104 protein-coding genes and 1 tRNA gene (1 of these 105 cut by a window edge) are annotated in these 115,343 nt (G+C 34.2%); 45 read left to right on the forward strand and 60 right to left on the reverse strand.

Annotated elements, in window-relative coordinates:
- A protein-coding gene (locus FQU21_RS05725) for a universal stress protein (protein ID WP_246124776.1) crosses the window boundary here: on the reverse strand, positions 1-738 show its 5' portion. 132 nt of this gene lie to the left of the window's left edge; the window shows 738 of its 870 coding nt (coding positions 1-738); the start codon lies at positions 736-738; its stop codon lies beyond the left edge, outside the window.
- Between the two features lie 79 nt (positions 739-817).
- Between FQU21_RS05725 and FQU21_RS05730 the strand changes: the two genes are divergently transcribed.
- Complete coding sequence (locus FQU21_RS05730) at positions 818-2,653, forward strand: cation:proton antiporter (protein WP_147677038.1); 1,836 nt, start codon at positions 818-820, stop codon at positions 2,651-2,653.
- Positions 2,654-2,915: 262 nt separating this feature from the next.
- Here the strand turns inward: FQU21_RS05730 and FQU21_RS05735 are convergent, their stop codons facing one another.
- The 5 genes from FQU21_RS05735 to glgA all read right to left on the reverse strand — a co-directional run bounded on the left by FQU21_RS05735 (position 2,916) and on the right by glgA (position 12,111).
- Positions 2,916-5,315 carry a glycoside hydrolase family 31 protein gene (locus tag FQU21_RS05735; protein ID WP_147677039.1) on the reverse strand — a complete coding sequence of 800 codons (2,400 nt, stop codon included), beginning with the start codon at positions 5,313-5,315 and terminating at the stop codon, positions 2,916-2,918.
- 276 nt (positions 5,316-5,591) lie between these two features.
- The gene (gene glgB, locus FQU21_RS05740) at positions 5,592-7,499 is read right to left on the reverse strand and encodes a 1,4-alpha-glucan branching protein GlgB (RefSeq protein ID WP_147677040.1); all 1,908 of its coding nucleotides are present in this window, start codon (positions 7,497-7,499) and stop codon (positions 5,592-5,594) included.
- A 70-nt stretch (positions 7,500-7,569) separates the two neighbouring features.
- Positions 7,570-9,507, reverse strand: coding sequence for an alpha-1,4-glucan--maltose-1-phosphate maltosyltransferase (locus tag FQU21_RS05745; RefSeq protein WP_147677041.1), 1,938 nt, complete (start codon positions 9,505-9,507; stop codon positions 7,570-7,572).
- A gap of 111 nt (positions 9,508-9,618) precedes the next feature.
- Positions 9,619-10,884, reverse strand: a complete 1,266-nt coding sequence (locus FQU21_RS05750; protein ID WP_147677042.1) for a glucose-1-phosphate adenylyltransferase — start codon at positions 10,882-10,884, stop codon at positions 9,619-9,621.
- 24 nt (positions 10,885-10,908) lie between these two features.
- Complete coding sequence (gene glgA, locus FQU21_RS05755; RefSeq protein ID WP_147677043.1) at positions 10,909-12,111, reverse strand: glycogen synthase; 1,203 nt, start codon at positions 12,109-12,111, stop codon at positions 10,909-10,911.
- Between the two features lie 632 nt (positions 12,112-12,743).
- On the opposite strand from glgA, the gene FQU21_RS05760 reads away from it, so the two are divergent.
- From FQU21_RS05760 to FQU21_RS05770, 3 genes are read left to right on the forward strand one after another with little or no spacing between them, the layout of a single operon-like run.
- Positions 12,744-15,098 carry a TonB-dependent receptor gene (locus FQU21_RS05760; RefSeq protein WP_147677044.1) on the forward strand — a complete coding sequence of 785 codons (2,355 nt, stop codon included), beginning with the start codon at positions 12,744-12,746 and terminating at the stop codon, positions 15,096-15,098.
- 15 nt (positions 15,099-15,113) lie between these two features.
- Positions 15,114-16,124, forward strand: a complete 1,011-nt coding sequence (locus tag FQU21_RS05765) for a sensor histidine kinase (RefSeq protein ID WP_147677045.1) — start codon at positions 15,114-15,116, stop codon at positions 16,122-16,124.
- Between the two features lie 8 nt (positions 16,125-16,132).
- Entirely contained in the window at positions 16,133-16,897 is a 765-nt protein-coding gene (locus FQU21_RS05770; protein WP_147677046.1) for a LytR/AlgR family response regulator transcription factor, read from the forward strand.
- 61 nt (positions 16,898-16,958) lie between these two features.
- On the opposite strand, the gene lepA is transcribed toward FQU21_RS05770, so the two are convergent.
- The 7 genes from lepA to FQU21_RS05805 form a co-directional block, all read right to left on the reverse strand.
- Positions 16,959-18,755 (reverse strand): translation elongation factor 4, encoded by a 1,797-nt coding sequence (gene lepA / locus FQU21_RS05775; protein WP_147677047.1) that lies wholly within the window; start codon positions 18,753-18,755, stop codon positions 16,959-16,961.
- Between the two features lie 118 nt (positions 18,756-18,873).
- Positions 18,874-20,142 carry an MFS transporter gene (locus FQU21_RS05780; RefSeq protein WP_147677048.1) on the reverse strand — a complete coding sequence of 423 codons (1,269 nt, stop codon included), beginning with the start codon at positions 20,140-20,142 and terminating at the stop codon, positions 18,874-18,876.
- A gap of 99 nt (positions 20,143-20,241) precedes the next feature.
- A complete protein-coding gene (recJ, locus tag FQU21_RS05785; protein WP_147677049.1) occupies positions 20,242-21,936 on the reverse strand; it encodes a single-stranded-DNA-specific exonuclease RecJ in 1,695 nt (564 codons plus the stop codon).
- A 3-nt stretch (positions 21,937-21,939) separates the two neighbouring features.
- On the reverse strand, positions 21,940-22,362 hold the full coding sequence (locus FQU21_RS05790; RefSeq protein ID WP_147677050.1) for an OsmC family protein: 423 nt from the start codon (positions 22,360-22,362) through the stop codon (positions 21,940-21,942).
- 54 nt (positions 22,363-22,416) lie between these two features.
- Positions 22,417-22,761: a HopJ type III effector protein gene (locus tag FQU21_RS05795; RefSeq protein ID WP_147677051.1), complete on the reverse strand. Its 345-nt coding sequence runs from the start codon at positions 22,759-22,761 to the stop codon at positions 22,417-22,419.
- Positions 22,762-22,927: 166 nt separating this feature from the next.
- A complete protein-coding gene (gene rsmI, locus FQU21_RS05800) occupies positions 22,928-23,602 on the reverse strand; it encodes a 16S rRNA (cytidine(1402)-2'-O)-methyltransferase (RefSeq protein WP_147677052.1) in 675 nt (224 codons plus the stop codon).
- Positions 23,602-24,345 carry a hypothetical protein gene (locus tag FQU21_RS05805; protein ID WP_147677053.1) on the reverse strand — a complete coding sequence of 248 codons (744 nt, stop codon included), beginning with the start codon at positions 24,343-24,345 and terminating at the stop codon, positions 23,602-23,604. The genes rsmI and FQU21_RS05805 overlap by 1 nt, the downstream gene beginning before the upstream one ends.
- A gap of 97 nt (positions 24,346-24,442) precedes the next feature.
- On the opposite strand from FQU21_RS05805, the gene FQU21_RS05810 reads away from it, so the two are divergent.
- The 4 genes from FQU21_RS05810 to FQU21_RS05825 all read left to right on the forward strand — a co-directional run bounded on the left by FQU21_RS05810 (position 24,443) and on the right by FQU21_RS05825 (position 27,804).
- Positions 24,443-25,087: a thymidine kinase gene (locus FQU21_RS05810; protein WP_147677054.1), complete on the forward strand. Its 645-nt coding sequence runs from the start codon at positions 24,443-24,445 to the stop codon at positions 25,085-25,087.
- A complete protein-coding gene (gene alr / locus FQU21_RS05815; protein ID WP_147677055.1) occupies positions 25,080-26,189 on the forward strand; it encodes an alanine racemase in 1,110 nt (369 codons plus the stop codon). Before FQU21_RS05810 ends, alr begins: the two co-directional genes overlap by 8 nt.
- 88 nt (positions 26,190-26,277) lie before the next feature.
- Positions 26,278-26,679 (forward strand): large-conductance mechanosensitive channel protein MscL, encoded by a 402-nt coding sequence (gene mscL, locus FQU21_RS05820; RefSeq protein WP_147677056.1) that lies wholly within the window; start codon positions 26,278-26,280, stop codon positions 26,677-26,679.
- A 135-nt stretch (positions 26,680-26,814) separates the two neighbouring features.
- Positions 26,815-27,804: an aspartate-semialdehyde dehydrogenase gene (locus FQU21_RS05825; protein WP_147677057.1), complete on the forward strand. Its 990-nt coding sequence runs from the start codon at positions 26,815-26,817 to the stop codon at positions 27,802-27,804.
- A gap of 72 nt (positions 27,805-27,876) precedes the next feature.
- On the opposite strand, the gene FQU21_RS05830 is transcribed toward FQU21_RS05825, so the two are convergent.
- Positions 27,877-28,833 (reverse strand): M28 family metallopeptidase, encoded by a 957-nt coding sequence (locus tag FQU21_RS05830; RefSeq protein ID WP_147677058.1) that lies wholly within the window; start codon positions 28,831-28,833, stop codon positions 27,877-27,879.
- A 126-nt stretch (positions 28,834-28,959) separates the two neighbouring features.
- Between FQU21_RS05830 and FQU21_RS05835 the strand changes: the two genes are divergently transcribed.
- The 3 genes from FQU21_RS05835 to FQU21_RS05845 are packed head-to-tail and all read left to right on the forward strand — an operon-like array spanning position 28,960 to position 32,676.
- Positions 28,960-31,113: a prolyl oligopeptidase family serine peptidase gene (locus tag FQU21_RS05835; RefSeq protein WP_147677059.1), complete on the forward strand. Its 2,154-nt coding sequence runs from the start codon at positions 28,960-28,962 to the stop codon at positions 31,111-31,113.
- Between the two features lie 3 nt (positions 31,114-31,116).
- Positions 31,117-32,025 carry an ABC transporter ATP-binding protein gene (locus tag FQU21_RS05840; RefSeq protein WP_147677060.1) on the forward strand — a complete coding sequence of 303 codons (909 nt, stop codon included), beginning with the start codon at positions 31,117-31,119 and terminating at the stop codon, positions 32,023-32,025.
- Positions 32,026-32,055: 30 nt separating this feature from the next.
- A complete protein-coding gene (locus FQU21_RS05845; protein WP_147677061.1) occupies positions 32,056-32,676 on the forward strand; it encodes an HAD family hydrolase in 621 nt (206 codons plus the stop codon).
- On the opposite strand, the gene FQU21_RS05850 is transcribed toward FQU21_RS05845, so the two are convergent.
- Positions 32,671-33,132, reverse strand: a complete 462-nt coding sequence (locus FQU21_RS05850) for a GreA/GreB family elongation factor (RefSeq protein ID WP_147677062.1) — start codon at positions 33,130-33,132, stop codon at positions 32,671-32,673. The genes FQU21_RS05845 and FQU21_RS05850 overlap by 6 nt on opposite strands.
- A 195-nt stretch (positions 33,133-33,327) precedes the next feature.
- Positions 33,328-33,684 (reverse strand): hypothetical protein, encoded by a 357-nt coding sequence (locus FQU21_RS05855; RefSeq protein ID WP_147677063.1) that lies wholly within the window; start codon positions 33,682-33,684, stop codon positions 33,328-33,330.
- Positions 33,685-33,823: 139 nt separating this feature from the next.
- On the opposite strand from FQU21_RS05855, the gene FQU21_RS05860 reads away from it, so the two are divergent.
- The 6 genes from FQU21_RS05860 (at position 33,824) to FQU21_RS05885 (ending at position 40,584) form a co-directional block, all read left to right on the forward strand.
- Positions 33,824-34,339 (forward strand): CvpA family protein, encoded by a 516-nt coding sequence (locus tag FQU21_RS05860; protein WP_147677064.1) that lies wholly within the window; start codon positions 33,824-33,826, stop codon positions 34,337-34,339.
- Positions 34,340-34,608: 269 nt separating this feature from the next.
- Positions 34,609-36,012, forward strand: a complete 1,404-nt coding sequence (locus FQU21_RS05865; RefSeq protein ID WP_147677065.1) for a PSP1 domain-containing protein — start codon at positions 34,609-34,611, stop codon at positions 36,010-36,012.
- Complete coding sequence (locus FQU21_RS05870) at positions 35,999-36,493, forward strand: gliding motility lipoprotein GldH (protein WP_147677066.1); 495 nt, start codon at positions 35,999-36,001, stop codon at positions 36,491-36,493. Before FQU21_RS05865 ends, FQU21_RS05870 begins: the two co-directional genes overlap by 14 nt.
- Positions 36,494-36,541: 48 nt before the next feature.
- Positions 36,542-38,887 carry a penicillin-binding protein 1A gene (locus FQU21_RS05875; protein WP_147677067.1) on the forward strand — a complete coding sequence of 782 codons (2,346 nt, stop codon included), beginning with the start codon at positions 36,542-36,544 and terminating at the stop codon, positions 38,885-38,887.
- A 224-nt stretch (positions 38,888-39,111) separates the two neighbouring features.
- A complete protein-coding gene (locus tag FQU21_RS05880) occupies positions 39,112-39,813 on the forward strand; it encodes a CoA transferase subunit A (RefSeq protein WP_147677068.1) in 702 nt (233 codons plus the stop codon).
- Between the two features lie 117 nt (positions 39,814-39,930).
- Entirely contained in the window at positions 39,931-40,584 is a 654-nt protein-coding gene (locus tag FQU21_RS05885) for a CoA transferase subunit B (RefSeq protein WP_147677069.1), read from the forward strand.
- Positions 40,585-40,920: 336 nt separating this feature from the next.
- On the opposite strand, the gene FQU21_RS05890 is transcribed toward FQU21_RS05885, so the two are convergent.
- The 3 genes from FQU21_RS05890 to FQU21_RS05900 are packed head-to-tail and all read right to left on the reverse strand — an operon-like array spanning position 40,921 to position 44,459.
- Positions 40,921-42,597: an ABC transporter ATP-binding protein gene (locus FQU21_RS05890; protein ID WP_147677070.1), complete on the reverse strand. Its 1,677-nt coding sequence runs from the start codon at positions 42,595-42,597 to the stop codon at positions 40,921-40,923.
- The gene (locus tag FQU21_RS05895) at positions 42,598-43,311 is read right to left on the reverse strand and encodes a 3'-5' exonuclease (RefSeq protein WP_147677071.1); all 714 of its coding nucleotides are present in this window, start codon (positions 43,309-43,311) and stop codon (positions 42,598-42,600) included.
- Positions 43,308-44,459: a serine hydrolase domain-containing protein gene (locus tag FQU21_RS05900; RefSeq protein WP_147677072.1), complete on the reverse strand. Its 1,152-nt coding sequence runs from the start codon at positions 44,457-44,459 to the stop codon at positions 43,308-43,310. Before FQU21_RS05900 ends, FQU21_RS05895 begins: the two co-directional genes overlap by 4 nt.
- A gap of 157 nt (positions 44,460-44,616) precedes the next feature.
- On the opposite strand from FQU21_RS05900, the gene FQU21_RS05905 reads away from it, so the two are divergent.
- Positions 44,617-45,813 (forward strand): C1 family peptidase, encoded by a 1,197-nt coding sequence (locus tag FQU21_RS05905; protein ID WP_147677073.1) that lies wholly within the window; start codon positions 44,617-44,619, stop codon positions 45,811-45,813.
- 75 nt (positions 45,814-45,888) lie between these two features.
- Here FQU21_RS05905 and FQU21_RS05910 read toward each other — a convergent pair whose 3' ends face one another.
- The 12 genes from FQU21_RS05910 to hemA form a co-directional block, all read right to left on the reverse strand.
- Positions 45,889-46,362, reverse strand: coding sequence for a methylated-DNA--[protein]-cysteine S-methyltransferase (locus FQU21_RS05910; protein ID WP_147677074.1), 474 nt, complete (start codon positions 46,360-46,362; stop codon positions 45,889-45,891).
- A complete protein-coding gene (locus FQU21_RS05915) occupies positions 46,362-47,450 on the reverse strand; it encodes a CNNM domain-containing protein (protein WP_147677075.1) in 1,089 nt (362 codons plus the stop codon). The genes FQU21_RS05910 and FQU21_RS05915 overlap by 1 nt, the downstream gene beginning before the upstream one ends.
- Positions 47,451-47,813: 363 nt before the next feature.
- Positions 47,814-48,806: a porphobilinogen synthase gene (gene hemB / locus FQU21_RS05920; RefSeq protein WP_147677076.1), complete on the reverse strand. Its 993-nt coding sequence runs from the start codon at positions 48,804-48,806 to the stop codon at positions 47,814-47,816.
- 169 nt (positions 48,807-48,975) lie between these two features.
- Positions 48,976-49,362, reverse strand: coding sequence for a YchJ family protein (locus tag FQU21_RS05925; RefSeq protein ID WP_147677077.1), 387 nt, complete (start codon positions 49,360-49,362; stop codon positions 48,976-48,978).
- Positions 49,363-49,442: 80 nt separating this feature from the next.
- Complete coding sequence (gene hemF / locus FQU21_RS17685) at positions 49,443-50,345, reverse strand: oxygen-dependent coproporphyrinogen oxidase (protein WP_246124785.1); 903 nt, start codon at positions 50,343-50,345, stop codon at positions 49,443-49,445.
- Between the two features lie 632 nt (positions 50,346-50,977).
- The gene (locus FQU21_RS05935; protein ID WP_147677079.1) at positions 50,978-51,520 is read right to left on the reverse strand and encodes a GNAT family N-acetyltransferase; all 543 of its coding nucleotides are present in this window, start codon (positions 51,518-51,520) and stop codon (positions 50,978-50,980) included.
- On the reverse strand, positions 51,510-52,268 hold the full coding sequence (locus FQU21_RS05940; RefSeq protein WP_147677080.1) for an EI24 domain-containing protein: 759 nt from the start codon (positions 52,266-52,268) through the stop codon (positions 51,510-51,512). The genes FQU21_RS05935 and FQU21_RS05940 overlap by 11 nt, the downstream gene beginning before the upstream one ends.
- A 152-nt stretch (positions 52,269-52,420) precedes the next feature.
- The gene (gene hemE, locus FQU21_RS05945; protein ID WP_147677081.1) at positions 52,421-53,446 is read right to left on the reverse strand and encodes a uroporphyrinogen decarboxylase; all 1,026 of its coding nucleotides are present in this window, start codon (positions 53,444-53,446) and stop codon (positions 52,421-52,423) included.
- Between the two features lies 1 nt (position 53,447).
- Positions 53,448-54,164: a potassium channel family protein gene (locus FQU21_RS05950; RefSeq protein ID WP_147677082.1), complete on the reverse strand. Its 717-nt coding sequence runs from the start codon at positions 54,162-54,164 to the stop codon at positions 53,448-53,450.
- A gap of 24 nt (positions 54,165-54,188) precedes the next feature.
- Entirely contained in the window at positions 54,189-55,940 is a 1,752-nt protein-coding gene (locus FQU21_RS05955; protein WP_147677083.1) for a TrkH family potassium uptake protein, read from the reverse strand.
- Between the two features lie 56 nt (positions 55,941-55,996).
- Positions 55,997-57,571 (reverse strand): hydroxymethylbilane synthase, encoded by a 1,575-nt coding sequence (gene hemC / locus FQU21_RS05960; protein WP_147677084.1) that lies wholly within the window; start codon positions 57,569-57,571, stop codon positions 55,997-55,999.
- The gene (gene hemA / locus FQU21_RS05965) at positions 57,564-58,826 is read right to left on the reverse strand and encodes a glutamyl-tRNA reductase (protein ID WP_147677085.1); all 1,263 of its coding nucleotides are present in this window, start codon (positions 58,824-58,826) and stop codon (positions 57,564-57,566) included. Before hemA ends, hemC begins: the two co-directional genes overlap by 8 nt.
- A 189-nt stretch (positions 58,827-59,015) precedes the next feature.
- Here hemA and FQU21_RS05970 point away from each other — a divergent pair, with 189 nt between their 5' ends.
- The 9 genes from FQU21_RS05970 to FQU21_RS06005 all read left to right on the forward strand — a co-directional run bounded on the left by FQU21_RS05970 (position 59,016) and on the right by FQU21_RS06005 (position 66,942).
- Entirely contained in the window at positions 59,016-59,915 is a 900-nt protein-coding gene (locus FQU21_RS05970) for a helix-turn-helix transcriptional regulator (protein WP_147677086.1), read from the forward strand.
- 11 nt (positions 59,916-59,926) lie between these two features.
- Positions 59,927-60,085, forward strand: coding sequence for a hypothetical protein (locus tag FQU21_RS17405; RefSeq protein ID WP_187269334.1), 159 nt, complete (start codon positions 59,927-59,929; stop codon positions 60,083-60,085).
- Positions 60,086-60,093: 8 nt separating this feature from the next.
- On the forward strand, positions 60,094-60,798 hold the full coding sequence (locus FQU21_RS05975; RefSeq protein ID WP_147677087.1) for a ThuA domain-containing protein: 705 nt from the start codon (positions 60,094-60,096) through the stop codon (positions 60,796-60,798).
- A 5-nt stretch (positions 60,799-60,803) separates the two neighbouring features.
- On the forward strand, positions 60,804-61,832 hold the full coding sequence (hemH, locus tag FQU21_RS05980; RefSeq protein ID WP_147677088.1) for a ferrochelatase: 1,029 nt from the start codon (positions 60,804-60,806) through the stop codon (positions 61,830-61,832).
- Between the two features lie 2 nt (positions 61,833-61,834).
- Positions 61,835-63,187: an MATE family efflux transporter gene (locus FQU21_RS05985; protein ID WP_147677089.1), complete on the forward strand. Its 1,353-nt coding sequence runs from the start codon at positions 61,835-61,837 to the stop codon at positions 63,185-63,187.
- Between the two features lie 12 nt (positions 63,188-63,199).
- Positions 63,200-63,748 carry a CopD family protein gene (locus tag FQU21_RS05990; RefSeq protein ID WP_147677090.1) on the forward strand — a complete coding sequence of 183 codons (549 nt, stop codon included), beginning with the start codon at positions 63,200-63,202 and terminating at the stop codon, positions 63,746-63,748.
- Positions 63,749-64,194: 446 nt separating this feature from the next.
- Positions 64,195-64,764 (forward strand): hypothetical protein, encoded by a 570-nt coding sequence (locus tag FQU21_RS05995; RefSeq protein WP_147677091.1) that lies wholly within the window; start codon positions 64,195-64,197, stop codon positions 64,762-64,764.
- 3 nt (positions 64,765-64,767) lie between these two features.
- On the forward strand, positions 64,768-66,198 hold the full coding sequence (locus FQU21_RS06000) for a flotillin family protein (protein WP_147677092.1): 1,431 nt from the start codon (positions 64,768-64,770) through the stop codon (positions 66,196-66,198).
- Positions 66,199-66,516: 318 nt separating this feature from the next.
- Complete coding sequence (locus tag FQU21_RS06005; RefSeq protein ID WP_147677093.1) at positions 66,517-66,942, forward strand: putative signal transducing protein; 426 nt, start codon at positions 66,517-66,519, stop codon at positions 66,940-66,942.
- 68 nt (positions 66,943-67,010) lie between these two features.
- On the opposite strand, the gene FQU21_RS06010 is transcribed toward FQU21_RS06005, so the two are convergent.
- Positions 67,011-68,510, reverse strand: a complete 1,500-nt coding sequence (locus tag FQU21_RS06010; protein ID WP_147677094.1) for an aminotransferase-like domain-containing protein — start codon at positions 68,508-68,510, stop codon at positions 67,011-67,013.
- A 71-nt stretch (positions 68,511-68,581) separates the two neighbouring features.
- Here FQU21_RS06010 and FQU21_RS06015 point away from each other — a divergent pair, with 71 nt between their 5' ends.
- Positions 68,582-70,402 carry a TonB-dependent receptor plug domain-containing protein gene (locus FQU21_RS06015; RefSeq protein ID WP_147677095.1) on the forward strand — a complete coding sequence of 607 codons (1,821 nt, stop codon included), beginning with the start codon at positions 68,582-68,584 and terminating at the stop codon, positions 70,400-70,402.
- 38 nt (positions 70,403-70,440) lie between these two features.
- Positions 70,441-71,523, forward strand: a complete 1,083-nt coding sequence (gene bioB / locus FQU21_RS06020; RefSeq protein ID WP_147677096.1) for a biotin synthase BioB — start codon at positions 70,441-70,443, stop codon at positions 71,521-71,523.
- A gap of 255 nt (positions 71,524-71,778) precedes the next feature.
- Here bioB and FQU21_RS06025 read toward each other — a convergent pair whose 3' ends face one another.
- A complete protein-coding gene (locus tag FQU21_RS06025; protein WP_147677097.1) occupies positions 71,779-72,780 on the reverse strand; it encodes an NAD(P)H-dependent glycerol-3-phosphate dehydrogenase in 1,002 nt (333 codons plus the stop codon).
- 174 nt (positions 72,781-72,954) lie between these two features.
- Here FQU21_RS06025 and FQU21_RS06030 point away from each other — a divergent pair, with 174 nt between their 5' ends.
- On the forward strand, positions 72,955-73,899 hold the full coding sequence (locus FQU21_RS06030; RefSeq protein ID WP_147677098.1) for a nicotinic acid mononucleotide adenyltransferase: 945 nt from the start codon (positions 72,955-72,957) through the stop codon (positions 73,897-73,899).
- Positions 73,900-74,036: 137 nt separating this feature from the next.
- Here FQU21_RS06030 and nadD read toward each other — a convergent pair whose 3' ends face one another.
- Genes nadD through FQU21_RS06045 form a run of 3 tightly spaced genes read right to left on the reverse strand, consistent with a single transcriptional unit; the run spans position 74,037 to position 76,092 of the window.
- Positions 74,037-74,618, reverse strand: a complete 582-nt coding sequence (nadD, locus tag FQU21_RS06035) for a nicotinate (nicotinamide) nucleotide adenylyltransferase (protein ID WP_147677099.1) — start codon at positions 74,616-74,618, stop codon at positions 74,037-74,039.
- A gap of 12 nt (positions 74,619-74,630) precedes the next feature.
- On the reverse strand, positions 74,631-75,218 hold the full coding sequence (gene gmk / locus FQU21_RS06040; protein WP_147677100.1) for a guanylate kinase: 588 nt from the start codon (positions 75,216-75,218) through the stop codon (positions 74,631-74,633).
- 16 nt (positions 75,219-75,234) lie between these two features.
- The gene (locus tag FQU21_RS06045; RefSeq protein WP_147677101.1) at positions 75,235-76,092 is read right to left on the reverse strand and encodes a YicC/YloC family endoribonuclease; all 858 of its coding nucleotides are present in this window, start codon (positions 76,090-76,092) and stop codon (positions 75,235-75,237) included.
- A 159-nt stretch (positions 76,093-76,251) separates the two neighbouring features.
- Between FQU21_RS06045 and FQU21_RS06050 the strand changes: the two genes are divergently transcribed.
- The gene (locus FQU21_RS06050; RefSeq protein WP_147677102.1) at positions 76,252-77,364 is read left to right on the forward strand and encodes a formylglycine-generating enzyme family protein; all 1,113 of its coding nucleotides are present in this window, start codon (positions 76,252-76,254) and stop codon (positions 77,362-77,364) included.
- 83 nt (positions 77,365-77,447) lie between these two features.
- Here the strand turns inward: FQU21_RS06050 and FQU21_RS06055 are convergent, their stop codons facing one another.
- From FQU21_RS06055 to pdxA, 7 genes are all read right to left on the reverse strand, one after another.
- The gene (locus FQU21_RS06055; protein WP_147677103.1) at positions 77,448-77,915 is read right to left on the reverse strand and encodes an Lrp/AsnC ligand binding domain-containing protein; all 468 of its coding nucleotides are present in this window, start codon (positions 77,913-77,915) and stop codon (positions 77,448-77,450) included.
- A 166-nt stretch (positions 77,916-78,081) separates the two neighbouring features.
- On the reverse strand, positions 78,082-79,434 hold the full coding sequence (gene accC, locus FQU21_RS06060; protein ID WP_147677104.1) for an acetyl-CoA carboxylase biotin carboxylase subunit: 1,353 nt from the start codon (positions 79,432-79,434) through the stop codon (positions 78,082-78,084).
- A gap of 93 nt (positions 79,435-79,527) precedes the next feature.
- Entirely contained in the window at positions 79,528-80,013 is a 486-nt protein-coding gene (gene accB / locus FQU21_RS06065) for an acetyl-CoA carboxylase biotin carboxyl carrier protein (protein WP_147677105.1), read from the reverse strand.
- A gap of 26 nt (positions 80,014-80,039) precedes the next feature.
- Positions 80,040-81,038 (reverse strand): beta-ketoacyl-ACP synthase III, encoded by a 999-nt coding sequence (locus FQU21_RS06070; RefSeq protein WP_147677106.1) that lies wholly within the window; start codon positions 81,036-81,038, stop codon positions 80,040-80,042.
- 179 nt (positions 81,039-81,217) lie between these two features.
- Positions 81,218-81,418 (reverse strand): 50S ribosomal protein L32, encoded by a 201-nt coding sequence (rpmF, locus tag FQU21_RS06075; RefSeq protein WP_042496062.1) that lies wholly within the window; start codon positions 81,416-81,418, stop codon positions 81,218-81,220.
- Positions 81,419-81,427: 9 nt separating this feature from the next.
- Positions 81,428-81,970, reverse strand: a complete 543-nt coding sequence (locus tag FQU21_RS06080) for a YceD family protein (RefSeq protein ID WP_147677107.1) — start codon at positions 81,968-81,970, stop codon at positions 81,428-81,430.
- A 118-nt stretch (positions 81,971-82,088) separates the two neighbouring features.
- Complete coding sequence (gene pdxA / locus FQU21_RS06085; protein ID WP_147677108.1) at positions 82,089-83,159, reverse strand: 4-hydroxythreonine-4-phosphate dehydrogenase PdxA; 1,071 nt, start codon at positions 83,157-83,159, stop codon at positions 82,089-82,091.
- 76 nt (positions 83,160-83,235) lie between these two features.
- On the opposite strand from pdxA, the gene FQU21_RS06090 reads away from it, so the two are divergent.
- Positions 83,236-83,829 (forward strand): riboflavin synthase, encoded by a 594-nt coding sequence (locus FQU21_RS06090; protein ID WP_147677109.1) that lies wholly within the window; start codon positions 83,236-83,238, stop codon positions 83,827-83,829.
- On the opposite strand, the gene FQU21_RS06095 is transcribed toward FQU21_RS06090, so the two are convergent.
- From FQU21_RS06095 to mce, 3 genes are all read right to left on the reverse strand, one after another.
- The gene (locus tag FQU21_RS06095; RefSeq protein WP_147677110.1) at positions 83,826-84,023 is read right to left on the reverse strand and encodes a hypothetical protein; all 198 of its coding nucleotides are present in this window, start codon (positions 84,021-84,023) and stop codon (positions 83,826-83,828) included. The genes FQU21_RS06090 and FQU21_RS06095 overlap by 4 nt on opposite strands.
- A 264-nt stretch (positions 84,024-84,287) precedes the next feature.
- Positions 84,288-84,361, reverse strand: a tRNA-Ile gene (locus FQU21_RS06100).
- 50 nt (positions 84,362-84,411) lie between these two features.
- Positions 84,412-84,813 carry a methylmalonyl-CoA epimerase gene (gene mce / locus FQU21_RS06105; RefSeq protein ID WP_147677111.1) on the reverse strand — a complete coding sequence of 134 codons (402 nt, stop codon included), beginning with the start codon at positions 84,811-84,813 and terminating at the stop codon, positions 84,412-84,414.
- A 288-nt stretch (positions 84,814-85,101) separates the two neighbouring features.
- On the opposite strand from mce, the gene rbfA reads away from it, so the two are divergent.
- The 3 genes from rbfA (at position 85,102) to FQU21_RS06120 (ending at position 87,765) form a co-directional block, all read left to right on the forward strand.
- Positions 85,102-85,503, forward strand: coding sequence for a 30S ribosome-binding factor RbfA (gene rbfA / locus FQU21_RS06110; RefSeq protein WP_147677112.1), 402 nt, complete (start codon positions 85,102-85,104; stop codon positions 85,501-85,503).
- Position 85,504: 1 nt separating this feature from the next.
- On the forward strand, positions 85,505-86,710 hold the full coding sequence (locus FQU21_RS06115; RefSeq protein WP_147677113.1) for an ABC transporter permease: 1,206 nt from the start codon (positions 85,505-85,507) through the stop codon (positions 86,708-86,710).
- Positions 86,711-87,030: 320 nt separating this feature from the next.
- Positions 87,031-87,765: an SDR family oxidoreductase gene (locus tag FQU21_RS06120; RefSeq protein WP_147677114.1), complete on the forward strand. Its 735-nt coding sequence runs from the start codon at positions 87,031-87,033 to the stop codon at positions 87,763-87,765.
- A 497-nt stretch (positions 87,766-88,262) separates the two neighbouring features.
- Here FQU21_RS06120 and dusB read toward each other — a convergent pair whose 3' ends face one another.
- A complete protein-coding gene (gene dusB / locus FQU21_RS06125; RefSeq protein ID WP_147677115.1) occupies positions 88,263-89,258 on the reverse strand; it encodes a tRNA dihydrouridine synthase DusB in 996 nt (331 codons plus the stop codon).
- Positions 89,259-89,396: 138 nt separating this feature from the next.
- On the reverse strand, positions 89,397-90,158 hold the full coding sequence (locus FQU21_RS06130; RefSeq protein WP_147677323.1) for a UDP-2,3-diacylglucosamine diphosphatase: 762 nt from the start codon (positions 90,156-90,158) through the stop codon (positions 89,397-89,399).
- 239 nt (positions 90,159-90,397) lie between these two features.
- On the opposite strand from FQU21_RS06130, the gene FQU21_RS06135 reads away from it, so the two are divergent.
- The 6 genes from FQU21_RS06135 (at position 90,398) to FQU21_RS06160 (ending at position 98,950) form a co-directional block, all read left to right on the forward strand.
- Positions 90,398-91,180 carry a DUF3108 domain-containing protein gene (locus FQU21_RS06135; RefSeq protein WP_147677116.1) on the forward strand — a complete coding sequence of 261 codons (783 nt, stop codon included), beginning with the start codon at positions 90,398-90,400 and terminating at the stop codon, positions 91,178-91,180.
- 7 nt (positions 91,181-91,187) lie between these two features.
- A complete protein-coding gene (locus FQU21_RS06140) occupies positions 91,188-92,105 on the forward strand; it encodes a tryptophan 2,3-dioxygenase family protein (RefSeq protein WP_147677117.1) in 918 nt (305 codons plus the stop codon).
- Entirely contained in the window at positions 92,063-93,397 is a 1,335-nt protein-coding gene (locus FQU21_RS06145; protein ID WP_147677118.1) for a M23 family metallopeptidase, read from the forward strand. The genes FQU21_RS06140 and FQU21_RS06145 overlap by 43 nt, the downstream gene beginning before the upstream one ends.
- Positions 93,398-93,400: 3 nt before the next feature.
- Positions 93,401-95,020 carry a glucose-6-phosphate isomerase gene (gene pgi / locus FQU21_RS06150; RefSeq protein ID WP_147677119.1) on the forward strand — a complete coding sequence of 540 codons (1,620 nt, stop codon included), beginning with the start codon at positions 93,401-93,403 and terminating at the stop codon, positions 95,018-95,020.
- A gap of 172 nt (positions 95,021-95,192) precedes the next feature.
- Positions 95,193-98,414 (forward strand): TonB-dependent receptor, encoded by a 3,222-nt coding sequence (locus FQU21_RS06155; RefSeq protein WP_147677120.1) that lies wholly within the window; start codon positions 95,193-95,195, stop codon positions 98,412-98,414.
- 98 nt (positions 98,415-98,512) lie between these two features.
- Positions 98,513-98,950 carry a hypothetical protein gene (locus FQU21_RS06160; RefSeq protein WP_147677121.1) on the forward strand — a complete coding sequence of 146 codons (438 nt, stop codon included), beginning with the start codon at positions 98,513-98,515 and terminating at the stop codon, positions 98,948-98,950.
- Positions 98,951-99,008: 58 nt separating this feature from the next.
- On the opposite strand, the gene FQU21_RS06165 is transcribed toward FQU21_RS06160, so the two are convergent.
- Positions 99,009-100,061 carry an endonuclease/exonuclease/phosphatase family protein gene (locus FQU21_RS06165; protein WP_147677122.1) on the reverse strand — a complete coding sequence of 351 codons (1,053 nt, stop codon included), beginning with the start codon at positions 100,059-100,061 and terminating at the stop codon, positions 99,009-99,011.
- Positions 100,062-100,186: 125 nt separating this feature from the next.
- On the opposite strand from FQU21_RS06165, the gene FQU21_RS06170 reads away from it, so the two are divergent.
- The 3 genes from FQU21_RS06170 to FQU21_RS06180 all read left to right on the forward strand — a co-directional run bounded on the left by FQU21_RS06170 (position 100,187) and on the right by FQU21_RS06180 (position 104,988).
- On the forward strand, positions 100,187-102,988 hold the full coding sequence (locus tag FQU21_RS06170; RefSeq protein WP_147677123.1) for a TonB-dependent receptor: 2,802 nt from the start codon (positions 100,187-100,189) through the stop codon (positions 102,986-102,988).
- Between the two features lie 109 nt (positions 102,989-103,097).
- A complete protein-coding gene (locus tag FQU21_RS06175) occupies positions 103,098-104,534 on the forward strand; it encodes a DUF5689 domain-containing protein (RefSeq protein ID WP_147677124.1) in 1,437 nt (478 codons plus the stop codon).
- A 76-nt stretch (positions 104,535-104,610) separates the two neighbouring features.
- Entirely contained in the window at positions 104,611-104,988 is a 378-nt protein-coding gene (locus FQU21_RS06180) for a hypothetical protein (RefSeq protein WP_147677125.1), read from the forward strand.
- A 5-nt stretch (positions 104,989-104,993) separates the two neighbouring features.
- Here the strand turns inward: FQU21_RS06180 and FQU21_RS06185 are convergent, their stop codons facing one another.
- From FQU21_RS06185 to FQU21_RS06195, 3 genes are all read right to left on the reverse strand, one after another.
- Positions 104,994-106,133, reverse strand: a complete 1,140-nt coding sequence (locus FQU21_RS06185) for a hypothetical protein (protein ID WP_147677126.1) — start codon at positions 106,131-106,133, stop codon at positions 104,994-104,996.
- Between the two features lie 12 nt (positions 106,134-106,145).
- The gene (locus FQU21_RS06190) at positions 106,146-106,400 is read right to left on the reverse strand and encodes a hypothetical protein (protein ID WP_147677127.1); all 255 of its coding nucleotides are present in this window, start codon (positions 106,398-106,400) and stop codon (positions 106,146-106,148) included.
- An 81-nt stretch (positions 106,401-106,481) separates the two neighbouring features.
- Complete coding sequence (locus tag FQU21_RS06195; protein WP_147677128.1) at positions 106,482-107,450, reverse strand: endonuclease/exonuclease/phosphatase family protein; 969 nt, start codon at positions 107,448-107,450, stop codon at positions 106,482-106,484.
- 62 nt (positions 107,451-107,512) lie between these two features.
- Here FQU21_RS06195 and hflX point away from each other — a divergent pair, with 62 nt between their 5' ends.
- Positions 107,513-108,730, forward strand: coding sequence for a GTPase HflX (hflX, locus tag FQU21_RS06200; RefSeq protein WP_147677129.1), 1,218 nt, complete (start codon positions 107,513-107,515; stop codon positions 108,728-108,730).
- Positions 108,731-108,910: 180 nt separating this feature from the next.
- Here hflX and FQU21_RS06205 read toward each other — a convergent pair whose 3' ends face one another.
- From FQU21_RS06205 to sufD, 8 genes are all read right to left on the reverse strand, one after another.
- A complete protein-coding gene (locus FQU21_RS06205; RefSeq protein WP_147677130.1) occupies positions 108,911-109,459 on the reverse strand; it encodes a hypothetical protein in 549 nt (182 codons plus the stop codon).
- Between the two features lie 150 nt (positions 109,460-109,609).
- On the reverse strand, positions 109,610-110,548 hold the full coding sequence (locus FQU21_RS06210; protein ID WP_147677131.1) for a DUF3078 domain-containing protein: 939 nt from the start codon (positions 110,546-110,548) through the stop codon (positions 109,610-109,612).
- Between the two features lie 130 nt (positions 110,549-110,678).
- The gene (locus FQU21_RS06215) at positions 110,679-111,185 is read right to left on the reverse strand and encodes a DUF2480 family protein (protein WP_147677132.1); all 507 of its coding nucleotides are present in this window, start codon (positions 111,183-111,185) and stop codon (positions 110,679-110,681) included.
- A 27-nt stretch (positions 111,186-111,212) separates the two neighbouring features.
- On the reverse strand, positions 111,213-111,539 hold the full coding sequence (locus FQU21_RS06220) for a DUF59 domain-containing protein (RefSeq protein ID WP_147677133.1): 327 nt from the start codon (positions 111,537-111,539) through the stop codon (positions 111,213-111,215).
- 82 nt (positions 111,540-111,621) lie between these two features.
- Positions 111,622-112,044 carry a SufE family protein gene (locus FQU21_RS06225; RefSeq protein ID WP_147677134.1) on the reverse strand — a complete coding sequence of 141 codons (423 nt, stop codon included), beginning with the start codon at positions 112,042-112,044 and terminating at the stop codon, positions 111,622-111,624.
- A gap of 104 nt (positions 112,045-112,148) precedes the next feature.
- Positions 112,149-112,550, reverse strand: a complete 402-nt coding sequence (locus tag FQU21_RS06230; protein WP_147677135.1) for an META domain-containing protein — start codon at positions 112,548-112,550, stop codon at positions 112,149-112,151.
- A gap of 46 nt (positions 112,551-112,596) precedes the next feature.
- Complete coding sequence (locus FQU21_RS06235) at positions 112,597-113,811, reverse strand: aminotransferase class V-fold PLP-dependent enzyme (protein ID WP_147677136.1); 1,215 nt, start codon at positions 113,809-113,811, stop codon at positions 112,597-112,599.
- A 167-nt stretch (positions 113,812-113,978) separates the two neighbouring features.
- A complete protein-coding gene (gene sufD, locus FQU21_RS06240) occupies positions 113,979-115,292 on the reverse strand; it encodes a Fe-S cluster assembly protein SufD (protein WP_147677137.1) in 1,314 nt (437 codons plus the stop codon).
- Positions 115,293-115,343: the final 51 nt, after the last annotated feature.

Below are 115,343 nucleotides of genomic sequence, written 5' to 3' on the forward strand. Positions count from 1 at the left end.
ATAATGGCCAATAGAATATCCTTTTTTACCAAAAATTGGTTGTAATTTTATAGTGACATTGGTGGTGTATTCTTTTGGAATATGACTTATTATTTCATTAATTCTAGAGTTTTCTCGTAGTTTAATACGTTCTTTTATAATGAATGCATGCCGTAAGGTTTTGTCATCATTTACTTTTACAGCAATTTCATTTTTGTTAATTTCTTCAACAATAGTTATTTTTTGTGCTTCCAGTTTTTTTGCTACATAAAAAGCTGCTGTAATGGTGTTTTCGGTTTTTGGATCTTTTAACCCATTAACTACAATATGTTGGCAAGGTACACGCTCTATGGAAGGCTTAACTAATAGTAAAATAGAACATTTGGCTTGACGCGAAATTTTTCGAGCAATAGAGCCTAGATAATATTTTACAAAACGTTCCCGTTGTAAAGCTCCAAGAATTAATAAATCTATACTTTTTTCTTCGGAAACCGATAAAATAACATCAACCGGTTTACCTGTTTTAAAAACCACTTCAAAATTTAAGTGGTCTTTTTCAAAAGTTTTTAGAATTTCAGAAAATGTGTTTAGCTTGTCGTTAGAGGCTTCACCAACGTGAATTAAAAATAATTTAGCATTGAAATAAACAGACAGCCTAGCTGCTTCAAAAAGATTTGCTTTTAAGTTTGGCGAAAATGCCACACCAATTCCAATACTTTTAAAAGGCTTTAAACTCACGTGTTTCACTGTTTTTTGCATAAAGTTGAAAGATAACATTTTTTAAAAACTACAAGTCATCTGTTTTACTTAAATTAGTCTTTTTTATATATTTTTAAATATGACAGAACTAGCAGGAATAATAATTTTAGGCATTTTAGCACAATGGGTAGCATGGAAATTTAAAATTCCAGCTATTTTACCGCTTATTTTAATAGGTTTATTGGTTGGACCTATTGCTGCCGAATTTTTAAGCGAAGATGGAAGTAAATGGATAGAACCTATTTGGAATGGTACCAAAGGGTTGTTTCCTGGAGAAAGCTTATTTTTCTTTGTTTCGCTGGCTATTAGTGTTATTTTATTTGAAGGCGGGCTAACTTTAAAACTTAGTGAAATAAAAAATATAGGTCCAGTAATTACTAAATTAATTACTCTGGGTTCTGTGGTTACTTTTTTTGGAGCGGCATTGGCGGCACATTATATTTTTCATTTAAGCTGGCAAATTTCCTATTTATTTTCAGCATTAATTATTGTAACGGGACCTACCGTAATTACACCTATTTTAAGAAATATCCCAATGAAGAAAGATGTATCGGCGGTTTTAAAGTGGGAAGGTATTTTAATAGACCCTATTGGTGCCTTAGTTGCTGTATTGGTTTTCGAGTTTATAAGTGTTGATGCCGGTGGTGAGTTTACCAAAACAGCGCTCATTGAGTTTGGTAAAATTGTGCTTTTTGGTTTTACTTTTGGTTTTACTTTTGCTCATGCTATGAATGTTATAATTAACAAAAATTTCGTACCACATTATTTATTAAATGTGTTTGCTTTGGCTGCTGTACTTGGCGTTTTTGTATTATCCGATGCATTCGCTCATGAGTCTGGTTTACTTGCTGTTGTGGTTATGGGTATGGTGTTAGGAAATTCTAATTCGCCTTACTTAAAGGAGTTGCTTTATTTTAAAGAGTCGTTAAGTATCCTGCTTATTTCTATTTTATTCATTCTTTTAGCGGCTAATATCAACGTCTCCGATTTAATGTTAATTTACGATTGGAGAACTGCGGGACTTTTCGCTATTATAGTTTTTGTTATTCGTCCCATTGGTGTTTTTATAAGTACGCAGGGCTCTAGTTTAAAATTTAACGAACGCCTTTTTATTAGTTGGGTTGGTCCTCGTGGAATTGTAGCAGCTGGTATTGCTTCGTTATTTGGATTAAAACTAGCAAAAGAAGGTATTCCGGGAGCAGAATATATTACACCTTTAGTGTTTATGATTGTGTTAGGAACCGTTCTATTAAACGCTACTACAGCACGTTTGTTCGCTAGAATGGTAGGTGTTTTCTTGAAAAAATCTGAAGGTATTTTAATTATTGGTGCTTCTAAGGTTTCTAGATTATTAGCGCATTATTTAGTAACCAATGGTAGAAATGTGGTCCTTATAGATAGTAATGAGCGTAGCATTAAAAAGGCGAAGGATTTAGGTTTAACCGCTATGACTGCTAATATTTATTCGGATAATTTAATGGATGATATTGAACTGAATAATATTGGGTATTTAATGGCTTTAACCATAAATTCTGATATTAATAAGTATGCTATTGATAAATTTAGAAAGCAATTTGGTGAAAACGGTGCGTTTAGATTAATTTCTAATGAGGAAATGAATGATGAAACTAAATGCCCTAAAGAAGGTCTATTTAGTAAAAAAGATCATTTTACGACATTAAGTGAAGTTGCTAAAAACCATGCATCGATACAGGAAATTGATTTGGAAAATAGAGAACATTATGAAGATTTAATTGAAATTACTAATAAGGATAAAGATATTATTCCTTTGTTTATAAAGGATAACAATGGTGAGTTGCATATTATTTCTTCAAATAATTTGAATGTAGATACTATTGAAAAAGGATTTCAATTGGTGTATTTAGGAAAACCTATTGATGTGGAGGATGTTTAATTATACAGGGTTTTTTCTAATTACTTTTCGGTGTTCTTTTTTTGGTGATTAAAGCAAATACGCCTATAGTGTTATATTGAAATGCTTTTAGCGGATTGTTGCAAAAGCGATAGTAGTGGTTAGCTTTTGGCGAGGCGCGCATCGAGCCAAAACTAGTAACGGATAGCGCGGTGGCTTGCCATTTGCCAAAAATATGACAATAAAAAACCCTTAAAAGTAAAGACTTAAAAGGGTTTTGTTTTGTTAAAAAAAGGGGTGTTTTTTATTCTCCTTTAAGTTGAAGGTTTGTAAATTCTTTTGATACTATTAGGGTGTTATCTTTAAATTTAACATCGGTTAAATCTACATATTCGTTATCTACTTTTATAGATTTTACCTTGAATGGTAAACCTAGTATGTTTATTTTATACGTGTTATATGGAGTTGTGTAATCGCCGGTATTATGAATTCTAATAATTAATTTATCATCGGTTCCTGCGAGATTAAATTTTCTAAGGCTATAACGGCCTTTTGTATAATCGTAACCATCTCCAGCATCTTCATAGAGAATAGAATCTTCTTTACCGTTTAGGTAGTAAACATCTAAATTTACTTGATCTATTGTTTTCTCGCCAACATATTGTTGTATGGGGTATTTTGGAATAATGGCACCTGCTTTTACAAAAATAGGCATGCTGTCTAAATCGGCATCAACCCAAGTTTCTTTACCTCCAATTATAATGTCGTTTGTCCAATAATTATACCATTGTCCTTTAGGAATATACATACGACGACCTTTGGCGTTTGGTTCGTTTATTGGGCAAATTAAAAGTTGGTTTCCACAAATAAATTCGTCTGTTCTGTAGTGGGTTTGTGTATCTTCTTGATCGTAAAGCACTAAAGATTTTAGCATGGGCACATTGGCTTCGGAATATTGATGAAATGCTGTATATAAATATGGTAGTAATTGGTACCTAATTTCAATAAATTTTCTAACAATATCTGTTATTTCTTCATCGAAAGCCCATGGTTCTTGATCGCCATGATCTCCAGAGGAGTGTGTTCTACAGAAAGGGTGGAAAGCACCTAATTGAATCCAACGTGCATATAATTCGCCGTTTGGTTGCTCTGCGAAACCTCCAATATCCGATCCTGCAAATGAGAATCCTGAGAGTGCTAAACGTTGTGCTTGTATGTTTGCTATTTGTAAATGCTCCCATGAGGCTACATTATCGCCCATCCAAGTTGAGGTGTAACGTTGCGTACCAGAATATGCCGAACGTGTAATTACAAATGGACGTTTTGGGTAGTTAAACTTCTTTAATCCATGGTAGGTAGCTCGTGCCATTTGCATACCGTAAATATTGTGTGCTTTGTTGTGGCTACATGGGTTACCATCATAATCATGACGTACATCGGACGGGAATGTTTTTCCTGGCACATCCATTACAGCGGGCTCATTCATATCATTCCACACCCCTTTTACTCCTATATCTTCAATAAGTTCTTTAAATAATCCAGCCCACCATTCGCGAACTTCTGGACGTGTAAAGTCTGGGAAATAACATTCTCCTGGCCATACTTTACCTTTCATGTAAGGGCCATCGGCACGTTTACAGAAATAATCTTTATCTAAACCTTCTTTAAATACACTGTATTCAACGTCTATTTTAATACCCGGATCGATAATAACAACGGTTTTAAACCCATCGTCTGCCAATTCTTTTACCATACGTTTTGGGTTAGGGAAATAATCTTCGCTCCAAGTAAAACAACGGAACCCCTCCATATAATCGATGTCTAAATAAATAGCATCGCAGGGTATTTTAAGTTCTCTAAATTTAGATGTAATTTCTTTTACGTTAGATTCTGGGTAGTAACTCCATTTACATTGGTGATAGCCTAATGCCCATAAAGGTGGTAATTCTGGCGTTCCTGTTAAATCGGTATAACTTACTACTACGTCTTGCATTTTAGGGCCGTAAATGAAGTAATAATTCATTTCGCCTCCTTGTGCCCAAAAACTGGTTACGTTGCGTCTTTCTTGGCAGAAATCGAAAAATGTTCTAAAGGTATTATCGAAGAAAATCCCGTAAGATTTTCCGTTATGTAATGCGGTATAAAACGGAATGGCTTTGTAAATAGGGTCTGTATCTTTCCCAAAGGCATAAGAATCTGTTGCCCAGTTTTCAAAACGACGTCCTTTTAAGTTTAAGTGCTGAGGTTTATCGCCTAAACCATAATAACTTTCTCCGTTTTGAGCAGATTTACTCATTTTAACGATATCGCCACCCAATTCGTAGCTTTCTTCCCAATGGAAGCCAAGTTCATCTTCACAAATAATAGTTTGGTCTTTAGCATCGAAAATAGACTTTCTTAAATCTGATTTATGAATATGACAAATTAATTTGGCTGTGGTAACGATGTATTTTTCTTCGTCGTCTGTAATTTCTAAAAAATTATAACCACGACTGGCATTATGGTCAATGGCATAAGAAAAATCGTTATCAAATTTTCCAACCGTAGTATATCTAAAACGTAATACGCTATCTCTTAAAACTGTAAGTTCTAGAATAACATTGTTTGATGTTGAGAAATGTAGAACATCGACATCTTTGGTTTGTTTTACTATATTAGAAGGAAATAAGTCTCCTTTATATTCTAACTGCGTATTTAATATCATGCGGAAGGTATTAAAAATTAATTAGCGAAATTTACTGAATTTTGTAAAGTCAATTGGCAATTTTTTATCAAAAATTGAAGTAAAATAATGTGTAAAACTCAAATATTTAAGGATTTAATAATAAATTACTTAAACAATAGGTGATATGTGTTTTTTTTCTCATAATTAAATTGAAATGGTAAAATAAAAAACACCAATGAACAAATTTTCGGTTTGAAATTCTATGTTAATTGATGTATGCTTTATTATAAATACAATGAAAACAAATTAATTGTTTTATTTAAATTGAAATATAGAAACTGATAATGGCGACAATGTTACTTTGGCCGAAAAATCCTTTCCGTTCCACGGTTCATTTTTAATGGTAATTTGTTTTTTGTTTAAAACACCACTACCACCAAATTCTTTGGCGTCACTATTAAAAATTTCTTTTAGTTTCCCTTTTACAGGAATGCCTATTTGATAGTTTTCACGTACGCTAGGTGTTAAATTACATACCACTACCACATCATTTTCTGACTCATAACCTTTTCGGATGTATGACATTACGCAATTTTCATGATCGTCGTAGCTAATCCATTCAAAACCTTCGCCAGAAAATGGTTTTTGGTATAAAGCGGGTGTGGTTTTGTATATTTTATTTAATTCTTTAAAGTAGTTTTGGAAGTTTTTATGAGCGTCAAACTCTAATAAATTCCAATCTAAACTGCCTTGAAAATCCCACTCGTTATACTGTGCTATTTCGCCACCCATAAAATTAAGTTTAGTACCCGGGTGGGTAAACATGTAACCGTAAAGTAAGCGGAGGTTTGCAAAACGCTGCCATTCGTCTCCTGGCATACGTCCTAAAATAGAATTTTTACCATAAACCACTTCGTCATGCGAAAGCGGAAGCATAAAATTTTCAGAAAACGCATAAGCTAAACTGAAGGTAATATCATTTTGGTGGTATTTTCTATATATCGGGTCTTTAGTAAAATACTCTAGTGTATCGTGCATCCAGCCCATCATCCATTTCATTCCAAAACCTAAACCACCTAAAAATACTGGTTTTGATACGCCTGGGAATGCTGTAGATTCTTCGGCAATGGTTTGTACATCGGGGAACGATGCGTAAATTTCTTGGTTTAATTCTTTTAAGAAATCTATGGCAGCGAGGTTTTCTCGACCACCGTAAATGTTTGGTTCCCATTCGCCATCTTCACGAGAATAATCTAAAAATAACATGGAGGCTACGGCATCTACACGTAAGCCATCGGCATGGTACTGATCCATCCAAAAAGCAGCATTACTAATTAAAAAGGATTTAACTTCGTTACGCTCGTAGTTAAAAATTAAACTTTTCCAGTCTTGATGATAGCCTTTTCTTGGGTCGGGATGTTCGTATAAATTCGAGCCATCGAAAAAGCCTAAACCGTGCGCATCTTCTGGGAAATGTGAAGGAACCCAGTCTAGAATTATTCCAATATCATTTTGGTGAAGCTTATCGACTAAGTATTTAAATTCTTCAGGATAGCCAAATCTTGACGAAGGGGCAAAGTAGCCTGTAAGTTGGTAACCCCAAGACGGATCGTAAGGGTATTCCATAATAGGCATGAGTTCTACGTGTGTAAAATTCATGTCTTTTACATAATTTACTAAATCGTCTGCCAATTCAAAATACGATAAAAAACGATCTTCTTCAATTTGTCTTTTCCACGATCCTAAATGAACTTCGTAAACGGAATATGGGGCATCTAAAGCGTTTTTATCTTTACGCTTTTTCATCCAATTGGTATCTTTCCATTTATATGAATCGTCCCAAACAATAGAAGCTGTACTTGGCGGATGCTCGCAACGGCGTGCGTACGGATCGGCTTTTTCAGTTTTTATATCGTTGTTATTACTCTGTATTTTATATTTATAAAGCGCTCCTTTACCAACTAATGGGATAAAACCTTCCCAAATACCACTGGAATCCCAGCGCACGTTTAATTGGTGTTCACCTTCCATCCAATAATTAAAATCGCCTATTACGGAAACTTGTTTTGCTGTGGGTGCCCAAACAGCAAAATAAGTACCTTCAATACCATCTAGAGTAACTAAATGCGACCCCATTTTTTCGTAAAGCCTGTAGTGTTTTCCACCTTTAAAAAGGTTGATATCAAATTCTGTAAATAAACTATAGGGTTTTACTTGTGCCATAAAATTATGTTGTTTGTTCCTTTTTTAAGGAAGTTATGTCGTTTTTATTAAGGGTTGAAACCCTTAAGTTTTACTTGTTAATTTTAAACAGATGGAAGGGTAATGTGGGGTGTAACTCCACAAAATTCCATTCGTTGTTCCAATTATATCTACTGTCGGTCATTAAATCATGCATCTCTACATTATGCCCATGGTGTATACCTAAATCGTGCAAAGGTAGTTGTACTGTACCTTGTTGAGAATTGTGAGCATCTAAACTTATAATCACAAAAACTTCGTTTGTTCTATCATTATTCCATTTATAGAAAGCCAATAAGTTATCATTTTCTATATAACAAAATTTAATATTATTGGTTTGCTGTAAGGCTTCATTAGTATTTCTAATGAAATTTATTTTTGATATTACCGTGGTTAATTTATTTTGAATGTTCCAATTGTAATGGGTGATTTGGAATTTTTCAGAATTTAAGTATTCTTCTTTACCCAACAATGGCTCGGATAGCATATATTCGAAAACAGGGCCATAAATACCAATACTAGAACTTAATGTTCCTGCTGTGGCATAGCGGATAATATGTTGAGCTTCGTTGGCACCTTGTAAGTGATACGGGTTAATATCTGGCGTGTTTGGCCAGAAATTAGGTTGCATATATTCTTTAAGTTCACTTTGTGTTAACTCTTCAACATACTCGATAATTTCATGTTTATTTTCACGCCATGTAAAGTAAGTATAAGATTGTGTGTAACCTTGTTTTGCTAACTGTTGCATTACTTTTGGTGCTGTAAAAGCTTCGGCTAAAAAGATAACATCGGGATGTTTAGATTTGACTTCGGAAATAATCCAATTCCAAAAATAGAATGGTTTTGTGTGCGGATTATCAACTCTAAAAATTTGGATACCACAATCTATCCAATAGAGCAGAATATCTAAACATTCGTTCCAAAGCGCTTTGTATTCTTCACTTTCCCAATAAATAGGTAGAATATCTTGGTATTTTTTAGGTGGGTTTTCGGCATATTGCACGGTACCATCTGGTCGCCATTTAAACCATTTTGGATGGTCTTTTACCCAAGGATGATCGGGTGCAGCTTGTAAGGCATAATCCATAGCAATTTCCAAATTTTGGTCTTTTGCCGATTGAATTAAGGCTTTAAAATCGTCTATATTTCCTAATTGAGGATGAATATCTTTATGGCCGCCATATTGCGATCCAACGCCCCAAGTAGAACCCACATCGCCATGTTTGGCTTCTGTAGTGTTGTTTTTTCCTTTTCTATTAACTTCTCCAATAGGATGAATGGGTGGTAAATACACCACATCGAACCCCATATTTTTTATTCTTGGTAGTAAACGGGCACAATCGTTAAAGGTACCGTGTACGCCTTCGTGTTGGGATGCTGAACGTGGGAAAAATTCATACCAAGTACTAAATCTTGCTTTTTTTCTATCTACATAAACTTGGAAGGTTTTAGAGGTATTGGCCAGTATTTTTATTGGGTTGGCAAAAAAGATGTGGTATAATCGTTCTTTTGCAGCTTCGGTTATAGCTTCCCCGTAACGATTTTCATCTCTAAAAATATGGTATAAATATTCTAAATAATTTTTATCGTCACCATCTATTATTTCAAGAAGCGGTTTAATATATTCGGCCCCTTCAAGAAGTTCTGAAACCACGTGTTGACCATCATTAATTTTTCTTATTAAACCGTATCTCCAATTTAAGGCGTAGTCTACCCAAGCTTCCACTTTATAGTCGTAAAATCCTTGTTTTTCAACAGAAAATGAACCGTTCCACTCATCATTACAAGAAAGAACCATTCGCGATTCTTGCCAAGTATTGTCATTTTCGTGCTTGTAACGTACCGAGGCGCCTAAAACATCGTGACCATCGGCCATAAGGTATGCTTCAATATTTACAATTTCATTTACAACACGTTTTATATAAAATTCGCCATGATTTACTGTTGGCGAAACATAATCAATTACAACTCTTTTTTGATTTTGCATTATTTGATTCGTTATGTTTGATAATCAATAGGTAAAATTGCTGATGATGTTAAACGAATTAGCACAATTAGCAATCTTATTTTTAAAAGATAATTTAGGGTTTTATTTTTATTAAATAACGTATCCTGAAGGAATTACTGCACCATTTTTAACAACCACAATACCGTCTTTAATAAAATACATATCGGTTTCTTTATCTTTTAGGTGAGGCCCTCCATTGATTCTAACATCATCACCTATACGGCAATTTTTATCTAAAATACAGTTTTTTATAAAACAGCGTTCGCCTATTCCTGCAAGGACTTTTATATGATTGTTTTCTATTTCTTCTAGAGTTTCGTAGAAGTCGCAGCCCATCATATAAGTGTTTATAACGGTAGATTCTTTACCAATTCTGGAACGAATACCAATAACCGATTTTTCAATCTTGGCAGCACCAATGATACAGCCTTCAGAAACCACAGCTTTGTCTAAAACAGTCCCTGCTATTTTTGTAGTTGGCAGCATTCTGGCATGGGTATAAATACGTTTTTTTTTATCGTATAAATCGAACTGAGGGATATCATCTGTTAAGCCAAGGTTGGCTTCGAAAAACGAATCTATATTTCCAATATCAGTCCAATAGCCTTCATATTGGTAACTTAATGTTTTATGATTGTGTATAGATTGTGGAATAATTTCTTTCCCAAAATCAATTGTATCTGGGTTTTCCATAAGTTTAATAAGTAAATCTTTATTAAACACGTATATACCCATAGAGGCAAGGTAATTTCTACCTTGGCCCTTCATTTCGTTACTCACTTCCGATGTCCAATCTGGAAGTAAATCGGCGTCAGGCTTTTCTATAAAAGAGGTAATTATGTTTTCATCATTTGCTTTTAGAATTCCAAAAGATGTGGCGTCTTTGGCATTGACAGGTATGGTTGCAATTGAAATTTCTGCATTGGCAGCTTCATGAGCTTCAATCATTTTATCGTAATCCATTTGGTATAGTTGATCACCAGATAGAATTAAAGCATATTCAAAATCGTGACTTAAAAAATGATGCATACTTTGTCTAACAGCATCTGCAGTCCCTTGAAACCAAGTTTTACTTTCTGGAGTTTGCTCTGCAGCTAAAACATCAACAAAAGCGCTACTAAAAAAACTAAAGTGGTAAGTGTTTTTTATGTGCTTATTTAGGGATGCTGAGTTGAATTGGGTTAAAACAAAAATACGTTTAATATCAGCATTAATACAGTTAGATATTGGAATATCTACTAGTCTGTATTTTCCTGCAATTGGAACTGCTGGTTTAGATCTTCTATCGGTTAGCGGGTAAAGTCTGGATCCTTGACCACCTCCTAGAACAATGGCTAAAACTTTGTTATTTATCATATTTATTAGTTTTTTATGCTTAGTTTATAGTATTGATTTGTATAGTGTTTCTACTTGTTTAGCAATGGCTACCCAATCAAAATATTCTTCAACACGTTTTCGGCCATTTTTAGCCATGGTTTGTTGTAAATTTTTATCGTTTATTACATGGTTAACGCCTTGAGCAAGATCTCTCGAAAACTTATCGGGGTCAACAGGCTCAAAAGGGGCTTCTTTTTGTTGTTGTAATGGAATGAGTAACCCCGTTTCTCCATGTACAACAACTTCTTTTATACCGCCAACAGCACTTGCTACAACGGCTGTATTACAGGCCATAGCTTCGATGTTAATAATTCCGAATGGTTCGTAAATAGAAGGACAACAAAATACATCGGCATGCGAGTATAATTGAATAATTTCTTCTTTAGTTACCATTTTATCAATCCAAACAACATTTTTTCTAGTTTTTTGAACTTCGTTAACAGCTTGTTTCATTTCTTCACCAATTTCTGGAGTATCCGGTGCTCCTGCACAAAGTACTATTTGTGTTTCTGGATCTATATATTTTATGGCATTTACTAAGTGAATAATCCCTTTTTGGCGTGTAATTCTTCCAACAAAAAGTACATATGGTTTGTTTTTGTCAACACCATATTCGTCTAAGGTTTGTGTTTCTGGTGTTTCAATATATTGCTCTAGATTGATACCATTGTAAATAACATGTATTTTACTTTCGTCTACATTAAAGTGTTTAAGTACGTCTTCTTTTGTTTCTTCAGAAACGGCAATAAGTGCATCGGCCATTTCAATAGCTGTTTTTTCTATCCAAGAAGAGGCGTCGTAACCACGGCCTAATTGCTCTCGTTTCCAAGGGCGTAAAGGTTCTAGGGAGTGTGTGGTAATTACAAGTGGCGTGCCATAACATAGCTTGGCTACTATTCCTGCAAAATGCGCATACCAAGTGTGGCAATGTACTACATCGGCATCTATGGGATCGGTATTCATTTGTATGCCTGTACTTAAGGTTTTAAATACAGATTTTAGCTTATCGTCTGCGTTATCAAAAATAGGATTATCAAAAGGGTAACCTTTTACACTTAAATTTTCGGATTTTGAATCTTGATCTCCAAAACATCGAACATCCATTTTCATTAATTTGGATAGTTCATCAGCGAGGTATTCAACATGTACCCCGGCTCCTCCATACACATATGGTGGAAATTCTCGTGTGTAAAAAAGTGCTTTCATTTACTAGTTTTATTTTAAGGTCTACAGAATATGAATATCAAAATTATTTGGCGTAGTTTTTTTTGAATACCAAAATAATTCTTAATCATAGGAAAATATAAAGAACGTATTTGTTTTTTATAAAAATAAAAACAATTTGTATAAAGGTTTCATTTTATGATAGACAAATAAAAAAAATAGTAACCTCGTTTTATATACTGTATTTTGTTTCAAAAGAAACAATAATGATGTCTAAATTTTGAAAAATTGGCAGTAATTATTTTTTTTTAAAAATTAACTAATTTCTATAGCCAACTACCAAGGTGCTAATAGCTGTACAAGTTTAATTGTTAATTAAATTTCCTATGTTATAAACATACAAAATAATTGTTAACAAATTTCTTGTTATTTTATTTTTTAAGAAAAAAAGGTGTTATAGAGATTAATTAAAATTATTGTTAATAATTTTACGATAATTGTAATAAAGCTTGATTGATTATTACTGTTATCAGCTAAGTAGTTAGAATTATTCTAAAAATCAATTCAACTAAAAAATATACCAGTTTAGCCTTTTTTTATCCCATTTCAAGTCGTTTCGTTTTGTTTATATCTTGTTTTTATTCAGTTTTACAGTATCTAAAAAACGAATGGCTATGCATACAATCATCAAAACAATCCTTATTTTTTTTATTAGTGTTATTTCCGCTTTTTCACAAAACGATATTTCTGGGCAAGTGTTTGATAATACTAATAAACCTTTAGAATTTGCTAATGTAATTTTATACCATGCAACATCAAAACAAGTAGTTACGGGTGTTATTTCTTCAAAAAATGGAAGTTATAAATTTGAAGGAGCCGAAACGGGAACTTATTATATAGAGGTTTCTGTGTTAGGCTTTAAAACTAAAACATCTAAAGTTTTTGAGTTTGATAACAAAGCAGAAATTATTGATTTTATTTTAGAGGAAGACACTTTAGATGAGGTTGTAATTACACACAAACGCCCAGTTATTAAGCAAACAGCAGAAAAAATGATTATAGATTTAGAGCAATCTGAAATGATAAATTCGAATTTGCAAGATGTTATGCGGGGTGTTCCGGGAATTATTGTTACTAATAACGGTATTAGTTATGCCGGACAAAGTAATATTAGAATTTTAATAAACGGGAAAACTACCGACTATATGGATATGGATACTTTACTGCGTGAAATGCCTGCCGATAATATTGCAAAAGTAGAACTTGTAGAACAACCTGGTGCCGAGTTCGATGCTACGGGTTCTGGACCTATAATTAATATTATTTTAAAGAAAAACGTAAAGCTTGGCACGCATGGAAATGTTGCGACTTGGGTTGGGGAAGATGAAGGTTTTGAGCATGGCACAAGCGCCTCAATTGCGAGTTATAAAAACAAAATTAATTGGCAATTAAGCACGGGTTATTCCAGCCCAACGTGGCGAGAAGATCTATTTATTAATAGAGCCGTTGGCGATGCTATTTACGACCAAAGGACCATTGAACCATACAACCCTAAAACCTTTAGAGTAAGTGGTAGTATAGATTATTACATAAACGATAAACACGCTGTTGGTTTTGGGGTTAGAAATAGCGATACAAATTCCGATAGAATTGCAAATAGCACCAATATTATAACATCGCCGACAAGTACAGATTACTTATTATCCGAAAATAATTTTAATCGCGACCAAAAGGTGTTCAATATAAACCCGTATTACGAGTTTAAAACCGATGCACATAAGCTTACAGCCGATTTTAATTATGTGGATTATAAAAACGATAATGAAAACACTTTAGTATCTCTGCCAGGCAGTACCATAGCATACACAAACCAAAGGTATTTACAAGACGGGAATTACCAAATTAAAACCTATAAGAGTGATTATGTTCGTATGTTTTCCGAAGATTTTAAACTTAGTTTTGGTGCCAAATACTCGCAAGTTAATACCGATAGTGATTTAAAATCTTTTAGTGAAAATGAAGAAGGTGCATTTGAGTTTGATGAAGTCGCAAGTAATACTTTTTTGGTAGATGAAAATATTTTCGCCTTGTATTCTAAAGTTAACTTAACTCACGGAAAATGGTCTTTTTCTGGTGGTTTACGTTTTGAAGATAGCAGCACAAAAGGTACATCGAGCAGTGATAATGAAACTAGAGAACGCAAAATTTCTAAATTATTTCCGAGTGCGGCATTAAGCAGAAAAATAAATAACAATTTAACAGCTATTTTAGCCTATAGTTACCGTATTAGTAGGCCAAGTTATAATACCTTAAACTCGTTTGTTACGTATTACGACCCGTTATCATCCGATGTTGGAAACGAGAATTTAAAACCATCTTTTACAAACAAATACCAGTTTAATTTAACCTTCGATGGGCAGCCATTTTTTACCATAGCCTACAGCGAAACAAAAGATGATATGTTTCAGTTTGTTTCTCAAGATAATGATACCGCGCAAATAGAGCGCACAACAATTAATTTAAGCGATAGTAATAACTGGAATTTTAGATTATTTGGACCTTTAAGTTTTATACCTGGCGTAGACGGTTATACGGGTGTTATTGTAAGTCGAAATAAGTTTAAGTCTAACCTTAATAATTTAAATTTAGAAAAGTGGAATTTAATTTGGTTCACCCAAGCAAGCTACGAACTACCATGGAAAATTAATGCAGAAATTAGCGGAAACTATGGAACCGGTGCTTTAGAAGGCGGTATTGATGCCGACTGGTTTGCCGATTTAAACTTTTCTTTAGGTAAAAAGTTTTTAGACAATAAATTAAAAGTAAACCTCAGCATTAATAAAATACTAAATCGTGGTTTTGTTGGTGTTATAGATTATAATAATCTCTATGCAAATATTGAGAGTAATCAATCTAGACAAAATGTTCAGTTAAGATTATCGTATAGTTTTGGTTCTAAATTTGGTAAAAAAAGTAGCCGCAAAAATGCATCGCAAGAGGAAGAGAATAGAATTAATGATAATAATTAATATGTTTGTAATACCATGAATACCAAACTTAATAAAACCGATTTTTTAATTTTAGGCGTTTACTTTGCTGTATCGTTTATTATACAAGGAAAAGACTACTTAGATAGAGACGCCTTGTTAAGAGAGTATTTAATAGACTTTCCTGTAGAAATTATAAGCGTTACAAGTGTTATATTTTTATTTACGTTTTGGCTTATTCCAAAAGTTGTGGTTCAAAAAAAATATGCATTGTTTATTATTTATGGGTTATTGGTTTTAATAGTAATTACAGGTGTAGATTATACCATTGGTTTTTGGTCTGGTGATAATGATTGGGCTAAATACCCAACAGGATTCAACTTTGTTTTACACATGATAAGTTTAGGTACACAACAAGCAGCTTTTCCGTTTGCGTTATTTTTAACTAAAAAGTTTTATGAAGGTCAGAACGCATATTTAAAGATTGAAAAACAACAAAAAGAGAACGAACTAAAGCTGTTACGTTCGCAAATAGATCCGCATTTTTTGTTTAATAATCTCAACACCCTAGATGCTTTAATAGACAGCGATACGGGTAAAGCTAAGGAATATATTAACAGACTGTCTCTTATTTATAGATACTTAATAAAAACCAAAGATGCCGAGGTTATGGAGTTGGTTGAAGAGATTAAACTAGCCGAAAACTATATGTTTTTAATTAAAACCCGCTTTGCCGACGATTATGATTTTGCAATAGAAAAACACACCAATATTGACGATAAGTTTATTCCAACAGGCGCCATCCAGACGTTATTAGAAAATGTAGTAAAACATAATAAACCGGAGCACGGAAAAGCTATAAAAACCATAATTTCTATAAATGAAAATATGCTTTCTATAAGTAATACAAAATCTAGTATAAAGCCAAAAAATGAATCGTTTGGTACAGGTTTAGAAAATTTAAAAACGCGATATAAATTCTTGTCTGATAAAACTGTAAGCATTGAAAATACAGAAGACGTGTTTAAAATTGAAATTCCGATTATTAATTTAGTTGGAGAAAATTAGAAAAGACTATGAAAATTTTAATTTTAGAAGATGAAATTCCAGCGTACCAAAAGTTAGTATCTTTTATTAATGATTATTTTGAAGAGAATATACCCCACGATTGGGCACGTTCGATAAGCGACGGAAAAAAGTTATTGAGTGATAAGGTTTACGATTTTATTCTATCGGATATACAGTTGCTAGATGGTATATCTTTCGATTTGTTTAATGAAGTTTCCATAAATACACCCATAATTTTTTGCTCGGCTCACGACGATTATTTATTTCAAGCTTTTAACACCAATGGAATTGCTTATATACTAAAACCATACACACAAAGCGATTTTAAAAAGGCTATAGAGAAATACCAAGCACTTTTTAAACAAGGGCATTACACGGCTTTAAATAAGGATACTATAACCGAGTTAAAATCTGCTTTAAAAGAAGAGCATATCAATTATAAAAAACGATTTGTAATAAAAAAAGCCAAAGGAATTCAGTTATTAAATGTTTCGGAAATTACAAAAATTGAAGCTTCTGGAGATTTCTGTATAGCAACCGATTTAAAAGGAAAAAGACACACTATCTCTCAAACCTTAGGTGCTACAAATGGACAATTACAGCCTAGTAAATTTTTCAAAATTAATAGAAGTGAAATTATCTGTATCGATGCTATCGAAAATATAGAAAGTCATTTTAAAAACAGATTACTTATTACTATAACAGGCTTAAAAGAAAAAGTAATGACGAGTTCGTCAACAACTTCCGATTTTAGAAAATGGTTGGAGCAGTAAAAAAGAAAGCATGATTAAGTTATTAATCATGCTTTCTATATTTTTTCAGAATTATTTATTCTTAATCATTCAATTTTAATACAGCCATAAATGCTTGCTGAGGTATTTCTACATTACCTACTTGACGCATACGTTTTTTACCTTTTTTCTGTTTTTCTAGTAATTTTCTTTTACGAGAAATATCACCACCATAACATTTTGCGGTTACATCTTTTCTAAGGGCTTTAATGGTTTCTCTCGAAATAATTTTAGCACCAATAGCAGCTTGAATTGGAATATCGAATTGTTGACGCGGTATTAACTCTCTTAACTTCTCACACATTTTGCGTCCAATAGTTTGTGCATTATCGGCGTGAATTAAAGCAGAAAGCGCATCTACGGGTTGTGCATTTAATAAAATGTCTAAACGCACTAATTTTGAAACCTTCATACCAATTGGGTGATAATCGAAAGAAGCATAGCCTTTAGAAACCGTTTTTAAACGATCGTAAAAATCGAATACAATTTCTGCTAAAGGCATTTCAAAAGTTAATTCAACACGTTCTGGTGTTAAGTATGTTTGATTTACAACTAGGCCACGTTTTTCTATACAAAGAGACATCACATTACCTACAAAATCAGATTTCGTGATAATAGTAGCTTTAATAAAAGGTTCTTCTACACGGTTAACGGTGGTTGGTTCTGGTAAATCCGATGGGTTGTTTACAATAAATGGCTCATCTGGATTTTTGTTTGTAAAGGCGTGATAAGATACATTGGGAACCGTTGTAATAACCGTCATATCAAACTCACGTTCCAAACGTTCTTGGATAATTTCCATGTGTAACATGCCTAAAAATCCACAACGGAAACCAAAACCTAAAGCCGCAGAACTTTCTGGAGCAAATACCAAAGAGGCATCGTTAAGCTGTAGTTTTTCCATCGAGTTTCTTAGCTCTTCGTAATCTTCTGTATCAACTGGGTAGATACCAGCAAATACCATGGGTTTAACGTCCTCGAAACCTTCAACTATATTGGTTGTTGGGTTGGCAAAATCGGTAATAGTATCACCAACTTTTACTTCTTTAGCGGTTTTAATACCGGTGATTAAGTAACCAACATCACCGGTTTTTACACTTTGTTTGGCAACTTGATTTAGTTTTAAAGTTCCAACTTCGTCTGCAAAATATTCTTTATCTGTAGCGACGAATTTAATTTTTTGTCCTTTTTTAATTTCGCCGTTAAAGACTCTAAAATAGGTTTCAATACCTCTAAAAGTGTTGTAAACCGAGTCGAAAATTAAGGCTTGTAAAGGCGCGTCTGGATCTCCTTTTGGAGCAGGAACACGCTCTATAATGGCTTTTAAAATATTCTCGACACCAAAACCTGTTTTTCCACTAGCGTGAATTACTTCTTCGGGATCGCAACCTAAAAGATCAACGATATCATCGGTTACTTCTTCTGGGTTTGCACTTGGTAAATCGACTTTATTTAATACTGGAATAATTTCTAAATCATTCTCTAAAGCTAAATATAAGTTCGAAATGGTTTGTGCTTGTATACTTTGTGCGGCATCTACAATTAGAAGCGCACCTTCGCAGGCTGCAATAGATCGAGAAACCTCGTATGAGAAATCGACGTGGCCGGGTGTATCAATTAAGTTTAGTACATATTTTTCGCCATCGAGTTCATAATCCATTTGGATGGCGTGCGATTTTATAGTAATACCACGTTCGCGCTCCAAATCCATACTATCCAATAGTTGGGCTTGTTGTTCTCTGGCTGTAACCGAGCCTGTAAAATCTAACAAACGGTCGGCAAGTGTGCTTTTTCCGTGGTCAATATGTGCAATAATGCAAAAATTTCTAATGTTCTTCATAGTCAAGAGTCTTCAAAAAGTGAAGATTTTGCCAAAGATAGCTGTTTTCGTTGAGTTTTTCGAATAGACTTTTTAGGTTTCTTATAATGGGTGGGTTTCAATGTAATATGAAGAAAAGTTAATTGTCGTTTTCATGAGCTTTTAAATCTTCAGTTAAATCTAGTTTTCTAAAAGAAGGCGATGCTAATCCGGTAGCAACTACAGTAATTAAAGTCATAGTACCTCCAAAAACTACTGCGGTTACGGCACCGAAAAATTTCGCGGTAATGCCACTTTCAAAAGCCCCTAATTCATTTGAAGAGCCTACAAACATGGAGTTTACTGAGGATACACGTCCACGCATATGGTCGGGCGTTTTTAGTTGAAAAATAGTTTGGCGGATCACCATAGAAACACCATCCGTCATCCCACTGAAAAATAAAGCCATTACCGAAACCCAGAATATATTTGATAAACCAAACACGATAATACAAACACCAAATCCGAAAATAGCGACTAGCAATTTCATTCCTGCATTTTTACTTATCGGAATATATGCTGTAATGAGCATAGTTAAAAAGGCTCCAATGGCGGGTGCAGCACGTAAAATGCCAAAACCTTCGCTGCCTACTTTTAAAATATCTTGTGCAAAAACAGGAAGTAGAGCTATGGCACCACCAAAAAGTACGGCAACCATATCTAATGTCATCGCGCCTAAAATGGCTTTGGTTTTAAATACAAAACGCACGCCTTCTTTTAAACTTTGAATTACAGGCTCCCCAATTTTAGGATTTAAAATGGGTTTAGGTTTTATTAGAAGTAGTATGAAAAGTGACGAAAGTATAAATCCAAATATGATACAAAGCGACCAATGTACACCAATCCAACCAATGGTAAACCCTCCTAAGGCAGGTCCTAAAACAGCTGCCATTTGCCAAATAGAACTATTCCAAGTGGCAGCGTTGGGATATATTTTTTTAGGAACAATTAAGGCTACAAGTGAAAAAATGGTTGGTCCAAAAAAGGAGCGTAAAAATCCGCCAAAAAATACCAAAGCATAAATAGAATACAATATGGTTTTAGAACTCCAATGGCCAACAACGGTATCCCAAGTGAGTAAAAATAAGCCCAAACTAATTAATGAAAAGGCTGCAATACAGGTTGCTAATAGATTTCGTTTTTCTTTTTGATCGACAATATGACCTGCAAAAAGCGCCATAGTAAACGCAGGGATAATTTCCATTAAACCAATAATACCAAGGGATAATGGATCTTTGGTGATGCTGTAAACTTGCCACTCGATAACAATAAACTGCATAGTCCATCCAAAAACAAGTAGAAAGCGGACTAGTAAAAAGATGTTAAACTCTTTAATACGCAATGCGGCGTAAGGATCGTTTTTTGCCATGATTAACTTCCTTTGAAGTAAGGGTTTTTACTGATGCCTCAAAATTAAAACAACTTTGTTTCTTAGTTAAATTAAAAACTAAAAAATAATGAGGTTTTTTTATGCTTGAATATCCCGTATTTTCATTTGTAAACTTACATTACCCTGCCATTCATTTTCGTCGATAGAATAAACGGCTTTAAATGGTTTGCCTTCGGAAATAATATCGAATTTATCGGCCATGCTAAATCCAATACCAACGATTTGTTTTGTTGTACCTTGTTGCGTTGCCGTAAGCCTTAAATGGGTTTGATCTGCTCCTACAGGTTTTCCGTAACCGGTATCTATTAAGTTTTCGGTTAAAAAAACAGGAGTCATATTACTTGGTCCAAAAGGTGCAAATTGTTTTAAAATACGATTGAATTTTTCTGAAATATCGTTTAAATCAATTTTAGCATCAATTTTTATTTCAGGAATTAAAAGTTTTCTATCAATGGTTTTTGAAACTTCATCTTCAAAAGCTTGTTTAAAAGCCTCGTAATTTTCTGGTTTTAAGGTTAATCCTGCGGCATATTTATGTCCGCCAAATTGTTCAATATGTTCGCTGCACGCTTCCAAGGCATTGTAAACATCAAAACCTTTTACCGATCGCGCCGAAGCAGCCAGAAACTCGCCACTTTTAGTAAAAACTAAGGTAGGGCGGTAGTAGGTTTCTGTTAATCGAGAAGCGACAATGCCAATTACACCTTTGTGCCAGTTTTCATGATAGACTACAGTCGTTATTCTATCTTGTTCGTTGTTTTCTTCAATTTGTTTAAGGGCTTCTTCTGTAATTATTTTATCGGTATCTCTGCGATCTTGATTGTATTCGTTAATTTCTGCAGCAAATTGCGTTGCTTTTTCAATATTAAATTCACTGAGTAATGCTACAGCATAATTGCCGTGTTTCATACGTCCAGCAGCATTAATACGTGGTGCGACGGTAAAAACAACATCGGTAATAGTGAGTTCTGTTTTTTTAACCTGATCTAAAATGGCTTTAATACCTGGTCGCGGCGTACTGTTAATAACTTGCAAACCAAAATAAGCCAGCACTCTATTTTCGCCATTAATTGGGACGATATCGGCACCAATAGCTGTGGCCACCAAATCTAGATATTCGGTTAAATCTTTGGCTGTTTTGCCTTCTTTAGAAGCTAATGCTTCAATAAGTTTAAAACCAACACCGCAACCACAAAGCTCTTTAAAAGGGTAATTGCAATCGGCGCGTTTGGGGTCTAAAACGGCCACACAATCGGGGATGTTTTGTCCGGGTCTGTGGTGGTCGCAAATAATAAAATCGACACCTAATGTTTTAGCGTATGCCACTTTTTCAATGGCTTTTACACCACAATCTAAAGCGATAATCAGTGAGAAATCATTATCGGAAGCAAAGTCTATACCTTTATAGGATACCCCATAACCTTCGTCGTATCGGTCTGGGATATAGGTGTGAACGTTATCCTGTTTTGTTTTTAAATACGATGCCATAAGTGCTACCGATGTGGTGCCATCCACATCATAATCGCCGTAGACTAATATGTTTTCGTTATTGGCAATGGCTTGTTCTATACGCGCTACGGCTTTGTCCATATCTTTCATTAAGAATGGATTGTGCAGTTCGTTTAGCGTAGGCCTAAAAAAGGCTTTGGCTTCATCAAAAGTTTCAATACCACGTTGTAATAAAAGTTCTGCAATAATGGTATCAACCTGAAGTGCTTCTTGTAGAGCTTTTATTTTTTCAATAGGAGGTTTTGACTTTAGAGTCCAGCGCATGTTTTATTTTTTATGAAAATGAGTTTCAATAGTTAACTCGGCAAATTGACGAAACATCTCCATAACGCCACAGTATTTTTCAACAGATAAATCCACAGCTTTTTGAAGTTTTTTCTCGTTTAAATCGTCACCATAAAAATGAAAATGCATGGCTACTTTATCGTAATATTTTGGATGTTCTTCAGTTAAATTGGCTTCAATTTCAATTTTAAAATCGGCAACATTCAATTTCATTTTTTTTATTAAAGAGGCCACATCTAAACCAGAACAGCCAGCTAAACCAGATAGCATAAGTGCTTTTGGTCTATAACCTTCACTTTTTCCGCCGTTTTCTTCGCCTGCGTCTATAAATAAATTATGTCCAGATGGGTTGGTGCTTTCAAATTTCATTTCACCTAACCAAGTGGTGGTCACTAAATTTTTCATTTTATTTAATTTGTTTCTTCAAAAATAAGGTAAATAATGTAAAAGTGTTTTGGTCTATTTTTCAATTAACGGTTCTCCTTCAAAACTTAAACCTTCAAAACCTGTTTTCATAAAATTTCTAATGTTTTGGTGTCCCGTACCGTTTGGGTCTTTTAAAACATCGTCAAAATAAAACTGACCAAAGCAAGCTAAGGTTTCTTCTTTGGTTAGGTTTTCTAGTTTTGCGAAAGCAAATAATTTGCAAGAGCCTGAGTTTTCGCCAGCGGCATTTTCTAAGGTTCCGTTTTTAAATGCGGTTGGTGTAAAATTGTATTTTGCTTCTATGGCGCTTATGGTGTTAGCAAATACAATGTTTTTTGGGGTGTTTTTTAATTTTTCTATAAATAAATCTAATGTCATTTTTCTATTGATTTCATGTTTGATTAAAACTATAGGTTTTAGTGGTTCTAAAACTTTTAGCTACGAATTCACAAATTAAGTAGCATGGCTGAGTACTGTTTTTAAAATTTCACCAAGCAGACTTTTAGCCTGCCAACAAAACCTATAAGCTTAAGGTTTGTAGCGGTTATTTCTTTTTTCCGCCAACTATAATTACTATCTCTCCTTTTGGTGGTTTATTGGTGTAATGTTCTAAAACTTCTTTTGCTGTTCCACGAATGGTTTCCTCGTATAATTTAGTGAGTTCTCGCGATACTGAAACTTCACGATCTTCACCAAAATACTCACAAAAATGGCCTAAAGTTTTAATTAACTTATGCGGACTTTCGTAAAAAATCATGGTTCGGGTTTCTTCAGCTAAAAGTAAAAGTCGGGTTTGGCGGCCTTTTTTAACAGGTAAAAAACCTTCGAATACAAATTTATCATTGGGTAGTCCAGAGTTTACTAAAGCGGGCACAAAAGCGGTGGCGCCCGGTAGACAATCTACTTCAATGCCGTTTTCAATACAGGCTCTTGATAATAAAAATCCGGGATCGGAAATGGCCGGTGTTCCCGCATCGCTTATTAAGGCTACGGTAGTACCACTTTTTAATTTCTGAATAATATTTTCAACCGTTTTATGCTCGTTATGCATGTGATGACTTTGCATGTGGGTCGAAATTTCAAAATGTTTTAGAAGCTTCCCTGAAGTTCGGGTATCTTCAGCTAATATTAAATCGACATCTTTTAAAACTTCAATGGCTCTAAACGTGATGTCTTTTAAATTTCCAATGGGAGTTGGTACAATATATAGTTTACTCATTATTCAAATTTGGCTTCAATAATTTCCATAAAGCGGGTTTCAAACTCTTCTTTGTTTGTCCAATTATTGTAGTCTGGTTTTACCATGGTTTCAATAAAATGTTTGGCGTTATTAAAAGATTCTTTGGTGTTTATCTGTGATATAACACGATCGTAATCTTCATTTTGACCATTGAATAAGTGTTTAATAAAGGCTAGTTTGTCGTTTAATCCAATTTTTATTCCACCCGATTTTAGTTTATCATTCAATGATTTTTTATCATTAATCAGCTCCGTTTTTTCTTTTTTAACAGGGTCAAAAATAGGCATATCTTCAAAACCCAAAGTTAAATCTTCCAAATTTTGTTTTACCACTGGAGGTTCGGGTTCAATAGTATCAAATAAATCATCTACTTGCTGTGTTTCATGTGGCATTTGGGCTACTAAATCTTTAATGGTTTCCATTAAAGGTTCTGTTATTTCTTCGTTTGGGTTGTCTTCTATATTAGTATAAATGCCGTTTTCATGTTCAATATGGTCACTAAATTTATTATTGAAAGCTGTATCTAGCATGCTAAAAAACGAGGAATCGTTACCGATACTCGGGATCGCATCGTCAAAATTTTCCTGAGCAAATTTTAAAACCGATAGTTTTTCAAATAATTCTTTAGCTTCGGTATGCATTTTATTGATGTCTTCTTTACCTTTCAGTTTCAGAATTCTATGCGCTATGCTTACAAGTTCAGATTCTAATTTCTTCTTCATTGTTTATAAATTTAAAATTTAAAGGTATTAAGGCGCTAGATTTTTAATAAATTTGCTTCACCTTTATACAAACCAATTTTAGTGTTAAAATTACGAAATGTTTCTTGAAAATACGGTAAATCATAAAGAACAATTTGGATGGATTGAAGTGATCTGCGGCTCGATGTTTTCGGGAAAAACCGAAGAGCTCATCCGTAGACTTAAACGTGCCCAATTTGCAAGGCAACGTGTTGAGATTTTTAAACCTGCCGTAGATACGCGTTACGACGAGGAATTAGTGGTTTCTCACGACTCCAATGAAATTCGTTCTACACCAGTGCCTGCAGCGGCAAATATTCCTATTTTGGCCGATGGCTGTGATGTTGTTGGCATTGATGAGGCGCAGTTTTTCGATGATGAAATTGTGCGTATTTGTAATGATTTGGCCAATAAAGGTGTACGTGTTATTGTTGCTGGATTGGATATGGATTTTAAAGGAAACCCATTTGGCCCGATGCCAAACCTTATGGCAACAGCCGATTATGTAACCAAAGTACATGCGGTTTGTACGCGAACAGGCAATTTGGCGCAATACAGTTATAGAAAGGCAAAAAGTGATAGTTTGGTGCTTTTAGGGGAAGTTGAAGAGTACGAACCATTAAGCAGAGCGGCTTATTATAAAGCTATGGAGCGCGATAAGGTGCGGAATATTCAGGTAAATGAGGATGTTGAACAGAAAAAAAAGGACTCCGATAATGCTTAAGGCTCAAGAAACAGTCCTAGAAATCGATTTAAAAAAACTGAAACATAATTATAAGTATTTAAAATCGAGAGTTAATAAGGACACCAAGTTTTTAGCTGTTGTAAAAGCGTTCGCTTATGGAAATGAAGCTTCGGAAATAGCACTTTGTTTAGAAAATCTTGGTGCCGATTATTTTGCGGTCGCTTATATTGATGAAGGGGTTGCGTTGCGAAAAGCAGGTGTTACAACGCCTATTTTAGTGTTACATCCACAAGCTGTAAATTTTAATGTTTTAATTGAAAACAACTTAGAGCCTAGCATTTATAATACAAAAATATTAAAAGAATTTTTAGAGATTACTTCTTCGGAAAATAAACAAAATTATCCTATTCATATCAAGTTTAATACGGGTTTAAATAGATTAGGATTTTGGCAAGGTGATGTTGAAACTATTAAAAATATTATAGGTGAAACCAAAAGTGTTTCAATAAAATCTATTTTTTCTCATTTGGCAGCGAGTGAGGATTTGAATGAAAAAACATTCTCCTTAAACCAAATTGGAACGTTTAAAGCTATCGCTCATAATTTTGAAGAAATTTTTGGTTTCAAACCCATGCGTCACATGTGTAATACTTCGGGGATTTTAAATTATCCAGAAGCTCATTTTGATATGGTACGCAGTGGTATTGGCTTATATGGTTTTGGAAATTCCGAAGAAGAAAATAAGCACTTTAAACCTATTGCGGCCTTAAAAACCTGTATTTCTCAAATTCATCATCTTGAAAAAGGAGAAAGTGTTGGGTATAACCGTGCTTTTAAAAGTGAATCGGCATTAATTTCCGCTACTTTGCCTATTGGTCATGCCGATGGTCTTGGTAGGATTTACGGAAAAGGAAAAGGATTTGTTACTATAAACGGTAAAAAGGCAGCTATACTAGGAAATGTTTGTATGGACATGATTATGGTAGATGTTACTAATATTTCATGTGAAGAAGGTGATGAAGCTATTATTTTCGATGGGAATGCTACGGCTGAAACTTTGGCCGAAGCGGCAAATACAATTTCTTATGAGTTGATAACCAGTATTTCACAACGGGTAAAACGAAGAATTATTCGTGTTTAAGTGTCTTGTTTTTTGCTTAAATTGTGACTTTTTAACTATATTGTGGTCTAATTAATAATTAACCAAGAAAATTATAAAATTTAGAATTATGTTAAAAGAATTTAAAGAGTTTGCAATGAAGGGTAACCTTGTTGATATTGCAGTCGGTTTCGTAATGGGTGCAGCTTTTAAAGAAGTTGTAACCTCGTTTACAGGAGGCATTGTGTCACCATTAATAGGATTAATTTTCGATGCAGATTTCAAAGCGTTAAGATATCAATTAAAAGAAGGAACTTTAGACGAAGCAGGAAAAGTGGTAGGAGATGTATATTTAGAATATGGAACGTTTTTAACAAACATAATAGACTTTATTATTGTAGCATTTGTAATGTTCTTAGTTGTTAAAGGAATAAATAATATGAAGAAGAAAGAAGAGGAAGCTCCGGCAGCACCTGCAGGGCCTTCTCAAGAAGATTTACTTGTGGAAATAAGAGATTTACTTAAAAAATAACATTTTGTTAAATATATAACACTGTGTTATTTGTTGTTAAAAAGCCCTCGTTTTTAAAAAATGAGGGCTTTTTTTAGATTTTAAAATGGAATTAATACTTAGTTTTGCTCACAGAAATTTAATAAATATAAAAATATGAAAATAGCAGTTGTAGGCGCTACTGGAATGGTAGGCGAGGTGATGCTAAAGGTTTTAGAAGAGCGTAACTTTCCTGTTACCGAATTATTGTTGGTTGCTTCAGAACGTTCTGTTGGAAAAAAATTAACTTTCAAAAATAAAGAATATACCGTTATAGGTTTAGCCGATGCTGTTGCTGCAAAGCCACAAATCGCTATATTTTCTGCAGGTGGAGACACCTCTGTAGAATGGGCGCCAAAATTTGCGGAAGCGGGTACCACGGTAGTCGATAATTCTTCTGCATGGCGTATGGATCCAACTAAAAAATTAGTGGTTCCAGAAATTAATGCAAGCGAATTAACAAAAGATGATAAAATTATAGCAAATCCAAACTGCTCTACCATACAAATGGTAATGGCTTTGGCGCCGCTACATGCAAAATATAAAATGAAACGTGTTGTAGTTTCTACTTACCAATCGGTTTCTGGTACTGGTGTAAAAGCAGTAAAACAGTTAGAAAATGAAATTGCTGGTATTGAAGGCGAAATGGCGTATCCTTACCCAATTGGTAGAAATGCATTGCCACATTGCGATGTGTTTTTAGAGAATGGATACACTAAAGAGGAAATGAAATTGGCTAACGAGCCTCAAAAAATATTTAACGATCGTTCTTTCTCTGTATCTGCAACAGCAGTGCGTATTCCTACGGCTGGAGGGCATTCTGAATCGGTAAATGTTGAGTTTGAAAACGATTTCGATTTAGCTGAAGTTCGTAAATTAATAAGCGAAATGCCAGGAGTTGTGCTTCAAGATGATACCTCTAAAAACAGCTACCCAATGCCTATTTTTGCACACGATAAAGATGAGGTTTTTGTGGGAAGACTTAGAAGGGATGAAACACAACCAAACACATTAAATATGTGGATTGTTGCCGATAACCTGCGTAAAGGAGCTGCAACAAACACCGTTCAAATTGCTGAATATTTAGTAGCAAATAACTTAGTGTAATTTATACTCGATTAACATAAAAAAAGCTTCTGTAATTTTACAGAAGCTTTTTTTATGCGGTTATATCAGTTATTAATCTTGGTTTATAAATTGAATGGTATCAGCGCTTGAAGCTTTATTTAAAATAGTTTGAAAAATGTATTCGCAAACTTGTTTTTCACCTTCTAAGTTTATCAATTCTAAAGTGTCTTCTGGGGTGTGGTATTGTGGATGGCCACCTGTATGTATGCCTAAAACAGAGATACCGGCCTTGTAAAAAGACACATGATCCGATCCGCCTACAGAACCTGCGTGAACTATGGGGTTAAAACCTAAAGACTTTCCTAAGGTGGTCATAAAACTCACGCCGTCGGGAAAGGTGCCAGCACCACCCATATAAACATGTTTTTTAGCATTTAGTCTGCCAACCATATCCATATTAATCATTAATTTAATTTTTGAAATGGGTATCAAAGGGTTTTCTACAAAGTATTTACTGCCCAATAAACCTTGCTCCTCAGCTCCAAAAGCAATAAATATAATGCTTCGTTTTAGTGTCTCTTTTTTAGAAGCTAGTTTTTCTGCAATTTCTAATAAAGCTGCGGTGCCACTTGCATTATCATCGGCACCATGATAAACCACACCTCTTTTATCCGATTTGGAAGAAGGACCGCCAAGCCCTAAATGATCGTAGTGCGCACCAAGAACAATGTATTCGTTTTTTAGAACCGGATCATGTCCTTCAATAAAACCAATAACATTACAAGTGGTAACTTCTGGTTTTTCTTCTATGCCTTTATCAACTCTTAATTGGGCTTTAAAATGCTGCTTATAATTTTTACTTAAAGGTTGTAAGCCCATAGTTTTAAACTCTTTTTTAATATATTTTACAACACGTTTAGCGCCTTTTTCTCCCGGGAATCTTCCGCCGTTTTTATCTAATATTAAAAATTCTATATGATCTTTTATTTCGTTTTCGGTTATTTCAGTTTGAGAAAGCACACTAAAATACGATGCGATGAATACTATAAGTAGTGCTATTTTTTTCATGATTAGGGTTTTGAATACATTGCCAAATATATAATTATACGGCAATTTAATTCCGTTATTATTGGGTAAATCTAGAACTTTAACTTATGTTTTTTGCGTATTTTTGAATGATTAATATGATGAATCATGAAAAAAATAGCATTAACATTTTTCTCATTAAGCTTGCTAGTAGCTTGTGAAAATAATAAAAAAGAAAAAAAAGATATGGTTGTGAGTTATCCAGAAACAAAAACTGTAGATACTATTGATACTTATTTTGGAGTTGAAGTTAAAGACCCATATCGTTGGTTAGAAGATGATAGAAGTGCAGAAACCGAAGCTTGGGTAAAGGCAGAAAATATAGCGACAAATAATTATTTAGATAAAATTCCATTTAGAAAAGCTTTAAAAGATCGTCTATCGGAAATATGGAATTACGAAAAAGTAAGTGCGCCTTTTCACGAAGGCGATTACACTTATTTTTATAAAAACGATGGGTTACAAAATCAAAGTGTGCTGTATCGTTATAAAAAAGGTGAAGATGCTAAAACAGCCACCGTGTTTTTAGATCCCAATACATTTAAAGAAGATGGAACTGTTTCCTTAGGAGTGACAAGTTTTTCTAAAAACGGAAAAATTTTAGCATATAGCATTTCGGAAGGCGGAAGCGATTGGCGGAAAATCCTAATCATGGATGTGGAAACCAAAACGATTATTGAGGACACTTTAATTGATGTGAAATTTTCAGGGATTTCATGGTATAAAAATGAAGGTTTTTATTATTCCAGTTACGATAAACCTAAAGGCAGTGAATTGTCTGCTAAAACCGATCAACACAAAGTGTATTATCATAAATTAGGTACGGCACAAAAAACAGACGCCTTAATTTACGGTGGCACAGCCGAAGAAAAACACCGTTATATTAATGCAAATGTTAGTGAAGATAATAGGTATTTGTTTATATATCCAAGTGTTTCAACATCGGGGAATAAACTTTTAATAAAAGATTTAACGGTACCAAACAGTAAGTTTGTTACTGTTTTAGATCATACAGATAGTGATACCGGAGTTCTTGAAAACGATGGTAGCAAGCTGTATTTAGTCACTAATTTAAATGCCCCAAACAAAAAAATAATAACGGTAGATGCGGCAAATCCAACCCCAGAGCATTGGGTAGATTTTATACCAGAAACCGAATATGTTTTGTCTGCCTCTAAAGGAGGAGGGTATTTCTATGCGCATTATATGGTCGATGCGATTTCTAAAGTAAAACAGTACGATTATAGCGGAAAATTAATTCGAGATATTGCATTACCTGGTTTAGGTTCAGCAGGTGGTTTTGGTGGTAAAAAGGAAGAAAAAACGAGTTATTTTTCATTTACAAATTACAACACGCCAAATGCTATTTATGAATTTAATGCCGATTCTGGAGCTATAGAATTATTCCGTAAGTCGGCCATAAAATTTAATAGTGATAATTATGAAAGTCATCAAGTGTTTTACACCTCGAAAGATGGAACAAAAATCCCGATGATGATTACGCATAAAAAAGGTTTAGAATTAAACGGTAAAAATCCAACTATTTTATATGGTTATGGCGGATTCAATATTAGTTTAACACCGGCTTTTAGCACACCAAATGCGGTTTGGATGGAGCAAGGTGGTGTTTATGCTGTCGCAAATTTGCGTGGTGGTGGAGAATACGGAAAAGCTTGGCACGATGCGGGAACACAACAAAAAAAGCAAAATGTATTCGACGATTTTATCGCTGCAGCGGAATATTTAAAGGCTGAAAAATACACGTCTACAAATTATTTAGCCATTCGTGGTGGTTCTAACGGCGGGTTGCTTGTTGGAGCAACCATGACGCAGCGTCCAGATTTGGCAAAAGTAGCGTTGCCTGCCGTTGGTGTTTTAGATATGTTGCGCTATCATACCTTTACCGCAGGAGCTGGTTGGGCTTACGATTATGGAACGGCCGAAGACAGTAAAGCCATGTTCGAGTATTTAAAAGGCTATTCGCCAGTACATAATGTAAAAGCAGGTATTGAATATCCTGCAACCTTAATAACCACTGGAGATCATGACGATCGTGTGGTACCAGCTCATAGTTTTAAATTTGCTGCCGAATTACAAAGCAAGCAAACAGGAAGTAACCCGACGTTAATCCGTATTGAAACCGATGCAGGCCACGGGGCAGGAACTCCAATTAGTAAAACGATTGAGCAGTACGCCGATATTTATGGTTTTACGCTTTATAATATGGGATTTAAAGCACTGCCTAATGCAGACGAAAAATAGTATATGCTACAAGTAAAAAACATCACTTTTTCATATAAAAAAGCAAAGATTTTAAAGAACATCTCTTTCAATGTAAAAGCAGGCGAACAGCTTGCTATTATTGGAGAAAGTGGTTCAGGAAAAAGTACCTTACTCAAGTTGCTTTACGGCGAATTCGATTTAGATTCTGGACATATTTTTTGGAAGGACACAGAAATTTTAGGACCAAAATATAACTTGGTTGTGGGGTACGATTTTATGAAATACGTGGCGCAAGAGTTCGATTTAATGCCCTTTACATCGGTTGCCGAAAATATTGGCGCTTTTCTTTCTAATTTTTATCCCGAAGAAAAACAAGAGCGCACCAAAGAATTACTGGAAGTTGTAGAGCTTACCGATTTTGCAAAAGTAAAAGTTAAAACCTTAAGTGGCGGACAAAAACAACGGGTGGCATTGGCAAGAGCTTTGGCAAAACAGCCCGAAATTATGTTGCTCGATGAGCCTTTTGGTCATATTGATAATTTTAAAAAACAGACATTGCGTCGCAATGTTTTTAAGTATTTAAAAGAAAAAAACATTACCTGCATTGTGGCTACCCACGATAAAGAAGATGTGTTGGGGTTTGCTGATAATATGATGGTGTTAAACCAAAATAAAATAGAAGCTGAAGGGACGCCGGAAACGCTTTTTAATAACCCAGAAACCCCTTTAGTGGCTTCGTTTTTTGGAGAATTTAATGTTATAAATAACGAAATTATTTATGCACATCAGCTTAAATTGGTCGATGATTCCGACTTAAAAGCGGTAGTTAAAAGAGTGTATTTTAAAGGAAACCATTATTTAATTGAAGCCGATTTGAATGGGGAATTGGTGTTTTTTCAACATGAAAACCCGTTAGAAATTGATAAAACTTACTGTTTGTTAATTGCTTAAAGATTTTTTTTAAATTATAAAAAATATAAAATGAAGACTATAAAACATATTATTTTCGATTTGGGCGGCGTTATTATGAATTTGGATGTTCCAAAAACCATAAGCGCATTACAAGATATCGGTATCACAGATATTGTTAACAATACAGGGCATCATTATAAATATTCATTTTTTTATGATTTTGAAATCGGAAAAATTTCGTCCCAAGAATTTATAAAGGCATTATCAAATTTATCTACGGAAACACCAAGTGATGCGCAAATACAAAATGCTTGGAATGCTATGATTTTTGATATTCCCAAAGCGCGCATCGATTTTATAAAAAGCCTAAAAACCAATTATAATATTTACCTGTTAAGTAATACGAATAGTATTCATCAGAAAAAGTTTTTAGATGAATTTGAAAAAGCACAGGGTTTTAAATTTAACGATTTATTTGAAAAAGCCTACTATTCACACGAAGTAAAGATTAGAAAACCCGATGAAGCTATTTTTACTTATGTTTTAAATGATAGTGAATTAAAAGCTGAAGAATCGATCTTTATTGATGATTCTATTGATAACATTAATGCAGCAGAACGTTTAGGCATACAAACGTTTCATATAAAAGATTATAATTTACTCACCGATTTTGCTGAGTTTATTTTATAAAACTGATTCGATTTTAAAATGTTGAGCTCTAAAATTAATGCTATCTCCTTTGGTCTTTCCCATTAATAATTGTCCGATAGGCGTATTTGGTGAAATGGCGTAAAATTTTTGATGATCAATGGTTAATTCGCCTGCGCTTATCGCTATAAAATAATGGGCTTGGGTGGTGAAAACCACAGAACCTAAACCCACGTTTTTGGAGCTTTTTGAGACATCAATTTTAGAAAGTGCTACTTTTATTTTATTAATTTCAGATAATTGATTGCCTGCTTTTTCACGTTCCAATTGCAACATGGCACGCCCAGTTTCGTGTTTGTCGCCGGCGCTACTTTTGGTTTCCGAAGTAAGCGATTCTTGTATTTCGTTAATGGTATTTTGTATGTTTTGAAATCTAAAATCTATAGAATTTAAACATGTATTAAAAAGTTGCTGTTTAAGTTCTAAAGTGTGTTTCATAGTTTTAAATTTCAGATAACTAAAATAGGGTTTTAATTATGGAGTTTTATGTGGGTAGCCAAATTTGCGTTAGGGATTGAACGGCTTGTTTGAAATCCTTTTTGTTTTCTTAAAAAAACAAAAAGATTGAGTAGTGAAAGCCCGACCCTTAACCTGAACTAAATTCAGGTTAAGGGTAACGCCCAAATATAAATTCTAGCTAATGTATTCGGTTTCTAAAAAGTAATTTACAATAGCTTCTTTCATTAAAACACTTTGCTCTCCGGCCTTTAAATGTGGTAAAGCTTCAAGCGTTTTGTAGTGCGGCCAGCCTTCTTTATCTACAAAATCGAGTTCGTAATAACCATACGGCGATAGTAATTTGCAAATAGCAATATGCATTAAATCGAGTTTTTGGTCTTTTTTAAAAGCCCGGTCTAATTGCCCAAGTTCTTGCACGCCTATAAGATAAATAATAGCATCAAGATCCATGGTGTCGCCATCGGCAAATTGATTAGATAGTTTTTGTACTACCAAATTCCAGCGTTCTTTTAATTCTTCGTCTCTTGCCATTTTTTAATTGAAATTTTTGGTCAAAGTTAACAAACCTTTTGCGGTTTTGAATAACACGGGACTTATTTTGACGTTATTGGTGTTAAAACAAGATTACGGCGTAAAATCTTTTACTTTATATTTGTACTAAATTATTTTTATGGGGGTTATAGATATTGTTTTAGGAGCTTTAATTTTATTTGGGCTAGTTCGTGGTTTTATGAAAGGGCTTTTTGTTGAGGTGGCATCTTTAGTGGCTTTAGTAGCAGGGGTTTATGGTGCTATTCATTTTAGTGATTTTGCTGCTCAGTATTTGCAAACCAAAACCGATTGGAACGAGAAAACTATTAGTATTACAGCCTTTGCGATTACTTTTGTGGTTATTATTTTAGTGATTTCCTTAGCTGGAAAAGCATTAACCAAATTAGCAGATTTTGCTGCTTTGGGGATTATTAATAAATTAGCTGGAGGTGTTTTTGGGGCTTTAAAAATTGCCCTAATTTTAAGTGTTGTTTTAATGTTTTTTGATAGAATGAACAGTACTATTACTTTTATAGATGAAGAAAATATGGACGATTCTGTACTTTATATTCCCGTGAAATCCTTAGTGCCTACTATTTTTCCTAATATTTTAACATCCAAAGAAGATACCGAAACTAAAGAAACTGAAATTTAGTTTTATTAAGTTGAAAAGAAACCGTATTTTACATAATTGAAATGAAGTAGGGGCTTTGAAGTTCTTTAGTAAAGCAAAATTCTTGTTTTTAGTCTTAGAATAATCTTATCTTTACATCTTGAAGTTTTTTTATAATAGAAACTTTATTAACCATGTGATACTCTAACTTTTACAGGATACTCTTCTAAAAAGTTAAGATTCAAAATAAATAGTTACAAACATTCTTCTGGTAAAACCTTGGTTTTAACTAGAATCAATATATAAAATATATGGCTTGTGCAAGTTGCTCAACAAAAGACGGCGCTCCTAGTGGCTGCAAAAATAATGGAACCTGTGGTACCGATAGCTGCAATAAATTAACGGTTTTTGATTGGCTGGCAAATATGTCCCTTCCCAATGGTGAAAAACCGTTTGATTGGGTAGAAGTTCGTTTTAAAAACGGACGAAAAGATTACTATAAAAACGCTGAAAATTTAACATTAAGTATTGGTGATATTGTTGCTACTCAAGCAGCATCTGGTCATGATATTGGTATGGTTACCCTTTCGGGTGAATTGGTACGCGTACAAATGAAACGTAAAAATATATCGTTTAAACCTGCTGAAACTTTAAAAATTTATAGAAAGGCAAGTCAGAAAGATATTGATATTTGGCAAGCTGCTAGAGATAAAGAAGAACCTATGAAGGTGCGTGCACGCCAGTTTGCAATAGATTTAAATCTGCAAATGAAAATTTCGGATATCGAATTTCAAGGCGATGCTAGTAAAGCAACTTTTTATTATACTGCTGAAGATCGTGTAGATTTCCGCGAACTTATTAAGGTTTTTGCTCGTGAGTTTAGAACACGCATAGAAATGAAACAAGTTGGTTTTCGTCAAGAAGCATCTCGACTTGGAGGTATTGGGTCTTGCGGACGCGAATTGTGTTGTTCTACTTGGTTAACCGATTTTAGATCGGTAAGCACATCGGCAGCGCGTTACCAACAATTATCCCTAAATCCGCAAAAATTAGCTGGACAATGTGGTAAATTAAAGTGCTGTTTAAATTACGAATTAGACACGTATTTAGATGCTTTAAAAAGTTTTCCAAAAACCGATATTAAACTTAAAACGGGAAAAGGTATTGCCGTTTGCCAGAAAACTGACATTTTTAAGGGGCACATGTGGTATGCTTACGAAGGCGAATGGATAAATTGGCACAAAATAACGACAGAGCAAGCCAATGAAATTATTGAAGCCAATAAAAAGAACGAGCCCGTTGCAAGCCTTGAAGAGTATGCATCCGATATTGTGGAAGATATTAAAACAGAGTTCGAAAATGTAGTAGGCCAAGATAGTTTAACACGTTTCGATAGTCCAAAACGCAATAATAAACGTAGAAATACTAGAAGGAAACCAAACCAAAAAGGAAATCAGAATTCTAGTAAGAAACCAAATCCTAATCAATCGAAACAGAATCCTAATCGGAAGAATCGGAATTCTAATCCGAATGCTAAAGGAACAGCGAAAGCAGCTCCAGGAAAAAGGGCTCCAAAGAAAAGAACAGCACAAGGTGCAAAAAATAATAATGCGCCTACGAATACTAATCCGAATCAAACTAATAAAACTCGGAATACAAAAAGAAAACCTAGGCCAAGACCAAAACCACAAAATAATAAAAATGCTACCGAATAATAGCTTCTTGTTTTTTTTAATAGTTGCATTGGCGTTAACGTCTTGCGACTCTAATCGTGTTTTTGATGAATACCAGTCGGTTCCAAATACTTGGAATAAAGACCGTATTATTAGTTTTAATATAACTCCAACCGACTCTATTAAACCCTTTAATTTATTTGTAAATCTTAGAAATACAAATGCTTATAAATACAGCAATATATTTTTAATTGTTGAAATGGTAAGCCCGCACGGGAAAACAGAAAAAGACACTTTGGAATATAAAATGGCCGAACCTAACGGAAAACTTTTAGGGACCGGTTATACCGATATAAAAGAAAACAAACTTTGGTATAAAGAAGGTTTTATTTTTAATGAAACGGGGAATTACACCGTAAACATACAACAAGCTATGCGCGAACGTGGTAGCGTAAATGGCGTTGTAAATCTAGATGGCATAACCGATGTTGGCTTTAGAATAGAACATCCTACAATACAATAATCTTAAATTTTAAAACTTAAGTCGTTCACAATTTAAGTCGCTTAAACTATGGCAAAAGCAAAAAAAGAAACAAAAAGAGTTCAAAATTTCACAACATATATCCGATGGTTTTGGGTATTATTTTTAGGAGGTATACTTTCAATTATCTTAGTGTTTTTATTAGCCTCTTGGGGTGTTTTTGGCGAGATGCCCGATCATACTGTGCTAGAAAACCCAAAAACCAATTTAGCAACCGAGATTATTTCTTCCGACGGACAAACACTAGGAAAGTTTTATTTTAACGATAATAGAACACCGGTAGGATATAGTGAGTTGCCAGAACATTTAGTAAATGCATTAATAGCTACAGAAGATGCTCGTTTTAAGGATCACTCTGGTATAGATGCAAGAGGTACTTTACGTGCAATTTTTAAACTAGGTAGTGGCGGTGGAGCAAGTACCATTTCTCAACAATTGGCAAAACAATTGTTTCATGGCGAAGGTTCTAAAAATATTGTAGAACGTGTGTTGCAAAAAGTAAAAGAATGGATTATTGCTATTCGATTAGAGCGTCAATATACCAAAGAAGAAATTATTGCTCAATATTTTAATATTTACGATTTTTTAAATAATGCCGATGGTATTCGAAGTGCATCGAGTATATATTTCGATAAAGAACCAAAAGAGTTAAATTTAAAAGAGTCCGCTATGTTAGTGGGTATGTTTAAAAATTCATCCCTTTTTAACCCGAGAAGACGTCCAGAAATGGTTAAAGACAGGCGTAATGTGGTGTTATCTCAAATGTATAAATACGGTTATATAAATGAAGAACTAAAAGACTCTCTGCAACAAACAGACCTCGATTTAAAATATACGCCACAATCTCATAGAGATGGTATTGCTACCTATTTTAGAGGGTATTTAGATGGTTTTATGAAAGATTGGATTAAGAAAAACCCTAAACCAGATGGCACAAAATACGATTTATATAATGATGGATTGAAAATTTATACCACCATCGATTCTCGTATGCAAAAACATGCGGAAGATGCTATAGAACAGCATATGCCAAGGTTGCAAGCCGAGTTTTTTCATCAAAACACACCAAACCGTAACCCTACAGCACCTTTTTTAGATCTTGATAAAGATGAAATTAGGTTGTTATTAAATCGTAGTATGAAACAATCCGAACGTTGGAGACATATGAAATACGATTTAAAAAAATCGAATAAAGAAATTGAAGATTCTTTCAATCAACCAACAGAAATGACGGTTTTTGCATGGAAAGAAGGGAAAGCTTCCGAAATAGACACCATTATGAAACCAATGGATTCTATGCGCTATTATAAATCGTTTTTACGAACAGGAATGATGTCTATGGATCCAAGAACAGGCCATGTTAAAGCGTGGGTCGGCGGTATGAATTATCGTCATTTTCAGTATGATATGGTAAAACAAGGTAAGCGTCAAATAGGGTCTACCTTTAAACCTTTTGTTTACACGGCCGCTATGGATCAGTTACATTTATCACCATGTGATGAGTTGCCAGACACGCCTTTTTGTATAGAAGCTAATAAGTATGGTAACCCAGAAGAATGGTGTCCTAAAAACTCTGGTGGAGATTACGGCGGAACACGTACCTTAAAAAATGCTTTAGCAAATTCGGTAAATACTATTACAGCCCGTTTAATTGATAAAGTTGGACCGCAAACGGTAATCGATTTGGTTAAAAAATTAGGTATTGAATCAGATATTCCTGCGGTACCATCTATCGCTTTAGGAACAGCAGATATTAGTGTTTATGACATGGTTGGGGCTTATGCATCATTTGCTAATAAAGGCGTATATACCAAACCTGTTATGGTAACTACTATTGCCGATAAAAACGGAACCATTTTATATCAATTTAAACCAGAAACTCGCGATGTTTTAAGTGAAGAAACTGCCTATGTTACAGTAAAATTAATGGAAGGGGTAACCCAATATGGATCGGGAGGCCGATTAAGAGGAAAAGGACGCGATTCTTACAGAGCAGATTATCGTGAAATTATTACAGGATATCCATACGATTTTAAAAACCCAATTGCGGGAAAAACAGGTACAACACAAAATCAAAGTGATGGTTGGTTTATGGGTATGGTGCCTAATTTAGTGACAGGTGTTTGGGTTGGCGGAGAAGACCGCGCCGTGCATTTTCCAACTATTACTTACGGGCAAGGTGCTGCTATGGCCTTACCTATTTGGGGGGGTTATATGAAGAGTTGTTATGCCGATGAAAATTTAGATGTGTCCACAGCCGATTTTGAAGAGCCAGAAAATTTATCTATCAATGTAGACTGTTCTAAAATAGATGATGAAGGTGATACCGATGGTTATCAACAAAATATTGATACTCCGGACGATTTAGATTTCTAAAATATTATATTATAAATTTAATTAAAAACCATTCTGAAAAGGATGGTTTTTTTGTTTTTGAAAGTTTCTAACAACAGGTGTAATGCGTTAAATGATTATCCAACTCGTTGTTTGTCATAAAATAGAATTAATTTTTAGGATTCTTTTGAATTATTCGTAAATTTAAGCAGCTTTAAATGAAGTTTTTGTAAAATATTAAAGCATAAATCTAAAACCGATTCCTAATGATAAATAAGAAAGTAGAAAATGTTGATATCGCTCTTAAAGGCGTAAAAGATAATATGACTTTTATGCTTGGTGGATTTGGGCTTTGCGGTATTCCTGAAAATGCGATTTCGAAATTAGTCAGTTTAGGTGTTAAAAATTTAACCTGTATTTCAAACAATGCAGGGGTTGATGATTTTGGGTTGGGATTACTACTTCATAAAAAACAGATTAAAAAAATGATATCCTCTTATGTTGGGGAGAATGATGAGTTTGAACGCCAAATGCTTTCAGGAGAATTAGATGTTGAACTTATTCCACAAGGCACTTTGGCCGAAAGATGCCGTGCTGCACAAGCCGGTTTTCCAGCAATTTATACACCTGCAGGTTACGGAACAGAAGTGGCCGAAGGTAAAGAAACACGAGAATTTGATGGTAAAATGTATGTTTTAGAACATGCTTTTAAGGCCGATTTTGCTTTTGTGAAAGCTTGGAAAGGGGATGCTGCTGGTAATTTAATTTTTAAAGGTACCGCTCGAAATTTTAATCCTGTGATGTGTGGTGCTGCAAAAATTACGGTTGCCGAGGTTGAAGAATTAGTACCGCTAGGAACACTGGACCCCAATCAAATTCATATTCCAGGTATTTTTGTACAACGCATTTTTCAAGGAGCGCATTACGAAAAACGAATTGAACAGCGTACCGTGAGAATTAAAATATAAGAGATATTATTCTCGAGAAGTTTTAAAAATCTTGTAGGGTTGGTTGTAAGAATTCAGCTTGATATATAATTTAAATTAAAAGGATTTCTGCCTTCGCGGGAATGAAAAAAAATATTTATGTTAGATAAAACAGGTATAGCAAAGCGCATAGCTAAAGAGGTTCAAAATGGTTACTATGTTAATTTAGGAATTGGTATTCCTACTTTGGTAGCGAATTATGTTAGAGATGATATTGAAGTGGAATTCCAAAGTGAAAATGGCGTGTTAGGCATGGGACCATTTCCTTTTGAAGGTGAAGAAGATGCCGACATTATTAACGCAGGAAAACAAACCATAACAACCTTGCCCGGTGCTAGTTTTTTCGATTCGGCGTTAAGCTTTTCTATGATTCGTGGGCAACATGTAGATTTAACTATTTTAGGCGCCATGGAAGTAGCCGAAAATGGTGACATTGCTAATTGGAAAATACCTGGACGTATGGTAAAAGGTATGGGAGGTGCTATGGATTTGGTTGCCAGTGCCGAGAATATTATTGTAGCCATGATGCATACGAATAAAAAAGGCGAATCTAAACTCCTAAAAAAATGTACGTTGCCATTAACGGGTGTAGGTTGTGTAAAAAAAATTGTGACTAATCTGGCTGTAATTGAAATAACAGAGAGCGGTTTTAAACTTTTAGAACGTGCCCCAGGAGTTTCAGTAGAAATGATTAAACAAGCTACCGAAGGCGCTTTAATTGTTGAAGGAGAAATTCCTGAAATGCAATTTTAGCCCCGAATTATATTTATTTTCTTCTTAAAACGATTGAAATGTTAAAATATAATGCTTTTTATCGATAATATTTGTTTTTAATCTATTTCTATATGTTAAATATGTTATATTTATAAAACCCAAATAGACCAAGTTTAATTATAGATTTCCCCAAATCTACCATAAGTTAACCAATATGAATTTTGAATCAGACCTACCTGAACAACTTACTACAGTTAAAACGAGTAAGTTTCAAGAATCATTTCAAGGAAACTTATCATTTTTAAAAGGCCTATTTTATTTAATAAAGAAAATTTTCATGCTATAACCTCCCAAAGTTATAGGGTGATTTTCTTTTTAAATGCCTTTAGGAATGGCATCAATTAGTTTTTTAGTATAGTCTTTTTTAGGCGATTTGTAAATAACATCGGCATCGTCCAATTCTTCAATTTCACCGTTATTCATCACTAATAATTGATCGCTCATATATTTTACAACGGCTAAATCGTGCGAAATAAATATATAAGTAAACCCGAAATCTTCTTTTAATTCATTTAATAAATTTAAAACTTGGGCTTGCACCGAAATATCGAGCGCCGAGACCGATTCATCACAAACGATTAATTTAGGTTGCAAAGCAATGGTACGTGCAATACCAATGCGTTGGCGCTGCCCTCCAGAAAACTCGTGCGGATAACGATTAAAATAATCTTCAGATAACCCCACACGATTTAAAATATCGATAACTTTTTCTTTTCGCTCTTTAGTAGCGTTGAAAAGTCCGTGCACTTTCATCGGTTCCATAATCGCTTCACCAACCGGAATTCGAGGGTTTAAGGACGAATAGGGGTCTTGAAATATTATTTGAATCTCTTTTCTAAGTCTTCGTGTTTCAGTTTTATTGAGTTTGGTAATATCGGTGCCTTTGTATATAATTTGTCCAGCCGTGGCTTTATCGAGTTGAAGAATGGCGTTACCAAGGGTCGATTTTCCACAGCCAGATTCGCCTACCAAGCCTAAAGTTTCACCTTCATATAATTTAAAACTCACCTGATTTACCGCTTTAAATGAAGTCGGTTTTTTAAAGAACCCACCGCGTGAAAAATAGGCTTTTTCAACATTTATAATCTCTAATAAGGGCGGCTTGCTGTAAATTTTTTCGTGATTTTTTTTTCTGTCTTCGTCGGTTACCGTTTCTGTAGATATCGTATCCTCTAAGAAATCTTGAATGGTTGGTAAGGTTTTTAACCGTGTATCCAATGACGGTCTCGAATTAATAAGTGCTTTGGTATAGTTGTGTTGCGGATTTTTAAAAATGGTTTCAACGAGGCCTGTTTCAACCAAATTTCCTTTGTACATCACTAGCACATGATTGGCAATTTCAGAAATTAAAGCCAAATCGTGAGTAATAAAAATAATACTCATTTTAGTTTCGGCTTGCAGTTCTTTTAGCAGTGTTATAATATCTTTTTGAACGGTAACGTCTAATGCGGTTGTGGGTTCGTCTGCTATTAAAATATCGGGTTTACAGGCAATAGCCATGGCTATCATAACCCGTTGTTTTTGGCCTCCAGATATTTCGTGCGGATATTTTGAATAGGTGTTTTTAACTTCGGGGAGTTTTACTTTTTCGAATAAAGAAAGGGTTTCGTTTTCGGCTTCTTTTTTTGATAAATTGGTGTGCTGTAAAAGAATTTCTTGCACTTGTTTTCCGCAAGTCATCGACGGGTTTAAAGAACTCATAGGTTCTTGAAAAATCATGGCAATTTTTTTTCCTCTAATATTTTGAAAGGCTTTAGGCGAAATTTTGGTTAAATCTTCATCTTGAAACAAAATACTACCGGAAGTTATTTTAGAAATTTTCTTCGGAAGCAAGCCTAAAATAGCCAAAGATGAAACCGATTTCCCAGAACCCGATTCGCCTACGATACCTAAAATTTCATTTTCTTTTAGGTTGAAGGAAATATGGTGAATTACCTCGTTGCCTTTAAAAGCAATGGATAAATCGTGAACACTAAGAATGTTTTTCTTCATTTAAATATGAATAATTTCGTCGTTTGTTAAAATAGCATCACCTCGTAAACGTAAAAATATTTGTGCTACGGCAATGGTATCTTTTTCGCAATAAGTAACAATGCGGTTAATTTCATTGTTTTCGTAAAAAACACGATAGACTTCGCTGCCATCAATATCATCTTTTGGAGATGGAATTCCTAATACATGGGTTAATAATTTCAAGGAAGTATAGGATTTATAATCTCCAAATTTCCAAAGCTCGAGGGTGTCTAAATGTAGGACTTCCCATGGTTTTTTACCGAACAAATTTAATTTTTCAGGAATTTCAATAGCATTGATAATCATTCGTCTGGCGATGTACGGAAAATCGAATTCTTTACCATTGTGTGCGCAAAGTAAGTGTTTTGCATGATTAAAATGGGTGTTTAAAAGGTTTTTAAAATCGATTAGAATTTTGGTCTCTTCACCAAAAAAGGACGTGGTTCTAAAAGTTCGTGAATCTTCGGTTATTTTAAAATAACCCACTGAAATACAAACAATTTTTCCAAATTCGGCCCAAATACCGGCATGATCGTAAAATGCTTCGGCCGTTTCGTCATTTTTACGTTGGTATTGAGATTTATGTTCCCAAAGGGCTTGTTTGGTTTCATCTAAATCTGAAAAATATTGCGTTTCCGGAACGGTTTCAATATCCAGAAATAAAATATGTTCTAGGTTGAGCTTCCGTATCATTTTTCAAGCATTTTATAGGCTTCTTCAATGTAAATAGAAATATCGTCGGTAAAAGTTGCCACTTTTTTGATTTTACCTTTAGAATGTCCTAAGCGAACAATGATAATATTGTCATTAGGTTCTACAATAACGTATTGTCCTAAATGTCCGCGCATCATAAAAAAGTTTTTACCGTTTTGTTGTTTCATCCACCAACCGTAACCATATTCTGGACTTTCTTTAAATCGTGGCGTAATGGATTTAGCCACGAAAGCAGAATCTAAAATTTGTTTACCATGCCATTTTCCGTGGTCTTTATATAGTTTTCCAAAACGCGCAAAATCTTTAGCGTTACTAGCAATACAACAATAGGCTTTTACCAAATCGTGGCTCTCGCTATCTACTTGCCAAAGGGTTGGGTTTTCACTACCTAAGGGTTTCCAAAAGGATTCAGTTAAATAGTCGTATAGTTTTTTACCAGTCGCTTTTTCAATAGCCATAGCTAACATTTGGGTGTCGCCACTTGCGTATTTAAATGCTTTTCCGGGTTCGGTAACCACTTTTAAACTATTTACTACTTTTTCCAAATCATCGTCAAAATACGCCCGAGTTGTAATGGATAGCGGGGAATAGTATTTCTCGTCCCAATTGGTTCCCGAAGCCATACTCGATAAATCGCCAACGGTTAAATTAGCGGCTAAGCCCTCGCAAAATTCAGGTAGAAAATCGCAAACAGGTTGGTCTAAACTCTTAATATAGCCCTCTTGAATGGCTTTTCCCATAAGTCCAGACACATAACTTTTTGCCATAGAAAAGGAATTGGTTTGGGCGTTTTCATTAAAACCATCGTAATAATTCTCGAACCAAATGCTATCGTTTTTTATAATCACATAGGCAATGGTGCCATTTGTTTTATTAATGTTGTTTAAAGTTTCGGTTTCTTTTACGGTATTATAATCTTTATGTTCTGGCCAAGGTTGCGGTGTTCCGTTTTCAATAACTTGGTTGTCAAATTCTTTGTAATCTTCCAAATAGGCAGTAGTGTGGCCTTTTAAATATATGGTTCTAACCGCTTTTATTAAATAATCGGTATCTGTGATATAGAGTGTTAAAATGAGTAAACCGAATATTACGATAAGCGATTTAATGAGTTTTTTCAGGAATTTCATTTGTTTCGTTTAATAGTTGAAACTAAAGATAATAAAATTAGTGTTCATTTTGAAAATAGTTTAAATATTGCAAATTTTGGTGTTAAACTCTATAATAAACTGTTTGGAAAAAACAAATTTGATTAATATTGTTGTATACTTAATTTTAATATATTTTATGAAAAAAACTTTAATCCAATCGTTAGGTTTTGCTGTTCTTTTTTTGACAGGGATGAATACGGTTTCTGCACAAGATGTTTTAGTGAATTCACTTAAATTTAATGCAAGTGAAAATAGCAAAGATAATTTTAATTTTACTGAAGTAATTAATTTAGGGGCAACATCTATTAAAAACCAAGGGTCTTCAGGAACGTGTTGGAGTTATGCTACCAATTCGTATTTAGAGTCTGAAATGATTAGAATGGGTAAAGATCCAGTACAATTATCTCAACTTTTTACGGCAAGAAATGTGTATTTAGAAAAAGGGATAAACTATGTGCGTATGCACGGTGCCCTTACCTTAGGTGAAGGAGGTGCATTACATGATGTTATTAATATGTATCGCGAATATGGAGCTGTTCCAAGATCGGTTTATACAGGTTTAAACTACGGAACGGATAAAAATAAATTAGCAGAAATGTCTACTATTTTAAAATCTGTTTTAGATGCTGTTATTAAAAATCCAAATGGCACATTAACACCAAATTGGAAAACAGCATATGCCGCTGTTATTGATTCGTATTTAGGCGATATTCCTGAGAAATTTAATTACGAAGGCAAAACATACACACCTAAGTCTTTTGCTAAAGAAGTCGTAGGGGTTAATCCAGACGATTACATACAAATGTCTTCATTTACAAACGTTCCATATTATGAAAAAACGACTTTAATGGTACCAGATAACTGGGCTTATAATCAGCTTTATAATATAAAAATGGATGAAATGACCGATGTTATTGATAATGCTTTGAAAAAAGGTTATACCGTAGCATGGGCAACAGATGTTAGTGAAAAGAGTTTTAGTTGGAAAAATGGAATAGCCTATGTTCCTGCTGTAGAATATAAGGATATGACTGAGCAAGAGCGAAAAACCATGTTTAATGGTCCAAAACCAGAACTTGAAATTACTCCAGAAATGCGTCAAGAAGCTTTTGATAATTATCAAACAACAGACGATCATGGGATGCATATTGTTGGTATTGTAAAAGATCAATTAGGAAAAGAATATTACATTGTTAAAAATTCTTGGGGGGAAAGCAACGATTATAAAGGGTTTTTATTTGTAACGAAAAACTTCGTGAAATATAAAACAACAGCATTTATGGTTAACAAAGCAGGAATTCCTTCTGATATTGCAAAGAAAATAGGACTTTAAAACACTTGTTTTCAGCATAAAAATTTAAACCCGCAATAAACTTTTATTGTGGGTTTTTTAGTCTTGCTTTATAATTTAGAATAGCGATAATTGTTTGGTCGTGTTTTCGTGATTTAAAAGCCATTGCTTTCGGCTTAATCCACCAGCATAACCGGTTAAACTTCCATTGCTGCCAATAACACGATGACAAGGCACAATAATCCAAAGTGGATTTTTACCGTTGGCATTGGCTACGGCTCTAATAGCTTTTACGTCGCCCAATTGTTTTGAAAGTGCTAAGTATGATGTGGTTTTTCCGTACGGAATTTTCTCTAAAGCCTCCCAAACTCGTTTTTGAAAATCGGTGCCTTGGGCATTTAATTTTAGGTTGAATTGTGTGCGAAACCCTTCAAAATATTCTTGGAGTTGCATGACGCAATCTTCCAATACTACCGGGATAATATCGGTTACTTTTTCTTCAGAATTTAAAACCGTAACCTGCGAAATACCATCGGCATCACCAACAATTTTAGTGCATCCTAAAGGCGATTTGATGATGCAGGTTTCCACTATTTTTTAGGATTAGATTCATCATCAAAAATACCAAGCTTTTTAGCGCGCGATTCCCAGCTTTTTCTGGCCAGATGTTGCAAGTCCGACACGTGATCGCTTTCGTCCATAATTTCTAAACCTAAAAGGGTTTCTATCACATCTTCCATGGTTACCAAACCACTTACGGAGCCGTATTCATCGACCACTAAAGCCATGTGGTTTCTAGTTTCTACAAGTTGTTCAAATAGTTTTGGGATGGGTAAATTTCGGTCTACAATAATAATGGTTCGTTGTAGTTCCGATAGTTTTTTAGTGCCATTTCCTAAGGCCATTTCTCTAAAAACTTCATCCTTTAAAACCAGACCTGTTATATTATCAGGATTATTAGAATAAATAGGAATTCTTGAAAAACGTAAATTCAAATTTCTATTAAAAAAATCTTCAACGGTGGCGTTTTCATCTTCGGTTAACATGACTGTTCGTGGCGTCATGACGTTTTTAGCAAAGACCTCTTTAAAAGTTAATAAATTCTTGATTATTTTACTTTCGTTTTCTTGAAAAACACCTTCCTCCTGCGCCATATCGGCCATAACTAAAAAACCTTCGCGACTTAAAACACTACCGTGACCTTTACCGCCAATAAGTTTGGTGGTAAGTTGAAGAATCCATAAAATCCCCGTCCATTTTAACGGAAAAATTAAAACAACTAAAGTTTTTGCGGTGAAATTTGCCAATTGTTTCCAATAGGTTGCACCAATGGTTTTCGGGATTATTTCCGAAGCTACTAAAATTAGCAAGGTCATAATTGCCGAAACAACTCCTACGGTGTTTATACCCCAAAATTCAATTTTATAAGGTAAACTTTCGGCTTGAATTCCAACCATCATCGCACCTAAAGTATGAGCAATGGTGTTTAAAGTTAAAATAGCAATTAGCGGTTGATCGACATCCTTTTTTAAGGATTCTAAAGTTAAGGCGTAATCTTTGCCTTCCTGTTTTTTAACATTTAAAAAAGTGGGTGTTACACTGAGTAAAACGGCCTCGAGTATAGAACATAAAAAAGAAAAGAAAACGGATATGGTTGCCCAGAAAATTAATGCGCTCATTAATGGTGATTTAATTAACCGCTAATTTACAAAATCAAACAACACCATGTTTGTAAGAATTTATTTTATATTGTGAATCTTGTTGATAGGCTCCTTTTTAAATAGAAAAATGTACACCTCGTTTTTTATCTTAAAAGATGATATATCTACTATGAGTTTCCGTTGTGCCTTATAGTGGATAGAGCAATAGTTTTGATTGCTTTTTACGTTTCTATATCTATTGAAATAGTAGGAGGGGATAACAAAAAAAACGGTAAAATAGGGTATGTTGAAACCTATTTTACCGTTGATAAAAAGATTGAAAAGTAGTCGCTATCAATCTTGTTATTTATACTGTTGAGGGATAATTAAGTTGAGGTCAATTTAACCGTTTAAAATTTTCACCACATCTTTAGCAAAGTAACTCGCGATAATATCAGCGCCAGCGCGTTTAAAAGCCATGGTGGTTTCCATCATCACTTGATCGTGGTTTAACCAGCCTTTTTCAGCAGCAGCTTTTATCATAGCATACTCTCCAGAAACTTGATATACCGCCACAGGAACGTCTACTTCATTTTTTATATCTCGTAAAATATCTAAATAGGAAAGTCCTGGTTTTACCATAACAATATCCGAACCTTCATCAATATCCATTAGGGTTTCGCGTATCGCTTCTATTCTATTGCCGCAATCCATTTGATAGGTTTTTTTATCTTTTGGCACATCAACCAAATCAACAGGAGCAGAGTCTAGCGCATCACGAAAAGGCCCGTAAAAAGCCGAGGCGTATTTTGCCGAATAACTCATAATCCCGGTGTTTTTAAAGCCTTCGTTTTCTAATAATTGACGGATTTGTAACGTTCGTCCATCATTCATATCACTAGGCGCTACAAAATCGGCACCAGCTTGTGCGTGTGTTAAAGCCATTTGCGATAATACTGCAGCCGACTCGTCGTTTATTATCATCCCGTTTTGTACAATACCATCATGCCCAAAAGAAGAATAAGGATCTAGCGCAACATCCGTCATCACTAACATATCCGGACAAACATTTTTTATGGTTTTAATGGCGCGTTGCATTAACCCGTTTGGATTTAAGGCTTCTGTACCTTTATTATCTTTTAAGTTGTCAGGCACTTTTACAAAAAGTAAAACTGATTTTAATCCAAGGCTCCATAATTCTTTTATTTCACCTTCAAGCAAATCTAAACTGTACCTAAAATAGTTTGGCATCGACGGGATTTCATCCTTAATACTTTTGCCTTCAACCACAAAAAGAGGTACTAAAAAATCGTTTGGCGTTATTGTAGTTTCTCTAACTAAGCTTCTAATGGCTTCGTTGGTTCTCAATCGTCTATTTCTTCGTAATGGATACATTGTTTTATTACTTTTAATGTCATACAAAGTTAAGAATTTATACCCTTTTATAAGGTTTGAAGGGTTTCGATTTTTAGAATTTAACTTTAATTGGGAAAGTTTTTCGGTGTTCTGAATTTTAATAAAAATGGATGAAGCATAAACAATTTTTCAACTGTTAATTTTTGAATTACTTGCTGTAACCTAAATAAGTCCAGTGGTCATTCTCTTTTATAAAAGCCGATTTTTCATGGATAATATCAACTTTTCCGTTCTCGAAAAAGTAAGCGTTAAAGGTTACTGTGCCTTTGGTATCGGTTTTTTTACCTTCGGAAGTTTCAATAATTTCTAGTTTTATCCATTTTACAGATTTTGCCCAATCGACAATAGCTTTTTTCTCTTTAATGGGTCTGGTGGAACTGTGGTGACTTGCCATTAAATAATCGCCGTTTGCCAAAACAAAAGCCGAATATCTTGAGCGCATAAGTTGTTCGGCCGTTTGGGCATCGGCTAAATTTTTATGTGCTTTTTCGCAACATTCGGAATATGGTTTTTGGGTTCCGCAGTAGCAGTTCATAGCTTATAAATTATACCTACAAGGTTTTGAAAACCTTGCAGGAATTTGGTTTGTGTTTTGTGCGATATTGTATTCCTTTTTTAAACCCAATCTATTGGGTTTTGTAAAACTTCAATTAATTTTTCTTCTTCACTTCCAGCTTCGGGATGATGATCGTAAACCCACTGCACATGGGGTGGTAAACTCATTAAAATACTTTCTATGCGACCGTTGGTTTTTAATCCGAAAAGGGTGCCTTTATCGTGTACTAAATTGAATTCTACATAGCGTCCACGACGAATTTCTTGCCATTTGCGTTGGGCTTCAGTATACGGTAAATCTTTTCTTTTTTCTACTATGGGAGCATAGGCTTCTAAAAAGCTATCACCAACTTCGCTAACAAAGTTATACCAGTTTTCCATGCTCATAGATTCTGTCGCTTTACAATAATCGAAAAATAAACCACCTAAACCACGACCTTCATTACGGTGTGCATTATAGAAATACTCATCGCAACGGGCTTTGTATTTTGGGTAAAACTCAGGGTTGTGTTTGTCGCAGGCTGTTTTACAAGTTTGATGAAAATGCTTGGCATCGTCTTCAAATAAATAATAAGGCGTTAAATCTTGTCCGCCACCAAACCAGCTATCCACAATTGCGCCTGTATCATCATACATTTCAAAGTACCTCCAATTGGCGTGTACGGTTGGTACCATGGGGTTTTTGGGGTGAAGAACTAAACTTAATCCGCAGGCGAAAAAATTAGCGTCTTTTACGTTAAAATGCTTTTGCATGGTTTCTGGCAATTCGCCATGAACAGCAGAAATATTCACACCGCCTTTTTCGAAAACAGCGCCGTTTTCTATAACACGTGTGCGTCCGCCGCCGCCTTCGGGACGTTCCCAGGTATCTTCTTGAAAGGTTGCTTTACCGTCAACTTCCTCAAGTTTTGAGGTGATACGGTCTTGAAGGTTTTGTATGTATTGGTAGAATTTATTTTTGATAGTTTCTGGGTTTTTATTAAGACCTGTCAGGTTTTGGAAACCTGACAGGTCTGATTCATGAGATAGTTTGAAATTATTTTTATTATCAAAAAGGTTTAAAATGTATTTTTTGTTTTTTGAAAGGATTGTGTTTTTAATATAAGTATGGTAGGACGTAAATTTATAAGTGTAAAAATTTCGAACAATTTTATGATTTTCTGGATTTTTATGAACATAAAGAACGAGGTTTTTTAAATACCTTTCATTATGTATTTTAATCCTTTTGTATGGTCTTTCAAACAAACTTCCTGTTCTATTTTGTTGCCTATTAAAGGCTTTTGCGTAAGCATTAAATAAGTTTGAAAATGCTTGGGTAACAGTTTTATCATCTTCAATTATTTTTACAATAAAATGAAAATGATTGTTCATTAAACAATAGGCTAAAATATCCGCTTTATTATTTAGATGTTTTTCAATGAGTTTTAAAAAATAAGACATATTATCATCAGTTTTGAAAATAACGGTACTGTTAATTCCTCTGTTGAATATGTGATAAAAGTGGCCTTTTTCTAATTTTTCTAGCGCCATATATTACTGTTTTGGGCATTTAAGACCTGTCAGGTTTTGAAAACCTGACAGGTTTACGGTACATCTTACTCTACTTCATCATACAACTCATAAAGTTCCATGTCTAAAGGCGCTTCGTTTGGAGGTGTATGTTCGTTTTTTAATGTTTTTATCCAAGTGAAATTGTTATTTTTTGCAACTGCAACACTTGCTAAATTATCTTTATGCACAATGATTTCTAGGGTTTTTAAACCTAAAACGTCAAACGCGTAATTGGATAATAGTTCTACTGATTTTGTGGTGATGCCTTTACCTTCAAATTGATAGCCAATACAATAGGCGAATTCGGCTTTTTTTGTAATCCAATTAAGTTCTTTGATGTAAACTAAACCAGCAATATCATTAGATTCTTTTTCTTTTATGGTGAATAGAAATTCCTCTTTTAATTGCGATTGTTTCACTTTTTTATCGGTAAAACGTTTGGCTAAATCGGGTGTTAAATTTTCTTGTAATGTTTTTGGAAAATACCGTTTTAACCGGTCGTCGTTTGCTGAAATAAAGTTGCATAACGGCCAAGCGTCGGAAGGTTTTAGTGGTTGTATGTTGAAGTTATTAAAGCTAAGCTGCATGAATTTTGTTGGTTTTTAATTCTAAAGCATTAACCGTTTTTATAGTTGCCGCAGTTACTGATAAAGGTAAAACTAAAATAACACCAATTATAGGAATTAATAAAAATAGAATAAAAATGATACCGTTTCCTATGGCTAAACCACGATGTTTACGAACAAACTGTGTGCTTTTTTTGTATTGAAAATGGCGTTCTAAGGTGTAATCCATATTACCAAAACCAGCATAATAGGCTTGTAAAAGAAACAGTAATACCGCGGAAAAAATATTTACAACGGGAATGAATTTTAAAACAAGTAACGGTATGGTTAAGAGTAATTCCATAATTAAATTACGTGCGTTAATTTTAATACCGCGCATTAATTGTTGGAAAAATGTGGTGTTTCTATTCGAGTTGGGTGGATTCCCTGTAAGATGTGCTTCGATTTTCTCGGAAACTGGACTCATAAATGGCGCTGATAAGGCCATAATGATGTGTTTAAAGAGAATAAGTCCAATAACTAGAATAACGAGACCGCCAATAAACTTACTAACGGTGTTAAAGGTGTTTTTACCCCAATCCCAAAGCCAAATTTTGGAAATGAAGTTTCCAATATTATCGGATAGCCCATAGGCGGAACCAAAAATAAGGACTGCTGTAACTACGCTAATAAGCATAGGAATAGCAAAGTATTTCCAGAGTTTGAGTTTTGATATTAAACTGAAAGCACCGAAGTATGCTTTAATGCCTAAAATTATGTTTTTAATCATGATGTTGGCTTTGCGTTAGGGATTGTAGCGGCATCCTTTTTTGTTTTTTCGCAAAAAAGATACAGCGTAAAGCCCGACCTACTTTTTTATAACTATTTGTAGCATGTTAAGCCCAAAAGTTACTTAAAAAAGTAGGTAACGCCCAAAAGGTTTTAACTTTTATATTCTTTTACGGCATCGATAAATGCGCGTGCATGGTCTATTGGGATGTTTGGTAAAATACCGTGCCCAAGGTTTACAATGTATTTGTCTTTACCAAATTCGTTAATCATTTGATGTACCATTTTCTTGATTTCGGCTGGAGGCGAAAACAGGCGTGTTGGGTCGAAATTACCTTGTAATGTGATGTTTCCGCCGGTTAAATAACGGGCGTTTTGTGGAGAACAAGTCCAGTCGATTCCAAGTGCCGAAGCACCAGAATTTGCCATTTCGTTAAGGGCAAACCAGCAGCCTTTACCGAAGGTGATCACTGGAGTTTCATCTTTTAAAGCATCGATAATTTGTTGGATATATTGCCAAGAAAATTCTTGATAATCTACGGGAGAAAGCATGCCACCCCAAGAATCGAAAACCTGAACCGCGTTAACGCCAGCTTTTACTTTTTCTTTTAAATAGGCAATAGTGGTGTCTGTAATTTTTTGCAATAATCCGTGTGCCGCAATAGGGTTTGTGAAACAAAATTCTTTGGCTTTATCGAAAGTTTTGCTGCCTTGGCCTTGTACGCAATAGCATAAAATAGTCCATGGCGATCCTGCGAAACCAATAAGCGGAATCTCGTCGTTTAGTTTTTCTTTAGTAGCTTTTATGGCTTGGTAAACGTAGTCTAATTCTACGGTAACATCGGGAACAATAACATTATCGACATCTTTTTGTGTACGGATTGGGTTTGGCAAATAGGGCCCAAAATTAGGTTTCATTTGCACTTCGATGTTCATGGCTTGTGGAATGACCAAGATATCGCTGAATAAAATAGCGGCATCCATACCAAAACGTTTTATGGGTTGTACGGTTATTTCACTGGCAAGTTCGGGTGTTTGGCAACGTGTAAAAAAGTCGTATTTGGCTTTAATTTCCATGAATTCTGGCAAGTATCGCCCTGCTTGACGCATCATCCAAACTGGAGGACGCTCTACAGTTTCACCTTTTAATGCTCGTAAAAATAAATCGTTCTTTATCATGTTATATATTTTTATTTCTTAAATCGTATTCTTCTTGGCCCATGCAATAATTTTCAATGTCTTTGTTGTTTCCGTAAACGACTAAAATATCGTTTTCTAGTACTTTTGTTTCGGAATTTACACGGCCAATACTTTCTTTTATAATATGTTTTTTACCAATGATATTGCGTTTTTCTATTTCGCGGATAATGGTAATTAATGTCAACTGAAATTTGTTTGTGGTATCGAGTTCCTTTAAGGTTTTTCCGAAGAAATCTTTTTTGGCTTTGACTTCGGAAATCGTGAAATTATTATCTAATTGATAATTTTCTAAGGTGGATTTAAAGTTGATTTGTTTGGTTAATCTGTTTGCTGAATCGAGTTCTGGGTGAATAATACTATGTACGCCCATGGCTTCTAAAACCGTATCGTGAATAGGAGAAAGTGCCCGGCTAATAATTTTTACATCGCATAGTTTTTTAATAATTGCGGTGGTAATTATAGCGGCACCTTCGTTTTCGCCAATGGCAACAATAACTTTGTCGGCATCTTTTAATGGCACGGCATTATAGGCCAATTCGTTGGTGGAGTCCATGCAAATGGTATGAGAAATTTGGTCTTTAAGCCGGTTTATTTTCTCCATATCCTTGTCTATAGCAATAACTTCATTGCCTGTTTCGGTAAGGCTTAATGCTAAGGCGTTTCCGAAATTCCCGAGTCCAATAACTATTATTTTCATCTGTTAATTTTTTTAGAGTAACTATTAGTTAATCAAAATATTTTCTTTTGGATACTCATAAAACTGATGATTAACTTGACGCATTAATCCAATCATTAAGTTGAGCATTCCTATCCGTCCAATAAACATGACTAAAATTATAACATATTTACTAGGTTCGGTTAATGTTGGTGTGAAATTTAAACTTAACCCCACGGTGCTATATGCCGAAAAACACTCGAAAGCCACGGTTAGTAATGCGGTGCCTTTAGGTTCGAAAATTAAAAGCGCCATAATAGAAAAACCAATCACTATAAGGGAAATTGATAAAATAGCAAAGGCTCGCGATGTGGATTCTGCCGAGAATCGTTTTCCAAAAATTTCAATACGGCTTTTACCTTTTGCAGTGGCAATAATATTTAAAGTTGCTAAAGCAAAGGTACTGGTTTTTATACCACCACCGGTAGATGCTGGAGAGGCACCAATCCACATTAAAAATATAACGAAAAGCAGTGAAGGTATGGTCATTTCACTGTAATCGATAACGTTAAACCCTGCTGTTCTTGGTGTTACCGAGCTAAAAGCGGCATTAGTTAGTTTGCCAATAATGGTGGAGTGCTCCAACATGGTGTTGTTGTATTCTGAAATAAAGAAAAACACCCAGCCTACAAATAATAAAATAGAGGTGGTATAAATTACTATTTTGGTGTTTAAGGTAATTATAGGAACGCGTTTATGAATAGCATTTCTATCAAATATTTCTATAAATAAGACTTTAATTTTTTTGTAGAAGTTAAACATAATATTATGTCCCAGACCACCAAAGATGATAAGCATCATAATAATCCATTGAAAACCGTAGTTAAAACGGATGCTTTGTTCAAATAATCCAGACGGTAAAATCGAGAATCCGGCATTACAAAATGCAGAAATAGAATGGAAAACTGAAAAGAATAAGGTGTCCTCAATGACCGCATTATCTTGTACAGTAAAATAAATAAAGATAGCTCCTACAAGTTCTAAAGACATGGTGAAGGTTACCACGTTTAGCGCGGCTCTAAAGACATCTTTTAAGCCATCTTGGGCTATAAAATCTTTGGTGTTTAAACCTTCTTTAAAAGAAGAGCTTCCTCTAAAAAAAAATGCGAAAAAGGAGGTAAACGTTAAAATTCCTAATCCGCCCAATTGAATTAAAACCAGTATGATAGATTGTCCTACAATGGTAAAATCGTGACTCGTATCTAAAACAGCTAAGCCCGTTACACAAACGGCACTTGTTGCTGTAAAAAGTGCATTTGTAAATGTAATACCATTTAAAGTAGCACTTGGTAACATAAGTAAAAAGGCTCCTAGAATGGCCAAAATTACAAAACTACCTACAAAAACAATGGCGGGGTTAAAATACACTTCATAAATATACCGCACCAATACCAGTAACCTTAAAAGGAAATACAAAATAAGCCCAAGTTCTAGTATGGGCTTTATTTTTTGTAAAATATAATGGTAGTCGTATTGTATATGCGTTAACGAAACTACTATAGAACTTATGAGTAAAATAGAGATGATTGATATATTAACTATCGCAACGCGTTTATTGTTTTTATACTTGTAAATAAAAAGTTTTACCGTATTAAAAACTAATAATAGAATGGATAATGTAATTAAACCAAAAACATGTGGTGATGTATAGTTGTCGGCATGGTCGTAACCAAAATCAAAGACAATAAAAAATAGTACGATAATATCGAAAAAACGATACACGTAATTTAATAAGGATTGTTTCTTTAATTTAGGCATTTTAAATCTAATGATTTATAACGAAAACCTGCTTTAAACTATAGGCTATAAAGGTATTAAATATAGTGTTCGTTTACTAATTCAATAACACTTTCTACCGTTGGTACTTTTGCTACACGAACATCTTTAAAATGTTTTCTAGCCTCAGCAGCAGTTGTTTCGCCTATACAAAAAGCGATAATTTCCTTTTTGTTTTTCTGAGTAAAGCTCTCCACGGTAGATGGACTGTAAAACATCACGGCTTCAACCGAATCGTTAACTTTTACGCTATCATATTTAGTTTGGTAAGCTTCTATTTCGGTAACTTTAATATTGTTTTCGCTTAAAATTGTTGGTAGAGCATCTAATCTAATGTCGCTACAAAAATAGGTTACTTCTGCCCCTTCCATATATTCCACTAAATACGCTGCTAATTTTTTAGCATTATTTTCGGTATGTGTAACTTTTCCAATTCTGTTTTCAACTAAACGTTTCGTTCTGCGGCCAACACAATAAATATTTTTAAACTGTAATTCTAAAGCCGAATAGTTTGTAGTTAGTGATTCTACCGTATTTTTACTGGTAATCACTACATTTTGAATTTCATTTTTTAACAACCTTGGTTGGATACGGTTTAAACTAATTTTAACCACATCGGTACTTTCAGACTTTATTTTTTCATGAAACAACATACGTTGATCTTCAGTTAACGATTTTGTAGAATACACATTCGTTTGTCTGTCCGCATCTTTAATGTTATCCATTAAACGTTTTCCGCCGCGTTCAATTACAAAATCGGCGCAATATTGTGCTATATCGTTGTGCTCTCCTAGTTTTTTAACACGGGTAACATCAATACGTTTTGTTCCATCCGGACTTAATAAAACACCTGTAAAAGTTATTTCTTCGTCTTTTAGTACGGCTAAAGCACCAATAGGGGCTGTACAACCACCTTCTAATTTATTTAAAAAATCGCGCTCAATAGTGGTGCAAATTTCGGTTTCTTTGTCGTTTAGTTCTGTACAAATCGCTCTTACTTCTTCATCTTCTTCCAAAGCAGTAATCATAATAGCACCTTGAGCTGGAGCCGGAATCATCCAATCTAAATTAATGGCTTCTTCGGGTCTTACGCCTATTCGTCCAATACCAGCAGCGGCAAAAATGGCGCCATTCCAATTACTATCTTTAAGCTTTTGTAAACGAGAATTTACGTTACCACGTATATCTGTAATGGTGTGTGTAGGAAAACGGTTTAGCCATTGTGCCCGTCTGCGTAAACTACCGGTTGCAATTACGGCATCTTTCGATCCTAAAAACTCTTCATTGTCTTTAAAAACTAAAGTATCTTTTACATTTCCACGTTTTATAACGGCAGCTTGCACAATACCTTTTGGTAAAAGTGTTGGCACATCTTTTAAGGAATGCACAGCAATATCAATATCGTTATTAAGCATTGCGATATCTAGTGTTCGGGTAAAAACACCCGTGATGCCTAACTCGTAAAGGGGTTTATCTAAAACTAAATCGCCTGTAGATTTTACAGGCACTAATTTTGTTTTATGACCTAAATGCTCAAGTTGACTTTGTACTATTTTGGCTTGCCATAACGCTAATTCGCTATCACGAGTACCAATTCTTATAATTTTAGACATTTTTTGTAGAAGGTTCTAATTGGAACACTTTTTTAATAAGTTCAAGACTTTCGTCTGTAGGAACGTCATCATCTTTTAAATGATGCGCAAAATGGTTTGTTATTTTCTGAATGATATTATTGCTAATTATTTCGGCTTGTACTTCGTTAAAATCGGCCATTTTTTTACGTTGCGTATCTAATTCGGCTAAAGCAAAATCGTTCAGTTTATGTTTTAAAGCTTTAATAGTTGGTGCAAACTTTCGAGTTTCTAACCAATTATTAAATTCTGTTTTTACTTCTTCTATTATCGCTTCCGCGGAAGGAATATGTTGTTTTCTAGCTTCAAGTGTTCGGTCGGTAATTTGAGATAAATCATCTAAATGCACCAATTTCACACCTTCTAATTCTAAAACATTTTCATCGACATTTTTAGGAATCGATAAATCTAAAATTAAAAGTGGTTTATTACTTTGAATAATATGTTTGTCTATCGTTGGACGTTGTGCACCGGTGGCGACAATTAAAATATCCGATTCGCTAATTTCTTCTTGTAAATTCGAATAATCTTTTACAACTAAATTAAATTTTCCCGCAACTTGCTCGGCTTTATCTTTAGTTCTATTTATTAAAGTAATATGTTCGTTTTTGGTGTGTTTTACCAAGTTTTCACAAGTATTACGACCAATTTTACCTGTTCCGAAGAGTAGGATGTTCTTGTTTGTAATATCTTCAACGGCATTAAAAATATATTGTACCGAAGCAAAAGATACCGATGTGGCACCCGATGAAATTTCGGTTTCATTTTTAATACGTTTACTAGCTTGAATTACGGCGTTCACCAAACGTTCTGAAAACGGATTAAGTAAACCGTGCTTTCTTGATAGTTTGGCACTAATTTTTAACTGACTAATAATTTCAAAATCACCTAAAATTTGGCTGTCTAAACCAGAGCCTACACGAAACATATGCGATATAGCATCCTTGTTTTTATAGACATAGGCCACTTCTTGAAACTCATCAACGGTTCCTTTGGTATTATCGCAAAGTAATTTTATAAGTTGAAAAGGGTGCTGAGCAAAACCATAAATTTCGGTTCGGTTACACGTAGAGGTTACTACTAAACTTTCAATATGATTAGCTTTAGCCTGATTTAAAAGCGCAACTTTGCCTTCTTCGCTAAGACTAAAGTGTCCGCGAATATCTGCATCGGCTTTTTTATAACTTAAACCAATAGCGTAAAAGTAATTACTTTTCGAAATATTGTACTCTTGCATGCGTTAATTAAAATGTGAGGCAAAAGTATAGGGATGATAACTTAAAAAGTAACGCTCAATGAACTTTTAGTGTCGTTTGTGGTTTTTTAGCGTTGTTTTTTCTTAGTAAGTGATAAATATCTTATTTTTACAAGGAAATTAACGGTTTTTAATTGTTTAATTTAGAATTAATCTAAATAATTAAGGTGAATGAATACTGTAAATGCTCCAAAAAATAACGCTCAAAGGTCTTTTTTAGAAACAGAAGTAGGTGAAGGATTTTTTATTTTAACCTATAAAAACGACGACTATGAGGCGCAAAACATTGTAAAAGATATACATAGTGATTTTATACAATTTCATTTCTGCATTAAAGGCTCTAGCCAATTTATATTCAATGAAGGGCGATACACGTTAAATATTCTCGAAGAAAATTCTTTGCTTTTGTATAACCCGCAACGTAATTTACCAATAAATTTAAAAGTGGAACCACATTCTTGGATGGTTTCTATTTTAATTTCTATTAAAAAATTCCATGGGTTGTTTTCTCAAGAAGCGGGGTACATTACTTTTTTAAGCGGCGATAATAAAGACAAAAAGTATTATAAGGATGGCGTAATTTCGCCATCTATGGCAATTGTATTAAACCAATTGATTAGTTTTAACTTAAATCAATCTATAAAAAAATTATATTTTAAAGGAAAAGCTTATGAACTTTTAAGTTTGTATTTTAACAGAAGCGAAGATGCTAATGTGGAACAATGCCCGTTTTTGGTAGATGAAACCAATGTGATAAAAATTAGAAAAGCTAAAGATATCATGGTTTCTAGAATGGCAGAGCCTCCAACTTTACAAGAACTAGCCGATGAAATAGGTTTAAATATTAAAAAATTAAAAGAAGGTTTTAAGCAAATTTATGGCGATTCGGTTTTTAGTTTTTTATTCGACTATAAAATGGAGTTTTCTCGTAAGTTATTAGAGGCAGGAAACGACAATGTAAATGAAGTAGGTCTTAAAGTGGGTTACAGTACATCGAGTCATTTTATTGCGGCCTTTAAAAAGAAATATGGCACCACCCCTAAAAAATATGTGATGTCGCTAACACCTTAAAATGAGAGTATATGAAATATTTAACACCAGAAATAGCAGCACTGGCTAAGTATGAAAACACAAAATCTTTAGCGAGATCCAGTACGTCTTGCGGTATTTTTCAAGATTGCGATTATACGGAAGAACGTCCAAAATTATATCACGAACAACAACAAACCAAAATTAAATAAACACAAACATGAAGGCATTATTAATTGTAGTATTAGCATTTTTCACGTTAACTAGTAACGCGGCAGACAACGTTTTAGTTTTTTCTAAAACCGCGGGATTTAGACATAAATCTATAGAAGTTGGCGTAAAAACCATTCAAGCTTTAGGTTTGAAGCATAATTTTAATGTCACTCATAGTGAAGATGCCCAAATATTTTTAAGCAAAAAATTAAAACGCTACGATTTAATAATTTTCCTAAATACCACAGGTGATATTTTAAATTCAGAAGAAGAAGCGGCTTTTAAAAAATACATTAACAAAGGCGGAAGCTTTTTAGGAGTGCATGCCGCTACCGATACGGAGTTTGAGTGGGAGTGGTATGGTAAATTAGTAGGAGCTTATTTTATAAACCATCCAAAACAAACTCAGGCGACAATTAATGTGGTTGACAAGAATCATAAATCAACCCAGCATTTGTCAAATACATGGATGCATTTCGACGAATGGTATAATTTTAAATCGATAAGTGGAGATATTCAAGTACTTTTGGCTCTCGATGAGTCGAGCTATAAAGGTGGTAAAAACGGCGATTTTCATCCTATCGCTTGGTATCAAGAATTTGATGGCGGACGTATGTTTTACACCGGAATGGGACACACTATAGAATCGTATTCAGATCCTAAATTTCAACAGCATCTATTAGGAGGCATCTTGTATTGTTTAGATAAATAAAATAAATGAAAAAAGGTATATTATTAGTAAACTTAGGTTCTCCCGAAAGTCCTGAGCCAAAAGACGTAAAAAAATATTTAGGAGAGTTTTTAATGGACGAGCGTGTTATCGATCTGCCTTATGTAGCGCGAGCAGCTCTAGTAAAAGGTATTATTTTAAAAACACGCCCTAAAGCATCGGCAGCAGCCTATAAAAAAATATGGTGGGATGAAGGTTCTCCGCTTATTGTAATTTCCGAAAGACTTCAGAATAAAATGCAGAAACAAGTAGAATATCCTGTGGCGCTTGCTATGCGTTATGGTAGTATGACTATTAAAAAAGGACTTCAAGAATTAGTAGATCAAGGCGTGGAAGAGGTTTTACTTTTTCCGTTGTATCCACAATTTGCAATGGCAACAACTGAAACTATTACGGTTTTAGCTGAAGAGTTGCGTCAAGAATTTTTTCCGAAGTTAAAAATAGAGTCGGTTCCCGCATTTTATAACAAGCCAGATTATATCGAAGTGCTTTCAAATTCTATTAAAAACCATTTGAAGGATAAAAAATACGATCATGTATTGTTTTCCTATCACGGAGTTCCGGAACGCCATATTCGAAAAAGTGATGTTACAAAATCGCATTGTAAAATAGATAAAAGTTGTTGTACTACGCCAAGTAAAGCACACGAGTTTTGTTACAGACATCAATGTTTAGAAGTTACCCGTTTAGTAGCCGAAAAACTTCAGTTTAAAGAAGGTGCATTTTCAACGTCCTTTCAATCGCGTTTAGGTTTCGATCCTTGGTTGTTACCATACACCGACAGAACTATTGAGCGCTTAGGTAAAAGTGGTGTAAAAAATATGGCAATTATTACGCCGGCATTTGTGAGCGATTGTTTAGAAACTCTTGAAGAAATCGCGATGGAAGGTCAGGAAATTTTTCACGAAATGGGAGGCGATAATTATACAACCGTACCTTGTTTAAATGATGATGATGCCTTTGTATCGCTACTTTCTAAATGGATAAATACCTGGGGTGCTAAAAATAATGATTGACAATGGCTAAAGTGTCGTCGGAAGAATTGGGCTCACAACCCATTAGTAAACTGTTAATAAAGCAGGCTGTTCCTGCATCTATTGGCGTTTTAGTGATGTCGCTTAACATTTTGGTGGACACTATTTTTGTTGGACACTGGATTGGAGCTATTGCTATTGCCGCTATAAATATTGTATTGCCTGTGTCGTTTTTTATTGCGGCATTAGGTATGAGTATTGGTATTGGTGGTGCATCAATTATTTCACGAGCACTTGGTGCTTCAAATTACGAAAAGGCTTTAAAAACTTTTGGAAATCAAATTACATTAGTTTTAGTCCTTACCACCAGTATTGTTTCGCTTGGGCTGTTTTTTGTAGACGATATTATATTACTATTTGGTGGTAAAGGCGCTATTTTTGCTCCAGCAAAAATATACTATAAAATTGTGCTTTATGGTATCCCACTTTTGGCTTTTTCTATGCTTGGAAACAATGTTATTAGAGCAGAAGGGAAGCCTAAGTTTGCCATGTATTCCATGATGATTCCGTCTATTGGGAATCTGGTTTTAGATTATCTTTTTATTAATCTTATGGATTTAGGAATGGCAGGAGCAGCCTGGGCAACAACCGTTTCTTATGGCTTTTCATTTACATTTATTTTTTGGTTTTTTACGTCTAAAAATTCCGAATTAAAAATAAGCATTCCTCATTTTGGATTGCATATTCCTATTGTAAAAGAAATAGGAGCTTTAGGATTTGTTACCCTAGCAAGGCAAGCCGTAGTAAGTATTACCTACTTATTTATGAATAATATTTTGTTCGATTTAGGGGGTGAATCTTCAGTTACCGCTTACGCCATAGTTGGCCGAATGCTTATGTTTGCTTTATTTCCTGTTTTAGGCGTTACCCAAGGGTTTTTGCCGATTGCCGGCTTTAATTATGGCGCACAAAAATACGATAGAGTAAGAGCAAGTATTAACACAGCTATAAAATATGCCGCTATTTTAGCAACGCTCATATTTGTAATACTTATGATTTTTCCGGAAGCTATAACCAAGGCTTTTACTACCGATACCGAGGTTATAAAAGAAACATCTGGCGCTATGCGTTGGGTATTTGCAGCCACACCTATTATAGCCTTACAGCTTATTGGTGCGGCCTATTTTCAGGCTATTGGTAAAGCTACGCCAGCGTTGTTACTCACCTTATCCCGACAAGGGTTTTTCTTTATTCCGTTAATATTAATATTACCAAAATTTTATGGTGCGTTAGGTGTGTGGATGTCGTTTCCAATTTCCGATGTGCTTTCAACACTGGTTACAGCTTATTTTTTAAACCGGGAGATTAGAAAGAATTTAATAACAAAAACCTTATAAATTAGTTTAAACATGGAATATTACAATTATATAAAATCCTTTCACCTCATATTTGTGGTCACTTGGTTTGCAGGTTTGTTTTACATTCCTCGCCTCTTTGTTTATCAAATTGAAGCATTCCATAAACCATCGCCAGACAAGGAAATTCTTGGTAAGCAACTCAAAATTATGGCCAAACGTTTGTGGTATATTATTACTTGGCCATCGGCTATATTATGCACCATTTTTGCTGTTTGGCTTTTAATTTTACAGCCCTTTTGGTTGCAACAACCGTGGATGCATGTTAAATTATCTTTTGTAGTACTCCTATTTATTTACCATTTAAAAACGCATCAATATTTTAAACAATTACAAAATGATGATGTAAAAAAAACATCTAGTTTTATGCGTATTTGGAACGAGGGCGCTACCTTCATCCTTTTTGCTGTGGTGTTTTTGGTTATTTTAAAAAGTGCCATTAACTGGGTTTGGGGTATTGTCGGAATCCTTGTTTTGGGTATTTTAATTATGCTTGGCTTCAAAATTTATAAAAATATTCGTAGTAAAAATCCCGATGCTTAAAATGTTTTGGGCGTTACCCTTTATCCTGAAACAAGTTCAGGAACTGGTTCGGGCTTTCCGCTAAAAGTTTTGCCTCGATGCGCGCCTCGCCAAAAGCTACCGCATCAATCCCTAACCCGGGTTTATTTGCAAAATAAAATGGTTTTACCTGTCGGTTTTAATTCTGTTTGGCAATGTATTTATCAAAATAATGATAAAGCTTTTCATATTAATGGATATAAACCGTATGTCTGTTTTAGTTTCTGTAAAAAAATAACACGAACAATCTAAAAAATAGATTGTAACAAATCGTTTAAAATAACTACTAACAGGTTACAAAGCATATTGTTACTATATAGCGATTTGGTATAAATATGGTTTTATTTACTTTCAAAATAAATTGTTCGATCGTAAAAAAGGTCTTACTTTTAAATCAAATTATTTATTAATTTTTTAAATCTAAAACTATGGAGTGGTTTTCAAGTTTAACGTTTTTCCAGCAAATTTACTGGGGTATATCGTTAATTGGATCGTTTGTTTTTTTTATTACCATTATCACAACATTTTTAGGTGGCGATTCGGGAGATTTGGATACCGATGCTGAAATTGAAGCCGATACAGGTATTGGGTTTCAATTTATAACCTTTAAAAACCTTGTTGGATTTTTTACGCTTTTCGGTTGGAGTGGTATTGCTTGTATTGATGCAGGTTTTTCCAAACCAATAACCATTATTGTTTCCATTATATGCGGTTTAATTATGATGGCTATTATGGCTGCCATGTTTTATTTTATGCAAAAACTAAACCATAGCGGCACTTTAAAAATGAAAAATGCTATTGGTAGTGTTGGAGAGGTTTACTTAACTATTGGTGCTAAACGCTCAACTATAGGCAAGGCTCAAGTTAGAGTGCAAGGGGCTTTAAGAGAATTAGAAGCTTTAACCGATTCGGAAACAGATCTTAAATCTGGTTCAGTAATATCGGTAAAAGAGGTTACCTCAAACGGAATATTAATTGTAGAACAACTAAATAAATAACATATGCTATCACTATTTGTACAGGAGAACCTTCAATTAGGTTTACCAATTGCTGTAATTGCAGCCATTTTATTCGTCTTTTTATTTTTTATCGTATTAATTAGGCGCTACAAACGTTGTCCGTCAGATCGTATTTTGGTGGTTTATGGTAAAGTTGGTGGAGGACAATCAGCCAGATGTATTCATGGAGGAGCGGCTTTTATTCTTCCTGTAATTCAAGATTACGAGTTTCTAGATTTAACTCCCATGTCTATTGAGGTTAATTTAGTAAATGCATTGTCTAAACAAAATATTCGTGTTAATGTACCGTCTCGATTTACTATTGGGGTATCTACAGAACCTGGTGTTATGCAAAATGCCGCAGAACGCTTACTTGGCTTAGGATTGCCAGATATTCAAGAGTTGGCAAAAGAAATCATATTCGGTCAGTTGCGTTTAGTGGTGGCTTCTATGGATATTGAAGAAATTAATAATGACCGTGATAAGTTTTTAACAAATATTTCGCAATCTGTAGAAACAGAATTAAAGAAAGTAGGTTTAAAATTGATAAACGTAAATATTACGGATATTGTTGACGAGTCTGGATATATTGAAGCTTTAGGTAAAGAAGCTGCAGCGCACGCTATAAATGCCGCACGTAAATCGGTTGCAGAAAAAAACAGAGACGGTTCTATTGGTGAGGCTAATGCGGTACAAGATGAAAGAACTCAGGTTGCTGCTGCCAATGCGCAAGCAGTTGAGGGTGAAAATACCGCTAAAATTGCTGTTGCTAATTCCGATTCTTTACGTCGTCAACGTGAAGCAGAAGCAGAACGTGTTGCTAATGCATCAGAAAAGGTACAAAGTGCAAAAGCTTTAGAAGAATCTTATGCTGCGGAGCAATTAGCGGAAACAGCAAGAGCAGAGCGTGAGCGTTCGTCTCAAATGGCCGATATTATTGTGCCTGCCGAAATTGATAAAAAGAAAGTTGAAATTGATGCTGAAGCGGAAGCTGAAAAAATAAGAAGACGTGCAAAAGGTGAAGCCGATGCTATTCTTTTTAAAGCACAAGCCGAGGCACAAGGTTTATATGAAGTATTAACAAAACAAGCAGCAGGTTTGGAACAAATTGTGAAAGCTGCTGGAAATAATTCTAAAGATGCCGTGTTGCTTTTAGTTGCTGATAAATTACCAGAACTGGTGAAAATGCAATCTGAAGCGATTAAAAATATTAAAATTGATAAGGTTACGGTTTGGGAAAATGGTGGCGGAAAAGATGGAAAATCGTCTACAGCTAATTTCCTATCGGGAATGTACAAATCGGTGCCGCCGTTGCAAGAAATGTTCGATATGGCTGGAATGCAATTGCCAGAGTATTTAAAGGGGAAAAATGTTACTGAAGCTGCTGAGGTGGTTTCTGAAAAAAATGATACTTCTGATACTAGTGAGAAATAATTAAAGATCGTTTTCAATAAGCTCAGACTGACATGGATAGTTTTAATGGTTTTTTTGAATGAAATAATAGATAAGAATACAACCCATGAAATGCCTTACTGAGCTTGTTGAAGCACATATAGTTTAAACTAAAAGCCCAAATGTTTGTTTTAATTTTGGGCTTTTTTTTATGAGTTATTGATAGCTTCAATTATCCTAAAAATGATGTTACAGTGGTATCGGTTCAGGATATAAACGTTGGTTTTAAAGTTAAATTTATAAGTTGTATCTTATAATATGTTAGACGTAAAAACTTTTTTATCTTAAATAATTATTAAAATGAGAGACACTTTTAAAACCATAGCCAGATTTCAGTATTCTGCCGAAGCACAAATTATAAAAGGACGTTTGGAAGCCGATGGTATTACAGTTTTTCTATCGGATAACCTTACTATTGATACAGATCCTTTGGTTAGCAATGCTATTGGTGGGGTAAAACTAAAAGTCTTATCGTATCAAGCAGAAGAAGCAAAAGCTATTTTAAATTCGATAAACAAATTCTCTTTAGATAATGAAGGCCACGCTATACATTGCCCAAATTGCAAAAGTGAAAAAGTGGAACTGTATTCTACAATAAAGGATGCTAAAGCTCTTTTTGCTTTTATTTTTGCCTTCATAGTTAATATTGTCACAACGGCATTGCCTATTTACACCAAGCATAAATATAGGTGTGAGGATTGTAAAACGGAATTTGATATAAAATGAAAGGATAAATTTAAATAAATATTACAATCAATGTATTAGTCAAGTGTCATGCTGCGCTTGTTATCGTTTTAAGTACCCAAAGCCACAACAGTATAAGCCTTTTTTAAATTTTTAATGGCGCTTTTAATTTCTTCTTCATTTAAATGCCCAAAACCAAAACGAATAGCACAAGTATCTCTGTCTTGATAAAGTATTGTTTTTGGAAGAAAAAGGTTGTGGTTTTCGGCTTCTTCGGCTAATTTAACCAGTGATATATTTTGCTTAAACTGCAACCAAATGGCTAACCCTCCCGATGGTTTTTTCCAATTAATAATATCTTCAAAATAGGTTGTTAAATATTGACATAAACAATTGCAACGTTGCTTATACAGGATGATGTTTTTTTTAATGAGACGGTATATTTCACCTTCATAAATGAGCTCAGCAAGGATTTGTTCTTGTATTACGTCACCTTGTTTATCTAATAATTGCAGGTAGTTTTTAGCTTCAGAAATTAAACTTTCGGGAGCCACAACAAATCCGGTTTGGAAACTTGGAAATAGCGATTGCCCTAATTTTCCTAAATAAACCACAACACCATGGGCGTCGGCACTAGCCATAGGTAACATGGCTGAGCCTTTATATTGAAAATCGTAATCGTAATCATCTTCAATAATAGCAAATTTAAATGTTTTGGCTAATTCTAATAATTTTAGGCGACGTTCTGCATTTAACGTTGCAGTTGTTGGGTAATGCCGATGTGCACAAACATACACACAGCGAATACTGCCTTTTATAAAATGGGTTTGTATATAATCTATATCTAAGCCATTTTCGTCCACAGGAATCGTTTTAATGCTAGCACCGGCTTGCTGAAATATCATGTTGGCGGCATAATTGCTTAAATGTCCAACCAAAACCACGTCGTTTGGTTGTATTAAAAGCCGAGAAACAATATATAAACTCATTTCTGTACTTCGCGTACTTATTAGGTTGCTTGGTTTTATATGAAACCCTCTGGTGGCATTTAGATAATTAGAGAGTTGAGTTTCAAATTTTGAACCTAATAACGGTGTTGTTTTGTCCCATTTTGAAATTAGTGATTTTCGTTTCATGGCGGCACTATACCATTTAGAAAACTCATGTACGGGGTGCAATCTTAAGTCGGGATTGCCTTCATTTATACTATATTTTGCCGTTGAGGTTTGCAGTGTAGATGCTAAATTGAACGACGATTGAAAGGGAAACCCTGTAATTTTAGGATATTCATACACCTGATCTATTTGGTGAGCCGTGGCTTTAATAGTCGCTGTGGTTTGCTCTGGAACCAAAATAAAGGTTCCTTTATTGGGGATTATTTCTACCCAACCTTGAGAGGCTAATTCATCGTAAACAGCGACAACCGTATTTCTATGGATTTTTAAGGTTTGACTTAAAACCCGACTTCCAGGCAACACAGCACCCATAGATAAATAGCCCCGTTGAATGGCATTTATTATTTGCTGGGATATTTGAATATATACGGGTTGCGACGTGTTTTTATCAAAATGAATTAACTGTTTTAATAGATTTCTAACCGGACTATTCATTGTTTTAAAACTGGACTATGTTACTCGTCCGGAAAGTTACGACTTTTGCAGTGTTATAAACAAATCATTTTATGAAAACTACATACGCTTTAACTGCATTTATTTTATGTGCATTTATGTCTCATGCACAACAAGAGCAGCAAAAACAGGATTTAGACACTATAGTTGTTACGTCCACAAGAATAGATCTTCCTTTTAAAGAAAATTCAAGGACTATAAATATTATTTCATCTGAAGCTATTAAAAATAGTGCCGCTAACAATATAGCCGATTTACTGCAACAAGTTGCAGGTGTCGATATTAGACGTCGAGGAACTGCTGGAGGTCAAGCCGATTTATATATTAGAGGAGGCGGTTTCGACCAAACATTACTTTTAATTGATGGCATTAAAATGGACGATGCGCAAACGGGTCACCACACCATGAATGCCGCTTTACCCATAGAAGTTATTGAGCGTATTGAAATAATTAAAGGTCCTGCCGCACGTGTATTTGGGCAAAATGCTTTTACTGGTGCTATTAATATTGTGACTAAAAAAGACCTAAAGAATAAGATTACTATTAAAGCTGAAACGGGTTCCTTCGGACAGTTAAATGGTGGGGTTACTATTGGTACAGATTTAGAAAACTCGTCGCACCTTGTACATATTGAAAAAGTGACTTCATCGGGTTACCGATACAATACAGATTATGATAATAGCAGTTATTTTATAAAAAGTATTTTTAATAAAAATAAACAAGCCATTGAAATGATTACATCGTTTCAAGATAGAAAGTTAGGGGCCAATGGTTTTTATGCAAGAGCAAGTGCAGTAGATCAATATGTAGCAACACAAAACAGTTTAATTGGTTTTTCTACAGAATTTAAAGGAGAAAAATTAACACTTAAACCAAAAGTGTATTGGAGACGAAACCAAGGGGAATTTCTTTACACAAGAAGTAATCCTACCGGATATAGAAACCTACACATTTCTAATAAGATTGGAGCAGAACTTAATGGGAGTTATACGTCTAGTGCTGGAATTACAGGTTTTGGTGTCGATTTGTCTAAAATTTATCTTGAGAGTAACAATTTAGGAAGCCGTAATAGATTTATGACGACTCTATTTCTGGAACATAGATTTAAGATTTTTAATGACAAGCTAGATATTACACCGGGAGTTGCCGTGACGTATTATTCCGATTTCGATTTTTATGCTTTTCCAGGTTTAGATGTTGGCTACAAAATAAGCGATGCTTTAAAAGCTTATGGAAATATAGGGTACACTTACAGAGTCCCTACTTATACCGATTTATTTTATACCAGTCCAGATACTGCTGGTAATCCCGATTTGGAAGTTGAAGAAGCCTTTGCTCAAGAAATTGGAATTAAATATTTTTCACCAAGATTTTCTGGTTCTGTGGCAATTTATAATAGAGATGCACAAAATTTAATTGATTTTATTCGTCCGAATACTACGGAAACTGTTTATACAGCAACCAATATTACAGATGTAAACACTAAGGGTGTTGAGGTTGATGCCGCTTATAATTTCAAACTAAATACGTTTAATCAAACATTGGCTGTGGGTTATAATTTTTTAGAGGATGACATTTTAAATCAGAATAAAGAATTATCGCGCTATTCTTTAAATACCTTAAAGCATCATTTTACAACACGTTTAAGTACGCAATTTTTTAAAAATGTGAGTCAGAATATTATTTACAAACATGCACAGCGCACCACTGGAGATACTTATAATGTTTGGGATGCTTCGGTTGGCGTAAACTTAAAACAACTAGAATTTACTATTACAGCGAGTAATATTTTTAATGCCGATTATATTGAAACAGGCTATGTGCCCATGCCTCCAAGTAATATATTATTTGGGTTGAGGTATAGTTTAAATTAATTGGGCATTTTCTGTAATAGAGAAAAAAAGAGGAAGCTATGAGCGGTACAAAGCATAACTGGACAAAGGAAGATATTCTAGGTATATACAATAAGCCATTAATGGAGTTGCTTTACGAAGCAGCAATTGTACACCGTTTAAATCACGATCCTAATGTGGTGCAAGTATCAACCTTGCTTTCTATTAAAACAGGTGGTTGTAGTGAAGATTGCGGGTATTGTCCACAAGCGGCACGATACCATACCAATATTGAAGGCAACGATTTAATGTCTGTGCAACAAGTAAAAGCACAAGCTTTACGGGCTAAGGCCCGTGGAAGTTCTCGTGTTTGTATGGGGGCTGCATGGCGAAATGTAAAAGATGGTGTAGAATTTGATGCCGTTTTAGAAATGGTACGCACCATTAATAAGCTCGATATGGAGGTTTGCTGTACTTTAGGTATGATTACCGAAAACCAAGCACAACGTTTAGCAGAGGCTGGTTTATATGCGTATAACCATAATTTGGATGCTTCGGAAGCGTATTATAAAAAAATTATTTCTACACGTGGTTACCAAGATCGATTGGATACTATTGCTAATGTACGTAAAACTAATGTAACGGTTTGTAGTGGTGGTATTATAGGTATGGGTGAAAATATTGAAGATCGTGCCGGTATGCTAGTTGCGCTTTCTACATTAAATCCACAGCCAGAATCGACACCAATTAATGCGCTTGTTGCTGTTGAAGGCACACCTCTTGAAGATGAGAAACCAGTTTCTATTTGGGACATGATTAGAATGGTAGCAACAACAAGAATTGTTATGCCGAAAACACAGATTCGTTTAAGTGCGGGTAGGACTCAAATGAGTAGGGAAGGGCAGGCGATGTGCTTTTTTGCTGGTGCGAATTCTGTTTTTGCTGGGGATAAATTATTAACTACTCCAAATCCTGATGTAAATGAGGATATAGAAATGTTTGAATTATTAGGGTTGAATTTGCAAAAACCTTTTACAAAAAAAGACCAGCCACAAACGGTGGAAGCTCAAGCCTCTCAATTTAAATCTTTAGGTGAAAAACCAAAATGGACGCGACCAACTCATAAAATTGAACGGAATGAAAGGGCTAATAAAAAGGGGTAAATAGCTTAATAAAATCAGTTTTTGGTAGCTTAGCTTTATATAGAAAAGTCCGCTAACAACAGTTTAAAACTATGGTTAGCGGACTTTTGCGTTAGGGATTGATGCGGCATCCTTTTTTATACTTAGTCTTTAAATTTTTTAACAAAAATAACCTTTGTTTTAAAGCTAGTTCTTTTGGGTATCGAAATACCTTTTCTATAAAAAAGATATAGCGGAAAGCCCGACCCTTTTTTGGGGAACGCCCAAATTGGTATTTTAATCTAACTTATCGGTTAATTTTTTAAATACTTTTTTAGGGTTTTTATTTTCGTATAGTATTTCGTAAACGGCATTTATTATGGGTAATTGCGTTTTTTTAGTGTTTTTGGAGTTTAGTAAATGTGCCGATTTTGTGGCGTAATAGCCTTCGGCCACCATGCTCATTTCCATTTGTGCCGATTTTACGGTGTAGCCCTTGCCAATCATGTTTCCAAACATGCGGTTTCGGGAAAATACGGAGTAGCCGGTTACTAGCAAATCGCCTAAATAAGCCGAGTTATTGATGTTGCGTTTCATTTTATGCATTTTTTTAATGAAACGTTTCATTTCGCGAATGGAATTACTCATTAGTACACTTTGGAAATTATCGCCATATCCCAAACCATGCGCTATTCCGGCTGCTATGGCGTAAATATTTTTAAGCATTACAGCGTATTCTATACCAATAATATCGTCGCTAGTAGTTGTTTTTATATAATCGGATGATAAATTATTAGCAATATGTTTAGCTTTTACTTGGTTGGAACAGGAAATGGTTAAGTATGAAAGGCGCTCTAAAGCTACTTCCTCGGCGTGGCATGGGCCTGCAATTATTGCGATATTATCGTAGGGTACTTTGTAGGTATCGTGAAAATGCTGGCCAACTAATAATCCAGTTTCGGGCATAATGCCTTTTACGGCAGAAACTATGGTTTTGTTTTCTATGTTAATATTAAGTTTTTCTAGTTCGCTGTGTATAAAGGCGGAGGGAATTACAAAAATGAGAACATCGGCATATTCTGCCATTTCGTTGATGTCGTTACTTAGTTTAAGTTGGTCTAAGCGAAACTCTACCGAACTTAAATAATTAGGGTTATGTTGTTCGCGTATTAAATGCTCTTTTGTGTAAACACTGCGCATATACCAGCCTATTTCGTCAAGATTTTCGCTAAGCATTTTTACAATGGCTGTAGCCCAACTTCCTGCGCCAAAAACCGCATATTTTAAAGGTTTATCCATGAGGTTGATTCGATTTATGGGGTCAAAAATACGGAAAATTTTAATCTTAGATAGAAGGATAAACTAGAATGAAAATTTTTTTTGGCACGCGTTTTGGAATGTATTTTATAGAAACACTAAAAATGATTGTTTTACCATTGAAAACATGAGACATTTTTACTAAAACATAATGATATGAAAACTATAAAATTACTTTCGAGCTTTGCGCTACTTGCAACACTTTTTACGTCTTGTTATACTGAAGTTATTGTGGACGATTATATCGATGAACCTACAATATCGGTAAATCAATTGCTTAATGCTTACGAATTATGGTATGTGGATATTAATGCAACTAAAGGTTATGGAGAAACCCCATTTTTGCAAAAAGCCTTTACTATTTCGTTTATAAATGGTGTGATGTATGCAAATAATAACATTGTTGGTATTGGTGATACCGGCAATGGTTACGGTATTGATGTGGCTAGTTATGATGCATATGATATGATTTTGGATGTAACCCATGATGTAGATGGTTTTGAAACTTTTGATGTTTATAGAATTGATAACAATACCATTGAATTGTACAACCCGAATAATGATACCTCGTACTTTTTAGATGGGTACCAACGTAATAATTTTGATTACGATTTTGTATTTTATGATAATATTCATTATTTCTTGCAAGAGTATAATGCTTGGGAAAAAGTATATACTAGTAATTATGGTGCTATAAACGAGTTTGATAATGAAAACTATTTACAGTTTTTAGCTGGTGGAAACGATTCGGAATTTAAAAGTTCTCAAGATGATACTGGTAAAAATGTAAACCATTTATATTGGGATTATACTGGGCTTTACGGTGTGGGCAATGTTACTAACGATATGTATTTGAAGATCTTAACTTTAGATTACGATTATTTTGAAAATGAACAATTTGAACTAAGTGTAATTAACGATGGTAAAATAGAATTGTATCACGCAGCATCTGGAACCGTATATCAATTTGAAGGGCGTGGCTATATTCAATATTTAAAAGAAGATAATTCTAAAGGTGAAACAACCAATATAGAAGTTGATAAAATGCGAAAGTTTAAAAGCGAACGTGTTGAGAACCCAAGAGAAAGTAAAAGAAGCTAATAAGTTTATGCTTACAGATCCTGATAAAATGTATTTAGGATAAGTATTACGTTTTCTTGTTTTAGATTAAAATTAGCTACAAAGGTTTTGTTATAAGCAAAAAAGCCAACTGTTTCAGGTTGGCTTTTTTTATTTTATTAGCGGTAAAAATTCATTTTATCTATATAGTCCCAAACGTTTTCTGGTAACATGGGTTTTACATTTTTTCCTGTTTTTATACAGTTTCTAATAAATGTGGATGATAATTCCATGATTGGAGCGTTAATCACATGAATTTTTGGGTGACCAGTAAAAGGCGTGTCTTCTACTTTGTTTTTTGAAAGACGTGGGTACACATAAATTTCATGGTTTTCTAGAATAACATCGCTGTTTTTCCATTTATGGAAGTGATTTAAATTATCCTCCCCCATAATTAATGAAAACTCATGATTTGGATGTTTTTCTTGAATATGGACAAGGGTGTTTATGGTGTAGCTTGGTTGAGGTAAATTAAATTCAATATTACTTACGCTAAGCTTGTCGTAATCTTTAGTAGCTAGGTATACAAGCTCTAGTCGTTGGTAATTATCGAGTAAAGATGTCTTTTTTTTAAATGGATTGTGTGGCGTAACTACAAACCAAACTTGATCTAAATCGCTATGTTCTGCCATGTGGTTTGCAATAACCAAATGGCCAACATGCACTGGGTTAAAGGACCCAAAATACAATCCAATTTTCATTGATAGTTTGTTTTAAGAATTTACAAAGTTACTTACTAAAGTTTCTGCTTCTTCTAGGGCATGTTCTAAAGTATCATTGACTACAATAACATCAAAAAGGGGAGCTGTAGCTAGCTCGGCAGATGCTTTTGCTACACGCATATTTATTTTGTCTTCACTTTCTGTTTTACGTTTTTTAAGTCTAATTTTAAGGGCGTCTATGCTTGGTGGCTTAACAAAAATAGCGAGGGTTTCATCGGGGAATTTGCGTTTAATTCGTAATCCTCCAGAAACATCAATATCAAAAATTACATTTTTACCTTTGGCCCAAATGCGTTCTACTTCAGTTTTTAAAGTTCCGTAGAAATTATCACGATAGACTTCTTCCCATTCTAAAAACTCATCGTTTTTAATTTTAGATTTAAAATCGCTAGCGGAAAGAAAATAGTAATCGGTGCCATCAATTTCGTTACCGCGACTTTCTCTGGACGTTGCCGAAATAGAAAATTCTAAGTTTAATTTATCTAGACCCAATAAGTGCCTTACTATGGTTGTTTTTCCAGATCCCGAAGGTGCAGAAAACACAATAAGTTTCCCTTGTTTTTTGTTTGTTGCTGCCATAACGAATGATAGTTTTTTAAAGTACGTTTAATAATTGTTCCTTAATTTTTTCTAATTCATCTTTCATTTGCACGACTAATTGTTGCATAGGCGCATAATTACTTTTAGAACCAATGGTATTTATTTCTCGTCCCATTTCTTGACTAATAAAACCTAATTTTTTACCGTTAGATTCTTCCGAATTTATCGATTCAATAAAATAATTTAGGTGGTTTTTTAGTCTTACCTTTTCTTCAGTAATATCAAATTTTTCAATGTAATATACTAATTCTTGTTCAAAACGATTTTCATCGTATTTTTCTTTAAGTTCGGCAACACCTTTGTGTAAACGTTCGCGAACACCTTCAACACGTTCTGGATCCATTTGGATAACCTGTTCTAAAATGCTATCAATAGAATTTACGCGATTAATAAAGTCTTGTTCCAGTACTTTACCTTCGTTTAATCTATAGCTATTTAAATCGGCAACTGCGGTATTAATTTCGTTGGTAATGGTGGCCCATTCGTTTTCGTCAATTTCTTCGCGAACGGTGTTTAGTGCATCGGGAAATTTAACAGCCATTTTTAATAATTCCAATTCGTTTCCATCAACAACATGGCGTAACTGCTCCATATATTGTTTAACAACTGGCGTGTTAATTTGTGTAGATGTATCTTCTGCAGTAGCTTCAATGTAAATAGAAAAATCTACTTTACCACGCACCAGTTTATCGGCTAGAAGTTTTCTAATAGAAAGTTCTTTTTCTCTATAAATAGCAGGCATTCTCGCGTTTAAATCTAAACTTTTACTATTTAAAGATTTTAGTTCAATTGTTATTTTTTTCGTAGGTAATTGTAATACAGATTTTCCGTAACCTGTCATTGAATAAATCATAGACCAAATTATATAAGTTGCGCAAAGGTAATTAAAACCAAATGGATAGAAAACCGTTTTTTAAAATGTTAAATTGAATTCTTTTAATATAATCTTGGCGAATTATTGAATTTATTATCAATATTTTTACCGTTCTTAAATAATATAAAACCAACTTTAATGAAATTTAACATAGGTTCTTTTTTAACGCTATTAACTGTTGCTGTTTTTTTTGGGTGTAAAGAGAAAGCTAATGAAACAATTGAGGTTTCGGCCAAGACCGAAGCTATAATTGCCAAAAAAGCTGCAAAGGATAGTCTAATAAATAATCCGCCAAAAGGTATGGTTTGGATTCCTGGAGGGGCTTTTTTACAAGGAGCTGTTCCACAAGATCAAATAGCTATGGACCACGAAAAACCACAGCACCCTGTATCGGTGGATGGATTTTTTATGGATATTACAGAAGTAACGAATGCTAAGTTTGCCGAGTTTGTAAACGCTACAGGTTATGTTACAATAGCGGAACGTGAAATTGATTGGGAAGAGATGAAAAAACAACTTCCGGAAGGCACACCAAAACCACACGATTCTATTTTGCAACCAGGCTCTTTAATGTTTAAGAAAACAAAAGCTTCCGTTCCTAATTTATATGATTTTTCGCAGTGGTGGCGTTGGTCTATTGGAACAAATTGGAAACATCCAAGTGGACCAGATAGTAGCATTAACGGAAAAGATAACCATCCAGTAGTTCATGTGTGTTATGAAGATGCGCAAGCTTACTGTGCGTGGGCTGGTCGACGGTTACCTACCGAAGCTGAATGGGAATTTGCAGCAAGAGGAAACCAAGAAAATACAACTTATTTTTGGGGTGATGATCGTTCGGTATTATCAAAACAAGCGAATAGTTGGGAAGGAGAGTTTCCTGTGAACAATACTTTAGAAGATGGGTTTGAGCGTACGGCCCCTGTAAAATCATATCCGTCAAATAATTTTGGTTTATACGATATGGCTGGAAATGTTTGGGAGATGACTAGTGACTGGTATAATTTGAATTATTATCATGAACTAGCGGCAGCAAATACTACGGCTGTAAACCCTCAAGGAGCAGATAAAGCTTATAATCCTAATAATCCTTATATACAAGAAAAAGTAATTAAGGGAGGTTCGTTTTTATGCAGCGATTCGTATTGTGCAAGTTATAGAATATCATCGCGTATGGGAACTAGTTTAGATTCTTCGGCGGAGCATGTTGGCTTTAGAACGGTAGCTACTGTCGATATGTTAGGGAAGTAATACTAGATTAATAAAAAAATCATAAATAAATATATGTTATTTATTTATGATTTCTTTATTAGAATAAAATATTATAGTTTTATTTAAATAGAAATTTGTCTATCTATTTGTTGGTCTAAAGAAATAAAAGTTTCTGTACGGGACACACCAGAAATGGTTTGTATCTCATTATTAAGTAAGTGCATTAAATGCGCATTATCTTTACATAGAATTTTAATTAATACATTCCAGTTGCCTGTTGTATAATGACATTCTAAAACTTCGGGCACTTTTTTTAATTGTTTTATAGCTTCTGGATTTTGGATGGCTTTATCCAAATAGACTCCTATAAAAGCAACGGTTTCATATCCTAGCATTTTTGGGTTTATTACAAATTTTGATCCTGAGATAATTCCCGATTTTTCCAGTTTTCGTAAACGTTGGTGGATAGCGGCTCCAGAAATATCTACGTTTCTTGCAATTTCCAAAATAGGAATTCTAGCGTCTTCCATTAATGTTCTAAGTATTTTTTTATCAATACCGTCAATGCTTATTTTAGTTTTTGGTTTCATTAGTTTTATTTCGGTTTAAAAGGTAAAAATACTAATTTAGTTTTAAAAATAAGTAATTTATGTGTTTTTGGTTACAATGGGCTAGAATTTAATTGTTATTTCATATTTGAATAAATAACGATATAAAAAAAAACTCCGAAAATACATTTCGGAGTTTTTTTTTAATTTATTCTTCAATTTGTTTATCTATAACAAAATCTTCCATAAATTTTGTGGTATAATTACCAGATAAATAATCTGGGTTATCCATTAGTTGTCTATGGAACGGGATAGTTGTTTTAATACCTTCAATAACAAATTCGTCTAATGCACGTTTCATTTTACTAATGGCTTCCTCTCTAGTTTGAGCTGTTGTAATTAACTTAGCGATCATAGAATCGTAGTTTGGAGGAATGGCATAACCAGCATAAACGTGAGTATCTAAACGCACCCCATGACCACCTGGAGCATGTAAAGTTGTAATGACACCTGGCGAAGGTCTAAAGCCATTAAAAGGGTCTTCTGCGTTAATCCGACATTCTATAGAGTGTAATTTAGGTATGTAGTTTTTACCAGAAATTGGTATACCTGCTGCTACTAAAATTTGTTCTCGTATTAAATCGAAATCGATTACTTGCTCTGTAATAGGGTGTTCTACTTGTATGCGGGTGTTCATTTCCATAAAGTAGAAGTTACGGTCTTTGTCAACCAAGAATTCAATGGTTCCTGCTCCTTCGTATTTAATGAATTCGGCAGCTCTTACTGCAGCCTCTCCCATTTTTTTACGTAATGCGGTTGTCATAAAAGGCGATGGTACCTCTTCTGTTAGTTTTTGGTGACGTCGTTGTATAGAACAATCTCTTTCAGATAGATGGCAAGCTTTACCATTTGAATCTCCAACAATTTGGATTTCAATATGGCGTGGTTCAACGATAAGTTTTTCCATGTACATATCATCGTTTCCAAAGGCTGCTTTAGATTCTTGTCTAGCAGAATCCCAGGCATCTTTTAAATCTTCCGGTTTAAAAACACCTCGCATACCTTTACCGCCACCTCCAGCAGAGGCTTTAAGCATTACAGGGTATCCTGTTTCTTCGGCAATACGCTTACAATCTTCAAAGGTTTCAATAACACCATCACTTCCTGGTACACAAGGTACACCGGCCGCTTTCATGGTTTCTTTGGCGTTTGCTTTGTCTCCCATTCTATCGATCATCTCTGGTGATGCACCGATAAATTTAATACCGTGTTCTTCACATATTTTAGAAAACTTTGCGTTTTCTGATAAGAAACCGTATCCTGGGTGTATGGCATCTGCATTTGTAATTTCTGCTGCAGATATAATATTAGACATTTTTAGGTAAGATTCGCTACTTGATGGCGGGCCAATGCACACGGCTTCATCAGCAAATTTTACATGCAAACTCTCAGCATCAGCAGTAGAGTAAACAGCTACTGTTTTTATGCCCATTTCTTTACAGGTTCTAATAACACGTAGCGCTATTTCACCTCTATTTGCTATTAATATTTTTTTAAACATATCTTTCTTTATGAGTTTAAGAGTTTATGGTTTATTAGAGTATAAGTTTAGTATGTTGAGCTAAACTATAGACTTTAAACTTTAAACTTTAAATTAAGATGGATCAACCAGAAATAATGGTTGGTCAAATTCTACCGGAGAAGAATCGTCTACTAATATTTTAACAATTTTTCCTGAAACTTCAGATTCAATTTCATTGAAAAGTTTCATGGCTTCTATGATACAAAGTACATCACCTTCTGCAATGGTTTGTCCAACTTCAACAAATAATGGTTTGTCTGGTGATGGTTTTCTGTAGAAGGTACCAATAATTGGAGACTTAATGGTGATATATTTTGAATTATCGTCTGCAGCAGGAGCTGCTGCTACAGGCGCTGCGGCTTCGGTTTGTACAGGCGCTGCTACCGGTTGTGCTATTTGTGGTATTTGGTGAGCCGCAGGTACTTGGTGTACGATAGTAGTATCGGACTCTGAGCCTGTTCTAATGGTGATTTTAATATCATCCATTTCTAGTTTAACCTCGCTTGCTCCAGATTTTGCAACAAATTTGATTAAGTTTTGAATCTCTTTTATATCCATAATTTTAAATTTTTTAAGATTGGTGGTTACTTTGAATTATATGCCCATTTTAAATAAATAGATCCCCAATTAAATCCACCGCCAAAGGCAGCAAAGATAACATTATCTCCCTTTTTTAGTTGGGATTCATAATCGTTTATTAGTAATGGTAACGTTGCTGATGTGGTGTTTCCATATTTTTCTATGTTAATCATAACCTTTTCGGGAGGTAAATTCATACGGTTGGCTGTGGCATCAATAATACGTTTATTAGCTTGATGTGCAGCTAACCAATCTACAGTATCTTTATCAAGGTTGTTTCTTTTTAGAATTTTTTCTGCAGCATCGGCCATATTAAAAACAGCATTTTTAAAAACAGTTCGCCCTTCTTGAAAAGCATACTGTCCGCCTTGTTCCATAATTTCTTTGGTTAAAGCGTATGATGATCCCCCATAGGTAGCTTGCAAAAACTCACGACCGGTGCCATCACTTCTTAAATATTCGTCTTGAAGTCCTAAATTTTCTTCATTCGACTCGAAAAGAACGGCTCCAGCTCCATCTCCAAAAATTATACAGGTTGCTCTATCTTTATAATTAATAATTGAAGACATTTTATCGGCTCCAATTAATAAAACGTTTTTATAACGACCAGATTCAATATAACTAGCGGCAACAGACATTCCGAATAAAAAACTAGAGCATGCTGCATCCATGTCGAAAGAAAAAGCATTTATTGCTCCAATTTCTGATGCTGTAAATGATGCGGTTGAGGCTGCTTTCATATCTGGTGTTGCTGTTGCAACAATAACGAGTTCTATGTCTTTTGGATCAATGCCTTTTTTATTGATGAGGTCTTGCGCAGCTTTTATTGCTAGGTATGATGTGCCTTTGCCATCGTCTTTAAGGATACGACGTTCTTTTATTCCTGTTCTAGTGGTAATCCATTCATCGTTTGTATCAACCATGGTCTCAAGGATTTGGTTGGTTAATACGTATTCTGGCACATAAGCGCCAACAGCGGTTATGGCTGCAGAGATTTTACTCATAACTTTTTAGTTGGTTTGACTGAAAAATCATTAAAATTGAACAAAAACGATCAACATTGTGTTGAAACCACTAAAATTGAGTGGAATTTTACGCAATTTACGTTTTTTTGCTATTGGAAAAGTAATTTCATAAAAAAAACACTCATAAATGAGTGTTTTATTATATGCGTGCATAATTGTTACGCTACGTTTTCTACTTCTGAATTGTCAATTAATACTTGACCTCTATAGTATAATTTACCTTCATGCCAGTGTGCTCTGTGGTATAAATGAGGCTCGCCTGTTGTTGGGCAAGTAGCAATTTGTGGCGCAGTTGCTTTGTAATGTGTTCTTCTTTTATCTCTTCTTGTTTTCGAGATTTTTCTTTTAGGATGTGCCATTTTATATGTTTATTTATCCGTTAATAATTTCTTTAATGTATTCCATCGAGGGTCTATATCATCCTCGTTTTGTTCGTTTTTTTCTTTAAGCCCAGGGCTTAATTGTTCTAATTTATCAAGTATGTCGGAGTCTAATGTTCCGTCTTCTACACCAGGATGAACGCGTTTAATTGGTACAGCTAACACAATTAATTCATAAATGTATTGCTGTATGTTAATTTCGTATTCGCCGTGAGGCAATATGAGAATATCAATGTTTTCATCGTTATATTCATCTCCAAAATTAACAACCAAATGAAAATCGTTTTCAATGGTTTGATTGTAAGGTTCATTTGTTAAATCGCAATTGATGTTAACAAATCCCGAGATTTTAAAATTTAATTCTAGCAATGTGGTCTTTTTTTCTAAAGTCACATTAACTTTTACATTAACATTATTAAAATCTTCATACTCAAAATGTTCAAAGAACGCTTGTGTAATATCAAATTCAAACTGATGTTTACCGATTTTTAACCCTACAAATGGAATTGTAAACTCTTTTAATGGCTTCATTATCACTTCTAATTTGAGCCTGCAAATATATAATTTTTTTATTTACGTGGCATTACTTATAAACATTTTTTTGTTTATATCTTTCTGTTTTAGTAAGATATAGCCTGTTTAGTAGGTGTTAGCGGTCTTTATAATTTTTACTTCGCTCATTTCTAGGTGCTTTTTTTAATGGATTTGAGGTTAATTCTTCAAATTCCCTTCTGTTTTTATAGATATGTAAAGCACTAAATAGGGCTTCTTTAAACGAACTTTCATTGGCTTCTCTTTTCCCAGCTATTTCATAGGCGGTGCCATGGTCGGGAGACGTTCTAATTTTATTTAGTCCTGCCGTGTAGTTTACGCCTTGCCCGAACGATAAAGTTTTAAAAGGGATTAGGCCTTGATCGTGGTAGGATGCAATAATGGCGTCGAAATTTTTATAATTATCCGAACCAAAAAAGCTATCTGCAGCATAAGGTCCGTAAACGAGTTTGCCGGATTCTTTAATTTTTTTAAGTGTTGGCCGTAATACATTATCATCCTCATTGCCAATAACACCATGATCTCCTGTATGCGGATTAATGCCTAAAACGGCTATTTTGGGTTTTTGAATATTGAAATCTGTAATAAGTGATTTGTAAACGGTATTAATTTTTTGTTGGATTAATTCGGGGGTAATATGGGTTGAAACGTCTTTTACTGGTACATGGTCGGTTAGTAATCCAACTCTTAACGTGTCAGTAATCATAAACATGAGGCTTTCACCTCCCAATTCTTGGGCTAAATAATCGGTGTGTCCAGGGAATTTAAATTCTTCAGACTGGATATTATGTTTATTAATAGGTGCAGTGATCAATACATCAACATCGCCTTCTTTTAAAGCTTTGGTTGCCGAAGCTAAAGATTTTATGGCATACTCACCAATTTTTAAATCTTCTTGACCAAAATTAATTTTAACCGGTTCCTTCCATACATTAAAAACATTAACTTTCCCAATAGCTATTTGGTTGATGCTGTTTATACTATGGAAATTTATGCTCGAGTTAAAATGCGTTTTTAAAAAACTCATAACTTTAATAGATGCAAAAATAACTGGGGTGCAGAAGTCTAAAATTCTTCCGTCTTCAAAAGTTTTTAAAACAATCTCTCCGCCTATGCCGTTAAGGTCTCCTATGGATATTCCTACTATTATATTTTCTGCTTGCTTCATTAAAAAAGACAACTTTTGTTTGTAATTTTGAAATTCAATTGCTGTTGCAAATTTAACTAAATAAACAGATAATACTATGTTTACCGGAATAATTGAAGATATAGGCGAAGTTTCAAATTTAAAAGAAGAATTAGACAATCTTCATATAACCATTAAAAGTGGAATAACTTCGGAATTAAAAATAGATCAAAGCGTGGCACACAACGGTGTTTGCTTAACGGTTGTTGCAATAAATAACGATGAATATACCGTTACCGCAATTAAAGAAACGCTGGATAAAACCAATTTAAAAACCTTAAAAATAAATGATAAGGTAAATTTGGAACGTGCCATGTTACTTGGAGCCCGTTTAGATGGACATATTGTGCAGGGGCATGTAGATCAAACAGCGGTTTGTACTCAAGTGGAACAAGCAAATGGAAGTTGGGTTTTTACTTTTAGTTACGATTTTGATGTAAATAATAATTTAACTATTGAAAAAGGATCGATAACTGTAAACGGAACAAGTTTAACGGTTGTAAATTCTAAAAAAGATAGTTTTAGTGTCGCTATTATACCCTACACTTTTGAGCATACCAATTTTAATGCGTTTGAAAAAGGTACTATAGTGAATTTAGAATTTGATGTTTTAGGGAAATATGTTGCTAAACTTAATAGTTTAAAAAATTAGTTTGTTTTTAAACTTTTTTTTACACCATAGACTAATGCAAAAAATGCAGCGACAAGAACACCTCCGTCTATAGGTAAACCCACTGGTTTTGGCGGAGGCACAGGAGCTGGTGGCATTCCTCCTTGGGCGTTACAAACTAAACCTACTATAAACAGCAAGATTAGCGTAGATATTTTTTTGTTGTGTATCGTCATGGTGTGGCAAAAGTATTAAAATTGCACTTAAAAAATGTTAGAAAATAGTTATTATAGATGTTTATCGATAAAACGTTTTAAAAAGCAGATTAAATGCGTGTTGCTATGTGTTTTATTGTTTTTTTGTAAAGTATTTTGCGTGTTAAAAATAGGTTTGTGGGGGTATTGTCGTGTATAAGAAGTTTGTATGTTTTTTGTGCATGTCCTTAGTTAAAAAACAAAAAAGCCTCTACATTACTGTAAAGGCTTTACAATTTCTAAAAGTGGTCCCACTTGGGCTCGAACCAAGGACCACCTGATTATGAGTCAGGTGCTCTAACCAACTGAGCTATGGGACCGAAATCGGAGTGCAATATTACTATTTATTTTAGATGTTACCAAAAAAATATTACTTTATCTCTTGGCAAAGTTCAATTAATACACCGTTAGTTGATTTTGGGTGTAAAAAAGCTACTAATTTATGGTCGGCTCCTCGCTTTGGAACCTCATTTATTATCTTAAAACCTTCATGTTTTAATCGTTTAATTTCGGCTTTAATATCATTCACTTCAAAAGCGATGTGATGAATGCCTTCGCCGTTTTTATCAATAAAACGGGCTATTGGGCTATTTTTATCAGTAGCTTCTATTAGTTCAATTTTATTTTTACCAATCTTAAAAAAGGAGGTATTTACATGCTCGCTTTCCACCGTTTCGGTTTTATACGGAGGCACTCCAAAAAGTTTTGAATATAAAATGTTAGAAACCTCTAAATTTTTTACGGCAATCCCAATATGTTCTATTTTTTTCATCAAAATGTCCTTTTTTTTATTTTCACGAAGGCGTAAAACTCAACACTTTCCCAACAATAAGTGTTCTTAATCAGTAATAAATTTGTTGCTGTCCCATCTATTTTGCATCATCTGTACTGGAATATTACCAAATAAACCACTTCAGATTAAAAGAATAAAAGAGCCTGTATTGCTTCCGCGAAAGCGATAATACCATTAATATTAACTTGAAAATATTAAAATACACTACTAAAAGCAAGATAATCTTTAAATATCCGTTATTTTTGCAGTCTAAAAGTATTTTATAACGTGGAAGAAGTAGAAAGTCAAAGACAAAAAAAAATAGCTGGTGTTTTGCAGCAAGATTTAGTAGAAGTTCTACAAGGAGCTGCCACACAAGGCGGAATGCGCGGTGTTTTAATATCGGTATCTAAAGTAAAAGTGACTGTAGATTTATCGGTTGCAAAGATTTATTTAAGCATTTTTCCTAACGATAAAGCGGCAGAATTACTCAAGGGGATAAAATCGAATACCCCTTTAATTCGTCACGAATTAGCACAACGCACCAAGCACCAATTGCGTCGTATGCCAAATTTAGAGTTTTTTATAGACGATTCTTTAGAGTATATCGATCAGATTGAAAAATCATTAAAAGGCGAAGAAAACCCGATAAAGGATCCAAATATGTTGGACAAAAGAAAAAAATCGTAGATTGAGTTTTTCACTATATATAGCAAAACGTTATTTACGTTCTAAAAGCACGAATAACGCCATTAATTTTATTACCAACATTGCTATTATTGGTGTTATTCTTGGGGCTGCGTCTTTATTTATTGTATTGTCTGGTTTTGCCGGATTAAAAGATTTTACACTACAGTTTTCTACAGAAATAGATCCAGATTTAAAGGCTGAAACTACGGTTGGCAAAAGCTTTGTGCTTACTGAAGATATAGCTCAAAAACTCGATAATTTAGAGTCTGTTGCCGAGTATTCTAAAATTATTGAAGAGCGTATTTTTATCACCAGTAATAACAAAACCACTATTGCCAAAATAAAAGGAGTCGATGGGTATTTTCAAAACATTGTAAATATAGATTCTGCCATGGATACGGGCAGTTGGGTTTCGCAAAATACAAACGAAATAGTGGTAGGTTGGGGCATTGCAAGCCATTTGTCATTAGGTGTTTTAGACTTTACAAAAACTATAAATATTTACGTTCCCAAGCCCGGAAAAGGACAAATAACATCTACAAAAGATGCCTTTAGCACCGTTAGAGCGGTAAATGTTGGCGTATTCTACATAAACGAAACCTTGAATGATGGCTACATTTATGCACCCATAAATTTAGCAAAAAAATTACTAAATTACCAAGACAATCAAATATCGGCTATCGAGTTTAAATTGGCTCCAAATGCCGACGAAACCCAAGCTAAACAAAGCATACAAGCCATTTTAGGGAGTAATATTGTTGTAAAAAACCGGGCACAATTAAACGACGCGCTGTACAAAATGCTAAACACCGAAAACTTAGCAGTATACCTCATTTTTACCCTCGTACTCATCATTGCATTTTTCAACGTTATCGGCTCATTAATCATGATGATGCTCGACAAAAAGAAAAGTCTAAGCACGCTTTTTAACATTGGCGCTACGGTAAAAGATATTCGAAAAATATTTTTCTACCAAGGCAGTTTAATGAGTATTGTAGGCGGACTTATTGGTTTACTTTTAGCGTTAATAATTGTGCTGCTTCAACAGCATTTTAACCTCATTATGATTACGCCATCACTGGCATATCCAGTCGCTTTGCGAACAGAAAACTTTTTTATTGTATTCCTTACTATTTCCGTTTTAGGAATTATTGCATCAAAAATAGCTTCGGTTCGAATCACAAAAAACATGGTAAAAACGGTTTAAATTATTTGGGCGAGTTGCCATGAAAAAATGGCAAACAGGCTTTCCGCTATATCTTTTTTTGTGCTGTACTTATTTCAGTTTATGTCTGTTAAATAATAGCACGTTTTAGCTCGAATATTTAGGTTTTTCAATTAAAAGCACAAAAAAAGGATGCCGCATCAATCCTTCTCGCGGGGCAAATCTGCCAAGAGTATTTAGGTGCAACACATTTGTTTTTATTTGCCAGAACCATATATTTTAAAAAGGTTAAGGTTTTAATAAAAAACAGAAAGCTCAAATGCTTTTTAGTAGTTTTACAATTACTCAATAAATTTAAAGCTATGAAATTAGAAAATAAAGTCATTATAGTAACTGGATCTTCTAAAGGTATCGGGAAAGAAGTGGCTATTCAATTGGCAAATAATGGTGCAAAAGTGGTTGTTAATCATTCCAATAGTGAGGCAGAAGCACAAGCGACTGTAGATGCTATTGTTGAAAATGGTGGTACCGCCATTGCTGTAAAGGCCGATGTGAGTCAGAAATTGGATGTTGTAAATCTCTTCGATAAGGCTATTGAAACTTATGGCAAAGTAGATGTTTTGGTAAATAATGCCGGGATTATGACTTCTAAATTGATAAAAGATTGTACAGACGATGATTTTACAAATCAATTCGATGTTAATGTACGTGGTGTTTTTAATACTCTGCAAGAAGCGGATAGTAAATTAGCCGATAACGGAAACATTATTAATGTATCATCGAGTACGGCAAAATTGATGTTTCCAACTTATGGTATTTACTCATCTACTAAAGCGGCTGTTGAACAAATGACACGTGTGTTTTCTAAAGAAATTGGTCGTGGCATTTCGGTGAATGCTATTGCTCCGGGTGCTACGGAAACTGAGTTGTTTTTAAAAGGAAAATCGCAAGAGTTTATTGATAAATTGAGCAGTATGAATGCGTTTAACAGATTAGCAAAACCTATTGATATTGCTAATGTTATTGTGTTTTTGGCTAGCGATGAATCGAAATGGATTTCTGGTCAGGTTATTGGTGCTAATGGTGCTTTGGTGTAAATTTTTTTTAGTTTTTTTTTGTCATTTCGACCATTTGGGAGAAATCACATAAAGAAATTCGGGGTTTGATGTTCTCACGGTTATGTGATTTCTCATGCTTCGAAGTGACAAAGTGAGATGGTTTATTCATGTAGTTTGTTTTTTTCGATGCTAGGAGAAATCATATAAAGAAACTCGGGGTTTGATGTTCTCACGGTTATGTGACTTCTCATGCTTCGAAGTGACAAAGTGAGATGGTTTTTTCGTGTAGTTTGTTTTTTCGATGTTAGGAGAAATCATATAAAGAAACTCGGGTTTGATGTTCTCATGGTTATGTAGCTTCTTGTTTTTGGAAGTGATAAAAGCAGATTTTCACTACGTTAGTGATGCAAACAGCCTTTAGCAAACTTGTGCAAAAGCGATAGTAGCGGCATCCTTTTTGTTTTTTCGCAAAAAGATATAGCGGATAGCGCGGTGGCTTGCCATTTGCCCAAATTATTAGAAATGAAATATCTCTTTTATTGGGTGAATTGGTAACCTGCAAATTTTTCTGAAACTTCGTTGAAAGCGGCGAAAACATCTTCGGAATGATCGGATGTTACCATTTTCATACGGTATTCTTTAAAGTGGGGAATGCCTTTAAAATAATTGGTGTAATGACGACGAGTTTCGAAAACGCCTAAGGTTTCGCCTTTCCAATCGATGGCCATTTGTAAATGGCGACGGGCAGCCTCAACACGTTCCTCCAAACTTATGGGTGCCAAATGCTCGCCGGTTTTAAAAAAGTGTTTTACTTGTTTGAAAAACCAGGGGTTTCCAATGCTTGCTCGGCCAATCATGCAACCGTCTAATCCGTAATCGTCACGCATTTCCATAGCGCGTTCGGGAGTGGTAACATCTCCGTTTCCGAAGACAGGAATATGCATGCGCGGGTTGTTTTTTACTTGTGCAATGGGTTTCCAATTGGCATCGCCTTTGTACATTTGTGCGCGGGTGCGGCCGTGGATGGCAATGGCTTTACAGCCCACGTCTTGCAAACGCTCGGCTACTTCCACAATACGAATAGAATCGTGATCCCAGCCTAAACGGGTTTTCACTGTAATGGGGATGTTGGTGCGTTTTACCATTTCGGCAGTAAGTTGCTCCATTAAACAGACGTCTTTTAGAATGCCTGCGCCTGCGCCTTTACTCACTACTTTTTTTACCGGACAACCAAAATTAATATCGATAATATCGGGTTTAGACTCGGCTACAATATCTATGGTTTGCAGCATACTATCTAAATTGGCGCCAAAAATTTGAATGCCTACGGGGCGTTCTTTTTCGTAAATATCGAGTTTCATAACGCTTTTTGCGGCGTTACGGATAAGGCCTTCGCTGGATACAAATTCGGTGTAAACCACATCGGCGCCTTGTTCTTTGCAAAGTGCGCGAAAGGGTGGGTCGCTAACATCTTCCATGGGTGCTAAAAGCAATGGGAAATCGGGCAGTTCTATGTGATCTATTTTTACCAAGTGGATTTATTTTTTTGGCAAAATTAAGGTTTTTTAATTAATATGGTGTAAAAACCAGAAACGGCTTATTTTTTGATAATATAGGTTGTTTTTATTTGAGTTTTAAAATAGGGTATTCTGTGGTTAATAGCGGGTTTTTTAGATATTATTATAAGTTTTTAGTTCTAACTTTTTGCCATCAAAAACGCCATAGGTGAAATATTGAATCCAATCGCCAAGGTTTATGTATTGAGAATGGTTCCCTAAATTAATTTCCATTGGTAAGTGGCGGTGGCCAAATACAAAATAATCACGGTGTTTATTATCTAGTTTTCTTTTGGCATATTTTACCAACCATTCGTTTTCTTCGCCTAAAAATTTGGCGTCATCATCACCAGAAATTAATTTGTTTTTTACCGATAAATATTGCGCAATTCCTACGCCAATATCGGGATGTACCCATTTAAATAACCATTTAAAAACAGGGTTTGTAAACACTTTTTTCATGCGTTTATACCCTTTGTCGTATGGGCCTAAGCCGTCGCCATGGCCAATAAAAAACGTTTTATTGTTAAAGGTAAATTCTTTGGGGGTATTATATACAGGAATATTGAGTTCGTCTTCAAAATAACCATTCATCCAAAGGTCATGATTTCCAACAAAAAAATGGATGGGGATTCCTGAATCGGATATTTCGGCGAGTTTTCCTAAAGTTCGGGTAAAACCTTTAGGTACAACAGTTTTGTATTCAAACCAAAAATCGAATAAATCTCCAACCAAAAATATTGCGGCCGCATCTTGTTTTATGGTGTCTAACCAAGCTACAAATTTTTTTTCTCGGGGTAAAGAAGCTTCTTTTGTTGGCGCTCCTAAATGATTGTCGGAGGCAAAATATATTTTTTTTCCTTTGGGAATTTGCATGGCGTAAATATAACTTATTTTAATATAAACTAAAGAGATTAACGTATCACCTTTTTTAAGGTGTTTGCTTTTTGTTGGTTTTTTTTGTTGCATGATGATGTAACAAATTAATGTTAAGAGATTCGTATAAACAAGAGCAGTAATTATAATTTTTCTATTTTTGGAATAGTAATTGTAATTTCTTGTGTGTTACAATAATTGTACATTTAAAAAGTTACATGATTATGACTAAAATACAAATGAAAAAAACACTTCTTATATTATCGCTAATTTTTGTTTATCACGCCGGATTTTCGCAGCAGGAACCCGCCTTTGGTGATGGTGAATGGTTTAAATTTAGGATGAGTTACAGTAATTGGCTTAAAGCTGGTAACGCCACGTTGTTAGTAAAAGATGAAGTTTTAAATGAAAAACCAGTGTACCATGTTGTGGGTAAAGGTTGGACCACAGGTATGATTAAATGGTTTTTTAAAGTTACCGATAGATACGAGAGTTATTTTGATAAAACGACTAATTTACCATACAAGTTTGTTAGAAATATTGATGAAGGAGGGCATACTAAAGATTTAGAAATCGAATTTGATCAAGACAACAATAAAGCTCATGTGCACGATAAAAAGCATAAGCGAAAAGTAGTTGTGGATACCAAACCTAACATCCAAGATATGGTGTCTACTTTTTACTATTTGCGTAATAATTTGGACACAGAAAATTTGAACGTGGGTGATGAGGTTAAGATTGATATGTTTTTTGATGAAGAAAATTATGGTTTTAAATTACAATATTTAGGTGAAGAAATTATTGATACCGATTTTGGAGATGTCATGTCGTTAAAATTTAGGCCGTATGTTATGGCAGGGCGCGTTTTTAAAGAGGAAGAAAGTTTAACGCTATGGGTTTCAAAAGATAAAAATAAATTACCTTTGCGTATCAAGGCAGATTTGGCTGTAGGTTCGCTTAGAGCAGATTTAGACGCGTTTAAAGGTTTAAAACATCCTTTTAATATTGTAGTTAAAAACTAAATAGATATTGAATTCCAAAATTACCGATCAAATAAAAGATAAATTTGAAGCCATTAATCAAGATGTTGATGCGCATTTAGAAGGCTTATTGCATAGTAAGCCTATTAATTATTGGGATTATATCCAAACCGATGCGTTGCTGAATTTGCAAGTACAGCGTACTGTTTTTCCAGACGAGTTGGTGTTTATAATGTACCACCAAGTAAACGAACTGCTGTTTAAAATGGTGCTTTCAGAAATGAATCAAATAGCAAAAAATGACATTATTGATACCAAAACATTTACCACTAAAATAATGCGAATTAGTCGTTATTTTGATGTGTTAACGTCTTCTTTTAGTATTATGAAAGATGGAATGGATGTGGATCAATACAATAAATTTAGAACAACTTTAACGCCTGCGAGTGGCTTTCAAAGCGCACAATATCGTAAAATTGAATTTGCTTCTACAGAGTTAATTAATTTGATTGATAAACGCTTTAGAGATACGTTTGATAGAAATGCATCCTACGAAGAAGCCTTTGAGTTTTTATATTGGCAAGCCGCAGGAAAGGACTATAAAACAGGGAAAAAAACCTATACTTTATCCGATTTTGAAGCACGCTATAAAGATGAGTTTATAAGATTTGCTAAATTTTATCAAAACAACAATTTATGGAGTAAATTTAAAAGTCTTCCTAAAGCATCACAAGAAGATCAAGAATTGATAAATGCTATGAAGCATTACGATTATACGGTGAATATTAAATGGGTTATGGCGCATTATAACACCGCAAATCATTATTTAAATATTAACGGAAAAACCGCCGAGGCAACCGGTGGAAGTGAGTGGGTGAAGTATATGCACCCAAAATATCAAAAAAGAATATTTTTTCCAGATTTATGGACAGAGAAAGAAAAAGAAACGTGGGGAATAAATATATAATATTGTTAGTGTGTACCATGGCTTTCATGGGGTGTAAAGAAGACAAAAAAGAAGACACATTAGAAAATATAGCTGCGATTGAAATACCAGAAAAAAACATAGAATTTGGTTTCAATCTGGACGATTTTATTGTGAAGCGGGATACCATTAAAAGTGGTGATAGTTTTGGAGAAATTTTGGATAGAAACCATGTAGGTTATCCTAAAATATTTAATATTGCAGAGCAAACCAAAGATAGTTTCGATATTAGAAAACTTCAAATAGGAAAACCATACACGCTTTTATGTGCTAAGGATTCTTTGGAAACCCCCAAATGCTTTATCTATCAGCCTAATGTAGAAGAGTATGTAGTTATTAATTTTGAAGATTCCATTCATGCTTATACCAACCGAAAGCCCATAAAATATATTCAAAAAACGGCTACAGGTATTATAAATAGTAATATTTCACAAACTTTAGAAGCGCAAGGCTTAAGTCAGCGTTTAGCTTATAAAATGGCTGATGAAATTTATGCTTGGACTATAGATTTTAGACGTTTACAAAAAGGCGATCGGTTTAAAGTTATTTATACCGATAAGTATATAGACGATACAATTTATGCCGGAGTTCAGGATGTTAAAGCGGCTTATTTTGAACATAATAATGAGCCTTTTTATGCCTTTGAATTTGTAACAGACTCCGTAAAAGGTGTTAAAGATTATTTTAGCGAAGAAGCAAAAAACTTACGTCGTGCCTTTTTAAAAGCCCCTGTTAAGTTTAGTAGAATATCCTCACGCTATAATTTAAAACGCCGCATTGCACATTATGGTTTTCGTGTTAAGGCACATCGAGGAACAGATTTTGCAGCGCCGAATGGTACACCTATTATGGCAACGGCAAATGGTACGGTTACAAAGTCGTCTTATACTAGTGGAAATGGGAAATATGTAAAAATTCGTCACAATGCCACCTACGAAACACAATACTTACACATGTCTCGTCGAAATGTAAAAGTCGGACAATTTGTAAAACAAGGCGATATTATTGGTTTTGTGGGTAGTACAGGGAGCTCTTCTGGAAACCATGTGTGTTACCGTTTTTGGAAAAATGGTGTGCAAGTCGATCCGTTTAAACAAAAGTTACCCGAAGCTAAAGGCATTTCCGATTCTTTAAAAGTTCGCTATTTAGAATTTATTAAACCAATAAAGAAACAGCTTGATGCAATTGATTTCTTGGAAGATGTTTTCGAAGATCAAAAACCAATAGAACCAACAATAAAACAAAATACTAACGCAATATCATTTAATAATTAATCTATGGCACTACCAAACGTAAATCCGACAACTACGGCATCGTGGAAAAAACTGCAAGCGCATTTTGAATCTGTAAAAGATGTGCATATGAAAGATTTATTTGCTCAAGATAAAACGAGAGCGAATAACTTCACCATTAAATGGGATGATTTTTATGTCGATTTTTCTAAAAATAGAATTACTGAAGAAACGCTTAAGTATTTATTAGAATTAGCTGATGATGTGAAGCTGAAAGACGCCATTAAAAGTCAGTTTTCTGGTGAAATAATAAATGAAACTGAAGGCAGAGCTGTATTACACACCGCTTTACGTGCACCAAAAGATGCCGATTTTAAAGTAGATGGTGTTAACGTCATGCCTGAAATTTACCAAGTAAAACAAAAAATTGAAGGGTTTACTAACGAAGTTGTAAACGGTGAAAGAAAAGGATATACAGGAAAAGCATTTACTGATGTGGTAAACATTGGTATTGGTGGGTCGGATTTAGGACCAGCGATGGTAGTCGATGCACTTCAGTATTATAAAAATCATTTAACAACGCATTTTGTGAGTAATGTAGATGGCGATCACGTTAATGAAGTGATTAAAAAACTAGATCCTGAAACCACATTATTTGTTATTGTATCTAAAACCTTTACTACACAAGAAACCCTGTCTAATGCCAATACATTAAAGGACTGGTTTTTAAAATCTGCCGATAATGAGGCTATTGCAAAACACTTTGTTGCGGTTTCTACTAATATTGAAAAAGTAAAAGGTTTTGGAATCGATGGAAACAACATCTTCCCAATGTGGGATTGGGTTGGCGGTCGTTTTTCACTTTGGAGCGCTGTAGGTTTAACCGTGAGTTTAGCTGTGGGTTATGAAAATTTTGATAGCTTATTAAAAGGGGCTAACAAAATGGACGAGCATTTTAAAAATGAAGATTTTAAATCGAATATTCCTGTAGTTTTAGCGCTATTAACCGTTTGGTATAATAATTTCTTTAAGGCAGAAAGTGAAGCCGTAATTCCTTATTCTCAATACCTAAACCAGTTTGCAACCTATTTACAACAAGGTATTATGGAAAGCAACGGGAAAAGTGTTGATAGAAATGGCAATCCAATAGATTATCAAACAGGCACCATTATTTGGGGTGAGCCAGGGACAAACGCGCAGCATGCCTTTTTTCAATTAATTCATCAAGGAACAAAATTAATTCCTGCCGATTTTATTGGGTTTACACAGGCGTTACACGGGAATCAAGACCACCAAGATAAATTAATGTCTAACTTTTTAGCACAAACAGAAGCGTTATTAAATGGTAAAACAGAAGCCGAAGTTGTTGCAGAAGGTACTAATGAAACCATAACGCCTTTCAAAATTTTTAAAGGTAACAAGCCAACAAATACAATTTTTATAAATAAACTATCGCCTGAAAGTTTAGGAAAACTTATCGCGATGTACGAGCATAAAATATTTGTTCAAGGTATTATCTGGAATATATTTAGCTACGACCAGTTTGGCGTGGAGCTTGGAAAACAGTTAGCATCCAAAATTTTAAACGAATTTAACGGTAATGTTAATAATGAACATGATTCTTCAACTCAGAATTTGTTGAGCTATTACAAAGAAATAAGATAAAACATTACAGTATTTTTATTTAATGCGTAAAAAGACCTTAATATTGTTAATATTAAGGTCTTGTTTTTTTTGTGTTATGTTAAATTTATTAACATTTAGGTAATGTTGACACTCTTATTATCCGTATTTTTGCAAGGACTAATTTTCAAATAATTAATACATAATTAGAATTATGAAAAGAATTACACAAAATTTATTGATAACAATATTATTTGTTGTTTCAATGTGTTCATTTGGACAAGGGGTGACTACATCATCCATTAATGGACAGGTAACTGATGCTAATGGGCAGCCTTTACCTGGTGCAAATGTTATAGCGGTTCACACACCATCTGGGACTAAGTATGGAGCTGCAACAAACTTTGATGGATTTTACAGAATATCAAATATGAGAACAGGCGGACCTTATAAGGTTTCTATCTCATTTGTTGGTTATGGTAATTTTGTTGATCAAAATATTTATTTACAATTGGGGGACTCTAAGAGAATAAGTGTAGGGTTATCTGAAGATTCTAATGCATTGCAAGAAGTGGTTATTTCTGCAGAAAGAGATGGTGTTTTTGACTCAGGGAAAAATGGAACAGGAAATAAAGTTTCTAATAGACAAGTAACAGGATTGCCGTCTATATCTAGGAACATTGCAGATTTTGCGCGATTAACACCTCAAGCACGTATTTCTGGTGATGATAATGTTTCAATAGCAGGTCAAAATAATAGATATAATGCTATTTATATTGATGGAGCAGTTAATAACGATGTTTTTGGTTTATCATCTAGTGGAACAAATGGAGGGCAAACAGGAGTGAGCCCAATATCGTTAGATGCTATTGAAGCTTTTCAAATAAATGTTGCACCTTTTGATGTCAGACAATCAGGTTTTGCTGGTGGTAGTATTAATGCGATAACTAAATCTGGAACAAACACCTTTGAAGGTTCTGCTTATACTTTTATGAGAAATGAAGATCTTGCAGGTAAAACACCTGTTGGATTAGTAGGTTCTGACGGAGTAAGAGAAAAATTAGATGATTTTTCTTCTAATATTTATGGTGCGAGATTAGGTGGTGCTATTGTAAAAGATAAATTATTTTTCTTTGTGAATTATGAAAATGAAAAAAGAGAAACGCCTCAACCTTTTAATGGTGAAAATTATATTGGTGATTCGTCAGTTTCAGATATTCAAGGTCTTTCAGATTTTTTAGTATCTAATTATGGTTATAATCCAGGTGGTTATACTAACAATGTTTCATCTTTAAATAGTGATAAACTTATTGCTAAGATTGACTGGAATATCAATGATAACCATAAATTATCTTTAAAACACAGTTACGTTAAAGCAACACAAGTGAATGCTTCTGGTTCAAGTGCTAGATCAATTAATTTCTTGAACGGGGCTATTAATTTTGAGTCAATTACAAATTCAACTGCATTAGAACTGAACTCTACGTTTGGTCAAAAATTTGCAAATAATTTAGTTATTGGATATACATCTGTTAATGATAACAGAGATCCTAATGGTAGTGCATTCCCATCGGTAGCTATTACTGATGGTTCTGGCCGTATTAATTTTGGTTCGGAAGCATTTTCTACAGCGAATTTATTGGAGCAAAACGTATTAACTGTTACTGATAATTTTGAAATCTATACAGGAGCACATACAGTAACCTTTGGTGTTAATGGTGAATTTACATCGGCGTTAAATGTGTTTTTTGGAAGAAATTACGGGTATTATAATTTTGATAATTTATCAGACTTCTTAGACAATAATCGTCCAATTGAATACAGAATTGGATATTCTTTATTAGGTGGATCTGGAGATAATTCTTTAGGAGCTGCTGAATTTGATTATTCACAATTAGGTTTTTATGTACAAGATGAAGTTGATTTTACTGAAAACTTTAAACTTACAGCAGGTTTGCGTTTCGATATTCCTTATTGGAATGATGGCTTAGTAAATGACGATTTTAATACACGTACCGTTGGTTTATTAGAAGCTGCGGGTAAAGATTTACAAGGAGCTAGAGTTGGTCAAGGTATTTCTTCTAGTGTACATGTTTCTCCTAGAATTGGTTTTAACTGGGATGTTAATGGCGATAAATCTACTCAAATTCGTGGTGGATTAGGTATCTTTACATCTCGCGTGCCTTTAGTATGGCCAGGTGGTACATACAATAATAATGGATTAACGGCTGGAGAAACAAGACAACGCTTTTTTAAAGGTGAAACTCCAGAATTTTTTAACCCAGATGTAAATTCTCAATTTAAAGATCCTGCTCCAGGTTCTGGTACATTAGGAGGAAAAGTAGATTTATTTGCAAAAGATTTTAAACTTCCGCAAGTATTTAAAACAAATATCGCTATAGATCAAAAATTACCTTACGGTTTTGTATTCTCAGCTGATTTTGTTTGGAATGATAACATTACAGCTATTGCTTATGAAAACTTAAATAGAGTAGAACCTCAATCTTTTACTACTGGTGCTGGTTCTAGACCAATGTATAAATTTGGATCAATAGATAACAATTATAGTGACATCTTTTTGGGATACAATACAGGAGAGGGTAGTTCATATAATGTTAGTGGTACTTTATCTAAAAACTTTATAAGTGATAGAGTGGTGGTAAGAAACCAAGTATCTTATTCTTATGGTGATTCGGATGTTTTAATTGATGCTACAAGTTCTCAAAACAGTTCACAATGGGAAAATTTAGAAACGGTTAACGGATCTAACAAGCCTGTTGTTTCGACTTCAGATTTTTCTGCAGGACATCGTGTTATAGCCAATTCTACGTTTGAATATAAATGGACAGATAATGTTAAAACAAGAATTGGATTGTTTTATGAAGGTGCCAATGGACAACCTTTTAGTTATACCTATGCAAACAGTAGTAATTTATTAGGTGATACAGGCGGTTATGCTTCGGCATTAATGTATGTACCAAGTTCAGAATCTGAGGCAAATCTTGTGGATACTGGAGATTTAACAGCTTCAGAACAATATGCTTTATTAAGCGCATATATTGAAGGAGATGATTATTTAAGAAGTAGAAAAGGAACATTTGCGGAAAGAAATGCAGACCGTTCTGATTGGACACATATTATTGATTTAAAAGTAGCTCAAGAATTTGGAATTAACTTTGGAGACAAAGTACACAAGTTCGAAGTTACTTGCGATATTTTTAACTTCACAAATCTATTGAATAAGGATTGGGGAGTTAGAACGTATACTAACTACAATCAAGTAACCTTGTTAGAATTTGAAGGATATGCTGCGGATAATACTACACCTCAGTTTTCTTTCGATCCAGAATCTACAGATACTAAAAATCTTATTGACAACTCTGGTTTCCAATCATCAAGATGGCAAATGCAAGTAGGTTTAAGATATAGTTTCTAAGCTTATTTTAATATAACTTTTAAAACCGCTTCACTCGAAGCGGTTTTTTTATGAATTAAAATCACTATTTTTGAAACCGTAAACAAAATTAAAGAAACATGTACAACACGGTATTATCACTTCATTCCTATTGGGCCTATTTAGTTCTATTAGTTTTAATCATTGCGGCAGGTAACGCCATTATTAAAACGGTAGGCGACAAAGAATACGAAAACAACGATTTTAGAATATCATTATTCACTTTAATTGTTTCTCATATTCAATTAACTATTGGTTTAATATTATATGTTGTATCGCCTCGTTTAGCATTATGGGGGGAGTTAGGAGGAAAAGTAATGAGCAACTCTATTGCTAGACTATATCTTGTAGAACATCCGTTTGTTAATATTATAGCTATAGCATTAATTACAATTGGCTACTCTAAACACAAAAAGAAATTAACTTCAAAAAGTAAATTAAAAACCATAGCCATTTTTTACAGTATTGCTTTAGTATTGTTTTTATCGAGAATTCCTTGGAGTACTTGGATTGGATAGAAATTAAGGTTTTATAAAATATTTAAAAATCCTTCAGGTTTAAAAACTTGGAGGATTTTTATTTTTCAGCCACCCTTTTAATCAAATAAACATAAACAGGAAAGTGATCGCTAAAGCCATTGTTAAACCCACTATAGCCAAAACTCCGTAGCGGATAACCTTTATAAGGACCGGTTTTAGTAATGATAAAATTCTTATTATAAATACCAGCTTTATAAAATTGAAAAGAGCTATAATCTTTTTCAAGCAACGGTTTTGTAACCATAATTTGATCGAATAAACTCCAAGCATCGCGATAGGCTGTTGTGCCAACACCGTTTTTATAGAAATTTTCAAAAGGATTATAAACACCTTTTAACCCCACCTTTTTGGTTGGTTTTGCTTTTAAAACCTTTTTAACACTTGCATTATTTGGATTGTCATTTAAATCTCCCATAATACATACTTTGGCATACGGGTCTATAGATTGTAAAGAATCTAAAAGACGTTTGGTTAATTTAGCAGCAGCCACACGTTTCGATCTGCTTTTTGCTTCACCACCTCGCCGGGAAGGCCAATGGTTTACAATAATATGGATAGTTTCATCTTCCAAAATACCGCTTACCAGTAATTGTTCACGGGTATAAATACGTTTATTGGTGTCGGCATCATAAATTTTTAGTTCATGCGTGCTGGTGTGTATAGATGTAAAAGCTTTTTTTTGATAGAGTAAAGCTACATCAATGCCACGCAGGTCTGTGGAGTTGTAATGCACAATACCATAATCTGTATCAATAAGTAGCGAATCGTTCACTAAATCTTCTAAAACGGCTTTATTTTCAACTTCAGAAACTCCAATAATACTTGGTGCGTTTTTAGAAACATCTTTTCCAATATCTGAAAGAACACGAGCCATGTTATGAATTTTTTGTTTATAAACCGCACTTCTATCGCGTTTTAATGCCATCATGGGGCTGTATTCATCAAGTTTTTGAGGATCGTTTATGGTATCGAATAAATTTTCTAAATTATAAAATGCTACCGTATGAATTTTAAATTTTCTTTCTTGGGCATGGGTAAAAATAAAGGTGTTTGCTGCAAGAAAGCATATAATCAATTTTAGAAAATTCATGTGCCTAAAGTTTAAAAAGGATTCATTTTCAGTAGGTTGGAATTCTTCAAAGTTATTAAAATTCAATGAAAAGCATTTTGTTTTTGTTGTTTTTTCTTATATTTAAACAAATTAAAGCACTAATTATGAGTAAGATAATGCTTTTGTTTCTATGCTTAGGTCTTTCAATAAACAGCAATGCTCAACAAACCTTAGTGAAAGGAAGCTTGCTCGATGGGCGCTCTTTTCAACCTTTAGAAAACGTTTCCGTCACTATTGAAGGGAGTCCTTTAAAAACGCAAACCAATGCTTCGGGTGTATTTTTATTTGATAAAAACTTGCCTTTAGGCGAGCAAATGTTGCAAGTTTCAAAAACGGGTTATATTTCAAAACGTTTCCCAATTGTTATAAATGAAGGGGAAATCGTGAATATTTCTGATATCACTTTAGATCGTGATGAGAATGCAACCAGTGATTTATTTACCATTACATTATCGGATGATGAATTGAATGACGATACTAGCGGCGCCGATAATATTTCCGGACTTTTAGCGGCATCACTCGATGTTTTTCAACGCACAGCCGCCTTCGAGTTTAGTGCGTCTTTTTTTCGGCTTCGTGGTTTAGATTCAAAAAACAGTACTGTTTTAATTAATGGTATCGAAATGAATAAAATCTATAACGGCCGACCACAATGGAGTAATTGGGGCGGTATAAACGATGTGTTGCGAAACCAAGAATTAACCACAGGATTAACCCCTTCAAACTATAATTTTGGAGGTATTTTAGGAACCAATAATATCAATATTCGGGCATCGGAAGCTAGAGCAGGCGGGCGCTTAACGTATTCGTCGTCTAACCGAAGTTATAGCAATCGGCTTATGGCTATGTACGCTTCGGGTTTGTTAAAAAATAATTGGGCTTATACGGTAACTATTGGTCGTCGGTGGGGAAATGAAGGCTATCAAGATGGAACCAGTTATAATTCAAATTCCTTTTTCACTTCCGTGGAAAAAATAATAAACAAAAACCATAGTTTGAGTTTTTCTGCGATTTATACCCCAAATCGCCGAGGCAAGTCGTCTCCCAATACACAGGAGATTTTCGATTTAAAAGATATAAAATATAACGAATATTGGGGTTGGCAAGATGGTGAAAAACGAAATTCGAGAATAAAAGAAGTTAATGAACCTATTGTAATGCTTAATCATTATTGGGATTTGAATAGTAAAACCAAGTTAAATACAAACATAGGTTACCAATTCGGTAAAATGGGAAATAGCCGATTGGATTATAACGGCAAAGATTTAATCGATGGTTTCCCACAAGGAGGTGGTGCAAATCCAAGTGCTGCTTATTATCAAAAACTACCAAGTTATTTTGAGCGTAATTACCCAGATCAATTAGGTTTTGCGTATCAAGCATTGCAGACTTTTCAAAGTAACGGACAAATAGATTGGGATGCGATGTACAGTACAAATATAGCCAATACTCAAAATGGCGGGAATGCCACTTATGCTTTATATGAAGATCGGGTAGATGATAAATTACTCACCGTTAATTCCATTTTAAATAAAGAAATAAACGATCATATTCTTTTCAATACTGGCGTTCATTTTAAAAATTTAAATTCTGAAAATTTTGCTGAGGTTATAGATCTTTTAGGGGCTAAAACCTATTTGGATATCGATGGTTTTGCTACTAATATTAACGAAGCCCAAAACAATTTATTAAATCCAAATCGTACCGTTGGGGTTGGCGATAAATTTAAATACGATTATAACATTTTTGCGAACGAAATTGGTGGCTATGCACAAACTCATTTTTCATATAGTAAAACAGAATTTTATATCGCTGCTAGCATCAAAAACACAACCTATCAGCGTGAAGGTATTTATCAAAATGGCGGATTTCCAGATAATTCGTTGGGTAAAGGTGATAAAATAAGTTTTATGGGCTTGGGCGCAAAAGCGGGGTTTACGTATAAATTAACGGGTAAGCATCTGTTTGATATCAATACCGCTTATATTACTAGAGCACCAACAATACAAAACACATTTTCTAATTCTAGAGAAAACCACGATGTTGTTCCAAATATTACTGAAGAAAAAATAATGTCGGCCGATGCTAGTTATATTTATCGTTCGTCTATTATTAAAGCACGATTAACAGGGTATTACACCAAGGTTTCGAATGCTAACGAAATTTCATTCTTTTTTGCAGATGGTATTGGTGGCGATAATTTAGCTTTTGTTCAAGAAATTCTTCAGGGTGTTGAAAAACAACATCTGGGTTCCGAATTTGGTATTGAAGCTCAAGTTACCCCAACTATAAAGTTGAAAGGCGCTGCGGCTATTGGTCAATTCACTTATAATAATAACCCCAATTTATATCTATCTACCGAGCCTGACGATGACGCTTTAGCGGCTGGTTTTATAGATGGTTTTAAAGATTTTGGGCAATCGAAACTTAAAAATTATAAGCTCGCTTCGGGGCCACAAAACGCATATTCCGTTGGCTTTGAATATAGCGATCCCGGTTATTGGTGGTTTGGTGCGACGGTAAATTTCTTCGCAAATACCTATGTCGATGTGAGTCCGTTAACGCGATCATCAAATTTTTCAACCGATTTTGATGGTAATGTATTTAACGATTACGATGAAAATTTGGCAAGAGCACTTTTAAAACAAGAGCGTTTTGATGATTATATGGTGGTGAATTTAATTGGCGGAAAATCCTGGAAGCTGGGTGAATATTATATTGGTTTTTTTGGAAGCATTAATAATTTATTAGATCAAGTTTATAAATCTGGAGGGTTCGAACAAGGACGAAATGCCAACTACCGAGAACTTAGGGACGATAAAGCATTAAATACACCCGTTTTTGGATCGAAATATTGGTATGGTCGTGGTACCACCTATTTTCTGAATTTGAATGTGAGGTTTTAAATAAAAAAAAAGAAAAAAGTTAGAATTGACATATAAGCTCAAAGGAAATTAACCAGCCAAATGCCAAACTCATCTTGTCGAAACACCAAACCATATAAAAACACAAATCATGAAAAATTTTAAAATACTAACCGTTATTTTTCTGATACAAATAGTAATAACATCCTGTGTAAAAGATAGCGATTATGGTATTCCAGATATATCATTCACAGAACCCGATATTCCACAAGATAAAATAACAACTTTTAAAACTATAAAATCACTTTACGAACAAGCGGTAAACAATGGAAATTCTACAGCGAGAATCGATGAAGATTCAGAATTATATATTGAAGGTTATGTGGTGTCTTCCGATAAATCGGGAAACTTTTTTGAAGAGTTAATTATTCAAAATAAAATAGATGATACCAATCCCGAAAGCGACCCGAGATTGGGTTTTCAGGTGGCTATTAATGTGTCGAGTTTATCGGATACTTATCAATTTGGTCAAAAAGTATATATAAAAATGACAGGGTTAACCGTTGGAGAAAGGAGCGGGATTATTGTTATTGGAAAAGGCGATGGTGCACAGGTAGAACAAATTCAACCTTCAGAATATAAAAATATTATTATTAGAAGTAACGATATTGTTGAAATTCAACCTAAAATATCAAGTATTGCAGATTTGAATGCTATGGATTATAACACGTTAATTCAGCTCGAAAATATGCAATTAAATCGGTTTGAATTAGGAGCTACATTTGCAAGCGAATCTATTGATGAGTATGATGGTATTCGCACGTTGGTAAGTTGTGATACTGGCGTTTCTATAAGAATGCAAACCAGCACATTTTCCGATTTTAAATCCTTAATTATTCCGCAAGGCAAAGGGACAGTAACTGGTGTTTTTAGTCGAGATTATGGCGATGATTTTAATGTATTGGTTTTAAATAGTTCTTCGGATATTCATTTTGATTCCGATGTCCGTTGCGACCCGATGGAATTAAGTTGTGGCATTGCTTCAACCTTAGGAACACACAATTTATTGTATGAAGATTTTGAATCTCAAAAAAACAACAAACCCATTGAAATTGAGGGTTGGACTAATTATATTGAAGCAGGCACAGAAGCTTGGGAAGGGTATTCTTCAACATCATCAAATGCGTCTTTAGGGCGTTCGGCACGGTTTCAATGTTCCAGTTCGGGAGACGATTCTAATATTGGCTGGTTAATTACCCCTGCCATTAATTTAGATGCACAAGAAGGTGAAACGCTTCGTTTTAAAACCTCGAATAGTTTGGCAGATAGTAGTTTTTTGGAAATATTATATTCTTTAGATTGGGATGGCACCGAAGAAACTATTACAACCGCTACTTGGGGCACTTTATCCAATGCTTATGTAGTGAAAGATACCGACTCGTTTGTGCCTTGGTTTAACTCTGGTGCGGTCGATTTATCTTGCGCTAGCGGAACCATGTATATTGCTTTTAAATTTACAGGAAGTGGCCAAGATACCTTCGATGGTATTTATGAGTTAGATGAAATTAGTGTGGATTTTGTGCAATAAAAAAGGTTTTAAATACCTATTGCGTTTTTAAAATCGGATAGCTGTAAATTTCAAATAAAAAGTCTAATTTCGCCCCATGGACACATTCGATATTTTATTCTATCATTTTTTTAATCACTTCAAACAGAAGAAAAACAAAAAGGCTAACCGTATTGCTACCTTTTATGTGTCTTTTTTACAATGCAGTTTGTTGTTGCTTTTAGGCGTGTTTTTTGCTAAATTTTTTAGAAAAATGCACATGGATACCATGTCGTCTGGAAAAGCTTGGACTATTTTTATACTTGTAGCTATATTTATTTTATTTAAAAATTGGATGTATTATGGTGGGCGTAAACGTAAAGTGCTAAACGCTAAAATGATTAAAAACAAAAAGCTAACTTATAATATTTGGTTTTTAGGCTTTTTACCTATTATCATTTTAGGCTTAACTCTGGTGCTGTTACAAGCGGTGTAGTGTAATTAATGTAAATACCAAAAACTAAAATCTCCAAATCTTATTAATCTATATATAATCATTAATATTAAAGTGAAAATAACAATTATAACTACTCCCTTTAATTTTTCTGATTTTTCATTGTCTGTCCATTCGTTTCCTGATTCTAAATATTGAATCATGTTAAAAAATATCGACATAATTAAAGTTAATAGAAAAATTAAATATATTTTTAATATAATTGTGTTTATTATACTTGATTCTATAATAAATAGTGATGATGATGAAATTATGGTAATAATAAAGAAAAATAAGTAACCTAAAATAATTATAAGGTTAAGAAAACTAAATAAGTTACTTCTAAATTTACTTTCATTGTCATTTTCAAATACATATGTCAAATTCAGATCTATTGACTTTTTTACATCTAATATTAGGCAATGTCCTTTAACTCTTTTTTTTATGTTTCTTCCAAAAGTTTGGCTTTTAGAGTTTTTGTCTTCTTTCCAGACATGCGCATCAGTAAGTGTTATTGTTTCTAAGTTAGTGCTGTTTGAATCGATTGTATATTGACTAAGAATACCAGAAAACAGTTTGTTCTCCTTAAATCCATCAGATATTACAATATCAATTAGTGTCAAGATAACTTTTTTACTTTCTTTAATTGTAGAGAAATCTTTAAAATCAATTATTTCTCCCCGCAGGTAGTAGTTCCATAAATTACCAAATCTTAAAAGTTTAAATTTCCTGTCTAGTTTTAGGCGTCTGACAAAGTGCCAACATATTAATGCGGCAATAAATGCGACAAGGCATGTAATTAAGATATAGGCAACTATTATGAATATTTTTTTATCATAATGGGTGAATTCATATAGGTTTAATCCATCAAGTATATGTTTTAGATTTTTAAAATCAGATAATTTAATAATATACTTTTCTGAAGCAGGTTTACCAAATACTTGAAAAAAACCCTTTATACTATAGAATGATATTAGTTGGATAATTATTCCAATCAAGAAAGAAGTTGTTAAAGTATATGCCCAATTTTTAGAAATAAATTGTTTTGAAAATTCTCCTTGATAATAAAATTTTCGGAAAACTAATCCTGGTATTGCTAAAAATAGAAATAAATAAACAAAAGTAAAATCAACTTCCGGTATTTCCATAAACCGAATTTTTTAAGAGCTTATCCTTACTGTTTTATTGTTGGACAAAATAACATTTTGTATTTCTCCATTATTATCTCTTGAAGTTTGAGCTGCATCAAGAATATTATTTTTATCATCTGAATTAGAAAGTATTTCAGCGGACCCCTTGTTTATTATGCCATCATCTTTAGAAAAAGTATTTTCAAGTAAATCATACACAAGCTTACTTGCAACAATCACAACAGATAATGAGAATAAATCTTTAAGGAAATTAGAGTCTTTCATTTTATTAAATAAAAATAAGGTTATGCAAATTTACGGTTTAATTTTTATTAAGATACATAAAAAATAGTTAATTAAAAAATCCTACTTCTTAAAAATAGCGTACACCGGAAAGTGGTCGCTATAACCGCCATTGTAGCGTTTACCCGCATAAGTTCTGTAGGGCGTTCCTTTGTACCTGCCCTTAAATGTTTTTAGAAAATTTTCATCAAAAATATTGGCAAGGCTGTATTCGAATAAATTACTGGAAGTCTTAAAAAAATTAGTTGAAATTAAAATTTGATCGAATAAATTCCACTGTCTGTTGTGTTTTGTGCTGCCTCGATTAAAAGATCGTAAGGTTTCCATCGGGTTAAATAAACCATAATTTTCAACCAAACGTTTTATACTTTTATTATGAGGATCATCGTTAAAATCGCCAATAACTACAATTTTAGCCTCCGGATTTTCTAATGTTAAAGCAGAAATAATGTCGCCAACTTTATCAGATGATGTTATGCGTTTATGCTCCGTTTCCTTTTCACCTTCACGCCTAGACGACCAGTGATTTACAATAACATGTATTTTTTCGCCATCTAAATTTCCGGTAACGAGTAAAATATCTCGCGTATAATCGGGAAAACCTTCGTCGTTTTTTAATGCAACTTCAAAAGGTTCGGAATGTAAAACTTCAAATACATCTTTATCATACATTAAAGCCACATCAATCCCACGTTCGTCCGGAGAATTGTAATGCACATAACCGTAATTGTAAGATTTTAAATGTTTCGAATGTATTAAATCTTTAATCACTTTGGCGTTTTCTACTTCGGCCAAACCTATAATAGCTGGGTGTTTTCCAGTTTCTCGCCTTCCTATGTTAGACATAACAAAACCTAGTTTCTTAAGTTTGTTATCATACCGTTTTTTGGTCCATTTTTTAATCGATTTCGGTAAAAACTCGTTGTCGTACGTGCGTTTATCATCATAAATATCAAATAAATTTTCAGTATTGTAAAACGCAATAGTTTGTAAATCGTTTCGAACGGGAATATCATCAAAAGGTGCTATCATAATTCAAAAATAGGCTTAAAAATATTAAAAATAAAATCATTGCAATTGTGTAACTTTGTAGCATGATAGAAGAGAAAGATATTTCTTTAGAACGCGCTGTCTTAATAGGCGTTATAACTAAAGACCAAAATGAAGAAAAGTCTAAAGAATATTTAGACGAGTTAGAGTTTTTAACCTATACCGCGGGCGGATATGCCATTAAGCGTTTTACGCAAAAAATGGAGATGCCTAACCCAAAAACTTTTATTGGTACAGGAAAAATGGAAGAAGTACGTGCTTTTATAGACGCTAACGATATAACCACCGCTATTTTTGACGACGAATTATCGTCGGCTCAAGAGCGTAATATCAGTAAAATTTTAGAGGTAAAAGTATTAGATAGAACCAACTTAATACTCGATATTTTTGCACAACGCGCGCAAACTAGTTACGCGCGAACCCAAGTAGAATTGGCACAATGCGAATATTTACTACCCCGTTTACGTGGTATGTGGACGCACCTTGAACGCCAAAAAGGGGGGATTGGTATGCGCGGACCTGGTGAAACAGAAATTGAAACCGATAGACGTATAGTACGCGATAAAATAGCCTTACTTAAAGCACGTATAAAAACCATAGACAAGCAAATGGCTGTACAACGCGGTAACCGTGGTAAAATGGTACGTGTGGCGCTTGTGGGCTATACAAACGTGGGGAAATCTACACTAATGAACGTGATTAGTAAAAGTGAGGTTTTTGCCGAAAATAAACTTTTTGCTACGCTAGATACTACGGTGCGCAAGGTGGTTATTCAAAATTTACCATTTTTGCTATCCGATACCGTTGGATTTATTAGAAAGCTACCAACCCAATTAGTCGATAGTTTTAAAAGTACCCTCGATGAAGTTCGCGAAGCCGATTTACTGTTGCACGTGGTCGATATATCGCACCCTAATTTTGAAGAGCATATTGCCTCTGTAGAGAAAATTTTAGGTGAAATTAAAAGTGGCGATAAGCCCACCATTATGGTGTTCAATAAAATTGATGCTTACACGGCCGAACATTTAGACGATGACGATTTAGAAACCGAACGTAGCGAAAAACACTATAGCCTAGACGAGTGGAAAAGTACTTGGATGAGTAAAGTGGGCAATAACGCCCTCTTTATTTCTGCCCTAAATAAAAAGAATTTAGAAGATTTTAAAAAGCGCGTTTACGATGAGGTTCGTGAAATTCACGTCACCCGTTTTCCGTACAATCAATTTTTATATCCCGATTACAATTACGAAGATATGGAGTAAATTTTGGGCGTTACCCCTCGCTAAATACCTGCCAGGTTGAAAAAACCTTGCAGGAAACGCTCACGGTCGGGCTTTCGGCAGTCGCTCTCTTCGAGGAGCTCCAACAATGCCTCAATCCCTAACGCACCTATTTGCTATGTTAAGGTTTTTGTACTAATAACAGTTGAGGTTTACTAAGTACTAATCTCTAATAACGGGTAAACCAGCAGGAAAAACTCTAAATTTTTTCTCTGCGGCATAAATTAAAATATCACCTTCGTTAGATTTATTTAAAATAGACTGTATATACTCCATTTTATCGGTACTATCAACTTTTAACACCAGTACATTTTCCATTCTATGGTAGCTATTATTAACAATGTCTATAACTTTATCATGGTCTTCATCACCATAAAGAAGAAAAACTATTTCGTTATTTTCTTTAAATTCTATGAAGTAACTATATAGATAAAAGCTACTAATAAAGTTCATGTCTCTATTTTCAATATAATAATCGTGACCTAGAAAATTAGCATTGGCTTCTTTGTAAACATAAATTTTAGCAAACCGAGAATTAAATGTATTTTGTTTTGCTTCGTACACACTTAAAAGCCCTAACCCTCTAGAATTTACATCGGTAAATAGTGGTGTTCTGTATCTGTTAAATTTTTCAGGAGTATATTCAATTTTTACATCCTTAACAATGTTTATTTTGTTTCCTGTTTTAAGTTTAGTGACTTTTTGTGCCATACTTAACATGGAGAAACAAAAAATAAAGCTTAGTAAAATAAAATTTTTCATACGCTAAAATACTCATTTTTAGTATAAAACAAATAATAAACCCGACTCGTTTTAAAACAAGTCGGGTTTATTAATATTAAGTGTTATTTTTATTTAGGCTTAAAATTTATAGCTTAAACCAATAGTATAATAGGTTTGTAAATCGTTATCTACAGTATCAAAAGTTTCACTAGGATTACCTCCTTGATCTGTTGGTAAATTTTGGATATAATTCAAAGCCTCCTGTTTGTTACTTCTCAATCCAAAGTCGAAACCAACACCAATCATTTTCCAAAGCGTGTAGCTAAACGAGTTGGTCCAAGTAAAGTTCGATAAATCGCTAGATTTATAGCTTTGGAACGTAGAGAAGTTTGTTTTAAAGTTAATAGCTCCAATTTGTCTGGTATAATCTGCAACTATTTTAGCACCTAAAGATGAATCGAAAACAGAGTCACCATCGGCAAATACAAAGTTGTAGTTTAATGGGTGTATCACCACTATTAAATTCTCAATAGGTGTCCACGTAGCACCAATACCAAGGTCTAAATATCCAGGATCGTTAAAGTTATCCAATAAAGTGGTTCTATATTCCAATAATCCAGAAGCAGCTAATGTTTTAGTAATGTTTCTACCATATAAAGAAGAAATGTTAAAAACATCAGTTGTTGGACGGAAGCTATCATCATCTATAGAGCTATCTTTATCGTCTAATTTTACCCAGTTTAAATTGGTTGTTAAAGCATTTCTCCAAAAGAATTTATCTTCAATTAAATTAGCAAAAGCATTTAAAGTAAAGCCAATATTACCCGAAGCATTGTTTGGTGTGTCTTGAGAATACCAGTTATTAAAGTTAGATAAACTACCTCCAATAGTACCAAAAGCTCCTGTTCTCCAGCCTGGAAGCGCATCAATTTTTGCTTGTAACGCATCGGCTTCAGCTTGTGCAGCATCTGCTATAGCTTGTTTTTCTGCTTTTTGACTGTGTAACTCTTCTTTAGTTTGTGCATTTACTGATACTAGCCCCAAAAATAGAGCTACCAATAATAAGGTTTTCTTCATTTTAGTTTATTTTAAAATTTCGTGTAAATATAGCGTGTTTTTAAGGTTGTAATGTATTTGTTTTATATTATTACTTTCCTATTAACATCAATTTTTTAGACACAATTTTGATTAAATAGTCACAATAAATTTATTTCTTTTTATAAAGTGGCACCGAAGAGCAGGCTTCTCCGTACATAATAGATTTTGCAAAAGGTTGCAATTTATTCGCCAACATAATATAGGCGTTTTGTGGTACGGGTTTTTTTGAGCAGCCTTTTATAATAATAGGCTTATCTTTAAAATCCGAAATATCTAAATCATTGATAATATCTTGATAAATGGCTGTTTCCAAGTTGTCAAGGGTACCAATAATTATTTTTTTTGCAAAAGGTTCTAGCTGAATACTTAAAAGCATATAAGCCCAGCCTGGAATTATAGCGTCGCTACTGCAAGTTAGAGCCACGTAAGCATCTTGATATTGCGACCAATCGAACTCTGAAACCTGAGTTCTAAAATCTTTTTCGCGCAGCACAAAGCCTTCAAAAAGCCAATCTTTGATATCAAAAAGTACACGGTGGCCTTGCGGATAATAATCTTCAAGATTAACCGTGATTAATTTACTATTCGCAACGCGATTTATTATTTCGTCTGCCATAATTATTTAAGAAACTTAATTCTGTTTTTAAAGCATCCCCAATTCTAACTTAGCCTCTTCGCTCATTAATTCTTGTGTCCATGGTGGATCGAAAGTAATTTCAACTTCAGCACCTTTAACATCGTTTAAGGATTTTACTTTTTCTTCAACCTCTAAAGGCAAAGTTTCAGCTACCGGACAGTTAGGCGTTGTAAGGGTCATTAATATTTTTACGTCGTAATCTTCATTTACAAATACATCGTAAATTAAACCAAGTTCGTAAATATCAACAGGAATTTCTGGATCGTAAATGGTTTTTAAAACATTTACTATTTTTTCGCCTAAATCGGCAGTGTCTATGGTTGTTTCGCTCATATTATAAAATGTTTTTTTATTTCCGCGAAGGCGGAAATCTTATTAATTTATAGTCCCGTTTTATTGAGGAAAATTCAATAAATTACTTTATCTGCGTTTGATAAGCAATAGCGTACAATTTTAATTGTTTTATCATGCTTACCAAACCGTTTGCTCGTGTTGGAGACAAATGTTCTTTTAATCCAATTTTATCAATAAAATCGGTATTGGCTTCAATAATATCTTTAGGATGCTGGTTGTTAAACACACGAATTAAAATAGCAATAATACCTTTAGTAATGATAGCATCACTATCGGCAGTAAATTCAATTTTATCGTTGTTTAATTCGGCATGTACCCAAACTTTACTTTGGCAACCTTTAATAATGTTGCTGTCGGTTTTATATTCGTCGTTAATTATGGGTAAATCTTTCCCTAAATCAATCATATATTGGTAACGTTCTTCCCAGTCTTCAAACATGGAAAATTCGTCAATTATTTCGTTTTGAATGTCTTCTATAGTCACAGTAATATGTTTTATACAAAAATACAATAATAGAAGTTGCTTTTCAATATTTTATAAAAAGATAAGAAGCTCTTTTTTAAGCTGAAAAGACGCTGTCTGTTAAATTATTGTTTTGCTGTTATTAAAATAGTGTCGTTTGTTTTTAGTTGTAACGCGTTGTCTTTAAATGAAAACCCATTGATTTCTGAAAGTGCTTTTAGAATCTCAGATTCAATATTATTCGCTTCACTAAAACACATTTTTCGAGTGGATCCCATTTGGCCAAAGCTTAAAACACCGTCTTCTAAAGTAAAACCTCCGAAGAAATTATTACAGCCAGAAAATCCTGAAATTTTCTTGGTTTCGGTATCAAAGTTTATGGTTAAATTGTCTGGTAAATTTGAATTTTCTTTTAACGTTACGATATGAAATTCACCTGAAAGTTTTTCAGAATTGTTGGAATTTGATACGTCTCCGCATGATTTTAGCGAAAGAATAAGGACTAAAAGAATACTAAATAATTTCATGATTTTAATTTTTTAATTTGATTTTCAAAAATGAAGCCAAACTATGTTATGAAAGCATCATTTTTGCTTTTTTTACACCTGCAACCAAAATATCAATTTCTTCTTTGGTATTGTAAAATGCAAAGGATGCACGAATGGTTCCTGGAATACAGAAAAAATCCATGATAGGTTGCGCACAGTGGTGTCCCGTACGTACGGCAATACCTAATTTATCTAGAATGGTTCCTACATCATACGGATGAATACCTTCTAAATTAAAGGAAATTACAGATGTTTTATGCTTTGCAGTTCCGTAAATTTTTAAACCTTCTATGGTCGATAATTTTTCGGTAGCATAAGCCAATAATTCATTTTCGTAGGTTGCTATATTATCAAAACCAATAGCATTCATATAATCGAGTGCAGCCCCAAAAGCGATGCCTCCACAAATATTTGGGGTTCCAGCTTCAAATTTATGGGGTAAATCGGCGTAGGTTGTTTTTTCAAAAGAAACTTCAGCAATCATTTCTCCGCCTCCTTGATAAGGCGGTAGTTTGTTTAGCCATGCTTCTTTTCCGTAAAGCATACCAACACCTGTTGGGCCACAAACTTTGTGAGCCGATGCTACATAAAAATCAACATCCAAAGCTTGTACATCTGGTTTTATATGTGGGCAGGATTGAGCGCCATCAATTAAAACGGCTGCACCAACAGCATGTGCTTTTTCTATAATATATTCAATAGGATTTATGGTGCCTAAAGCGTTTGAAATATGATTTACAAAAACCAGTTTTGTTTTATTGGAAAGTAACTTGTCATAAGTCTCCATAATAAGTTCGCCTTCCTGGTTCATGGGAATCACTTTTAAAATAGCGCCCGTGCGTTCGCAAAGCATTTGCCATGGCACAATATTACTATGGTGTTCTAAGGCTGAAACAATAATTTCATCGCCTGCTTTTAAAAGGGCAGAAAAGCCGTTGGCTACCAAATTTATACTATGGGTTGTACCCGAAGTAAAAATGATTTCATGAGAAAATTTCGCGTTAAAATGGGCTTGTATTTTCTGGCGGGCGATTTCGTATTTGTCCGTAGCTTCCTGACTTAAAGTATGTACACCTCTGTGGATATTGGCGTTGTAATTGCTGTAATAATCTACAATTGTATCGATAACAACTTCCGGTGTTTGCGATGTTGCGGCATTATCAAAATATACCAAAGGTTTGTTGTTTACTTGTCGGGAAAGAATTGGGAAATCGGCTCTTATTTTAGATACGTCAAGCATATTTTTTTCATTTTATACAAAAGTACTAACTCATACTTTTAGTATTGGGTTTATTGTTTTTTTTATTGAAATCGCGCTCTATTTGAGTTTGATTTAAACAAAAAAGTAATATTACAAAAGACGAACTTTTCTAATATTACTTTTAAAGTATTGGTTTAATTTATGGACTATAAATCGAATCCGATATTTACGCCTAATTTTTTTGCAATAATTTTAGTAATACGTTGTTTAAGTTCTGGGATTTTAACCGAGCTTAATACATTGTTGCTAAAAGCATACATTAAAAGGGCTTTAGCTTCTTTTTTAGGAATTCCGCGCGATTGCATATAGAACATAGCGCTTTCGTCTAATTGTCCAATAGTACAACCGTGAGAACATTTTACATCGTCTGCAAAAATTTCTAACTGTGGTTTACTGTTTATTGTTGCCTTATCACTTACTAATATATTGTTGTTAGATTGAAATGCATTTGTTTTTTGCGCTTCTTTATCTACAATAATTTTACCATTAAAAACGCCTGTAGCGCTATCTCCAAAAATACCTTTGTAATCTTGGTGACTTTCGCAATTTGGTTCTATATGGTGAACAAGCGTGTTGTGGTCTACGTGTTGTTTTTCACCAATAATAGTAACGCCTTTTAATATCGAATTAATGCGTTCGCCGTTTTGATAAAAATTAAGGTTGTTACGTGTTAATTTTCCACCAAAAGCAAAGGTGTGTACCGATGCTACACTTTCTCGTTTTTGTTCAATGAATGTATTGTCGATAAGTGATGCATTGGCATTATCATTCTGAATTTTATAATAATCTACAATGGCACGTTTGTTAGCAAAAATTTCGGTAACACTATTTGTAAGTACCGGGTTATCTGTTAAACTTTGGTGACGCTCAATAATTTGAACATGGCTATTTTCGTCCACCACAATTAAATTACGTGGTTGTGCTAAAGTTGCTGCTTCACTTCCTGTTGATAAATGTATAATTTGAATTGGTTTTGCAACCAATTTATTTTTTGGAATATGGATATAAGCCCCTTCTTGAGAAAATGCAGTGTTTAAAGATGGTAAACTATCTTTAGTAGCTGCTTTGTTAAAGTAATTCTCAACAACTAAGCGGTATTTGGGCTTAGCTAAGGCAGCGGACATTAAACAAACATCGATACCATCGTGAGTGGTTTCAGATAGGTAAGAAGAATATTTTCCGTCAATAAAAATTATTTTATAAGAATCGATATCGTGAATAAAATACTTTTTTACGTCTTTATAATCGATAGAACTTTCATGTTTTGAAAAAACACTATAGTCTTCTTTTAAAATTTTATTTAAAGATGTGTATTTCCAAGCCTCTTCTTTTTTGGTAGGAAATCCTTTTTCTTCAAATGTCTTTATAGCTTCGTTTCTAATACTGTGTATTTCAGTGTCAACATCTACGTTGTTCTCAAATGCTAGAAAAGATGATACTAATTTTTCTTTTAAATCCATTGTTTTCAGTTTTCAGTAGTAGTCCTAGTTTTTAAAAAAAATAAAAACTAA

The organism is Algibacter pacificus (assembly GCF_008033385.1).
GTDB classification, from domain to species: Bacteria; Bacteroidota; Bacteroidia; order Flavobacteriales; family Flavobacteriaceae; genus Algibacter; species Algibacter pacificus.

Bases quoted from the DNA above. Each gene is read 5' to 3' on its own strand.
- FQU21_RS05730 (WP_147677038.1), top strand. From the start codon at position 818: ATGACAGAACTAGCAGGAATAATAATTTTAGGCATTTTAGCACAATGG.
- FQU21_RS05735 (WP_147677039.1), bottom strand. From the start codon at position 5,315: ATGATATTAAATACGCAGTTAGAATATAAAGGAGACTTATTTCCTTCT.
- glgB (WP_147677040.1), bottom strand. From the start codon at position 7,499: ATGGCACAAGTAAAACCCTATAGTTTATTTACAGAATTTGATATCAAC.
- FQU21_RS05745 (WP_147677041.1), bottom strand. From the start codon at position 9,507: ATGCAAAATCAAAAAAGAGTTGTAATTGATTATGTTTCGCCAACAGTA.
- FQU21_RS05750 (WP_147677042.1), bottom strand. From the start codon at position 10,884: ATGATAAATAACAAAGTTTTAGCCATTGTTCTAGGAGGTGGTCAAGGA.
- glgA (WP_147677043.1), bottom strand. From the start codon at position 12,111: ATGAAAGCACTTTTTTACACACGAGAATTTCCACCATATGTGTATGGA.
- FQU21_RS05760 (WP_147677044.1), top strand. From the start codon at position 12,744: ATGCATACAATCATCAAAACAATCCTTATTTTTTTTATTAGTGTTATT.
- FQU21_RS05765 (WP_147677045.1), top strand. From the start codon at position 15,114: ATGAATACCAAACTTAATAAAACCGATTTTTTAATTTTAGGCGTTTAC.
- FQU21_RS05770 (WP_147677046.1), top strand. From the start codon at position 16,133: ATGAAAATTTTAATTTTAGAAGATGAAATTCCAGCGTACCAAAAGTTA.
- lepA (WP_147677047.1), bottom strand. From the start codon at position 18,755: ATGAAGAACATTAGAAATTTTTGCATTATTGCACATATTGACCACGGA.
- FQU21_RS05780 (WP_147677048.1), bottom strand. From the start codon at position 20,142: ATGGCAAAAAACGATCCTTACGCCGCATTGCGTATTAAAGAGTTTAAC.
- recJ (WP_147677049.1), bottom strand. From the start codon at position 21,936: ATGCGCTGGACTCTAAAGTCAAAACCTCCTATTGAAAAAATAAAAGCT.
- FQU21_RS05790 (WP_147677050.1), bottom strand. From the start codon at position 22,362: ATGAAAAATTTAGTGACCACCACTTGGTTAGGTGAAATGAAATTTGAA.
- FQU21_RS05795 (WP_147677051.1), bottom strand. From the start codon at position 22,761: ATGACATTAGATTTATTTATAGAAAAATTAAAAAACACCCCAAAAAAC.
- rsmI (WP_147677052.1), bottom strand. From the start codon at position 23,602: ATGAGTAAACTATATATTGTACCAACTCCCATTGGAAATTTAAAAGAC.
- FQU21_RS05805 (WP_147677053.1), bottom strand. From the start codon at position 24,345: ATGAAGAAGAAATTAGAATCTGAACTTGTAAGCATAGCGCATAGAATT.
- FQU21_RS05810 (WP_147677054.1), top strand. From the start codon at position 24,443: ATGTTTCTTGAAAATACGGTAAATCATAAAGAACAATTTGGATGGATT.
- alr (WP_147677055.1), top strand. From the start codon at position 25,080: ATGCTTAAGGCTCAAGAAACAGTCCTAGAAATCGATTTAAAAAAACTG.
- mscL (WP_147677056.1), top strand. From the start codon at position 26,278: ATGTTAAAAGAATTTAAAGAGTTTGCAATGAAGGGTAACCTTGTTGAT.
- FQU21_RS05825 (WP_147677057.1), top strand. From the start codon at position 26,815: ATGAAAATAGCAGTTGTAGGCGCTACTGGAATGGTAGGCGAGGTGATG.
- FQU21_RS05830 (WP_147677058.1), bottom strand. From the start codon at position 28,833: ATGAAAAAAATAGCACTACTTATAGTATTCATCGCATCGTATTTTAGT.
- FQU21_RS05835 (WP_147677059.1), top strand. From the start codon at position 28,960: ATGAAAAAAATAGCATTAACATTTTTCTCATTAAGCTTGCTAGTAGCT.
- FQU21_RS05840 (WP_147677060.1), top strand. From the start codon at position 31,117: ATGCTACAAGTAAAAAACATCACTTTTTCATATAAAAAAGCAAAGATT.
- FQU21_RS05845 (WP_147677061.1), top strand. From the start codon at position 32,056: ATGAAGACTATAAAACATATTATTTTCGATTTGGGCGGCGTTATTATG.
- FQU21_RS05850 (WP_147677062.1), bottom strand. From the start codon at position 33,132: ATGAAACACACTTTAGAACTTAAACAGCAACTTTTTAATACATGTTTA.
- FQU21_RS05855 (WP_147677063.1), bottom strand. From the start codon at position 33,684: ATGGCAAGAGACGAAGAATTAAAAGAACGCTGGAATTTGGTAGTACAA.
- FQU21_RS05860 (WP_147677064.1), top strand. From the start codon at position 33,824: ATGGGGGTTATAGATATTGTTTTAGGAGCTTTAATTTTATTTGGGCTA.
- FQU21_RS05865 (WP_147677065.1), top strand. From the start codon at position 34,609: ATGGCTTGTGCAAGTTGCTCAACAAAAGACGGCGCTCCTAGTGGCTGC.
- FQU21_RS05870 (WP_147677066.1), top strand. From the start codon at position 35,999: ATGCTACCGAATAATAGCTTCTTGTTTTTTTTAATAGTTGCATTGGCG.
- FQU21_RS05875 (WP_147677067.1), top strand. From the start codon at position 36,542: ATGGCAAAAGCAAAAAAAGAAACAAAAAGAGTTCAAAATTTCACAACA.
- FQU21_RS05880 (WP_147677068.1), top strand. From the start codon at position 39,112: ATGATAAATAAGAAAGTAGAAAATGTTGATATCGCTCTTAAAGGCGTA.
- FQU21_RS05885 (WP_147677069.1), top strand. From the start codon at position 39,931: ATGTTAGATAAAACAGGTATAGCAAAGCGCATAGCTAAAGAGGTTCAA.
- FQU21_RS05890 (WP_147677070.1), bottom strand. From the start codon at position 42,597: ATGAAGAAAAACATTCTTAGTGTTCACGATTTATCCATTGCTTTTAAA.
- FQU21_RS05895 (WP_147677071.1), bottom strand. From the start codon at position 43,311: ATGATACGGAAGCTCAACCTAGAACATATTTTATTTCTGGATATTGAA.
- FQU21_RS05900 (WP_147677072.1), bottom strand. From the start codon at position 44,459: ATGAAATTCCTGAAAAAACTCATTAAATCGCTTATCGTAATATTCGGT.
- FQU21_RS05905 (WP_147677073.1), top strand. From the start codon at position 44,617: ATGAAAAAAACTTTAATCCAATCGTTAGGTTTTGCTGTTCTTTTTTTG.
- FQU21_RS05915 (WP_147677075.1), bottom strand. From the start codon at position 47,450: ATGAGCGCATTAATTTTCTGGGCAACCATATCCGTTTTCTTTTCTTTT.
- hemB (WP_147677076.1), bottom strand. From the start codon at position 48,806: ATGTATCCATTACGAAGAAATAGACGATTGAGAACCAACGAAGCCATT.
- FQU21_RS05925 (WP_147677077.1), bottom strand. From the start codon at position 49,362: ATGAACTGCTACTGCGGAACCCAAAAACCATATTCCGAATGTTGCGAA.
- FQU21_RS05935 (WP_147677079.1), bottom strand. From the start codon at position 51,520: ATGCAGCTTAGCTTTAATAACTTCAACATACAACCACTAAAACCTTCC.
- FQU21_RS05940 (WP_147677080.1), bottom strand. From the start codon at position 52,268: ATGATTAAAAACATAATTTTAGGCATTAAAGCATACTTCGGTGCTTTC.
- hemE (WP_147677081.1), bottom strand. From the start codon at position 53,446: ATGATAAAGAACGATTTATTTTTACGAGCATTAAAAGGTGAAACTGTA.
- FQU21_RS05950 (WP_147677082.1), bottom strand. From the start codon at position 54,164: ATGAAAATAATAGTTATTGGACTCGGGAATTTCGGAAACGCCTTAGCA.
- FQU21_RS05955 (WP_147677083.1), bottom strand. From the start codon at position 55,940: ATGCCTAAATTAAAGAAACAATCCTTATTAAATTACGTGTATCGTTTT.
- hemC (WP_147677084.1), bottom strand. From the start codon at position 57,571: ATGTCTAAAATTATAAGAATTGGTACTCGTGATAGCGAATTAGCGTTA.
- hemA (WP_147677085.1), bottom strand. From the start codon at position 58,826: ATGCAAGAGTACAATATTTCGAAAAGTAATTACTTTTACGCTATTGGT.
- FQU21_RS05970 (WP_147677086.1), top strand. From the start codon at position 59,016: ATGAATACTGTAAATGCTCCAAAAAATAACGCTCAAAGGTCTTTTTTA.
- FQU21_RS17405 (WP_187269334.1), top strand. From the start codon at position 59,927: ATGAAATATTTAACACCAGAAATAGCAGCACTGGCTAAGTATGAAAAC.
- FQU21_RS05975 (WP_147677087.1), top strand. From the start codon at position 60,094: ATGAAGGCATTATTAATTGTAGTATTAGCATTTTTCACGTTAACTAGT.
- hemH (WP_147677088.1), top strand. From the start codon at position 60,804: ATGAAAAAAGGTATATTATTAGTAAACTTAGGTTCTCCCGAAAGTCCT.
- FQU21_RS05985 (WP_147677089.1), top strand. From the start codon at position 61,835: ATGGCTAAAGTGTCGTCGGAAGAATTGGGCTCACAACCCATTAGTAAA.
- FQU21_RS05990 (WP_147677090.1), top strand. From the start codon at position 63,200: ATGGAATATTACAATTATATAAAATCCTTTCACCTCATATTTGTGGTC.
- FQU21_RS05995 (WP_147677091.1), top strand. From the start codon at position 64,195: ATGGAGTGGTTTTCAAGTTTAACGTTTTTCCAGCAAATTTACTGGGGT.
- FQU21_RS06000 (WP_147677092.1), top strand. From the start codon at position 64,768: ATGCTATCACTATTTGTACAGGAGAACCTTCAATTAGGTTTACCAATT.
- FQU21_RS06005 (WP_147677093.1), top strand. From the start codon at position 66,517: ATGAGAGACACTTTTAAAACCATAGCCAGATTTCAGTATTCTGCCGAA.
- FQU21_RS06010 (WP_147677094.1), bottom strand. From the start codon at position 68,510: ATGAATAGTCCGGTTAGAAATCTATTAAAACAGTTAATTCATTTTGAT.
- FQU21_RS06015 (WP_147677095.1), top strand. From the start codon at position 68,582: ATGAAAACTACATACGCTTTAACTGCATTTATTTTATGTGCATTTATG.
- bioB (WP_147677096.1), top strand. From the start codon at position 70,441: ATGAGCGGTACAAAGCATAACTGGACAAAGGAAGATATTCTAGGTATA.
- FQU21_RS06025 (WP_147677097.1), bottom strand. From the start codon at position 72,780: ATGGATAAACCTTTAAAATATGCGGTTTTTGGCGCAGGAAGTTGGGCT.
- FQU21_RS06030 (WP_147677098.1), top strand. From the start codon at position 72,955: ATGAAAACTATAAAATTACTTTCGAGCTTTGCGCTACTTGCAACACTT.
- nadD (WP_147677099.1), bottom strand. From the start codon at position 74,618: ATGAAAATTGGATTGTATTTTGGGTCCTTTAACCCAGTGCATGTTGGC.
- gmk (WP_147677100.1), bottom strand. From the start codon at position 75,218: ATGGCAGCAACAAACAAAAAACAAGGGAAACTTATTGTGTTTTCTGCA.
- FQU21_RS06045 (WP_147677101.1), bottom strand. From the start codon at position 76,092: ATGATTTATTCAATGACAGGTTACGGAAAATCTGTATTACAATTACCT.
- FQU21_RS06050 (WP_147677102.1), top strand. From the start codon at position 76,252: ATGAAATTTAACATAGGTTCTTTTTTAACGCTATTAACTGTTGCTGTT.
- FQU21_RS06055 (WP_147677103.1), bottom strand. From the start codon at position 77,915: ATGAAACCAAAAACTAAAATAAGCATTGACGGTATTGATAAAAAAATA.
- accC (WP_147677104.1), bottom strand. From the start codon at position 79,434: ATGTTTAAAAAAATATTAATAGCAAATAGAGGTGAAATAGCGCTACGT.
- accB (WP_147677105.1), bottom strand. From the start codon at position 80,013: ATGGATATAAAAGAGATTCAAAACTTAATCAAATTTGTTGCAAAATCT.
- FQU21_RS06070 (WP_147677106.1), bottom strand. From the start codon at position 81,038: ATGAGTAAAATCTCTGCAGCCATAACCGCTGTTGGCGCTTATGTGCCA.
- rpmF (WP_042496062.1), bottom strand. From the start codon at position 81,418: ATGGCACATCCTAAAAGAAAAATCTCGAAAACAAGAAGAGATAAAAGA.
- FQU21_RS06080 (WP_147677107.1), bottom strand. From the start codon at position 81,970: ATGAAGCCATTAAAAGAGTTTACAATTCCATTTGTAGGGTTAAAAATC.
- pdxA (WP_147677108.1), bottom strand. From the start codon at position 83,159: ATGAAGCAAGCAGAAAATATAATAGTAGGAATATCCATAGGAGACCTT.
- FQU21_RS06090 (WP_147677109.1), top strand. From the start codon at position 83,236: ATGTTTACCGGAATAATTGAAGATATAGGCGAAGTTTCAAATTTAAAA.
- FQU21_RS06095 (WP_147677110.1), bottom strand. From the start codon at position 84,023: ATGACGATACACAACAAAAAAATATCTACGCTAATCTTGCTGTTTATA.
- mce (WP_147677111.1), bottom strand. From the start codon at position 84,813: ATGAAAAAAATAGAACATATTGGGATTGCCGTAAAAAATTTAGAGGTT.
- FQU21_RS06120 (WP_147677114.1), top strand. From the start codon at position 87,031: ATGAAATTAGAAAATAAAGTCATTATAGTAACTGGATCTTCTAAAGGT.
- FQU21_RS06130 (WP_147677323.1), bottom strand. From the start codon at position 90,158: ATGCAAATTCCCAAAGGAAAAAAAATATATTTTGCCTCCGACAATCAT.
- FQU21_RS06135 (WP_147677116.1), top strand. From the start codon at position 90,398: ATGAAAAAAACACTTCTTATATTATCGCTAATTTTTGTTTATCACGCC.
- FQU21_RS06145 (WP_147677118.1), top strand. From the start codon at position 92,063: ATGGACAGAGAAAGAAAAAGAAACGTGGGGAATAAATATATAATATTG.
- pgi (WP_147677119.1), top strand. From the start codon at position 93,401: ATGGCACTACCAAACGTAAATCCGACAACTACGGCATCGTGGAAAAAA.
- FQU21_RS06155 (WP_147677120.1), top strand. From the start codon at position 95,193: ATGAAAAGAATTACACAAAATTTATTGATAACAATATTATTTGTTGTT.
- FQU21_RS06160 (WP_147677121.1), top strand. From the start codon at position 98,513: ATGTACAACACGGTATTATCACTTCATTCCTATTGGGCCTATTTAGTT.
- FQU21_RS06165 (WP_147677122.1), bottom strand. From the start codon at position 100,061: ATGAATTTTCTAAAATTGATTATATGCTTTCTTGCAGCAAACACCTTT.
- FQU21_RS06170 (WP_147677123.1), top strand. From the start codon at position 100,187: ATGAGTAAGATAATGCTTTTGTTTCTATGCTTAGGTCTTTCAATAAAC.
- FQU21_RS06175 (WP_147677124.1), top strand. From the start codon at position 103,098: ATGAAAAATTTTAAAATACTAACCGTTATTTTTCTGATACAAATAGTA.
- FQU21_RS06180 (WP_147677125.1), top strand. From the start codon at position 104,611: ATGGACACATTCGATATTTTATTCTATCATTTTTTTAATCACTTCAAA.
- FQU21_RS06185 (WP_147677126.1), bottom strand. From the start codon at position 106,133: ATGGAAATACCGGAAGTTGATTTTACTTTTGTTTATTTATTTCTATTT.
- FQU21_RS06190 (WP_147677127.1), bottom strand. From the start codon at position 106,400: ATGAAAGACTCTAATTTCCTTAAAGATTTATTCTCATTATCTGTTGTG.
- FQU21_RS06195 (WP_147677128.1), bottom strand. From the start codon at position 107,450: ATGATAGCACCTTTTGATGATATTCCCGTTCGAAACGATTTACAAACT.
- hflX (WP_147677129.1), top strand. From the start codon at position 107,513: ATGATAGAAGAGAAAGATATTTCTTTAGAACGCGCTGTCTTAATAGGC.
- FQU21_RS06205 (WP_147677130.1), bottom strand. From the start codon at position 109,459: ATGGCACAAAAAGTCACTAAACTTAAAACAGGAAACAAAATAAACATT.
- FQU21_RS06210 (WP_147677131.1), bottom strand. From the start codon at position 110,548: ATGAAGAAAACCTTATTATTGGTAGCTCTATTTTTGGGGCTAGTATCA.
- FQU21_RS06215 (WP_147677132.1), bottom strand. From the start codon at position 111,185: ATGGCAGACGAAATAATAAATCGCGTTGCGAATAGTAAATTAATCACG.
- FQU21_RS06220 (WP_147677133.1), bottom strand. From the start codon at position 111,539: ATGAGCGAAACAACCATAGACACTGCCGATTTAGGCGAAAAAATAGTA.
- FQU21_RS06230 (WP_147677135.1), bottom strand. From the start codon at position 112,550: ATGAAATTATTTAGTATTCTTTTAGTCCTTATTCTTTCGCTAAAATCA.
- FQU21_RS06235 (WP_147677136.1), bottom strand. From the start codon at position 113,811: ATGCTTGACGTATCTAAAATAAGAGCCGATTTCCCAATTCTTTCCCGA.
- sufD (WP_147677137.1), bottom strand. From the start codon at position 115,292: ATGGATTTAAAAGAAAAATTAGTATCATCTTTTCTAGCATTTGAGAAC.